General features: G+C 61.0%; 102 protein-coding genes, 2 rRNA genes and 1 other RNA gene (2 of these 105 cut by a window edge). 67 read left to right on the top strand and 38 right to left on the bottom strand.

Annotation, left to right across the window (positions count from 1 at the left end; all coding sequences use genetic code 11):
- Together ABWV89_RS05970 and rrf are read left to right on the top strand one after the other, a co-directional pair.
- Nucleotides 1-2,872 (top strand): 23S ribosomal RNA (locus ABWV89_RS05970); it begins 4 nt to the left of the window's first position.
- Nucleotides 2,873-3,019: 147 nt separating this feature from the next.
- Nucleotides 3,020-3,132: ribosomal RNA gene (gene rrf, locus ABWV89_RS05975) — 5S ribosomal RNA — on the top strand.
- A gap of 90 nt (nucleotides 3,133-3,222) precedes the next feature.
- On the opposite strand, the gene ABWV89_RS05980 is transcribed toward rrf, so the two are convergent.
- From ABWV89_RS05980 to ABWV89_RS05990, 3 genes are all read right to left on the bottom strand, one after another.
- On the bottom strand, nucleotides 3,223-4,167 hold the full coding sequence (locus ABWV89_RS05980) for an MBL fold metallo-hydrolase (protein WP_353395234.1): 945 nt from the start codon (nucleotides 4,165-4,167) through the stop codon (nucleotides 3,223-3,225).
- Nucleotides 4,168-4,169: 2 nt separating this feature from the next.
- A complete protein-coding gene (locus ABWV89_RS05985; protein ID WP_353395235.1) occupies nucleotides 4,170-5,861 on the bottom strand; it encodes an AMP-binding protein in 1,692 nt (563 codons plus the stop codon).
- A 96-nt stretch (nucleotides 5,862-5,957) separates the two neighbouring features.
- Nucleotides 5,958-6,704, bottom strand: a complete 747-nt coding sequence (locus tag ABWV89_RS05990; RefSeq protein WP_353395236.1) for an FFLEELY motif protein — start codon at nucleotides 6,702-6,704, stop codon at nucleotides 5,958-5,960.
- A gap of 86 nt (nucleotides 6,705-6,790) precedes the next feature.
- Here ABWV89_RS05990 and ABWV89_RS05995 point away from each other — a divergent pair, with 86 nt between their 5' ends.
- Complete coding sequence (locus ABWV89_RS05995) at nucleotides 6,791-7,756, top strand: esterase/lipase family protein (protein ID WP_353395237.1); 966 nt, start codon at nucleotides 6,791-6,793, stop codon at nucleotides 7,754-7,756.
- A 30-nt stretch (nucleotides 7,757-7,786) separates the two neighbouring features.
- Here ABWV89_RS05995 and hppD read toward each other — a convergent pair whose 3' ends face one another.
- On the bottom strand, nucleotides 7,787-8,911 hold the full coding sequence (hppD, locus tag ABWV89_RS06000; RefSeq protein ID WP_353395238.1) for a 4-hydroxyphenylpyruvate dioxygenase: 1,125 nt from the start codon (nucleotides 8,909-8,911) through the stop codon (nucleotides 7,787-7,789).
- Nucleotides 8,912-9,019: 108 nt separating this feature from the next.
- Between hppD and ABWV89_RS06005 the strand changes: the two genes are divergently transcribed.
- The 9 genes from ABWV89_RS06005 (at nucleotide 9,020) to ABWV89_RS06045 (ending at nucleotide 18,977) form a co-directional block, all read left to right on the top strand.
- Nucleotides 9,020-9,499 (top strand): Lrp/AsnC family transcriptional regulator, encoded by a 480-nt coding sequence (locus tag ABWV89_RS06005; RefSeq protein ID WP_353395239.1) that lies wholly within the window; start codon nucleotides 9,020-9,022, stop codon nucleotides 9,497-9,499.
- 200 nt (nucleotides 9,500-9,699) lie between these two features.
- Complete coding sequence (locus ABWV89_RS06010) at nucleotides 9,700-10,377, top strand: GNAT family N-acetyltransferase (RefSeq protein WP_353395240.1); 678 nt, start codon at nucleotides 9,700-9,702, stop codon at nucleotides 10,375-10,377.
- Nucleotides 10,378-10,464: 87 nt separating this feature from the next.
- Nucleotides 10,465-11,334, top strand: a complete 870-nt coding sequence (locus ABWV89_RS06015) for a CorC family transporter (RefSeq protein WP_353395241.1) — start codon at nucleotides 10,465-10,467, stop codon at nucleotides 11,332-11,334.
- A 25-nt stretch (nucleotides 11,335-11,359) separates the two neighbouring features.
- Entirely contained in the window at nucleotides 11,360-13,201 is a 1,842-nt protein-coding gene (lnt, locus tag ABWV89_RS06020; RefSeq protein ID WP_353395242.1) for an apolipoprotein N-acyltransferase, read from the top strand.
- 93 nt (nucleotides 13,202-13,294) lie between these two features.
- Nucleotides 13,295-14,209: a glycine--tRNA ligase subunit alpha gene (gene glyQ / locus ABWV89_RS06025; protein ID WP_353395243.1), complete on the top strand. Its 915-nt coding sequence runs from the start codon at nucleotides 13,295-13,297 to the stop codon at nucleotides 14,207-14,209.
- 24 nt (nucleotides 14,210-14,233) lie between these two features.
- Nucleotides 14,234-16,375 (top strand): glycine--tRNA ligase subunit beta, encoded by a 2,142-nt coding sequence (gene glyS, locus ABWV89_RS06030; RefSeq protein WP_353395244.1) that lies wholly within the window; start codon nucleotides 14,234-14,236, stop codon nucleotides 16,373-16,375.
- Between the two features lie 85 nt (nucleotides 16,376-16,460).
- Nucleotides 16,461-17,087, top strand: a complete 627-nt coding sequence (gmhB, locus tag ABWV89_RS06035) for a D-glycero-beta-D-manno-heptose 1,7-bisphosphate 7-phosphatase (protein WP_353395246.1) — start codon at nucleotides 16,461-16,463, stop codon at nucleotides 17,085-17,087.
- Between the two features lie 48 nt (nucleotides 17,088-17,135).
- The gene (locus tag ABWV89_RS06040; RefSeq protein WP_353395248.1) at nucleotides 17,136-17,870 is read left to right on the top strand and encodes a lysophospholipid acyltransferase family protein; all 735 of its coding nucleotides are present in this window, start codon (nucleotides 17,136-17,138) and stop codon (nucleotides 17,868-17,870) included.
- Between the two features lie 204 nt (nucleotides 17,871-18,074).
- On the top strand, nucleotides 18,075-18,977 hold the full coding sequence (locus ABWV89_RS06045; protein ID WP_353395249.1) for a M48 family metallopeptidase: 903 nt from the start codon (nucleotides 18,075-18,077) through the stop codon (nucleotides 18,975-18,977).
- A gap of 21 nt (nucleotides 18,978-18,998) precedes the next feature.
- Here the strand turns inward: ABWV89_RS06045 and ABWV89_RS06050 are convergent, their stop codons facing one another.
- The gene (locus ABWV89_RS06050; RefSeq protein WP_353395251.1) at nucleotides 18,999-20,072 is read right to left on the bottom strand and encodes an MBL fold metallo-hydrolase; all 1,074 of its coding nucleotides are present in this window, start codon (nucleotides 20,070-20,072) and stop codon (nucleotides 18,999-19,001) included.
- Nucleotides 20,073-20,200: 128 nt separating this feature from the next.
- Between ABWV89_RS06050 and ABWV89_RS06055 the strand changes: the two genes are divergently transcribed.
- Nucleotides 20,201-20,614: a MerR family transcriptional regulator gene (locus ABWV89_RS06055; RefSeq protein WP_353395252.1), complete on the top strand. Its 414-nt coding sequence runs from the start codon at nucleotides 20,201-20,203 to the stop codon at nucleotides 20,612-20,614.
- Nucleotides 20,615-20,632: 18 nt separating this feature from the next.
- Here ABWV89_RS06055 and ABWV89_RS06060 read toward each other — a convergent pair whose 3' ends face one another.
- Complete coding sequence (locus tag ABWV89_RS06060) at nucleotides 20,633-21,244, bottom strand: IMPACT family protein (RefSeq protein WP_353395253.1); 612 nt, start codon at nucleotides 21,242-21,244, stop codon at nucleotides 20,633-20,635.
- Nucleotides 21,245-21,407: 163 nt separating this feature from the next.
- Here ABWV89_RS06060 and ABWV89_RS06065 point away from each other — a divergent pair, with 163 nt between their 5' ends.
- The 10 genes from ABWV89_RS06065 to ABWV89_RS06110 all read left to right on the top strand — a co-directional run bounded on the left by ABWV89_RS06065 (nucleotide 21,408) and on the right by ABWV89_RS06110 (nucleotide 33,340).
- Nucleotides 21,408-21,863, top strand: coding sequence for a PaaI family thioesterase (locus ABWV89_RS06065; protein ID WP_502903156.1), 456 nt, complete (start codon nucleotides 21,408-21,410; stop codon nucleotides 21,861-21,863).
- A 56-nt stretch (nucleotides 21,864-21,919) separates the two neighbouring features.
- Nucleotides 21,920-23,101 carry an isovaleryl-CoA dehydrogenase gene (locus ABWV89_RS06070; protein ID WP_353395255.1) on the top strand — a complete coding sequence of 394 codons (1,182 nt, stop codon included), beginning with the start codon at nucleotides 21,920-21,922 and terminating at the stop codon, nucleotides 23,099-23,101.
- Between the two features lie 108 nt (nucleotides 23,102-23,209).
- A complete protein-coding gene (gene can, locus ABWV89_RS06075) occupies nucleotides 23,210-23,869 on the top strand; it encodes a carbonate dehydratase (RefSeq protein WP_353395257.1) in 660 nt (219 codons plus the stop codon).
- A gap of 17 nt (nucleotides 23,870-23,886) precedes the next feature.
- Entirely contained in the window at nucleotides 23,887-25,722 is a 1,836-nt protein-coding gene (gene aceK, locus ABWV89_RS06080; protein ID WP_353395258.1) for a bifunctional isocitrate dehydrogenase kinase/phosphatase, read from the top strand.
- A gap of 51 nt (nucleotides 25,723-25,773) precedes the next feature.
- Complete coding sequence (locus tag ABWV89_RS06085) at nucleotides 25,774-26,967, top strand: acetyl-CoA C-acyltransferase (protein WP_353395260.1); 1,194 nt, start codon at nucleotides 25,774-25,776, stop codon at nucleotides 26,965-26,967.
- A gap of 54 nt (nucleotides 26,968-27,021) precedes the next feature.
- The gene (locus ABWV89_RS06090) at nucleotides 27,022-27,690 is read left to right on the top strand and encodes an SDR family oxidoreductase (protein WP_353395261.1); all 669 of its coding nucleotides are present in this window, start codon (nucleotides 27,022-27,024) and stop codon (nucleotides 27,688-27,690) included.
- A 75-nt stretch (nucleotides 27,691-27,765) separates the two neighbouring features.
- Entirely contained in the window at nucleotides 27,766-28,896 is a 1,131-nt protein-coding gene (locus tag ABWV89_RS06095) for an acyl-CoA dehydrogenase family protein (RefSeq protein WP_353395263.1), read from the top strand.
- 42 nt (nucleotides 28,897-28,938) lie between these two features.
- Entirely contained in the window at nucleotides 28,939-30,330 is a 1,392-nt protein-coding gene (trkA, locus tag ABWV89_RS06100; RefSeq protein WP_353395265.1) for a Trk system potassium transporter TrkA, read from the top strand.
- Between the two features lie 23 nt (nucleotides 30,331-30,353).
- A complete protein-coding gene (locus ABWV89_RS06105) occupies nucleotides 30,354-31,844 on the top strand; it encodes a TrkH family potassium uptake protein (protein WP_353395267.1) in 1,491 nt (496 codons plus the stop codon).
- Between the two features lie 35 nt (nucleotides 31,845-31,879).
- Nucleotides 31,880-33,340 (top strand): TrkH family potassium uptake protein, encoded by a 1,461-nt coding sequence (locus ABWV89_RS06110; protein WP_502903157.1) that lies wholly within the window; start codon nucleotides 31,880-31,882, stop codon nucleotides 33,338-33,340.
- 777 nt (nucleotides 33,341-34,117) lie between these two features.
- Here ABWV89_RS06110 and ABWV89_RS06115 read toward each other — a convergent pair.
- Nucleotides 34,118-34,837: a glutathione binding-like protein gene (locus ABWV89_RS06115; RefSeq protein ID WP_353395270.1), complete on the bottom strand. Its 720-nt coding sequence runs from the start codon at nucleotides 34,835-34,837 to the stop codon at nucleotides 34,118-34,120.
- Nucleotides 34,838-35,075: 238 nt separating this feature from the next.
- On the opposite strand from ABWV89_RS06115, the gene ABWV89_RS06120 reads away from it, so the two are divergent.
- The 4 genes from ABWV89_RS06120 (at nucleotide 35,076) to ABWV89_RS06135 (ending at nucleotide 36,983) form a co-directional block, all read left to right on the top strand.
- Nucleotides 35,076-35,516: a rhodanese-like domain-containing protein gene (locus tag ABWV89_RS06120; RefSeq protein ID WP_353395273.1), complete on the top strand. Its 441-nt coding sequence runs from the start codon at nucleotides 35,076-35,078 to the stop codon at nucleotides 35,514-35,516.
- On the top strand, nucleotides 35,513-35,947 hold the full coding sequence (locus tag ABWV89_RS06125; RefSeq protein ID WP_353395275.1) for a YchJ family protein: 435 nt from the start codon (nucleotides 35,513-35,515) through the stop codon (nucleotides 35,945-35,947). The genes ABWV89_RS06120 and ABWV89_RS06125 overlap by 4 nt, the downstream gene beginning before the upstream one ends.
- A 127-nt stretch (nucleotides 35,948-36,074) precedes the next feature.
- Nucleotides 36,075-36,731: an HAD family hydrolase gene (locus ABWV89_RS06130; protein ID WP_353395277.1), complete on the top strand. Its 657-nt coding sequence runs from the start codon at nucleotides 36,075-36,077 to the stop codon at nucleotides 36,729-36,731.
- Between the two features lie 9 nt (nucleotides 36,732-36,740).
- A complete protein-coding gene (locus ABWV89_RS06135; protein ID WP_353395279.1) occupies nucleotides 36,741-36,983 on the top strand; it encodes a glutaredoxin domain-containing protein in 243 nt (80 codons plus the stop codon).
- 23 nt (nucleotides 36,984-37,006) lie between these two features.
- Here ABWV89_RS06135 and ABWV89_RS06140 read toward each other — a convergent pair whose 3' ends face one another.
- Entirely contained in the window at nucleotides 37,007-38,035 is a 1,029-nt protein-coding gene (locus ABWV89_RS06140; RefSeq protein WP_353395281.1) for an AraC family transcriptional regulator, read from the bottom strand.
- Nucleotides 38,036-38,214: 179 nt separating this feature from the next.
- On the opposite strand from ABWV89_RS06140, the gene ABWV89_RS06145 reads away from it, so the two are divergent.
- The 10 genes from ABWV89_RS06145 to ABWV89_RS06190 all read left to right on the top strand — a co-directional run bounded on the left by ABWV89_RS06145 (nucleotide 38,215) and on the right by ABWV89_RS06190 (nucleotide 47,765).
- A complete protein-coding gene (locus ABWV89_RS06145) occupies nucleotides 38,215-39,822 on the top strand; it encodes a carboxyl transferase domain-containing protein (RefSeq protein ID WP_353395283.1) in 1,608 nt (535 codons plus the stop codon).
- A gap of 139 nt (nucleotides 39,823-39,961) precedes the next feature.
- Nucleotides 39,962-40,480 carry a DinB family protein gene (locus ABWV89_RS06150; protein ID WP_353395285.1) on the top strand — a complete coding sequence of 173 codons (519 nt, stop codon included), beginning with the start codon at nucleotides 39,962-39,964 and terminating at the stop codon, nucleotides 40,478-40,480.
- On the top strand, nucleotides 40,477-41,262 hold the full coding sequence (locus tag ABWV89_RS06155) for an enoyl-CoA hydratase/isomerase family protein (RefSeq protein ID WP_353395287.1): 786 nt from the start codon (nucleotides 40,477-40,479) through the stop codon (nucleotides 41,260-41,262). Before ABWV89_RS06150 ends, ABWV89_RS06155 begins: the two co-directional genes overlap by 4 nt.
- A gap of 45 nt (nucleotides 41,263-41,307) precedes the next feature.
- Nucleotides 41,308-42,078 (top strand): DUF4126 domain-containing protein, encoded by a 771-nt coding sequence (locus tag ABWV89_RS06160; protein WP_502903158.1) that lies wholly within the window; start codon nucleotides 41,308-41,310, stop codon nucleotides 42,076-42,078.
- Nucleotides 42,078-44,288 carry an ATP-binding protein gene (locus tag ABWV89_RS06165; protein ID WP_353395289.1) on the top strand — a complete coding sequence of 737 codons (2,211 nt, stop codon included), beginning with the start codon at nucleotides 42,078-42,080 and terminating at the stop codon, nucleotides 44,286-44,288. Before ABWV89_RS06160 ends, ABWV89_RS06165 begins: the two co-directional genes overlap by 1 nt.
- Before the next feature lie 36 nt (nucleotides 44,289-44,324).
- Nucleotides 44,325-45,248, top strand: a complete 924-nt coding sequence (locus tag ABWV89_RS06170; RefSeq protein WP_353395291.1) for a 2-hydroxyacid dehydrogenase — start codon at nucleotides 44,325-44,327, stop codon at nucleotides 45,246-45,248.
- A gap of 24 nt (nucleotides 45,249-45,272) precedes the next feature.
- Nucleotides 45,273-46,184, top strand: a complete 912-nt coding sequence (locus ABWV89_RS06175; protein ID WP_353395293.1) for a hydroxymethylglutaryl-CoA lyase — start codon at nucleotides 45,273-45,275, stop codon at nucleotides 46,182-46,184.
- Nucleotides 46,185-46,252: 68 nt separating this feature from the next.
- Complete coding sequence (locus ABWV89_RS06180; RefSeq protein WP_353396048.1) at nucleotides 46,253-46,786, top strand: YbaK/EbsC family protein; 534 nt, start codon at nucleotides 46,253-46,255, stop codon at nucleotides 46,784-46,786.
- 59 nt (nucleotides 46,787-46,845) lie between these two features.
- Nucleotides 46,846-47,016, top strand: coding sequence for a DUF1289 domain-containing protein (locus ABWV89_RS06185; protein WP_353395295.1), 171 nt, complete (start codon nucleotides 46,846-46,848; stop codon nucleotides 47,014-47,016).
- 32 nt (nucleotides 47,017-47,048) lie between these two features.
- On the top strand, nucleotides 47,049-47,765 hold the full coding sequence (locus ABWV89_RS06190; RefSeq protein ID WP_353395297.1) for a 2-hydroxychromene-2-carboxylate isomerase: 717 nt from the start codon (nucleotides 47,049-47,051) through the stop codon (nucleotides 47,763-47,765).
- 97 nt (nucleotides 47,766-47,862) lie between these two features.
- On the opposite strand, the gene ABWV89_RS06195 is transcribed toward ABWV89_RS06190, so the two are convergent.
- Both ABWV89_RS06195 and ABWV89_RS06200 read right to left on the bottom strand, forming a co-directional pair.
- On the bottom strand, nucleotides 47,863-49,158 hold the full coding sequence (locus tag ABWV89_RS06195) for a glycerophosphodiester phosphodiesterase family protein (RefSeq protein WP_353395299.1): 1,296 nt from the start codon (nucleotides 49,156-49,158) through the stop codon (nucleotides 47,863-47,865).
- A 384-nt stretch (nucleotides 49,159-49,542) separates the two neighbouring features.
- Nucleotides 49,543-49,869 (bottom strand): hypothetical protein, encoded by a 327-nt coding sequence (locus ABWV89_RS06200; RefSeq protein WP_353395301.1) that lies wholly within the window; start codon nucleotides 49,867-49,869, stop codon nucleotides 49,543-49,545.
- Nucleotides 49,870-49,977: 108 nt separating this feature from the next.
- Here ABWV89_RS06200 and ABWV89_RS06205 point away from each other — a divergent pair, with 108 nt between their 5' ends.
- Nucleotides 49,978-51,057, top strand: coding sequence for a calcium:cation antiporter (locus ABWV89_RS06205; RefSeq protein WP_353395302.1), 1,080 nt, complete (start codon nucleotides 49,978-49,980; stop codon nucleotides 51,055-51,057).
- Nucleotides 51,058-51,069: 12 nt separating this feature from the next.
- On the opposite strand, the gene ABWV89_RS06210 is transcribed toward ABWV89_RS06205, so the two are convergent.
- From ABWV89_RS06210 to ABWV89_RS06295, 18 genes are all read right to left on the bottom strand, one after another.
- Nucleotides 51,070-52,362 (bottom strand): RNA polymerase sigma factor, encoded by a 1,293-nt coding sequence (locus ABWV89_RS06210; protein ID WP_353395304.1) that lies wholly within the window; start codon nucleotides 52,360-52,362, stop codon nucleotides 51,070-51,072.
- 11 nt (nucleotides 52,363-52,373) lie between these two features.
- Complete coding sequence (locus tag ABWV89_RS06215) at nucleotides 52,374-52,784, bottom strand: VOC family protein (RefSeq protein ID WP_353395306.1); 411 nt, start codon at nucleotides 52,782-52,784, stop codon at nucleotides 52,374-52,376.
- Between the two features lie 48 nt (nucleotides 52,785-52,832).
- Entirely contained in the window at nucleotides 52,833-53,147 is a 315-nt protein-coding gene (locus ABWV89_RS06220) for a hypothetical protein (RefSeq protein ID WP_353395307.1), read from the bottom strand.
- 55 nt (nucleotides 53,148-53,202) lie between these two features.
- Entirely contained in the window at nucleotides 53,203-53,640 is a 438-nt protein-coding gene (locus ABWV89_RS06225) for a VOC family protein (RefSeq protein WP_353395308.1), read from the bottom strand.
- 145 nt (nucleotides 53,641-53,785) lie between these two features.
- A complete protein-coding gene (locus tag ABWV89_RS06230; protein ID WP_353395309.1) occupies nucleotides 53,786-54,142 on the bottom strand; it encodes a YciI family protein in 357 nt (118 codons plus the stop codon).
- A gap of 143 nt (nucleotides 54,143-54,285) precedes the next feature.
- Nucleotides 54,286-54,660, bottom strand: a complete 375-nt coding sequence (locus tag ABWV89_RS06235; protein ID WP_353395310.1) for a hypothetical protein — start codon at nucleotides 54,658-54,660, stop codon at nucleotides 54,286-54,288.
- Between the two features lie 287 nt (nucleotides 54,661-54,947).
- The gene (locus tag ABWV89_RS06240; protein WP_353395311.1) at nucleotides 54,948-55,712 is read right to left on the bottom strand and encodes an enoyl-CoA hydratase; all 765 of its coding nucleotides are present in this window, start codon (nucleotides 55,710-55,712) and stop codon (nucleotides 54,948-54,950) included.
- A gap of 107 nt (nucleotides 55,713-55,819) precedes the next feature.
- Nucleotides 55,820-56,647, bottom strand: a complete 828-nt coding sequence (locus ABWV89_RS06245) for an acyl-CoA thioesterase (RefSeq protein WP_353395313.1) — start codon at nucleotides 56,645-56,647, stop codon at nucleotides 55,820-55,822.
- Between the two features lie 207 nt (nucleotides 56,648-56,854).
- On the bottom strand, nucleotides 56,855-58,063 hold the full coding sequence (locus tag ABWV89_RS06250; protein WP_353395314.1) for an acetyl-CoA C-acyltransferase: 1,209 nt from the start codon (nucleotides 58,061-58,063) through the stop codon (nucleotides 56,855-56,857).
- Nucleotides 58,064-58,072: 9 nt separating this feature from the next.
- Nucleotides 58,073-60,487 (bottom strand): 3-hydroxyacyl-CoA dehydrogenase/enoyl-CoA hydratase family protein, encoded by a 2,415-nt coding sequence (locus tag ABWV89_RS06255; protein ID WP_353395315.1) that lies wholly within the window; start codon nucleotides 60,485-60,487, stop codon nucleotides 58,073-58,075.
- 67 nt (nucleotides 60,488-60,554) lie between these two features.
- Nucleotides 60,555-61,004 carry a DUF2147 domain-containing protein gene (locus tag ABWV89_RS06260; protein WP_353395316.1) on the bottom strand — a complete coding sequence of 150 codons (450 nt, stop codon included), beginning with the start codon at nucleotides 61,002-61,004 and terminating at the stop codon, nucleotides 60,555-60,557.
- A 69-nt stretch (nucleotides 61,005-61,073) separates the two neighbouring features.
- Nucleotides 61,074-62,870, bottom strand: a complete 1,797-nt coding sequence (locus tag ABWV89_RS06265) for an acyl-CoA dehydrogenase C-terminal domain-containing protein (protein ID WP_353395317.1) — start codon at nucleotides 62,868-62,870, stop codon at nucleotides 61,074-61,076.
- Nucleotides 62,871-62,921: 51 nt separating this feature from the next.
- Nucleotides 62,922-63,620 (bottom strand): TetR/AcrR family transcriptional regulator, encoded by a 699-nt coding sequence (locus ABWV89_RS06270; protein ID WP_353395318.1) that lies wholly within the window; start codon nucleotides 63,618-63,620, stop codon nucleotides 62,922-62,924.
- Between the two features lie 151 nt (nucleotides 63,621-63,771).
- Nucleotides 63,772-64,452: a nucleoid occlusion factor SlmA gene (gene slmA, locus ABWV89_RS06275; protein ID WP_353395319.1), complete on the bottom strand. Its 681-nt coding sequence runs from the start codon at nucleotides 64,450-64,452 to the stop codon at nucleotides 63,772-63,774.
- A 93-nt stretch (nucleotides 64,453-64,545) separates the two neighbouring features.
- Nucleotides 64,546-66,048: a sensor histidine kinase gene (locus tag ABWV89_RS06280; RefSeq protein ID WP_502903160.1), complete on the bottom strand. Its 1,503-nt coding sequence runs from the start codon at nucleotides 66,046-66,048 to the stop codon at nucleotides 64,546-64,548.
- Nucleotides 66,032-66,724, bottom strand: coding sequence for a response regulator (locus ABWV89_RS06285; protein WP_353396050.1), 693 nt, complete (start codon nucleotides 66,722-66,724; stop codon nucleotides 66,032-66,034). Before ABWV89_RS06285 ends, ABWV89_RS06280 begins: the two co-directional genes overlap by 17 nt.
- A gap of 115 nt (nucleotides 66,725-66,839) precedes the next feature.
- Nucleotides 66,840-67,751 (bottom strand): acetylglutamate kinase, encoded by a 912-nt coding sequence (argB, locus tag ABWV89_RS06290; RefSeq protein WP_353395321.1) that lies wholly within the window; start codon nucleotides 67,749-67,751, stop codon nucleotides 66,840-66,842.
- A 106-nt stretch (nucleotides 67,752-67,857) separates the two neighbouring features.
- Nucleotides 67,858-69,858 carry an SDR family oxidoreductase gene (locus ABWV89_RS06295; protein ID WP_353395322.1) on the bottom strand — a complete coding sequence of 667 codons (2,001 nt, stop codon included), beginning with the start codon at nucleotides 69,856-69,858 and terminating at the stop codon, nucleotides 67,858-67,860.
- A gap of 273 nt (nucleotides 69,859-70,131) precedes the next feature.
- Between ABWV89_RS06295 and ABWV89_RS06300 the strand changes: the two genes are divergently transcribed.
- The 9 genes from ABWV89_RS06300 (at nucleotide 70,132) to htpX (ending at nucleotide 78,830) form a co-directional block, all read left to right on the top strand.
- On the top strand, nucleotides 70,132-70,692 hold the full coding sequence (locus ABWV89_RS06300; RefSeq protein ID WP_353395323.1) for a phasin family protein: 561 nt from the start codon (nucleotides 70,132-70,134) through the stop codon (nucleotides 70,690-70,692).
- 134 nt (nucleotides 70,693-70,826) lie between these two features.
- The gene (locus ABWV89_RS06305; protein WP_353395324.1) at nucleotides 70,827-72,041 is read left to right on the top strand and encodes a patatin-like phospholipase family protein; all 1,215 of its coding nucleotides are present in this window, start codon (nucleotides 70,827-70,829) and stop codon (nucleotides 72,039-72,041) included.
- Between the two features lie 3 nt (nucleotides 72,042-72,044).
- Entirely contained in the window at nucleotides 72,045-72,704 is a 660-nt protein-coding gene (locus tag ABWV89_RS06310) for a TetR/AcrR family transcriptional regulator (protein ID WP_353395325.1), read from the top strand.
- A 65-nt stretch (nucleotides 72,705-72,769) separates the two neighbouring features.
- Nucleotides 72,770-73,540 carry a tetratricopeptide repeat protein gene (locus ABWV89_RS06315; RefSeq protein WP_353395326.1) on the top strand — a complete coding sequence of 257 codons (771 nt, stop codon included), beginning with the start codon at nucleotides 72,770-72,772 and terminating at the stop codon, nucleotides 73,538-73,540.
- 33 nt (nucleotides 73,541-73,573) lie between these two features.
- Nucleotides 73,574-74,509 carry a LysR substrate-binding domain-containing protein gene (locus tag ABWV89_RS06320; RefSeq protein WP_353395327.1) on the top strand — a complete coding sequence of 312 codons (936 nt, stop codon included), beginning with the start codon at nucleotides 73,574-73,576 and terminating at the stop codon, nucleotides 74,507-74,509.
- 38 nt (nucleotides 74,510-74,547) lie between these two features.
- Nucleotides 74,548-75,591 (top strand): dihydroorotase, encoded by a 1,044-nt coding sequence (pyrC, locus tag ABWV89_RS06325; protein WP_353395328.1) that lies wholly within the window; start codon nucleotides 74,548-74,550, stop codon nucleotides 75,589-75,591.
- Nucleotides 75,592-75,597: 6 nt separating this feature from the next.
- Nucleotides 75,598-76,410 (top strand): DUF3025 domain-containing protein, encoded by an 813-nt coding sequence (locus tag ABWV89_RS06330; RefSeq protein ID WP_353395329.1) that lies wholly within the window; start codon nucleotides 75,598-75,600, stop codon nucleotides 76,408-76,410.
- Between the two features lie 38 nt (nucleotides 76,411-76,448).
- Nucleotides 76,449-77,843 (top strand): glutamine synthetase family protein, encoded by a 1,395-nt coding sequence (locus tag ABWV89_RS06335; RefSeq protein ID WP_353395330.1) that lies wholly within the window; start codon nucleotides 76,449-76,451, stop codon nucleotides 77,841-77,843.
- A 120-nt stretch (nucleotides 77,844-77,963) separates the two neighbouring features.
- The gene (gene htpX, locus ABWV89_RS06340; RefSeq protein ID WP_353395331.1) at nucleotides 77,964-78,830 is read left to right on the top strand and encodes a protease HtpX; all 867 of its coding nucleotides are present in this window, start codon (nucleotides 77,964-77,966) and stop codon (nucleotides 78,828-78,830) included.
- A gap of 128 nt (nucleotides 78,831-78,958) precedes the next feature.
- On the opposite strand, the gene ABWV89_RS06345 is transcribed toward htpX, so the two are convergent.
- Both ABWV89_RS06345 and ABWV89_RS06350 read right to left on the bottom strand, forming a co-directional pair.
- A complete protein-coding gene (locus ABWV89_RS06345; protein ID WP_353395332.1) occupies nucleotides 78,959-79,666 on the bottom strand; it encodes a glycine zipper 2TM domain-containing protein in 708 nt (235 codons plus the stop codon).
- Between the two features lie 130 nt (nucleotides 79,667-79,796).
- A complete protein-coding gene (locus tag ABWV89_RS06350; protein ID WP_353395333.1) occupies nucleotides 79,797-81,632 on the bottom strand; it encodes an NAD(P)/FAD-dependent oxidoreductase in 1,836 nt (611 codons plus the stop codon).
- A 182-nt stretch (nucleotides 81,633-81,814) separates the two neighbouring features.
- Between ABWV89_RS06350 and ABWV89_RS06355 the strand changes: the two genes are divergently transcribed.
- Together ABWV89_RS06355 and rnpB are read left to right on the top strand one after the other, a co-directional pair.
- Complete coding sequence (locus ABWV89_RS06355) at nucleotides 81,815-83,215, top strand: MATE family efflux transporter (protein WP_353395334.1); 1,401 nt, start codon at nucleotides 81,815-81,817, stop codon at nucleotides 83,213-83,215.
- 31 nt (nucleotides 83,216-83,246) lie between these two features.
- Nucleotides 83,247-83,596: RNase P RNA component class A (gene rnpB, locus ABWV89_RS06360), an RNA gene on the top strand.
- A 342-nt stretch (nucleotides 83,597-83,938) separates the two neighbouring features.
- Here the strand turns inward: rnpB and ABWV89_RS06365 are convergent.
- From ABWV89_RS06365 to ABWV89_RS06400, 8 genes are all read right to left on the bottom strand, one after another.
- Nucleotides 83,939-84,745 carry a metallophosphoesterase family protein gene (locus ABWV89_RS06365; protein WP_353395335.1) on the bottom strand — a complete coding sequence of 269 codons (807 nt, stop codon included), beginning with the start codon at nucleotides 84,743-84,745 and terminating at the stop codon, nucleotides 83,939-83,941.
- A complete protein-coding gene (locus ABWV89_RS06370; protein ID WP_353395336.1) occupies nucleotides 84,745-86,466 on the bottom strand; it encodes an MBL fold metallo-hydrolase in 1,722 nt (573 codons plus the stop codon). The genes ABWV89_RS06365 and ABWV89_RS06370 overlap by 1 nt, the downstream gene beginning before the upstream one ends.
- 94 nt (nucleotides 86,467-86,560) lie before the next feature.
- A complete protein-coding gene (locus tag ABWV89_RS06375; RefSeq protein ID WP_353395337.1) occupies nucleotides 86,561-87,298 on the bottom strand; it encodes an aspartate/glutamate racemase family protein in 738 nt (245 codons plus the stop codon).
- A 15-nt stretch (nucleotides 87,299-87,313) separates the two neighbouring features.
- The gene (locus ABWV89_RS06380; RefSeq protein WP_353395338.1) at nucleotides 87,314-88,042 is read right to left on the bottom strand and encodes a GntR family transcriptional regulator; all 729 of its coding nucleotides are present in this window, start codon (nucleotides 88,040-88,042) and stop codon (nucleotides 87,314-87,316) included.
- Nucleotides 88,042-88,923: an ABC transporter permease gene (locus tag ABWV89_RS06385; RefSeq protein WP_353395340.1), complete on the bottom strand. Its 882-nt coding sequence runs from the start codon at nucleotides 88,921-88,923 to the stop codon at nucleotides 88,042-88,044. Before ABWV89_RS06385 ends, ABWV89_RS06380 begins: the two co-directional genes overlap by 1 nt.
- 142 nt (nucleotides 88,924-89,065) lie before the next feature.
- Nucleotides 89,066-89,971 carry an ABC transporter permease gene (locus ABWV89_RS06390; protein ID WP_353395341.1) on the bottom strand — a complete coding sequence of 302 codons (906 nt, stop codon included), beginning with the start codon at nucleotides 89,969-89,971 and terminating at the stop codon, nucleotides 89,066-89,068.
- A gap of 333 nt (nucleotides 89,972-90,304) precedes the next feature.
- Nucleotides 90,305-91,576: an ABC transporter substrate-binding protein gene (locus tag ABWV89_RS06395; protein WP_353395342.1), complete on the bottom strand. Its 1,272-nt coding sequence runs from the start codon at nucleotides 91,574-91,576 to the stop codon at nucleotides 90,305-90,307.
- Nucleotides 91,577-91,704: 128 nt separating this feature from the next.
- Nucleotides 91,705-92,706, bottom strand: coding sequence for an ABC transporter ATP-binding protein (locus ABWV89_RS06400; protein WP_353395343.1), 1,002 nt, complete (start codon nucleotides 92,704-92,706; stop codon nucleotides 91,705-91,707).
- A 197-nt stretch (nucleotides 92,707-92,903) separates the two neighbouring features.
- On the opposite strand from ABWV89_RS06400, the gene dapF reads away from it, so the two are divergent.
- The 18 genes from dapF to ftsW form a co-directional block, all read left to right on the top strand.
- Nucleotides 92,904-93,779 (top strand): diaminopimelate epimerase, encoded by an 876-nt coding sequence (dapF, locus tag ABWV89_RS06405; RefSeq protein WP_353395345.1) that lies wholly within the window; start codon nucleotides 92,904-92,906, stop codon nucleotides 93,777-93,779.
- Nucleotides 93,780-93,856: 77 nt separating this feature from the next.
- A complete protein-coding gene (locus ABWV89_RS06410) occupies nucleotides 93,857-94,567 on the top strand; it encodes a DUF484 family protein (protein ID WP_353395347.1) in 711 nt (236 codons plus the stop codon).
- A gap of 31 nt (nucleotides 94,568-94,598) precedes the next feature.
- Entirely contained in the window at nucleotides 94,599-95,621 is a 1,023-nt protein-coding gene (locus ABWV89_RS06415) for a tyrosine recombinase XerC (RefSeq protein ID WP_353395349.1), read from the top strand.
- 60 nt (nucleotides 95,622-95,681) lie between these two features.
- Nucleotides 95,682-96,119, top strand: a complete 438-nt coding sequence (locus ABWV89_RS06420) for a DsrE family protein (RefSeq protein WP_353395351.1) — start codon at nucleotides 95,682-95,684, stop codon at nucleotides 96,117-96,119.
- A gap of 90 nt (nucleotides 96,120-96,209) precedes the next feature.
- Nucleotides 96,210-97,283: a CobW family GTP-binding protein gene (locus ABWV89_RS06425; RefSeq protein WP_353395353.1), complete on the top strand. Its 1,074-nt coding sequence runs from the start codon at nucleotides 96,210-96,212 to the stop codon at nucleotides 97,281-97,283.
- 351 nt (nucleotides 97,284-97,634) lie between these two features.
- Nucleotides 97,635-98,774 carry an RNA polymerase-binding protein DksA gene (gene dksA, locus ABWV89_RS06430; protein ID WP_502903162.1) on the top strand — a complete coding sequence of 380 codons (1,140 nt, stop codon included), beginning with the start codon at nucleotides 97,635-97,637 and terminating at the stop codon, nucleotides 98,772-98,774.
- An 83-nt stretch (nucleotides 98,775-98,857) separates the two neighbouring features.
- A complete protein-coding gene (locus ABWV89_RS06435) occupies nucleotides 98,858-100,801 on the top strand; it encodes an STAS domain-containing protein (RefSeq protein ID WP_353395355.1) in 1,944 nt (647 codons plus the stop codon).
- 70 nt (nucleotides 100,802-100,871) lie between these two features.
- Nucleotides 100,872-101,417, top strand: a complete 546-nt coding sequence (hslV, locus tag ABWV89_RS06440) for an ATP-dependent protease subunit HslV (protein WP_353395357.1) — start codon at nucleotides 100,872-100,874, stop codon at nucleotides 101,415-101,417.
- A gap of 64 nt (nucleotides 101,418-101,481) precedes the next feature.
- Nucleotides 101,482-102,813: an ATP-dependent protease ATPase subunit HslU gene (gene hslU / locus ABWV89_RS06445; RefSeq protein WP_353395358.1), complete on the top strand. Its 1,332-nt coding sequence runs from the start codon at nucleotides 101,482-101,484 to the stop codon at nucleotides 102,811-102,813.
- Between the two features lie 372 nt (nucleotides 102,814-103,185).
- Entirely contained in the window at nucleotides 103,186-103,611 is a 426-nt protein-coding gene (gene mraZ, locus ABWV89_RS06450; RefSeq protein ID WP_353395360.1) for a division/cell wall cluster transcriptional repressor MraZ, read from the top strand.
- 9 nt (nucleotides 103,612-103,620) lie between these two features.
- Entirely contained in the window at nucleotides 103,621-104,544 is a 924-nt protein-coding gene (rsmH, locus tag ABWV89_RS06455) for a 16S rRNA (cytosine(1402)-N(4))-methyltransferase RsmH (RefSeq protein ID WP_353395362.1), read from the top strand.
- Entirely contained in the window at nucleotides 104,544-104,846 is a 303-nt protein-coding gene (gene ftsL, locus ABWV89_RS06460; protein WP_353395364.1) for a cell division protein FtsL, read from the top strand. The genes rsmH and ftsL overlap by 1 nt, the downstream gene beginning before the upstream one ends.
- Nucleotides 104,843-106,627, top strand: a complete 1,785-nt coding sequence (locus ABWV89_RS06465; RefSeq protein ID WP_353395365.1) for a peptidoglycan D,D-transpeptidase FtsI family protein — start codon at nucleotides 104,843-104,845, stop codon at nucleotides 106,625-106,627. The genes ftsL and ABWV89_RS06465 overlap by 4 nt, the downstream gene beginning before the upstream one ends.
- A complete protein-coding gene (locus tag ABWV89_RS06470; protein ID WP_353395367.1) occupies nucleotides 106,627-108,177 on the top strand; it encodes a UDP-N-acetylmuramoyl-L-alanyl-D-glutamate--2,6-diaminopimelate ligase in 1,551 nt (516 codons plus the stop codon). Before ABWV89_RS06465 ends, ABWV89_RS06470 begins: the two co-directional genes overlap by 1 nt.
- Entirely contained in the window at nucleotides 108,174-109,592 is a 1,419-nt protein-coding gene (locus ABWV89_RS06475) for a UDP-N-acetylmuramoyl-tripeptide--D-alanyl-D-alanine ligase (protein WP_353395369.1), read from the top strand. Before ABWV89_RS06470 ends, ABWV89_RS06475 begins: the two co-directional genes overlap by 4 nt.
- Nucleotides 109,582-110,760 (top strand): phospho-N-acetylmuramoyl-pentapeptide-transferase, encoded by a 1,179-nt coding sequence (gene mraY, locus ABWV89_RS06480; protein ID WP_353395371.1) that lies wholly within the window; start codon nucleotides 109,582-109,584, stop codon nucleotides 110,758-110,760. The genes ABWV89_RS06475 and mraY overlap by 11 nt, the downstream gene beginning before the upstream one ends.
- Complete coding sequence (gene murD, locus ABWV89_RS06485) at nucleotides 110,757-112,604, top strand: UDP-N-acetylmuramoyl-L-alanine--D-glutamate ligase (protein WP_353395373.1); 1,848 nt, start codon at nucleotides 110,757-110,759, stop codon at nucleotides 112,602-112,604. Before mraY ends, murD begins: the two co-directional genes overlap by 4 nt.
- Nucleotides 112,601-113,681, top strand: the 5' portion of a protein-coding gene (gene ftsW, locus ABWV89_RS06490; RefSeq protein ID WP_353395375.1) for a putative lipid II flippase FtsW. Its footprint extends 200 nt past the window's final position; only the first 1,081 of its 1,281 coding nucleotides appear in the window; the start codon lies at nucleotides 112,601-112,603; the stop codon falls past the right edge of the window. Before murD ends, ftsW begins: the two co-directional genes overlap by 4 nt.

Below are 113,681 nucleotides of genomic sequence, written 5' to 3' on the forward strand. Positions count from 1 at the left end.
AAGTGAATAAGAGCATGTGGTGGATGCCTTGGCGATGATAGGCGACGAAGGACGTGATAGCCTGCGATAAGCTTCGGGGAGCTGGCAAATAAGCTTTGATCCGGAGATTTCCGAATGGGGAAACCCACCTAGTAATAGGTATCTTTATCTGAATACATAGGATATTGAGGCGAACCGAGCGAACTGAAACATCTAAGTAGCTCGAGGAAAAGACATCAACCGAGATTCCGAAAGTAGTGGCGAGCGAAATCGGAAAAGCCTGTTAGTGATAGCACGATTCTTAACGAAACAGTCTGGAAAGGCTGGCCATAGTGGGTGATAGCCCCGTACGTGAAAAGATTCGTGTGGTACTAGGCTAACGACAAGTAGGGCGGGACACGTGAAATCCTGTCTGAATATGGGGGGACCATCCTCCAAGGCTAAATACTCATCATCGACCGATAGTGAACCAGTACCGTGAGGGAAAGGCGAAAAGAACCCCGGGAGGGGAGTGAAATAGATCCTGAAACCGCATGCTTACAAAAAGTCGGAGCCCGCAAGGGTGACGGCGTACCTTTTGTATAATGGGTCAGCGACTTACATTCAGTGGCAAGCTTAACCGAGTAGGGAAGGCGTAGGGAAACCGAGTCCGAATAGGGCGTTCAGTCGCTGGGTGTAGACCCGAAACCAAGTGATCTATCCATGGCCAGGATGAAGGTGCTGTAACAGGTACTGGAGGTCCGAACCGACTAATGTTGCAAAATTAGCGGATGAGCTGTGGATAGGGGTGAAAGGCTAAACAAACTTGGAAATAGCTGGTTCTCTCCGAAAACTATTTAGGTAGTGCCTCAAGTATTACCGTCGGGGGTAGAGCACTGTTTTGGCTAGGGGGTCATGGCGACTTACCAAACCAAGGCAAACTCCGAATACCGATGAGTACAGCTTGGGAGACAGAGCACCGGGTGCTAACGTCCGGACTCAAGAGGGAAACAACCCAGACCGCCAGCTAAGGTCCCTAAAATTGGCTAAGTGGGAAACGAAGTGGGAAGGCTAAAACAGTCAGGATGTTGGCTTAGAAGCAGCCATCATTTAAAGAAAGCGTAATAGCTCACTGATCGAGTCGTCCTGCGCGGAAGATGTAACGGGGCTAAGCCAGTTACCGAAGCTGCGGATTCACAGTTTACTGTGAGTGGTAGGAGAGCGTTCTGTAAGCCTGTGAAGGTGGCTTGTAAAGGCTGCTGGAGGTATCAGAAGTGCGAATGCTGACATGAGTAGCGTTAAAGCGGGTGAAAAGCCCGCTCGCCGTAAGCGCAAGGTTTCCTACGCAACGTTCATCGGCGTAGGGTGAGTCGGCCCCTAAGGTGAGGCAGAAATGCGTAGCTGATGGGAAACAGGTCAATATTCCTGTACCGATTACAAGTGCGATGTGGGGACGGATCTTAATAGGTTATCCGGCGGTTGGAAGTGCCGGTTTAGACAGATGTAGGCGATACGTAGGCAAATCCGCGTGTCATATACCGAGGCTGTCGATCGAGTGAGCTTGCTCGCGAAGTAACTGAACGGGGTCCCAGGAAAAGCCACTAAGCTTCAGCTTGTAATTGACCGTACCGCAAACCGACACTGGTGCGCGAGATGAGTATTCTAAGGCGCTTGAGAGAACTCTGGAGAAGGAACTCGGCAAATTGACACCGTAACTTCGGAAGAAGGTGTGCCCTAGTAATGTGTAGAGAACATCGAAGCATGAATGGGTTGCAAAAAATAGGTGGCTGCGACTGTTTATTAAAAACACAGCACTCTGCAAACACGAAAGTGGACGTATAGGGTGTGACGCCTGCCCGGTGCTGGAAGATTAATTGATGGGGTGCAAGCTCTTGATCGAAGTCCCAGTAAACGGCGGCCGTAACTATAACGGTCCTAAGGTAGCGAAATTCCTTGTCGGGTAAGTTCCGACCTGCACGAATGGCGTAACGATGGCCACACTGTCTCCTCCAGAGACTCAGCGAAGTTGAAATGTTTGTGATGATGCAATCTCCCCGCGGAAAGACGGAAAGACCCCATGAACCTTTACTGTAGCTTTGTATTGGACTTTGAACAGGTTTGTGTAGGATAGGTGGGAGGCTTTGAAACCGGAACGCTAGTTTCGGTGGAGCCAATCTTGAAATACCACCCTGATTTGTTTGAGGTTCTAACCTAGGCCCGTTATCCGGGTCGGGAACAGTGCATGGTAGGCAGTTTGACTGGGGCGGTCTCCTCCCAAAGCGTAACGGAGGAGTTCGAAGGTACGCTAGGCACGGTCGGACATCGTGCTAATAGTGCAATGGCATAAGCGTGCTTAACTGCGAGACTGACAAGTCGAGCAGGTGCGAAAGCAGGACATAGTGATCCGGTGGTTCTGTATGGAAGGGCCATCGCTCAACGGATAAAAGGTACTCTGGGGATAACAGGCTGATACCGCCCAAGAGTTCATATCGACGGCGGTGTTTGGCACCTCGATGTCGGCTCATCTCATCCTGGGGCTGTAGCCGGTCCCAAGGGTATGGCTGTTCGCCATTTAAAGAGGTACGTGAGCTGGGTTTAAAACGTCGTGAGACAGTTTGGTCCCTATCTTCCGTGGGCGCTGCAGATTTGAGGAAGCCTGCTCCTAGTACGAGAGGACCGGAGTGGACACACCTCTGGTGTACCGGTTGTCACGCCAGTGGCATTGCCGGGTAGCTAAGTGTGGAAGAGATAACCGCTGAAAGCATCTAAGCGGGAAACTCGTTTCAAGATTAGATCTGCCGGGGCCTTGAGCCCCCTAAAGAGTCGTTCAAGACCAGGACGTTGATAGGCTGGGTGTGGAAGCGTAGCAATGCGTTAAGCTAACCAGTACTAATTGCTCGTGCGGCTTGACCCTATAACTTTGACGGAACGTCAAAGCATTCAAATGTCAGTGGATCTATCCACTGCGTATGCCAGCGTTGGCAGCAATCAAAATACGCTGATTCATCAGACTCTATGAATTCGTCTGACCAGGCAAAGCCTCGTCAGACAACCCGTTATGCCTGACGACCATAGCAAGGTGGAACCACTCCTTCCCATCCCGAACAGGACAGTGAAACGCCTTTGCGCCGATGATAGTGCGGATTCCCGTGTGAAAGTAGGGCATCGTCAGGCTCTTACACCTCAAAACCCCCATGCACTTCTCGTGTGTGGGGGTTTTGTTTTTGGCGGAGTCGCTCAGCAGTTCATGGCAAGTGAGGCTGCTCAGCCTCGATTGAGCACCTGTTCACCTGCAATTTCGATAGCGCCTGCCGACTGAAGCTCATCCAGTAGTAGTGCGAACCAATTCGCTCTGTCTTTGGCCGAGCCTGTTGGCATCAGGTACTTGCTGAAGTACGGTGTTGCCATGGCCCACGAGTACATGGAGTCCCGGTGAATGGCTTGCCACTCGAGAAGTTTGAACTTGATGAGAACCTTGGCTGCATACCGTTGGTGCTTCTCGGGCTGTGAGCAAAAGGAGTCGAGACGGCGCCTTGCATGGGCAAGTGCTCTCTGAACGTCCTGGAAGACGGCACCATGGCCAGGAATCACTTGCTGAGGTTTCAGACGTTCAATCAGATCCAAGGTGGCCGCAACCTCGTCAAACGCGTCGATGCCTTCAATTTCCGGAAAGACGACGCCAAATCCGTTTTCCCAAAGCGCATCGGCCGATATCAGAATCCGGTCTATCGGCTCAAACAGGATGACCGAATGGGGGTCGTGGCCAGCAGCTGCATGTATCTCCCAAGCTCGGGGCCCCAACTGGATGGTGTCACCGGGCACCAGAAGTCGTTCAAAGCGGAATGGTGCACACGACTGCCCGGTGACCTCGTAGCTCAGACGCTCTGTGTCCCATTCGGCGACCGCTTCCGCTTCGCCAGGGGGAATCGCCGTCACTAAGTGAGGGAAGGCGGCTTGCAGCGCTGCATTGCCACCGCAGTGATCACTGTGCAGGTGGGTATTGAGCAGGAGCGTCAGATCTTCCCCTGCATGGAGACCTTGCCGTACGAGAGCGAGCGTCTGCGGCGCGTGCGTCACGTAGCCGGAGTCGACCAGAGCAGCACCAGCCTCTTCGAACGCAGGGAAGAAGATACTGTTGGCGGAAAGCCAGCCACGTTCAAGGACCAGAAGTCCAGCTCGCCTGAACGAAGCGGACCGAGCACTTACCAAACTCAACTCCGGAGAGCACGGCGCAAGATCTTGCCTACGTTGGTCTTCGGCAGGTCATCCCGAAATTCAATGTACTTCGGTCGCTTGTAGCCGGTGAGGTTGTCGTGACAGAAGCGAGCCACGGCATCTTCCTTCAGCGTGGGGTCACTGCGTACCACAAATACCTTGATCGCTTCGCCTTGCTTGTCATCTTCCACGCCGATGGCAGCGCACTCCAGCACGCCAGGGCAGGTCGAAATGACGTTCTCCAGCTCGGCTGGAAAGACATTGAAGCCTGAGACCAGGATCATGTCCTTCTTGCGGTCGACAATGCGTGTGAATCCGCGCTCATTCATTACCCCGATGTCTCCGGTACGCAAAAAACCGTCAGCGGTGAAGCACTTCTCGGTCTCCTCCGGCTTGTTGTAGTAGCCTCGCATCACATTGGGACCCTTGATGCAGATTTCACCGTTCTCACCCAGGGGAACATCATTTCCATCGTCGTCCTTGATGGCGATATCGACGCTTGGCAAAGGCAGACCAATCGTCCCGCTGAACTCTTTGCTGGTCACAGGGTTGTTGGTGCCGATGGCACAGGTCTCGCTCATCCCCCACCCTTCAACCATGTTGGTCCGGGTCACCTTTTGCCATTGCAGAGCCGTACCTTCAGATGCGGCCATGCCGCCTGCCTGGGCATACTTGAGTTGGCTGAAGTCCAGTCGACGGAAGTCCGGGTTTTGCAGCAAGGCGTTGAACAATGTATTCACACCGGGCAGCAGATGGAATGGCCGGGCCGCAAGGGCGGCGACAAAAGCCTTGATATCCCGTGGGTTGGGGATCAAGGTCATGTAGGCGCCCCAGCGCAGGTTGAGCAAACTGAGTGTCAACGCGAAGATGTGATACAGCGGCAGCGCCGCGATGTTGTTGGTCTGTTCGGTGCGATCGACATCGCTCAGGGCAGGGCTGAACCAAGCTTCGGCTTGAAGCATGGCCGCCACAATGTTGCGGTGAGTGAGGACAGCCCCTTTGGACAGGCCCGTGGTGCCACCCGTGTATTGAAGGAACGCGATGTCCTCACCCGTGGGTGCGGCTCTCCTGAACACTTGGCTGGATCCCTGGCTCAATGCCTTGCGGAAGCTGACGATGGTGCGCTGGCCGACACCGCCTGTGAGTGGTAGCTTGTAAGGAGGGACCATGCGTGCCAGATGGCGCACAGCAAAGGTGATCCACTTGCCGTACCAGCCGCCCAGCAAGTCACCCATGCTGGCCACCACAACTTGCCGAATTTGGGTGTGATCGATGACCTCTTCCAGGGTGACGCAGAAATTCTCAAGAATGATGATGGCTTCTGCGCCGGAGTCCTTGAGCTGATGCTCAAGCTCCCGTGCCGTGTAAAGCGGATTCACGTTCACGGCCGTGTAGCCGGCGCGAAGCACAGCAGCCATCGCCACCATGAACTGCGGAATGTTGGGCAGCATGATGGCAACCCGGGCGCCGGCCGGGAGACCCTGAGACTGAAGCCAGGCACCCAGGTCAGTGCTGTACTCATCCAGCTGCCGGTAGCTCATTTTGCGATTCATGCAAACAGTGACCGTTCGCTCGGCGTTATCCCGGAAGGACTGATCAAACAGGTCAACCACCGACCGGTATGCGTCAGGATCGATCTCGTGGGGTACTTTCTCTGGGTAGCTGGAAAGCCAAGGACGTTGGGTCATGGATGCAATTCAATGGTGAAAGTGATTCCAAAGCGCATTCTGGAGCGAATCAGGACGGGCTCATACCGGGCCTGCCCCTAGTTCCTGTCGCCATGGCTACACCCCTGACCGGTCGTCGTTGAAACGGCATTCTGCCTCCAGGCGTGCCGTGACATCGTCCATGGGGGCGTGAAACAAGGCTTCCAGCCAGTCGCGTTCTCGCTGCTCAATGGCATCGAGCAGGGTTTGAGGGCTGCGCATACCCGAGAATGCGTCGAAGCCCGCCTCAAGAAAACGCTGGAGCTCGGATAGGCCAGCTGCTTTGGCAGGCCCTCTCATCAACCGGAGCGCCATGCGAAGGCTGCGCCTGCGGGTCAAGCGGTCCAACTCCTGACCCATGTGTATCACCACGGACAACTGTCGGGCCCGGGATTGCGCCTCACCAACCTGGCGCCATGCATGAACGTAGGCACGGACGAGCTCGCCATCCGAGAGAGTCCCGGTCTGAGGCGGAAGTTGCCTGGCCATGGCGTGGTCGAGCCGTTCCGTCAAACCATGGGTTGTCGCCAGATCCACCGCCAGATCGCCGACCTCGGGCGGGAAAAGGCGCTCGATGGCGCCCGCGATCCTGGCGAACTGTTCGTCTCTGCCGCTGAAGTCCCCCTCTCCATAGAGTTCATCGAGAAAGAAGCGGGTGGCTGCAGCATAAGCCGGGTGCGCGAGGAAGTCCGAATATGTCCCCCGGAACCTGGCCGCTTGCAGTGACTTGATGAAATGCACGTCGCCAGCACCTTGTCGCAAGCAGCTGACTGCTGCCAACTCGTCTCGAATGCGGCCGGCGGTGCTTTTCTCTTGACGCGACATGGCTCCAGTCTAGAGCGTGGTGACACGTTCGGTTGGGCAGTTGCCCCTAAGAGCGACGCGGGCTTTGTGTCATATTCAGCACTGACATGACGAAGCCGAACGCTACCCTTTCGCCACGACGCCATGCCCATGGACATTCGCGCCTGGCACGCATGCAACAAGCCATCGTTGTCGCCATCTTGCTGGCGGGGCTTGCCTGGGCGGGCTGGTGGCTCGACGCCGGTGGGCTTTGGTGGATGGGCGGATGGGTGTTGATCATCGCTGGATACGGGACTGTTTTGGGCCTGGAATGGTGGATTGTTGCGGTGGTCCACAAGGACGACCCCGCACCGAAGCCAAGCATCTCAGAGTCTTTGCGCGCCTGGTGGCAGGAGTTCCATGTCGCGCCTCGAGTCTTCATGTTTCGGCAGCCGTTCATGTGGCGCAGCTACCCTGATACGACCGCCAGGGAAAAGCTCCCTGGTGCCCCCGTTGTTTTTGTTCACGGCTTTGTTTGCAACCGTGGGTTCTGGCTGCCGTGGATGAAGCGTCTGTGCCGGCGTGGCGTTCCCTACACGTCCGTGAATCTGGAGCCAGTGTTCGGCAATATCGATGACTATGTCGTCTTGATTGAAGAGGCGGTGCAGCGGGCCGAGGTCCAGGGAACCAGGCCGCCGATGCTGGTGTGTCACAGCATGGGCGGCCTGGCTGTGCGCGCCTGGCTGGCGTCAAGTCCAGACAACATGAGCCGGGCCAGCCGGATCGTCACCATTGGAACCCCGCATCGCGGAACCTGGCTAGGGCAATGGAGTATCTCGCCCAACGGCCAGCAAATGCGGGAAGGCAGCGAATGGCAACGTCAGCTGAGTCAGCGCGAGCGCGAGCAGCGGGGAGCGCAACCATACGCATACTTCACTTGCTGGTATGCCAATACGGACAACATCGTCTTCCCCGCATCCACGGGCTCGCTGCCAGGAGCGGACAACCGCCTGCTCAGAGGATACGCACACGTTGGCATGTGCTTCGAGCCGGTCGTCATCGAGGAAACACTGGCCATGAGAGAGGCCGCCTGAGGCTGGCCCCTCCCATGTGGGAAGCCTCACTTACTTGAGTACACCCCGGCGAACCTGATCCAGCTCCATGGTCTCGAACAAGGCCTTGAAATTGCCCTCCCCAAAACCATCGTTGCCCTTGCGCTGGATGAACTCGAAAAAGATGGGGCCCAACTGGTTTTCGCTGAAGATCTGCAGCAGCAACTCACCGGGCTTGCCGTCCACCAGGATGTTGCGGGTCTTGAGCGCATCCAGATCTTCTCCGTGCTGGGGAATGCGCTTGGGAAGCAGCTCGTAGTAAGTGTCGCTGGTGTCCAGCAGCTTGACACCATTGAGCTGCAACGCGTCCACGGTGTCATACAGGTTGGTCGAGCCCAAGGCAATGTGCTGGATACCTTCGCCGTGATAGCGGTCGAGGTATTCCTGAATCTGACCGGCCTTGTCGTTGCCTTCCTCGTTGATGGGGATGCGGATCTTGCCACAGGGGCTGGTCATCGCCTTGCTCTTGATGCCCGTCTGTTGCCCTTCCAGGTCAAAGTACCGGATCTCGCGGAAGTTGAAGATGCGCTCGTAGAAATCTGCCCACTCCGCCATGCGCCCGCGATGCACGTTGTGGGTGAGGTGGTCGATATAGGTCATGCCATGGCCGACGGGGTTGAGCTCGGCGCCGGGCAGTGGTTCGAAATCCACGTCGTAAAAGCCGATGTTGCCGATATCGCCCGGTTGAGCGCCGTTCTTGCCGCGCCAGCGGTCGATGAAGTAGATGATGGAGTCGCCAATACCCTTGATGGCGGGGATGTTGAGCTCTCCGGGGGCTGCGGTATTGGCATACCCCCAGGCGCCGAGTGACACGGCCCGTTCGTAGGCGGCCTTGGCATCCTGAACCCTGAAAGCGATGGCACAAACGCTGGGGCCGTGCTGGCGGGCAAACCGCTGGGCAAAGCTGTCGGGCTCGGCATTGATGATGAAGTTGATTTCCCCCTGCCGGTACAAGGTCACGTCTTTGTGGCGGTGGCGGGCAACAGGGACGAAGCCCATGCGTTCAAACAAGGCGCCCATGGCCTGTGGGTCGGGCGCTGCGTATTCGATGAATTCGAAACCGTCTGTGCCCATGGGGTTGTCCCAGGAGTCTGTTGCGCTGGGCGCATCTTTCGCAATGGGGTCGCGTGCGTTCATGGCCGTCTCCAAAGAGGCTGGAAAAGCTTCAATGTAGCGGTGATCCGGTGCAGTTTTTCTGCATATTGATGCTTGAAATCTTGATTAAATGCAATAAAAATGCGTGAAATGAACGATCAAGCACTTGATAGCCTCGACAAGTCCATTCTGCGCATGTTGCAGGTTGATGGGCGGGTGACTTATGAGCAGGTCGCCGAATCGGTGGGGCTGTCGCCCAGCGCCGTGCTGCGCAGGGTCAAGCGGCTCGAGCAGTCGGGCGTGATTGACCGCTACGTGGCCTTGTTGCGGCCAGAGGCTTTGGGACTTGGGCTGACCGCTTATGTGAACGTTCGGCTGGAAAAGCACGCCCAATCGGCCAAGCGAACCCCGATGGACCTGTTCAGGGCGAGCGTTGAAACATGGCCAGAGGTGGTCGATTGTGTGGCACTGACGGGCGACATGGACTTCCTGCTCCGGCTGGTGGTGGCGGACATGCCAGCCTATTCACGCTTCATGATGGATACCTTGCTCAAGCACCCAAGTGTTGAAGACTGCAAGACCAGCTTTGTGATGGACACCATCAAATCCACCACAGCCTTACCTTTGTAATGCTTTTGCATTCGGCAAATCCGCCACATTCCGCGTCGTGAATGCGAAATATGACGGCTTTTTCCCTGATTCAGGACGGCCGGTACTTGTCGATACTAGGGGAAACCCCTATCTTCAGGTGCATGTTGGATCCCAAGCAATGGTTCAGATCGTTGGTAGAAGGTGTAGCAAAGCACAAAGCTCCGCTGCAGCCTGACGCCATGGCCGCCGAGGAGCGTGTGCTCAAGGGCGGTGTCAAGGACGCCGGTGAGCGCCCTCGCACGGCTGTGCCGATTCGGTCCATGGGGCCGAACCACCTGGCCCGCATCGAGGCCCATTTGCTGGCGTTGTCTGAGCGGGACCGTTATCTCCGTTTTGGCTATGCTGCCAACGATGACCACATTCGCCGCTATGTTCACGGTCTGAACTTTGACCGGGACGAGCTCTTCGGCGTCTTCAATCGCAGGCTCGAGCTGGTGGCCATGGCGCACCTGGCCTATTCCATTGACCCCAAGACGCCCAATTGCGCCGAGTTTGGTGTGTCCGTGGCCAAGACTGCAAGGGGCAAGGGGTTCGGCCACCTGCTGTTCGAGCGTGCAGTGATGCATGCACGCAATGAGGGCGTGTCGATGCTGTTCATCCATGCGTTGTCCGAAAACACGGCCATGCTGCGCATCGCACGCGGGGCAGGTGCGCTGGTGGAGCGCGACGGCGCCGAGAGCGAAGCTCATTTACGTCTGCCGCCGGCCGACTTTGATTCCAGGGTGACTGAACTGATGCGTGAGCAGTGGGCGCGCACTGACTATCACCTCAAGGTTCAGGTGCGTCAGTTCAAGAAAGTGCTGCGGCGGCTGCAGGACATGCGTCGCAAACCCAAGGCTGAGAAAGAAAGCGCCTGAGCGGTGCGGCGCCCGTGAGGGCCGTTTTGCACTGTGCCCGATGCATCGGGTATGCTGTGCTCCTGTTGCAACCATTCCTTTAGCCCAGTGGCCGATTCCCCTGCGAGTCCGTCGCCGCAGCGCAGTCTGCGGCAAGAGGACAAACGTGGTTTCCTGCAGCGCCTGGCAGAGTTTCTGCACCCAGGCCCGGATTCCAAAGACGAACTGATCGAAACCCTCGCGGAAGCCGAGGACAACGACGTCATCAACGCCGAGTCCCGAGTGATGCTCGAGGGCGTCATACGCATCGCCGAAATGAGTGCGGGTGATGTCATGGTCGCAGCACCTCGGATGGATGTGCTCGACATTGATGCACCCTACGACGAGTTGCTGCACTTGGTGATCGATACCGCGCACTCGCGCTTTCCTGTATTTGAAGGCGAACGGGAAAACATCATCGGCATTTTGCTGGCCAAAGATCTCCTGAAGCTTCAGCGGGCGCCGGAACTGAACATACGAGCCTTGTTGCGGCCGGCCACGTTCGTACCCGAAAGCAAGGGTCTGAACGATCTGCTCCGCGAGTTTCGCGGCAACCGAAACCACCTGGCGATTGTCATCGACGAGTTTGGCAAGGTGGCGGGCCTGATCACGATCGAGGATGTGCTCGAGGAAATCGTCGGGGAGATTGAAGACGAATTCGACGTCGCAGAAGATGAAGGTGACATCTTTGCGCTGGCTGACCGCACCTGGCGGGTCAGCGGAGATACGCCGATCGAGCGCATCAATGAATCGTTCGGGCTGCAATTGCCCGAGGAAGACTTCGAAACCATCGGCGGCCTGGTGGCGCACAACATGGGCCATGTGCCCAAGCGCGGCGAGGAATATCAGATGGAAGATTTGCGTCTTGTGGTGCTTCACACCAAAGGGGGGGCCGTGAAGTGGTTCAAGGTGATGCAGTCGCCAGAGGACGTCGACTGATCGAGGCGCAAGCCATCCCTCACCCATGCGCAGCCTGTTCGGAAACCTGCACTCCCCCTCCAGCTTTTCGCCACTGAGCGGGCAGGCGCCGGGGCGCGAGGCGCGAGGCAGCGCCGTGGCATGGACTCTGGTGTGCGTGATCGCAGGCTTGCTCCAGGCAGCGTCCCTGGCATGGCCTCTGACGGTTTGGGCTCCGCCTGGCCTGAGCGCCGGTGAACCCAGCGGTTGGTTGCAAATCGGGTCACTTGCCCTGTTGGTGTGGTCTCTTAGGCATGTGCACCGGGTTGGTCAGGGTGTCTGGCGAGCCTGGGTTTTTGCAACGGCCTGGCTGGTTGGAAGCTTCTGGTGGCTGTTCATTTCAATGAACACTTATGGTGGTCTTGCGCCTTGGTTGGCGGCGCTGGCGGTGCTGGCGCTGGCCGGATTCCTGGCGCTTTATTACGCGGCGGCGGTGGCAATGCTTTGCTCGTGGGCGCCGCGTCGCCGGGTTTTGCAAGCCGCGTTGTTCAGTGCGCTGTGGACGGCGGCAGAGCTTGCCCGAGGGCAGTGGTTGACCGGGTTCCCCTGGGGGGCTTCAGGTTACGCTCACGTTGAAACCCTGTCGGGCTACGCTCCGTGGATCGGCGTCTATGGCATGGGCGCTGTGGCCGCGGTCCTGGCCTATGCTCTGGCCGTGTTGGTCCCGGGTGGCTGGTCGGCTTTCTGGGCCAGGATGATGCCGGTGCGCAACCGGGCGATGGGGCAGCCGCAGGCAGCAGCTACGCCTCCAACCGCAATGGGCTTGCTGGTTTCCGTCTCGGGAGGCCTTGCTCTGGCAGGCTTGGTGGCTGGAATCGTGTTTTCCGCAACGGTGGGTGCGGCTGGACGTAGCCAGACAGAGGCTTCGGGTACTTTGACTGTTCGACTGCTCCAGGGAAACATCCCCCAGGACGAGAAATTTGTGCAGGGAAAAGGTGTGGCCAAGGCGCTGGATCTCTACCGGCGCTGGGTGATGGAGGCGGCAGCACAGGCTGACGGGCCAGATCTGGTGGTCGCGCCAGAGACATCCATTCCGCTTCTACCGCAGCAACTCAATCGGGCGTACTGGAAGCCCTTCCTGGTGGCCGTGGCCGGCGCCGGGGAGTCGTTTGCCGTGCTGCAGGGCCTGCCGATGGCTGAAGGTGAGCGCTACATGAACGCTGCCATGGGATTGTCTGCGTCGAGTGCGCAACAAATCCTCGTTCCGCTGGAGCGGGCCGATACAGGCGCGGCGCTGGAGGCTGTTTTCAATAGCCGAGATCTTGGAATCTACCGGTACACCAAGCACCACCTGGTACCGTTTGGAGAATTCATTCCGCCCTTGTTTCGCTGGTTCACCGACATGATGAACATCCCTCTGGGTGACTTTGCCCGGGGCGAAGTGGTGCAGCCTCGGCTCCTGGTCAAAGGGGAGCGCCTGGCTCCGAACATCTGCTACGAGGATCTGTTTGGCGAGCAGCTGGCTGCTTCGTTTGAATCGCAAGATGACGCGCCGACCATGATGGTCAACCTGAGCAATATCGCCTGGTTTGGCGACTCAGTCGCTATCGATCAGCATTTGCTTATCTCGCGCCTGCGGGCGATGGAGCTGGGCCGGCCCATGATCAGGGCGACCAACACAGGCGCCACTGCTGTGATCGACCATACTGGCGCTGTGACCCATCGGCTGGCCAGGCTGCAGGAGGCTCAGCTCGATGCGAAGGTCTCTGGTCGTGTCGGCATGACGCCTTATGCGAGCTGGTCTTCGCGCTTCGGGTTGCTTCCGGTCTGGGCTGCTTGCGCCTCTGTGGTGGGCCTTTGTTTGGTCCTCAGAAAGCTCCCGCGCCGCCGCCAGCGCCGCGCCTCGTAAAATCGAGTATTCCGCCTGCCGAGAAGCGCCTGAGATAAGGCGCGGGCAGGCCGTCATCACGACCCGTGGTGGCGAGACCCACAATCGAACGCTATGTTGACTTTCCAGCAAATCATTCTGAAGCTGCAAGCCTACTGGGATGCCCAGGGCTGTGCGCTCCTGCAGCCTTATGACATGGAGGTGGGTGCCGGCACCAGCCACACCGCCACCTTCCTGCGCGCCATAGGCCCCGAGCCCTGGAAGGCTGCCTATGTCCAACCCAGCCGCCGCCCCAAGGATGGCCGCTATGGCGAGAACCCCAACCGCGGCCAGCACTACTACCAATATCAGGTCGTGCTCAAGCCTGCACCGTCGAACATCCTGGATCTGTATCTGGGGTCGCTGGAGGCCCTGGGCTTCGATCTGAAGAAGAACGACATCCGCTTCGTCGAAGACGACTGGGAAAACCCGACGCTTGGGGCCTGGGGCCTGGGCTGGGAAGTCTGGCTCAATGGCATGGAGGTCACGCAGTTCACCTACTTCCAGCAGGTGGGCGGCATCGACTGCAAACCGATCACTGGTGAGATCACTTATGGTCTGGAGCGGCTGGCCATGTACCTGCAGGGCGTGGACAACATGTTTGACCTGGTGTGGACCGAAGGCGTGAGCTACGGTGACGTGTTCCATCAGAACGAGGTGGAGCAATCAGCCTACAACTTCGAGCACAGCGATGTGGACTTCCTGTTCACTGCCTTCTCGGCGCACGAAAAGCAGGCACAACTCCTGATGAAGGAGCAACTGGCGCTGCCGGCGTATGAGCAGGTGCTCAAGGCCGCTCACACCTTCAACCTGCTGGATGCGCGCGGTGCGATCTCCGTGACAGAGCGTGCCGCTTACATCGGCCGGATTCGCAATCTGGCCCGCAGTGTGGCGCAGAGTTATTACGACAGCCGCGAGCGGCTGGGCTTCCCGATGGCTCCCCGGGAATGGGTGGCACAGATCGAGCCCAAGGAAAAGAAAGTCGCCTGACGCCAGCCGCGAAAAGAACGCACCATGACCACACAGAATCTCATTGTTGAATTGTTTGTCGAGGAGCTGCCGCCCAAGGCGCTCAAGCGACTGGACGAGGCGTTCGCCTCAGTGCTTTTTGAGCAGCTCAAGACCATGGGTCTGACCAGCGACGACTCGGCGCTGACTTCTTACGCTACTCCGCGCCGTCTGGCGGCTCACGTTTCCCATGTCTGGCTCAAGGCCGATGATCAGACAGTACAGCAGAAGCTGATGCCTGTCTCCGTAGGCCTGGACGCGCAAGGGCAGCCGTCTCCCGCTCTGCTCAAGAAGCTGGGGGCGATGGGTGTCGACACGAGTGACGTGCCAGCCTTGCTGGCCAGTCTCAAGCGCGAGGGCGAAGGCAAGAAGGAGTCCTTGTTCCTGGATACGGTGGTCAACGGTGCCACGCTTGATACGGGACTGCAGAAGGCGCTGGATGAGGCCATTGCCAAGCTGCCCATTCCAAAAGTGATGAGCTATCAGCTGGAGACCGATTGCGAGCTGCCAGGCTGGAGTTCGGTGCACTTTGTTCGCCCCGCCCACAGCTTGCTGGCCTTGCACGGCAGTACCGTGGTGCCGGTGCGGGCGCTGGGCCTGCGCGCAGGCAATACAACGCAAGGACATCGTTTTGAAGCGGCCAAGTCGCCTGTTGTGATCTCAGACGCCGACAGCTATGCGGACACCATGCTGGTGGACGGAGCAGTGGTGGCCGGTTTTTCCGATCGTCGCTTGTCCATTGCACAGCAGCTGGCTCATGCGGCAGAGAAGCTGGGCGATGGTTACCAGGTGTTGATGGACGAGGATTTGCTTGACGAGGTGACCGGATTGGTTGAGCGCCCGAACGTGCTGACGTGCTCGTTCGAGGAAGCCTTCCTGCAAGTGCCGCAGGAGTGTCTGATCCTCACCATGAAGGCCAACCAGAAGTACTTCCCGCTGCTGGACGCTGCAGGCAAGCTGACGAATCGCTTTCTGGTGGTGAGCAATATCTCACCAGAGGATGCCGGTGCCGTGATTGGTGGCAATGAGCGCGTAGTGCGCCCACGCCTTGCCGATGCCAAATTCTTCTTTGATCAGGACCGCAAGCGCAGTCTGGCTTCACGCGTGGAAGGGCTGGACAAGGTCGTGTATCACAACAAGCTGGGCACCCAGGGTGAGCGTGTGCAGCGCGTGCGTGCCATCGCCAGGGCCATTGGTCAGCAACTGGGAGGGGATGCCCTGGCAGCGAGCGCCGACAAGGCGGCAGAGCTGGCCAAGACCGATTTGCTCACCGACATGGTGGGTGAGTTCCCTGAGCTGCAGGGCATCATGGGTGCGTACTATGCACGCCACGACGGCTTGTCCGACGACATTGCCTTTGCCATTGAAGACCACTACAAACCACGCTTCGCTGGCGACGAATTGCCTCGCTCCCTCACCGGCGTGAGCGTTGCACTGGCGGACAAGCTCGAAACCCTGGTGGGCATGTTCGGCATCGGCAACCTGCCGACGGGCGACAAGGATCCGTTTGCGTTGCGCCGCCATGTACTCGGCGTGCTGCGTATGCTGATCGACAAGGACCTGCCACTGGATTTGCCTTCAGTGCTGGACCAGGCCATGGGAACGTATGGCAGTGGTGTCTTGACCCATGACTCGGCCAAGGACGATTTGCTGACATTTGCCTACGATCGCCTGACCGGCATGCTGCGCGAGCAAGGCTACAACGCCCAGGAAGTGGATGCGGTAGTGGCATTGCGGCCCATGTGGGGTGAGATCGCCAGGCGGCTGGCAGCGGTGCGTGCTTTTGCAGCCTTGCCAGAGGCGGATGCGCTGGCGGCGGCCAATAAGCGGATTGGCAATATCCTCAAGAAATCGGGCGAGGACGTCTCACCCTCGGTCAACGAGTCTTTGCTGGTTGAAGATGCTGAAAAGGCTTTGTTTGCTGCCGTGCAGAGCACCACGCCGAAGGCCGATGAACAGTTTGAGGCGGGCGACTACACGGCGTCATTGCAGACCCTGGCCGCATTGCGTGCGCCAGTGGACGCGTTCTTTGACGGTGTAATGGTCAATGCAGACGACGCGGCACTCAAGGCCAACCGCCTGGGCCTGCTGGCCATGCTGCATGGCGCCATGAACCGTGTGGCGGATCTCTCCCGCCTTGCTGCATGACAGCCAACCCAGGCGCGATTGCTCTGCAGGTTGAAACCCTGCCTGGGGGTGATCCTGCTCGGCGATCCCTTAGCTGGAGAAATGCATGAAACTGCTGATTCTCGATCGAGACGGAACGCTCAACCGCAGTCGTGATGACTATGTGGCGTCACCAGATGAGTGGGAGCCGATACCAGGGGCGCTGGAAGCCGTGGCCAAGCTCAACCATGGTGGCTGGCGCGTGGTGCTGGCCACCAATCAGTCGGGTATAGGGCGTGGCCTGTTCGAGATGACGGCGCTCAACGAGATTCACGCCAAGATGCACAGAGCGCTGGCAGCCGTCGGTGGCAGGGTAGAAGCCATCTTTCTTTGTCCACATGCTCCGGAGGACGGCTGCGCATGTCGCAAGCCAAACACCGGGCTGTTTGACCAGATCGGCCGGCGCTTCGGTTTGAATATGGCGGATGTCCCGGCAGCGGGTAATGCTCTGCGACACGTGCAGGCTGCCACAGCTGCTGGTTGCCCGGCCCATTTGCTGCTGACGGGGCAGTCAGAGCATTTGCGCGATCGCCTCGGCGCTGGCTCGCGCAATGAGCTGATGGCCCTGGTGCCCGACTTGCCGGATGGCGTTCAGGTGCATCAGGACTTGTCTGCCTTTGCCGACTGGCTGCTGGCGCAGGATCTGCCGGATGCCGCACGCCACGCGGCCGCTTCGACTCCTGCTGGCGCTTGATGCGCCAGCTTCCCTACTTGTATTTGTACTTGCTCCGGATATCCTGAAATGAATGCCATTCGCTCGCTGGTCCACATCCTGGTCATGGCCGTTACCGTCGTGCCCTGGGCGTTTGGCGTATTGCTCGCAGCACCGTTGATGGGGCGTGACGTAGCCTACAAGGTTGCGGCCAACTGGCTGGCCGTTGCCGTCCGTTCAGGCGAGTGGATTCTGGGCATCCAGAACCGGGTGAGTGGGATGGAGAACCTGCCGAAAGGGGCAACGGATGGTGTGATCCTGCTGGTCAAACACCAGTCCACATGGGAAACACTGCTGATGCCTGTCATCATGCCGCACCCATTGGCCTACGTGTTCAAGAAAGAGCTCCTGCAGATTCCGTTCTTTGGCTGGGCCATGGGGCGCCTTGACATGATTCACATCGACCGAAGCAAGCGGACACAAGCCTTTGGAAAAGTGGTGACACAAGGCAAGGCACTGCTTGACAAAGGGACGTGGGTCATCATGTTTCCTGAAGGCACGCGCGTTGACCGCGGCACAAAGGGGGTGTACAAGACCGGAGGTACACGCTTGGCAGTGGAAACGGGCGTTCCTGTCGTGCCGGTGGCTGTCACGTCCGCCAAATGCTGGCCGCGAAAGGCACTGATCAAACGGCCGGGCGTGGTGGATATCTCGATTGGAGCTCCCATCGCCAGCACGGGGCGAACGGCTGACGACCTGATGGTTGAAGTTGAAGCCTGGATCGAGGCAGAGATGCGCAGGCTGGACCCCGACGCGTACCAATGACCACGGACCACCGAGCGGAAGCGAAGCCGGTTGGCAGGCGGAAGGTCAGCCGCTATTCTTGACTCCGTTTACCTGCCCGGATGACGGGTACAGGAAGCTATTGGGAGCAGCGCCTCGCGTTTCTGTTTCTTTCTCTCTCGCTGTTCTTTTCTTCCTTTTCTTTCTTTCCCTCTCTTTTCTCGCTTTCTTCAACCTTTGCTTTCCATGCTGGCTCCTGTTCAGTTGATGCTTGACCTGTTTGATCCGGTGGCGGAGGCGCCTGTTCGCGTCAAACCACCCGCCAAACCCAAGCAGGTGACAGGTGACATCCCAATTGCGCCTTTGTCGCAAGTGCTGGAGCCGTTTGCCTGGCATCACCCCCGGACCAACCGAATTGCCTTGCTCGCCGGTTGCGAAGTGGGCTACGAGTTCAAGCGCGCCAAACGCAAGACCATCGGACTGGTGGTGGGCTCGGATGGCCTGAGTGTTCGCGCGCCGAAGTGGACGCCAGTGAGGGAGGTGGAGGCTTTTCTGGACGAGAAGGCCGCCTGGGTGGTGCTCAAGCTGACCGAGGCGCGCGAGCGTGCCTCACAAATGGAGCAACGCCGCATTGTCTGGGCTGACGGGTGCGTATTTGATTTTCTGGGCAAGCCGGTTCAGCTCCGACTGGACCCAGGTCTGGTGAAGGCCCGCGCTGGTGGACAACTCTTGGCGCCTGATGACGCGGGCGACAATGTCTCGGTGCTCTGGCTCGGCCTGGCGCACACGGCCTCTCAGGATCAGGTGCGCGACGCTGCGCAGGCCTGGCTCATGCGGCAGGCGATGAGTATCTTCCAGGAAAGGGTCGCGCACTTCGAGCCATTGCTGGGCGTTCAGCACAGTCGGCTGAAACTGTCTTCTGCGTCAACTCGCTGGGGAACCGCCAGTGCGGACGGAACGATTCGGCTCAACTGGCGCCTGGTGCACCTGTCCATGGACATGATCGATTACGTGGTGGTGCACGAGCTCAGCCACTTGCGACACATGGATCACAGCCCTCAGTTCTGGAGCGTGGTCGCCAGTGTGATGCCCGATCATCAGCAGCGACGCATGGCCTTGCGTGCGCGAGCGCTCGCCGGAGATGCCTGAGTCCAGGGCTCGCTTTGGGCTTCAGGCCACCGCGCTGAAACGGTAGACGCCGTCTTCTCCTTGAACCCGATCCACCAGACCGCTGTACCAGAGGCGGTGCAGGTGGGCCAGGGATTCGCCCATGGCGAAGGTGGTCTGGTGCAGGTCCAGATCCCGCTTGAAAAGGATGTCCAGGGCGTCCGCCGCATGGTGTGGGCTGTGCCGGCAAGCCTCCGTGAGCTCATCCAGGCGCTCCTGATGGTGGTCGTTCAGCTGTTGCAGGCGCTCGTGCAGACCCTTGAATGGCTTGCCGTGCGAAGGCAGGACTAGCGTGTCTTCAGGGAGTGCCTCGTAGCGTTTCAATGAGCTGAGAAACAGGCTGAGCGGGTCGCTCAAAGGCTCCATGTGGAACACGCTGACATTGGTGGAAATGCGGGGCAGGACCATGTCGCCACTGATCAGCACTCCTGTCGCTGGACAGTACAAGGCCATGTGTTCGGGGGCGTGGCCGTAGCCGGCAATACAGGTCCACTCGTTTTGGCCCAACTGGAGCGTCATGCCGTCGAGCAGGCGGACATAGGTGTCTGGAACCGAGGGCACCATGGCAGGGTAGTAGCTCTTGCGGTTGCGCACCTGGGCCTGAGCCTGGTCGTCGGTGAGACCGTGGGTGGCAAAGAACCGTGCTGCCGGCTCGCCACCGAAACCCAGCGTGCTCTGGCTGTTGATGCGGGCCAGGTTGTAGTCGGTGGCGCTGATGTACAGGGGGGCGCTCCAGTGGTCACACAGCCATTGGCACAGGCCGATGTGGTCCGGGTGCATGTGGGTGACCAGCACGCGCAGTACTGGCAGGCCATCCAGCGCACTGGCGAAAACGTTCTTCCAGCGTTCCCGGGTGTCGTCGTTGCTGATGCCGCAATCCACAATGGTCCAACCTTGTCGCCCTTCGACTTCGTCCCGTACCAGCCAGAGGTTGATGTGATTGAGTTCGAACGGCAGACCCATTCGCAACCAGCGTATGCCGGGCGCGACGTCGATGGCGCAGCCAGGACCGGGAAGTTGGTCGCCCAGCGGGTAGTGCAGGCGGGCTTCGAGCTCGTCGCGGGTGGGTGGTGTCATGGCCGTTCGATTCCGTTAAGATGCGCTAGGCGTGACGTTGACGTAAACGTCAATATCGACTTCGGCCCATTCTAGGGGCGCGCTTTCTGATCGACCTGTCCACCAGTGGACAATCCCCGACACCACGCATGGCAGCTTCCACTTCTTCGTCCACAACCTACAGCATTGGCGATCTTGCCCGAGAGTTCGATCTGACCACTCGTGCCATTCGCTTTTATGAGGACATGGGTCTGCTCGAGCCCAGGCGGGAAGGGCCAGGCGGTCGTAACCGTGTCTACAGTTCCCGGGACCGTACGCGGCTGAAGCTGACCCTGCGTGCCAAGCGCCTCGGCCTCTCGCTGTCGGAGGCCAAGGACATCATTGACATGTATGACAGCCCACGCGACACGGGGCCGCAGCTGAAGAAGTTCCTGACGGTGCTGGCCGAGCACAAGCGCCAGCTTGAGGAGCAACTGGCAGACCTGGAGGCCAACCTGGCCGAGGTGCGGGACCACGAAAAGGAGGCCAGGGCACTGCTGGCCAAGCTGGACAAGAAGGCCTGAGCGTTCTCCTGCGGCGAGTCAGTTGAACCCGGACGCTTCTTCCGCTCTTGTCCATTGAGCCGCCCCCTGCGATGCATCGTCGATGCGTTGCCGGAGTGTTTGGGCATGGTCAACTGGCACGACCAAGGTGACGTGCACATCGCTCTGGTGGGCGACATCGAGCAATTGCGCGTCGTGAGCTTCGAGTTCGCGTCTTACCCAGCCCTCCAGCGTATAAGGGATGCGGCAGGACAAAGTTTGCATGGCAACGATCGGGACCTTCTCGGCGGTCAGGAGTGCCTGTGCGATGGCGTCGGTGTATGCGCGGACAAGTCCGCCAGCGCCTAGCTGAACACCACCAAAGTAGCGCACCACCGTGGCAAGAACACCCTCCAGCGATTGGTGACGCAGCACCTCCAGCATGGGGCGCCCGGCGGTGCCACTGGGCTCGCCATCGTCGTTGGCGGCCGAATGCCCACCCGCCATCAAGGCCCAGCACACGTGGTTGGCACCTGGGTGTTCTGCGCGCAGCTGAGCGACCCTGGCCACTGCCGTCGCGCGATCGCTGACGGGTTCGACGCGACCGAGAAAACGGCTCTTCTTGATGACGAGTTCGCTTTGGACCGGCTGGGCAATGGAGGATGTGCTCATGGGGTGGTAAGCATAGTGCCTGAAGCGTGAAGCACCGGTGTTCGACTTCTCATTAGGGAATCCCCCGGGCTTGAAAGCGCGGGGCAGACTGGTTCATAATTGACGTTTACGTAAACGTAAATCAATTGCCGTTTCGACTTTCCACATCACATCAACTGCTTCTATGCCCTCCCACTTGACTGACGCCACTTCTGATGGGGCGCTGCGTGCCCGCGTGCAGGAAAGCCTGGACCGGCAGGGCATGATGCGGCAACTGGGCGTGCGCCTGATTGCCGTTGGCAAAGGTGAAGTGAGTCTGGGGTTGCCCCACTCGGACAAGGTGACCCAGCAGCAAGGCGGGTTTCATGGTGGCGCGATGGGGGCGCTGGCCGACATTGCGGGAGGCTACGCTGCACTGACCGTGGCACCCGAAGGCATGGAAGTCACGACGGTGGAGTACAAGATCAACTTTTTGGCTGCCCACGCTGATGGCGAACTGGAGGCTGTGGGCAAGGTGCTTCGGGCCGGGCGCCGGATCATCGTGACGCAGGCCGAGGTGGTGCATGTAGCGCCTGACGGCCAACGCAGCCCCTGTGCGGTGATGCAACAGACCGTCGTGCCAGTGCCCAAGACATACTGACAGAACACCTTTCCGCACCATGTGGCGGAGTCCATGACAGAACAAGGAGCCAATCCATGACCGAATTGCCAGGCCTGAACTTCCAGTTGGGCGAAGACATCGACGCGCTGCGCGACGCGGTGCGCGACTTTGCACAGGCCGAGATCGCGCCGCGTGCGGCCGAGATCGACCATGACGACCAGTTCCCCATGGACTTGTGGGAGAAGATGGGGGCATTGGGTGTGCTGGGTATCACCGTGCCAGAAGCCCATGGCGGCGCTGACATGGGTTACCTGGCCCATATGGTGGCGATGGAAGAAATCAGTCGGGCGAGTGCCTCGGTTGGCTTGTCCTACGGGGCCCACAGCAACCTGTGCGTGAATCAGATCAACCGAAACGGTTCTGAAGCTCAAAAGGCCAAATACCTGCCCAAACTCATCAGCGGCGAGCATGTGGGCGCGCTGGCCATGAGCGAACCCAACGCTGGCTCGGACGTGATCAGCATGAAGCTCAAGGCCGAGGATAAAGGCGGCTACTACCTGCTCAATGGCAGCAAGTTCTGGATCACGAACGGCCCGGACGCCGACACCCTGGTGGTGTACGCCAAGACCGAACCCGAGCTGGGTGCCCGTGGCGTGACAGCCTTCCTGATTGAAAAGGGCATGAAGGGCTTTTCCGTTGCGCAGAAGCTGGACAAGCTGGGCATGCGCGGCAGCCACACCGGTGAGCTGGTTTTCGAGAACGTGGAAGTACCGGCCGAAAACATCCTGGGCGGCCTGAACATGGGGGCCAAAGTGCTGATGAGCGGCCTGGACTATGAGCGCGCCGTGCTGGCCGCCGGCCCGATCGGCATCATGCAGTCGGTGATGGACAACGTGGTGCCCTACATCCATGACCGCAAGCAGTTTGGCCAGAGCATTGGCGAGTTCCAGCTGATCCAGGGCAAAGTGGCTGACATGTACACGGTTCTGCAGGCAGGGCGTTCGTTCTGCTACACGATTGGCAAAAACCTGGACATGCTAGGCACAGATCATGTTCGCCAGGTGCGCAAGGATTGCGCCTCGGTGATTCTGTGGTGTGCAGAGAAAGCCACCTGGATGGCGGGCGAGGGCGTCCAGATCTTTGGTGGCAACGGCTATATCAACGAATACCCGCTGGGCCGCCTGTGGCGGGACGCCAAGTTGTACGAGATTGGCGCGGGCACCAGTGAAATTCGGCGCATGCTGATTGGCCGCGAGCTGTTTGCAGAGACCTGCTGACCTGTGGATCGTGTGACCTGGTGCGTGTCAACAGCGCAGGTTTGCCGTTGCCGGGTATATCTCCGGTCCGTCAGCCTGCCAGCGGCTTGGCACAGGTAACATTCGGGCATGACCAATTCATCTCTCAAACACCTCATCGACGCCAACAAACGCTGGGCCGCGAAAATGGAGCTGGAGCGCCCAGGCTTCTTTGCCGGCCTGGCCCAGCAGCAGTCGCCCAAGTACCTGTGGATCGGCTGCTCGGACAGCCGTGTGCCGGCCAACCAGATCACGGATCTCGAGCCAGGCGAGGTTTTTGTCCATCGCAACGTGGCCAACGTCGTGGTGCATTCCGACCTGAATGCGCTGTCGGTGATCCAGTTCGCGGTAGACCACCTGAAGGTGGAGCACATTCTGGTCGTGGGCCACTATGGTTGCGGTGGTGTGCTGGCGACATTGCGCGGCACCCGGGTGGGACTGGCGGACAACTGGCTGCGTCATGTCCACGACGTCAAGATGCGCCATCGCCGACGCCTGGATCATCTGCCCGTGGCGGCCCAGGAGGATGTGCTGTGCGAGATGAATGTGATTGAGCAGGTGGGCAATGTTGCGCTGACCAACACCGTGCAGGATGCATGGCGCCGGGGGCAAAAGCTCACGGTGCATGGCTGGTGCTACGGCCTCAAGGACGGCCTGGTCAAAGACATGGGTGTGAGCATGAGCCGGCCGGAGGAAGTGATGGAGCAGTTCCGCAATGCTCTCAAGCGCTATCCGCGCGATGTCGTTTGAAGCGAGGAGACCCGACCATGTTCCCCCAGAAACTGGACTCCGCTATCGCCTTCGACATCGCCAAGGCGATGATGGATGGCTTCAACCGCCACTACCGGCTGTTCCGCACCGAATCTCAGCGGGCCAAGCATCGGTTTGAAACCCGCGACTGGGCGGGGCAGCAGCGCGCACAACGCGAGCGTATCGAGTTCTATGACCTGCGCGTCAAGGAATGCACCAAGCGCCTGCTCAAGGAGTTCAAGGCCGACGAGCAGCCGATTGAGGTGTGGAACCAGGTCAAGCTGCTGTACATCGGTTTGCTGGTGAACCACCATCAGCCAGAATTGGCCGAGACCTTCTTCAACTCGGTCTCCACCAAGATTCTGCAGCGCGCCTACTTCCTCAACGACTTCATCTTTGTGCGCCCCGCGGTGTCGACGGAGTACATCGAGGACGACGCGCCCGGCGCGCAACCGACGTACCGCTGCTACTACCCGACCGACGAGACCATGGCGGAAGAGGTGCTGCGTCTCATTCAGGACTTCGATCTGCGGGTGCCGTTCGAAAACCTGGGGCGCGACGCAAGCTATGTGCTCGAAGCCATGAAGGACAACTTCGACAACAGCCGCTTGCGGGCCAACTTCCAGATCCAGGTGCTCTCCAGTCTGTTCTTCCGGAACAAGGGCGCGTACATCGTCGGCAAGATCATCAACGGTTTCCAGGAAGTGCCGTTTGCTCTGCCGATTCTCTTCAACGGCGAAGGCATGCTGGTCGTCGACGCTGCACTGTTTGGCGAAGACGACCTGCTGATGCTGTTCTCGTTTGCGCGGGCCTACTTCATGGTGGACATGGAGATCCCGAGTGCCTACGTGCAGTTCCTGCGCAGCCTGATGCCGCGCAAGCCGCGCGCCGAGTTCTACAACGCGCTGGGTCTGGCCAAGCAGGGCAAGACGCTTTTTTACCGCGACTTTCTGGCGCACATGCGCCATTCCACGGACAAGTTCCGCATTGCCCCTGGCATCAAGGGCATGGTCATGCTGGTGTTTGACTTGCCCAGCTTCCCGTTCGTGTTCAAGGTCATCAAGGACTACTACCCACCGCAAAAAGACACGACGCGCGAACAGATCCGCGACAAGTACCTGCTGGTGAAGCAGCACGATCGTGTGGGACGCATGGCCGATACGTTGGAGTTCTCCGTGGTGGGGGCGCCGCTCAAGCGGTTCACGCAAGAGCTGATTGACGAGATCCAGAAATTCGCGCCAAGCCAGATCCAGATCACCGATATTGACGGTGACGGCGAGCCCGAGGTGTTGCTCAAGCATGTGTACATCGAGCGGCGCATGATTCCGCTCAACATTTACCTCCAGGAGGCGTTTGACACCTTGCAGAGCTCGGGGTCGTCGGACAAAGCGCTCAAGCGAGCCACGAATCAGCTGGAGCATGCAGTGGTGGAGTACGGCAACGCCCTCAAGGACCTGGTGGCGGCCAACATCTTTCCAGGCGACATGTTGTGGAAGAACTTTGGCATCACCCGGCACGGCAAGGTGGTGTTCTACGACTACGACGAGATCGAGTACATCACCGATTGCAACTTCCGTCGCGTGCCTCCACCGCGAAACGAAGAAGACGAGATGTCGGGCGAGATCTGGTATTCGGTCGGACCACATGACGTGTTTCCCGAAACCTTTGGGCCTTTCCTGCTGGGCAACCCCAAGGTGCGCAAGGTGTTCATGGAACATCACGCGGACCTGCTGGACATCGACTTCTGGCAAGCACACAAAGAACGCATCGCGTTGGGCCATGTGCACGACGTGTTCCCTTACGAGCAGGAGCGGCGCTTTCACGTCCACGCAGGTGAAAACCTGATGGACTGAGGCCGAAGGCCGTCCTGCGCTCTTTCATACCACCACCCAAGGAGATCTTTCATGAGCACCCCCCAGGACCCCATCGTCATCGTTGGCGCTGCGCGCACACCCATGGGCGCCTTCAATGGCGACTTCTCTGCGCTGGCTGCACACGACCTTGGGGGCGCGGCCATTGCGGCCGCGGTGGAACGTGCAGGCGTTGCGCCGGCGGATGTGGAAGAGGTGCTGTTCGGCAACTGTCTGATGGCAGGGCAAGGTCAGGCGCCAGCGCGTCAGGCGGCGCTCAAGGGTGGCTTGCCGCTGTCTGCAGGTGCGGTGACCATGTCCAAGATGTGTGGGTCGGGCATGAAGGCCACCATGCTGGCGCACGACATGCTGTTGGCTGGTAGCGCAGAAGTGATGGTGGCAGGGGGCATGGAGAGCATGACCAATGCCCCTTACCTCATGCTCAAAGGTCGCAATGGCTACCGCATGGGACACGACCGCATCTTTGATCACATGATGCTCGACGGCCTGGAAGATGCCTACGAGCCGGGCCGGTCGATGGGCACTTTTGGCGAAGACTGTGCGGCCAAGTACCAGTTCACGCGTGAGCAGCAGGACGCGTTCGCCATCGCATCGGTGAACCGCGCCAAGGCGGCGAGCGAGAACGGCAGCTTCTCTGCTGAAATTACCCCCGTCACGGTCAAGGAGCGCAAAGGTGATCGTGTGGTGTCGGTTGACGAAGGACCGGGCAAGATCAATGTCGAGAAGATCCCGACGTTGCGTACCGCTTTCAAGAAGGACGGGGGCACCATCACCGCGGCCTCCAGTTCTTCCATCAACGATGGTGCTGCCGCGCTGGTACTGATGCGCGAGTCGACTGCCAAAGCCAAAGGGTGCCAGCCTCTGGCCCGCATCGTGGGGCACAGCACCCATGCGCAAGAGCCGAACTGGTTCACCACCGCGCCAGTGTTCGCCACCGAGAAGCTGCTGAAGAAGACCGGCTGGTCGGTCGCTGATGTGGACCTGTGGGAGGTGAATGAGGCCTTTGCAGTGGTGCCCATGGCGCTCATGGCCGACCTGAAGGTCGACCACGACAAGCTCAACGTCAACGGCGGCGCCTGTGCCTTGGGCCACCCCATCGGGGCGTCGGGCGCACGCATCCTGGTGACGCTGCTCTATGCACTGAAGGCGCGTGGCGGAAAGAAGGGCGTGGCAACCCTGTGCATCGGTGGCGGTGAAGCCACGGCGATGGCGGTTGAGTTGATCTGACTCGCCATCCAGCACACCCCACCTATCGAACTACCTTCGGATATAGGCGGTCAGATGAGTCATGTGTTGATCATTGGTGCATCTCGTGGCATTGGCCTGGAACTGGTGCGCCAATATCTGGACGCAGGCGATAGCGTCATCGCTACCGCCCGCCAAGATGACGATCTCGCACGCCTGGCAGAAATGGGCGCCAAGGTGTTGAAGGTTGACGTGGCCAGTCCGGCGAGCATCAGCGGGCTGAGCTGGCACCTGGACGGCGAATCCCTTGATGTGGCGCTGTATGTGGCTGGCGCACTGGTGGGCGACCCGGCGACCATCCCGCCGACCCGGGATGCGTTTGATCGTGTCATGCACACCAATGTGATGGGTCTGATGCAAGCGATTCCGCAGGTGATGCCCATGGTGGAAGAGGCCGGAGGCGTGTTTGGCGCCTTCTCCAGCAGCATGAGCCAGATCGGGAATGTGCCGGGCAGCGATGGCTGGTTGTACCGGGTAAGCAAGGCGGCAGTGAACATGGCTGTGGCCAGCGCGCGGTTTGACTACCCCAAGGCTTGCATGGTGGCGCTGGACCCAGGCTGGGTTCGCACGGACATGGGCGGAGAAGGTGCGTCGCTGTCTGTCGAGGAGAGCGTAAGCGGTTTGCGCAAGACGATTGCGGGACTGACGCTGCAAGACAGTGGCGGCCTCTTCCATCACGACGGGCAAGCCGCCAGCACCTGGTAGTCGGCCAATCGACAGTGGCCAAACGACGAATCAATCAACGAATCACTGAACAGATACCGGAGACAAGGGACAGCCATGCTGCTCAATGAAGATCAAAAAATGGTTCGCGATGCGGTGCGCGCGTTCGCACAAGAGCAACTCTGGCCCAAGGCAGCCGAATGGGACAAGCACCACACTTTTCCCAAGGACGTGCACAAAGGCCTGGCCGAGTTGGGTGCCTATGGCATTTGCGTGCCGGAAGCACTGGGCGGTGCGGGGCTGGACTACGTGACGCTGGCAGTGGTGCTGGAGGAAATCGCGGCAGGTGACGGTGGCACGAGCACTGTCATCTCTGTGACCAACTGCCCGGTCAACGCCATTCTCATGCGTTACGGCAGCTCGGAGCAGCAGGAGGAATGGCTGCGTCCGTTGGCGCAAGGCAAGCTGCTGGGTGCTTTCTGCCTGACCGAGCCGCATGTCGGGTCTGACGCTTCCGCGCTTCGCACCACCGCTGTGCTCGACGGCGGTGAATACGTCATCAACGGGACCAAGCAGTTCATCACCAGTGGGCAAAACGGCGACGTGGCCATTGTGATTGCCGTGACAGACAAGGCCGCAGGCAAGCGCGGTATGAGTGCGTTTCTGGTGCCCACCGAGAACACTGGCTATGTCGTCGACCGTCTGGAAGACAAGCTGGGCCAACATTCCAGCGATACGGCGCAAATCCGGTTCGACAACTGTCGCATTCCGGCACGCTTTCGCATCGGTGAGGAAGGCGAGGGCTACAAGATCGCACTTTCCGCACTGGAAGGCGGGCGCATTGGCATTGCGGCGCAGAGTGTCGGCATGGCGCGCAGCGCCTACGAATGCGCCTTGCAATACGCCAAGGAGCGGGAGAGCTTTGGGCAGCCCATCTTCCAGCATCAGGCGGTGGGCTTCCGTCTGGCGGAAATGGCCACACAAATCGAGGTGGCCAGAGCCATGGTGCACCATGCGGCGGCTTTGCGAGACGCTGGCGAGCCTTGCCTGAAAGAGGCGGCCATGGCCAAGCTGTTTGCCAGCGAGATGGCAGAAAAAGTGTGCAGTGACGCCATTCAGGTACATGGCGGCTACGGCTATGTCAGCGATTTTCCTGTGGAACGCATCTATCGGGATGTACGGGTGTGCCAGATCTATGAAGGTACGTCTGATGTGCAGAAAATACTGATTCAGCGCGCTATCGCCTGAAGTCTGCCCGCAGGTCTCTGGTCAGGCGTATGATTTCGCCCCATGAAGATCATCATTCTGGGTGCGGGCCGAGTCGGCGAGAGCGTGGCGGAGAGCCTGGTATCCGAACAAAACGACATCACGGTCATTGACCAGGATCCTCACCGGCTTCGGCAGCTGGAAGAACGACTCGATCTTCGAGGTGTGGTGGGCAACGGAATTCAGCCGTCAGTGCTGCGCGAGGCAGGAGCACGCGATGCTGACATGATGATTGCCTGTGCTGCCTCTGATGAGTCCAACCTGGTGGTGTGCAAGATCGCGCACGATGTGTTCAACGTCCCCACCACGGTGGCACGCCTGCGTTCGCCGGAATTCAATGAAGGCGACGAGCTGCTGGGCAAATCCGGTTTTGCTGTCGACAACGTGATCTGTCCGGAAGAGTCGGTCACCAAGTACATCCGGCAGCTCATCAGCTTCCCGGAGGCGCTGCAGGTGGTGGAGTTTTCGCAGCAGCGCGCGTGCCTGATTGTGGTGCGCGCCTCGGCAGGTGGTGCTGTGGTGGGTCACACCATTGGTGAGCTCAAGGACCGCTTTCCTCACGCTGAGATGCGGGTGGTGGCGCTCTACCGGCTGGATACCGAAATGGAAGCCAAGCCGAATACCCGCATTCTGCCGGGCGACGAGATTTTTGTGCTCGCTGATGTGCGCAAGATCCGCGCCGTGCTCAGTGCCATCCATAACGTGGACAAGCCGGTTCAGCGCGTGATGATCGCAGGCGGCGGCAAGGTGGGTTTGCGCCTGGCACGCAGCCTGGTGGGGCAATGTGAAGTCAAGATCATCGAACAGGACCGCGAGCGTTGCGAATATCTGGCCAGCCAGTTGCCGTCGAGCATGCTGATCCTGCATGGTGATGGTGCCGACGAAGACCTGCTGCTGGAAGAGAACGTGGGCGAGATGGACATGTTCCTGTCCCTCACCAGCGATGACGAAGACAACATCATGTCAGCCATGCTGGCCAAGCGAATGGGTGCCAACCGCGTGATGGCGCTGATCAACCGCCGTGCCTACGCGGACATGATGCAGGGAAGCACGATCGATATCGCCATCTCGCCTTCGCAAACCGTCATTGGCGAATTGCTGGCACACCTGCGGCGCGGCGATGTGGCAGCCGTGCACAGTTTGCGTCACGGCGCGGCCGAGGCACTGGAAGGCATTGCTCGTGGGGATGTGAAAACGTCGAAGCTGGTCGGGCGCCGGGTTGAGGAAATCGACTTGCCGCCGGGCGCGCGAATTGGCGCCATCGTGCGAGGGAAAGACAAGGCCTCAGAGGTGTTGATGCCCCATCACGATACCCTGATCGAAACGGACGATCACATCATCATCTTCATCCCGAACAAGCGTCATGTGAAAGAAGTTGAGAAACTGTTCACGGTGAGCGCAACCTTCTTCGGTTGATTCTGGCCTGGCCCAGGACGCGCATGTCCAGCTCCCATTTGACTCCGGTGCGGCGCGTGATGCCGTTGCTGGGGGCCATTGTGATGGTGTTTGCGTTGACCATGGCTGTTCCGATGGGGGTTTCGCTGTTCATTCACGACGGCGCCGAGCGAGCCTTTCCACTGGCAATGGTGGTCACGTTTCTTGCGGGGGTCGCGTTTCGGTTTGGCCTGGGTCGGAGGTACTTCAAGATAGAGCTCCACAATCGGGACGGCATTTTGCTCGTGGGGCTGGCCTGGACCCTCTTGCCGGTCTTCGCCACGATTCCGTTGCTGGTCTATTTTCGGCAGCAGGGCATGCCACTGACCTTCACTCAGGCTTATTTTGAGGCGGTGTCCGGGTTGACGACGACGGGGGCGACGGTGCTGACCGGCCTGGATGCCCTGCCAGGGTCGATCAACCTGTGGCGATGCATGCTCCAGTGGCTGGGCGGTATGGGCATTCTGGTGTTGGCGGTCGCTATCTTGCCCATGCTCGGTGCTGGCAGCAGCCTGATCTTTCGCGCCGAGGCCACCGGCCCCATGAAGGACAACAAGCTCACACCGCGTATCACCGAGACGGCCAAGGGGCTGTGGTCGGTCTACGCGGGCCTGTCGATGGCATGCGCGCTGGCTTACTGGTGGGGCGGGATGACGCCACTGGACGCCGTGATTCACATGTTTGCGACCCTGAGCCTGGGTGGCCTGTCGTCGCACGACGCGAGCTTCGCCTATTTCAATTCGGCGACACTGGAATGGATCGCCATCGTCTTCATGTCCTTGGCCAGTTGTAATTTTGCGCTGTACTTTGTGGCGTTCTCAAAGCGTCAGCCGATGCGCGTCTGGCAGGATGCAGAATGGCGCGCCACCATCGGGCTTCTCATCGCGAGCAGTGTGGCCGTGGCTGCATTGCTGCTGGCCAAGGGGACCATGCATGACCCTTGGGAGACATTGCGGGTCTCGCTGTTCAATGTGATCTCCATAGCATCGACCACAGGTTTTTCCTCGGTGGACTACACCTTGTGGCCGGTGTTTGCTCCCATCTTCATGATCATGCTCTCTGGCGTGGCCACCAGCGCAGGTTCGACCGGGGCGGGCATCAAGATGGCCCGGATGGTGATCCTGTTCAAGCAGGCCCGGCGCGAGATGAAACGCCTGGTCCACCCGCGGGCTGTGATCCCTGTGACATTGGGCGGACACCTTGTGGAGGGCTCCACTATCTCGTCGGTGCTGGGATTCATGCTGATCTATGGTGGCACCATCACATCACTGACAATGGTGCTGCTGCTCACAGACATGGAGTTCGATACGGCGTTCAGTGCCGTGGTAGCCTGTGTGAACAACATGGGACCGGGCCTGAACGAAGTCGGACCTGCCGGCAATTACGCAGGCCTCAGCGCTTTTCAGTCCTGGGTGTGTTGCGTGGCCATGCTGCTGGGTCGTCTGGAAATGATCTCCTTCCTCGTCCTGTTTACCCCGGGGTTCTGGCGAAAGTAGTCACCCCATAGAAAATCAAGAACGGAGCGACGGTTTTGTATACCTGGATGCCGGTGTTCAACGTGTTTGCACGCGTGTTGTTCGCCTTCTCTTTGGTGTTTTTGGTGCCGCTGGGCTGGGCCTGGAGCGAAGACCACGAGCGCTATCGCTATGTCTGGGAAGGCGCAGGCGCACTGACGGCCATCACCGGATGGGTCTTGTGGCTGATTTCGCGCAAACACACGCGGGAGCTGCAGGCCAAGGACGGTTTCTTGCTGGTGAATCTGGTCTGGCTGATCCTGCCAGCCTTTGCTGCCATTCCGCTGATGTTCACCGTGCCTGACATCACCTGGACGAGGGCCTACTTTGAGGCCATGAGCGCACTCACGGCAACTGGCGCCACAGCGCTCAGCGGACTCGACCACTTGCCCGTTTCGGTGAATGTGTGGCGCTGCTTTTTGCAGCTGGTCGGTGGCCTGGGCATCATGCTGCTGGTGGTGGCGGTTCTGCCCATGCTGGGCCTGGGAGGGTACCAGCTGTACAAGGCCGAGACCCCCGGCCCCATGAAGGATGCCAAGTTCACTCCGCGCATTTCCGAGACCGCGCGTGGTCTGTGGGGTGTCTACTTCGGCTTCTCTGCGGCTTGCCTGCTGGCGTACCGGTGGGCAGGCATGAGTTGGGCGGATGCGTTCATGCACATGTGTACCACCATGGGTCTGGGAGGCTTTTCTTCGCATGACGCGAGCATCGGTCATTTTGATTCGGCGGCTGTGGAGATCGTGGCATCGGTCTTCATGGCACTGGCCGGCATCAACTTTCTGCGCTATTTCATCGTGATTCGTAGCCGCTCGTTGATGCCGCTCGTGCGCGACAGGGAGATCTTCACCTATGTGCTCGTGCTGGTGGCGTCGATTGGGCTGGTCACCATCTTGCTGATCGGTCACGATGTGTACGAGCACCCGCTGGATGCATTGCGATCGAGCACCTTTCATGTGCTCTCACTGGCCACCACCACCGGTTACGCCTCGACGGACTATGCTCTCTGGCCCGTCTTTGCACCGGTGTTGCTGATGTTCCTGGGCTGCTTTGTCTCTTGCGCCGGTTCAACGGGCGGCGGCATCAAGATGGTTCGCATGGTCTTGCTGGTCAAGCAGGCCCGGCGTGAGCTGGTGCGAATCATCCATCCTCGAGTGGTCAACCCGGTGACCCTGGGGGGGCAAACACTGCCTGTGTCCGTGCTCACGGCCACTTTCGGGTTCATGCTGATCTATGGTGCCGTGACCATGTTTCTGACCATGGTGATGATGCTGACAGGAATGGACATCGTGACTGCGTTTTCTTCCGTGGTCGCCACTGTGAACAACATCGGCCCTGGCCTGGGGGCGGTGGGCCCGGCCAGCAATTACGGCGTGCTCAGCGAATTCCAGATTGCCGTGCTGTCGCTGGCCATGCTGCTGGGGCGGCTGGAATTGCTCTCTGTCCTCGTTCTCTTCACCGGGGCCTTTTGGCGGAAGTAAGGACGCCCCCTGCGGCGCTTTGCGCCGTCCCCCACTGAGGGACGTTGCGCACGGGCCGGGGAACCCGGACCCGTCGCAACCTGGGATATGCTGCGCCCCTCACTTGAGGGGCTTTTTGCTTTTGGGAGTTGGTATTGGCATTTCAGCCAGTAGTTACCATTCATCACTTCCGAGCGTCTCTTCTTTCATCTCTCCTTTTCTCCCCCCCCCTATCCCCCCCGCCCCTTTCCACCCCCGCCGGGGCGGAAAGGGGAGCCTTTAAACATTCGGCTTCTGCGAGTTGGACGGGTGGCTACTGGCGGGAGGTTGCCAGTGCTCCTGGCTCACCACGGTTTCTCCATCGCTGTCGTAGAGACTTCGCCTGCTCATGGTTCGCTCAAGGCCGCCTGCCAACTTTGCCGCTGCGCGGCTCGTTGGCACGCTGCTGGCGAGACAAGTAACTTCCAGCAGATTTGTGACGCGCGAAGTCAGCGCCTAACTGACAAGCCGCAAAGCGGCAAAGTCAGATGGGCGCCGTGGGCGTGAAGACGAAAGCCGAGGCCCCTACGACAGCTTCAGCGAAATGCATGTACCCCAAACCACGGTGGCGACGCATCGAGCCGTAGAAGCGCAGCCAGAAACCAGAAGCCAAATGAGAGCTCCCCCTTTCCGCCCGGCGGGGTGGAAAGGGGGCTGGGGGGATAGGGGGGAGAACAAGGAAGATCGAAGGAAAGAACGCTTCAAGCGAACAAGCGAACAAGCGAGTTGGCCCCAGCTTGAGAAGGCAAAGAAGAAGCATCACTTCGGCACAGAAGGAATCATCAACCCCCTCTCCACCGCCGGCCGCGCCTCAAACGCCTTCACCACCCTCGCCAGATGAGGAAAGTCCTCAAACCCCACCAGCGCACCAGCGTCATAAAACCCCACCAGATTACGCACCCAAGGCCAGATGGCGATGTCGGCGATGGTGTAGTCCTGCCCCATGATCCAGGGGCGGTTGTCTTTGGCCATCTGGCCTTCGAGTACGCCCAGCAAGCGACGAGACTCTGCCGCGTAGCGGTCACGCGGGCGTTTGTCTTCGTATTCCTTCCCTGCGAACTTGTGGAAGAAACCCAGCTGGCCAAACATGGGCCCCACGCCGCCCATCTGGAACATCAGCCATTGCAATGTTTCGTACCGCCTGGCACCGTCTTTGGCCAGCAGCATGCCGGTCTTGTCCGCCAGATAGATCAGGATGGCGCCGGACTCGAACAGCGTCATCGGCTGGCCGTCCGGGCCGTGGGGGTCAAGAATTGCCGGGATCTTGTTGTTCGGGTTGAGTGAGAGAAACGCCGGAGAGTTCTGATCGCTGGTACCAAACGATACCAGGTGAGGCTCATAGGGCAGTCCCGTCTCTTCCAGCATGATCGACGCCTTGACCCCGTTGGGGGTGTTCAGGGAGTAGAGCTGGAGTCGGTCCGGGTGGCGCGCAGGCCATTTGCTCGTGATATTGAAGCGAGAAAGATCTGATTCAGCCATGGGAGTCACCTCCTGTGTGTGAAGCCTGTGTTGTACCCCTTACGGGTTCGTGTTTAGGACGTGTTTAGGACGTTAGCACTGAGGGAAAGTACGCACGATTTGCTGGGTCAAGGGTATGGCTCCTGTAAGCATGGTAGGTCTACTATTGGGGTTCGGCCACTTCCAGTGGAGGCTGGCCGCTTGCGGGCCAAGCACATGCGCCAGGCTGGACGAAAAAAGAGACGTAGAGGAGCAGAACATGCCAATCACCAAAGGCTTCAAAGCACTGGTGGATGAAGCCAATGCGCAGGTCACCACCTACACCGTGGGGCAAGTACGTTCTCGCTTGCATGCCGACCCCAAGTTGCAATTGGTGGATATCCGTGACATTCGCGAACTGGAAAGAGAGGGAACCGTTCCTGGGTCCCTGTTCGCGCCACGCGGCATGCTTGAGTTCTGGTTTGACCCAGAGTCCCCGTACTACAAGCCTGCCTTCGGCGATGAAGGCAAGGAGTATGTGCTCTACTGCGGAGCCGGCTGGCGCAGTGCCTTGGCCGCCAAGACGCTGCAAGACATGGGTATGACCAATGTTGCCCACATGGACGGCGGCTTTGGTGCCTGGTCCAAGGCGGGCGCACCGACAGAGACTTTGCAGTCTCACCGGGCCCGCAGCTCACAACGCCGCCCTCTGGCGGCATGAGCGTCGCCAGCGAAGCGTGCCCCTGCGGGAGAACGGCAGGGCGCAGTGACCGTGCGCTTGCACTGGCAGATTGCTGCGGCAGGTACCACCGGGGTGATGTCCCTGCGCCCGATGCCGAGTCGCTCATGCGCTCGCGCTACAGCGCCTATGTGTTGGGCTTGAATGATTACCTGATGCAAACTTGGCATCCGGACACACGCCCTGAATCCGTCGACGCCGACCCTAACGTGCATTGGCTGGGGCTGAGCGTGAAGCACCATGGCATGACGGGGGAGCACACGGCGGACGTGCGATTTGTGGCGCGTTACAAAACCACGGGGGAAGGCGGCGGCAAGGCACAACGCATGGAAGAACTCAGCCGCTTCGTGCGTGAGGTGGACGAAGGCGGCGTCGAGCGCTGGCTCTATGTTGACGGCGACGTCACTGACTGAGGGCGCCGCTTGGCCTTCGCCTCGGCAGGCGAGCGGGCCTCGTGTCTTGGGCTAGACTGAGCACCTCCAGTCAGTCAACAAGTCAGTCACAAGAACCATCCCGGCGGGTCAGGGCCTGAATTTATCCATGAAATTTGAAGCGGTGCTGTTCGATTGCGACGGCGTTCTGGTGGACAGCGAACCCATCACCAACGGCGTGTTGTGTCAGATGCTCAACGAAGCGGGGTGGGCCTTGAGCCAGGCCGACTGCGAGCGCATCTTCATCGGCAAAGCGGTGCGCGACGAGCGCGCGCGCATCGAGGCCGAAACGGGCACACCGCTGACCGACGAGTGGATGACAGCGTTTTACGCGCGGCGCGACCAGCGGCTGCGAGCCGAACTCAAAGCCATGGACGGGGCACTGGAGGCCGTGAGAGCTGCGCATCGCCACACGAGCGGTCGCATCGCTTGTGCATCAGGCGCCGACAAGGCCAAAGTCATCATGCAGATCGAGATGGCGGGTATGTCACCATATTTTGGCGAGGGCATTTTCAGCGGTCATGACCTGCCACGTTCCAAGCCCGCTCCCGACGTGTACCTGGCTGCGGCTTCGCACCTGAACGTAGCACCCGCGAACTGTCTGGTGATTGAAGACACGGCCACTGGCGTGCGTGCCGGGTTGGAGGCCGGTGCCACGGTGTGGGGCTACTGCCCGGCCGGTCATGGGCGGGCATTCGAGGGGCTGCCTGTGGCGCGGATTTTTCACCACATGGACGAGCTCAGCCAGGCCATGGCAACACGCTAAACTGCCGCCATGAACCTGAAAATCGTTGTCTATTCCAAGTCCGCCTGCCCGCAGTGCGATTCAGCCAAGATGCTGCTCAAGTCGAGATCGCTCGACTTTGAAGAAGTCAGGATTGACGACGAAGAAGAGCGCCTGGCCTTCTATGCCAAATGCGGTCCGTCGGTTCGGCAGATGCCACAGATCTTCATCAACGATCAGCGCGTGGGTGGCCTGACGGGCCTGCAGGCAGCGCTGACGCAGATCGGGAAGTAAGGCCAGCGCTCAGTGGCGGGGGTTCACCCGCGCCACTCCCCCGGCGTCTTCCCGGTCCACGCCTTGAACGCTCGGGAGAAGCTCTTCTCGTTCTGAAAGCCCACGGCCTGGGCAACTTGTTTGATCGGGCGTTGCGTGCGTTGCAGCAGTTCCATGGCGCGCTGACGCCGCACTTCGTCTTTCAGCCCTTGCAGGCTGGCGCCTTCATCCTTGAGCTGCCGGTGCAGCGTGCGCACCGAGATGCCCAGCAGGGTAGCGGTGTCGTCTGCGTTGTGCGTGAGTGCCGGCCGGTCGCGCAGCGCTGATCGCACCCGTTGCACCAGCAGGCGGTCACGGCGGTAGAGGTGAACGGTCAATGGCAGGGCGCGTTGCAACATGTGCCGCATGGCGGCTTCGTCCCGGCGCAGGGGCAGGGCCAGATAGGCGGCGTCGAAACTCACGGCACTGTGCGCGGCGTCAAACTGTGTGGGTCCGTCAAATAGCACGCTGTAGGCATCCGCATGCGATGGTGGTGAGAACGCCATCTGTGCGCCCCTCAACGGAATGCGGGAATCGACATACCAGCAGGACAAACCCAGCACGTTGCGCAGCAACGAGACGTGGCAGAACTCGCGCAACTGGCCGCCAGTTCCGGGTGGCCGATGCTCCACCAACTCGATCGTGGCGAGCTCACCGCGGGTGTGCAGGAAGAGGGTGACGCCGCGGGCGAGCAAGGCGTGGTGGCGGCACCAGCGCTGAATGGCCAGCCCCAGCGTTGGCGATGAAAGCGATGCACGGGCGAGCATGCCGTAGCTGCCCCAGGGCAATGGACGTTCAAACCAACCCAAGGCTTCGTCGTCCAGCTCACGCATGGCAGCGTCAGACAAGGCTTCCATCTGATGCGCCGTCATCCGTGCGTTGGCATCGGCGGCGTTCAACCCGTTCAGAGTGAGGCCGGCAGCGGCCAGAGCATGGACGGGGTCCATCTGGCGGGACTGATAAGCCAGGACGATGGCACGCGCAAAGCCCATGGGGGTGGCACGAATCGGTGATGAACTGGAGGGCGATGGCATGAAGTGCTGCAGTGAAGGCGAGGGGTTTCAGTCTCTTCGTTCAAACCGGTCATTCTGATCTTCAATGGCACGATTTGCAACCAAAGTGACCTGCTGCGTACCTCGTAAAACGTTATGCTGGTGGACGAATTCCATCCGCAGTCCGCTCAAAGCGGGCGACAGACACGCAGGCAAAGCCCATGACAACGCTGGAGACACACCTCAACCCACGATCGGCCGAATTCAAGGCCAATGCCGACGCCATGAAAGCGGTGGTGGAGGATTTGAGGGCCCAAGTGGCTCAGGCCAGCCAGGGTGGCGGCGAAGCTGCACGCCAAAAGCATTTGGCCAGGGGCAAGCTGCTGCCGCGCGACCGGGTGCAGATGCTGCTCGACCCTGGTACGCCGTTCTTGGAGTTCTCGCCACTGGCCGCGTACGGCATGTACGACGGAGCAGCACCTTGCGCGGGGGTGATCGCCGGCGTGGGCCGTGTGAGTGGTGTGGACTGCGTGATCGTCTGCAACGACGCCACGGTCAAGGGCGGTACCTACTACCCCATGACGGTGAAGAAGCATTTGCGGGCGCAAGAGATTGCGCAGCAAAACCGCATGCCCTGCATCTACCTGGTGGACTCAGGTGGCGCCAACCTGCCCAATCAAGACGAAGTGTTCCCGGACCGCGACCATTTTGGCCGCATCTTCTTCAACCAGGCCAACATGAGCGCGCAAGGCATCGCACAGATTGCGGTGGTGATGGGGTCCTGCACCGCGGGTGGCGCGTACGTGCCCGCCATGAGCGATGAAACCATCATCGTGAAAAACCAGGGCACGATTTATCTGGGCGGCCCGCCGCTGGTGAAGGCCGCCACCGGTGAAGTGGTGAGCGCAGAAGACCTTGGCGGTGGAGATGTGCACACGCGCTTGTCTGGCGTGGCCGACCACCTGGCCGAGAACGACCTGCATGCCATCTCGCTGGCCCGGCAGGCGGTGAAGAACCTCAATGCCCGCAAAGCACCACCCATCGCGCTGCACGAGCCGGTCCCACCCAAATTCGCCGCCGAAGAGTTGTATGGCGTGATCCCCACCGACACGCGCAAACCTTTTGACGTGCGCGAGATCATTGCGCGCATTGTGGATGGCAGCGAGTTCGACGAATTCAAGGCGCGCTTTGGCACCACCTTGGTCTGCGGTTTTGCGCGTATCGAAGGCATGCCGGTGGGCATCATTGCCAACAACGGCATTCTGTTTTCCGAGTCGGCCCTGAAGGGCGCTCACTTCATCGAGCTGTGCTGCCAACGAAAGACGCCCTTGGTGTTTTTGCAGAACATCACAGGTTTCATGGTGGGCCGCAAATACGAGAACGAGGGCATAGCGCGCAATGGCGCCAAGATGGTGACGGCGGTGGCCACGGCGCAAGTGCCCAAATTCACCGTGATCATTGGCGGCAGCTTTGGCGCGGGCAACTACGGCATGTGCGGCCGTGCCTATTCGCCTCGATTCCTGTGGATGTGGCCGAATGCCCGCATTTCGGTCATGGGCGGCGAACAAGCAGCGAGCGTGCTTGCCACGGTCAAACGCGACGGCATTGAGGCCAAAGGCGGCAGCTGGAGCGCGGACGAAGAGGCCGCCTTCAAAGCGCCGATCAAGGAGCAGTATGAAGTGCAGGGCCACCCCTATTACGCATCGGCGCGTTTGTGGGACGATGGTGTCATCGACCCGGCCGATACCCGGCGCGTTCTGGCGCTGGGCCTGTCGGCCGCGTTGAATGCGCCGATTCCGGAAACGAAGTTCGGCATCTTCCGTATGTAGGGAACGTCCCAACCCCGAGACGCTTCGCCTCTTCCCTTTGAAGGGAGCGCAAGTGGGCAGACCGGCAAAGCCGGCTCTGCGTCTGCCTCGGTTGGGATGCCTGCCCACATATTTGAATAGAACTGAGATTTTTATAGCGATGAACCCTAACGCTCACTTTCTTCACCTGGCTGGATACAACGTCTGGGCGACGCGTCGCCTGATCGATGCGGTGGATGCCTTGAGCGACGAAGACTACCGCCGTGATGTGGGGCTGTTCTTCAAGAGCATTCATGGCACGCTGAACCACTTGCTGGTCGGCGAGCACTTCATCTGGTATCCGCGGTTTGCGAAAGGTGCTTCACCCAAGATGCCGCTGGATGCCGAGGTGGAGCCGCATCGCGACCGCCTGGGGCAGGCGCTCAAAGGTGGCGCGGCCAACTGGCAGGCACTGATCGAATCATGGGCGCCGGAAAAATTCGATGGCGATCTGAGCTATACCACCATGAGAGGGCAGGCGGTGAGCCTGCCCTTCGCGGTCACGCTGGCTCATGTGTTCAACCATGGCACCCACCACCGCGGTCAGATCACTGCTGCGTTGACGGCGATGGGGCAGCCCGCACCGGAGCTGGATCTGGTCTATTACCTGCAGCAAGTGCAAAGCGAGGGCACGGCATGAACGAGAACCTTCGCCTCGACGTGACAGGTGGTGTGGCCCGCGTGACGCTCACGCGCTCGCAGGTGCGCAATGCATTCAACGACGCGCTGATTGGCGAGCTGGATGACGCCTTTACTTCGCTCGGCGGAAGGGATGACGTGCGCGCTGTGGTGCTGGCCGCAGAAGGGCCTGCATTCTGTGCCGGCGCTGATCTGAACTGGATGCGCGCCATGGCCGACTATTCCCGCGAAGAAAACCTGGCCGATGCCGGACGCCTGGCCAGCATGCTGCGCGCCATCTACGAATGCCCGAAACCGACCATTGCCCGCGTGCAAGGTGATGTGTATGCGGGCGGCATGGGCCTGGTGGCGGCGTGTGACATGGCGGCGGGTGTGAACACTGCGCATTTTTGCCTGAGCGAGGTGAAGCTGGGCCTGATTCCCGCCACCATCAGCCCGTATGTGATTCGCGCCATGGGCGCGCGCGCGGCGCACCGCTACTTTCTCACGGCGGAGCGTTTCGATGCCGCCGAGGCCCATCGGGTGGGCTTGCTGCATGCATTGGCGTCCGACGAGGCCGCACTGGATGCGCAAGTCCAGTCATGGACCGATGCCTTGTGCAGCGCCAGCCCGAACGCGGTGGCCGCTTGCAAACGCCTGGTGCAGGATGTGGCACACCGGGAACTTGAAGCAGATTTGATTGCCCAAACCGTGGAGGGCATCGCCGATATTCGCGCCAGCGACGACGGTAAAGAAGGCGTGCAGAGCTTTCTGCAGAAGCGCAAACCGAGCTGGCTGACTTGAGCGAGAAGCATGGGGCCTGATGCCTGAGCGCAAGGAGGACACCGCATGACAACGAACAACACAAACGGTATCGAAACTGCCCCAGGCGTCTGGGAGCAGGTGGGGCAGTGGTGGTCGAGTGTCGGCGGCGACGCTGCCACGGAAGGTGCGGCCCAAGTGGGCGCCACCCTGGGCGACGCCGCTTCCACCGCCATGAACCACATGGACATGCCCAGCTTGCTCGCTCTGGCGGCCGCGCTGGGCTGGGCAAGTGGCTTCCGGCTCTACGCGGTGGTGTTCATTGTGGGCGCTTGCGGTGCGCTGGACTGGATCGCTTTGCCGTCTGGCCTGCACATGTTGGAGCACCCAGCGGTGCTGCTGGTCAGCGGCGCCTTGTTGTTTGTGGAGTTTTTTGCCGACAAAATCCCGGGCCTGGACTCCGTCTGGGATGCCATCAACAGCTTTGTTCGCGTGCCCGCCGGCGCGGCGCTGGCGGCCGCCGTGCTGGGCGCCGACAGCACCACCATGGCCCTGGTGGGCGCATTGATGGGCGGCACGCTGGCCGCCAGTAGCCAGGCCGCCAAAACCACCACCCGGGCAGCCATCAATACCTCCCCAGAACCGTTCTCTAACGTGGGCATGAGCTTTGTGGAAGACGTGTCGGTTGTGGGGGCCGTGTGGCTGGCCACCAACCACCCCATGCTGTTCGGCGTGGTCCTGCTGTTTGTTCTGGTCGTGATGTGGGTCGTGACCTGGATGCTGTTCCGTTTCTTGCGAGGCGCTTTGCGCCGCATTCGCCAATGGCTCAACCCAGAGCCCGAGCCTGAAAGACTGTGATGTTCAAGAAAATCCTGATTGCCAATCGTGGTGAGATTGCCTGCCGCGTGGCTGCGACGGCGCGCCGTCTTGGCGTGCGCACCGTGGCGGTGTATTCCGATGCCGACGCGCAAGCCAAGCATGTGGCCGCCTGCGACGAAGCGGTTCACATTGGTGGCAGTGCCCCCAAGGACAGCTACTTGCAGTGGCAACGGGTGATTGACGCGGCCAAGGCCACCGGCGCGGAGGCCATCCACCCTGGTTATGGCTTTCTGAGCGAAAACGAAGCGTTCGCCGATGCCTGCAAGGGTGCGGGCCTGGTTTTCATCGGCCCGTCGGCAGACAGTATCCGGGCCATGGGGCTCAAGGCCGAATCCAAACGCCTGATGGAATCCGCCGGTGTGCCACTGGTGCCTGGCTACCACGGTGAAGACCAGGACCCTGCCTTGTTGCAACGCGAGGCCGACCGCATTGGCTATCCAGCGCTGATCAAGGCCAGTGCTGGTGGTGGCGGCAAAGGCATGCGCGTGGTCGAGCGCAGTGAGGATTTTGCGGCGGCGTTGGCGTCGTGCCAGCGAGAGGCGCGCAACAGCTTCGGCAGCGATGCCGTGCTGATCGAGAAGTACGTTCAACGGCCGCGACACATCGAGATCCAGGTGTTTGGTGACAGCCATGGCAACGTGATTCATTTGTTCGAACGCGATTGCTCGGTGCAGCGTCGCCACCAGAAGGTGCTGGAAGAGGCACCCGCCCCAGGCATGACACCAGAGCTGCGCGCCGAAATGGGCGCGGCGGCGGTGGCGGCAGCCAAGGCTGTGAACTACGTGGGCGCCGGTACGGTGGAATTCATCGTCGAGCAGGTGGGCGGGTATGGTTTGGGCGTGATGCCGGGAGCCGACGCCGGGCCGCCCCAAGTCGGCTCAGCCCCCTCGGGGGGCAGCGACCCAGCGCAGCGGCGGAGCGTGGGGGCACAGGGAGCCGACGCCGGGCCGCCCCAAGTCGGCGCAGCCCCCTCGGGGGGCAGCGACCCAGCGCAGCGGCGGAGCGTGGGGGCCAGATTCTTTTTTATGGAGATGAATGCCCGATTGCAGGTTGAGCATCCAGTGACGGAGGCTGTGACGGGGCTCGATCTGGTCGAGTGGCAACTCCGTGTGGCGGGTGGCGAGTCACTTCCTCTTCTCCAGGAGGAAGTCACACTCACAGGCCACGCCATCGAAGCGCGAATCTGCGCCGAAACACCAGACAAGCAGTTCCTACCGGCCACAGGTGAACTTCAGGTGTACCGGTCGCCCATCCACTCTGCATTTGAGCGGGGTGTGGTGCGCGTGGACAGCGGCGTGCGAGAGGGCGATGCCATCAGCCCGTTCTACGACTCCATGATCGCCAAACTCATCGTCCACGGCAACACGCGTGAGGAAGCCTTGGCGCGCCTGGACGCTGCGCTGACCGAGACCCACATCGTGGGCGTGTCCACCAACGTGCAGTTTCTGCGCAGGGTGGTGCACAGTGCCGCGTTCGCACAGGCGGAACTCGATACCGCGTTGATCCAGCGCGAGGCATCGGCTTTGTTCCACCACGATCCGGTGGGCGAATCGTTCACGGTGGCCGCGGCCGTGGCGCAGACCCTGATTCAGGAGTCGGCTGCCACGGCGTCCGACCCGTTCTCCCGTCGCGACGGCTGGCGGATGTTCGGCCAGGCAGAGCGTCGCTTCGATTTCAGTTATCACGGCAGCCCGTTGACGGCGAGCTTGGTGTATCTGCATGGCGGTGGCGTGCAGCTCAAGGTGGGTTCGCACGATGAAGTGTTGAGCTACCACTTGCTGCCTTCGGAGAGCGGGATCCGGTTTGATTTGCAATACGCTGGCCGTCGGCAGACGGTGCACACCTGGCAGCGTGGCGAGACGGTCCACGTCTTCTGCGGGCTGGGTGCCTCGGTCATCGACGAGCTCGATGTGCTGGCCCATGCGGGTGAGCGCGGCAGCGAAGGTGGGCGTCTCTCTGCGCCCATGCCGGGCAAGGTGTTGTCGTTCGCGGTCAAGGCGGGTGATGCTGTCAAAGCCGGTCAGGTGCTGGCCGTGATGGAGGCCATGAAGATGGAGCACACCATTGCCGCTCCCACCGATGGGGTGGTCACTGAGCTGTTGTTTTCGCCGGGCGATCAGGTGGGCGAGGGTGACGACTTGCTGCGTCTGGAAACGGTGGCCAGCGAGGCGGCTGCGCAACCCGTGTGACTGCGCGGTCTTTGCCCCGCCGCTACATTGCCTGACATGCATATCACCATTTGTTTTCCGGGCCCCAAGCCACTGGGCTGGCTCGCGGGCTTTCAGGCGGCGCTGCCTAATGTCGAGTTCTCCATCTGGTCCCAGGGCGAAACGCCGATGGCCGACTACGCGGTCGTCTGGTCGCCACCGCAAGCCTTGATCGACGAGCAAGTGCAACTCAAGGCCTTGTTCAATATCGGCGCCGGCGTGGACGGCATTCTCAAGCTGTCGCTGCCGCCGGACTTGAAGGTCGTGCGGCTCGACGATGCCGGCATGTCGGTGCAAATGGCCGAGTTTGTGTGCCATGCCGTTATTCGGCATTTTCGCGAATTCGATCAGGTGGAGGCGGCCATGCAGCGCGGCGAATGGGCGTTTCGCAAGCCCTTGCTGCGCCGCGACTTCCCGGTGGGGGTAATGGGGCTGGGTGTGCTCGGCACCCGCGTGGCCAAAGCTTTGCAGTCGTTCGAATTTCCTGTGCTCGGCTGGAGCCGCAGCGCCAAGACCATTGACGGTGTGCATTGCCACCATGGCGATGAAGGCTTCAAGGATTTTCTGGCCGGCACGCGTGTGCTGGTGAACCTCTTGCCGTTGACGGCGGAGACCGAGAACATTCTCAACCGCGAAACCCTGGCGCAATTGATGCCTGGCGGCTACGTGATCAACGTGGCGCGGGGCGCGCATCTGGTGGACGAGGACTTGCTGGCGTTGCTGGACAGCGGCCATCTGGCGGGTGCGGCGCTCGACGTGTTCCGGGAAGAACCTTTGCCAAAAGAGCACGCATTCTGGGCCCACCCCAAACTGCAATTGACGCCTCACACCTCTGCCCGGACCTTGCGGGACGAAACCATTGAACAGATCGCCAGCAAGATCCGGGCGCTGGAAAGCGGACAAGCCATCGCGGGCGTGGTGGATGCAACCCGAGGCTATTGAGTACACACCCTGGCAGAGAAACCCATGAACCAGCTACCCACGAAAGTTCGCATCATTGATGTCGGTCCACGGGACGGTTTGCAGAATGAAAAGCAGCCGGTGCCAGCGGCCATCAAGATCGAACTGGTGCATCGCCTGCAGGCCGCCGGCTTGAAAGAGATTGAAGTCACCAGCTATGTCAGCCCCAAGTGGGTGCCGCAAATGGCCGATAACCACGAGGTCATGGCCGGCATCACCCGTTTGCCCGGTGTGCGCTATTCGGTGTTGACGCCCAACATGAAGGGCTTCGAGGGAGCGGTATCGGATAAGCCTGACGAGATCGTGGTGTTCGGTGCAGCCAGCGAGGCCTTCAGCCAGAAGAACATCAATTGTTCGATCGCTGAAAGCATCGAGCGCTTTGCGCCGGTGGTGGCCGCGGCCAAAGCCGCTGGCATCGCCGTGCGCGGGGCCATGAGCTGCACGGTGGGCTGCCCATACGAAGGTGATGTGCCCGCGGAACGCGTCGGGTATCTGGCCGGCCTGATGAAGGGCATAGGCGTGGAGCGGGTGGACGTGGCCGACACCATTGGCGTGGGCACGCCGCGCAAGGTGCAGGCAGCGTTTGAGGCCGCCTTGGCGCACTACAGTATTGATGAGGTGGCCGGCCATTTCCATGACACCTACGGACAGGCTTTGTCCAACACCCTTGCCGCGTTGGAGCTGGGGGTCTGGAACTACCAGTCCTCCGTCTCCGGCCTGGGAGGCTGCCCCTACGCCAAGGGTGCGACCGGCAACGTGGCCACCGAAGATCTGGTTTACCTGCTGCACGGCATGGGCATCGACACCGGCATCGATCTCGGTGCCCTGGTGGATGCAGGTGTCTTCATCAGTGAACAGCTCGGCCGCGGTACGCCATCTCGTGTGGCGCGCGCGCTTCTGGCAAAACGCGATAGTTGAACTTCCTGCCCATGTCATCACAAACAACTTCTGACATTTCTTCGCATCCGTCGGCCACGCCCGCCGACATGACTCATCTCACGCCTTCCATGCAGCGCGTGGTCGACACGCTGGCGGCCAAAGGTCACCCTCACAGGCCTGTCATGTTGTCCGATGCCGCGCGCACGGCTCAGCAGGCGGCGGATGCACTGGGCGTGGCCCTGGGTCAGATCGCCAAGAGCATCCTCTTTCGTCGCAAGAATCATCCCAGCGGCGTGGATGCAGCGGTGCTGGTGGTGACTTCGGGTGATTTGCGGGTGGACGAGAAGAAAGTGCAGGCGCTGGTCTGCGCGGATGGCGGCAAGCTGGGCCGTGCCAATGCCGAGTTCGTCAAGGAGATGACCGGCTTCTCCATCGGCGGGGTTTCACCCGTGGCGCATGCAAGCCCTCCGGTTACCCTGATCGATCGGGAGCTGTTGCGTTTCGAGGAAGTGTGGGCCGCGGCAGGGCATCCCCATGGCGTGTTTCGCCTTTCGCCACAGGAGCTGGTGGAGCTGACGGGTGCGCCGGTGGCCGATGTGACAGTGACTGCCGACAATGCGCCGGAAGAAGGTGACCAATGACGGTAGGAGACCAAGACTCTACAAGGCCTGTGCCCTCGCCATGCATTTCCGTGTGTGTGATGGATGCTTCAAGCGGTTTGTGCAAGGGCTGCTGGCGCTCCATTGAAGAAATCGCTGCCTGGTCAGGTATCAGCGATGCGGAGAAGCTTCAGGTCTGGGGGAACATCAAATCGCGTATCCGGCACGCAGGCGCTGCACCATTGCCAGCGACGCCTGCCGATTCTGATTAGGCGACCTGCGCACACCATTGAAGGAGACAAGCATGGACGAATCACAGAAGGCAACCGAGTCAACGCAAGGCGATGTCCGGCAGATCACGTTTTACTACGACGTACTCTCGCCCTACGCCTACCTGGCATTTCACCAGTTGCCCCAATCCTTGCAGGGCGTGAGTTATCAGGTGGACTACAAGCCGGCGCTTCTGGGCGTTTTGCTTCGTGCCAAGAACATGCTTGGCCCGGCGGAAGTCGAGTACAAGCGCGACTGGGTCTATCGCCACTGTCTCTGGCTGGCATCGCAGCAAGGCCTGGAGATGGCCATGCCGGAAAAGCACCCTTTCAACCCCATGCCGCTGATGCGCCTGGCGCTTGCTTGCGCGCATCCGGATGCGCCGGCCGTCTCCAGCCGCCATGTCACGGGGCGATTGCTCGATCACGTCTGGTGCGGTGGGGCCGCTGTGGATGATGCAGACCGAATGGCCAGCCTGACGGCAGAGATGCAGTCGCACATGGCAGAGCGCAAGCTGCCCTGGCTGGCGCCCGACAGCGATGCGGTCAAGCAGCAGCTGCGGACCAACACGGAAGCCGCAGTGGCTGAAGGCGTGTTTGGCGTTCCGACTCTGCAGGTGGATGGGCGAAACTTCTGGGGGCTGGATGCCCTGCCAATGCTGCGCGCCTATCTGGATGGCGACAGCTGGTTCGCCTCGGGGGTGTGGGAAGCGGCTCCGGCGGTGCCCTCCGGGCTGCCCCCCAGAACCTGAATGGACGGCAGGGAGGTCAGACGAAATCGTCTGACTGCCCTACCTGGGCCGTGACCTTCATATTGGCAAACACCGGCCCGAAACTCTCCCACTGCGATCAACGCAGGTTGGCGCAGTTGGCATAGAAGGTGGTGGTCGCCGGCCAGTCGGAAAACACACCCAGCACACCCACATCCTTGGCGAGTACATCCAGTACGCGGAACTGATCGCCTTCACGGCCGATGGCGCTGTCAAACGTCTGGTAGTACCAGCCATTGTTGCCGTCCGCCAGAATGCCTGAGCGCTCCAGTGTCCAGGTGATGATGTCCAGGCCGGCGGAGCGGGCTTGCTGCGCATAGGGCGAGGGCACCAGCTGACCATTGCCGTCGGCTGCAATCAGGGCCCACAGCGGAGGCGCCACAATGTTGATGCCATCAGCCTTGTACTCGGCCAGCTCTGCGGCACCGGGCAGGTCGGCAGGGGTTTCGGCATCGTCAAGGTAGACCGCCTGACGCCCGAATGCCGGCGCATGGTTCAACCAGTACAGCACATCATCTTTGTTGAAAGACTGGGCAAACACGCGGCGGGCAGGTACCCCGGCAGACTTGTACTCGTCGATCATCTTCTGCGCATAGGCCTGCTGGGTGAAGCCTTCGAACGGCATGTCGACTGACGGGCTCTTGAGCTCAGGCGTCATCTTGACGCCCAGCTTCTTGAACAGGGCAATGCTCTCGGCGTGGGTCATCAAGGTGCCACTGGTGGGGCCGCTGTAGATGTCGGTACGCCAGTTGGCTGTGCCGGCAACGTAATCCTCGACAGTTTGCGCAGCAGGGTTGAATGCATCCATCTTGCCGCGCAGGCTCTTGAATTCGGCCAGGGTGATATCGCTGGTGCGGCATTCGGCGCTGGCTGGCTGTGTGACCTTGCCGTCGGTGTCGAGCACCGCAGGCGTGAAGGCCTTGGTGCACTTGGCGGCCAGCGGGGTCAGCAAGATGTTGGTGGTGGTGTGCAGGTCGTTCTGAGCGTGACGGCAGACGAGTGCCTTGTCCTTGGTGAACGTGACATCACATTCCACAATGCCCGCACCCATGCGGGCCGCCGCCGTGTACGACTCCATTGTGTGCTCTGGAAACTGCATGGGGGCGCCGCGGTGACCGATGGAGAAGTCACGCGAGGTGAACGCCGGCCGTTTCGTGCACTGCTGCATCTGCTTCTTCAGAGCGCTTTCTTCCATGTCGTTCGCCAGAAAAAACGGGCGTGCGCCAACCTGGATGCTGCGTGGCCGCTCGGAGAACCAGTCCTTGAACTTGCCACCATGATGTCCATGGTCAGGCGCAGCCATTGAGGCACTGGTGTGGGCAAATGTGCCAAAAGCGATAAGCAGGGCAGCACCCAAATGGATTCGAGAGAGCATGGACAGCATTCCTTGTCTGTGTCGAGTTGAAAAGTGGCGCGTCGAGGCAGGAGGGGGAGCTGCCTCGACACGGTTTCAAACCGCATCACTGGCCTGACGTCTGACAGCCAGCGCTGATCCACTCCGGCAGCTGCCACGCTGTAATCGGTCCTGTTGCCTTGTCCCTGTTGTGAAGGCCGTCGGTTTCGTTGCGTGGTGCTCGCTCGATCAGGCGCTGGCGGTGGCTTCCTGGCTATTGCCTGCGCCGGTCAAGGCCGCGATGCAAGGTGCATGCTACGGGCGCTGTGTGGCAGTACTGTGACGCAAGCATGGCCTTTAAATGACGACATGCACTACACGCCTTCCCTGCCCATTCACTCACCCATGGACCAGCCAAGGCTGCAGCTATCGATTGACGAAAGTGCTCTTGTCCGTGTCAAGCACAAATACCTGACCGAACGCACCAATGGAGACAGTCTTGCCATTGACGGTGGTGTATGAGCCCAGGCCAAGCGGGTGGTAGTCAGAGACGAATGCCGTGAGAGCGCCCAGGCCCAGCAGGCCGGAGAGCGGGCTGCGCTCACCAATGGCTTGCCTGATGGCCTGGCGGTGCTGGTCCGGATCCGGGTTGGTGGCCCATGCGGCACCAAGTGTCAGAGCCAGTAGCAGCAGAATCGCCCACCTGGCTCGTCCTTGCTGTGCGGTTGTTGGTCGACGCGTGGCGGTGTTCATGCTGGAGGAGCAATCATGCATTTGCGGGATTGGATGAGACAGCATCAGTATAGGTTGCGGATAACCATGCGAATTTTGCGTGTTTGATTTCGATCCTAGTATGGTTCCATGCCCTTCAAGATTAGCCCATATCACATCCTGCCCTGGCTTTGCGCTGCTGTGCTGGCGGCTGGCTTGATGCTGCCCATGAGCGGTGTGTTGCTGGGTGTCAGTCTGGTGGCGCTCATTGCTGCAGTTGGCGTGGGTGTTCATCATGCGGAGGTGATCGCTCACAGGGTGGGGGAACCCTACGGCACCTTGGTGTTGGCATTGTCGGTAACCATCATTGAGGCGGCGCTGATCATTTCGATGATGATTGTTGGCGGGGAGAAAAGCGCCAGTGTGGCCAGAGACGCCATCTACGGTGCGGTGATGGTCATTGTCACGGGGGTGGTCGGCTTGTGCCTGCTGGTAGGGGGTTGGCACCATCGTGAGCAAACGTTTCGGCTCGAAGGGACCAATGCCGGCATGGCGGCTCTTGCGGTGATGGCTGGCCTGGTGCTCGTCATGCCGTCGTTGACGATCAGCGCGCCAGGCGCGCGTTACTCTGGTTCCCAATTGGCGTTTGTCGCGTTGGGATCGCTCGCACTCTGGCTCGCCTTCATCTTCTTCCAGACGGTTCGCCACAGAGAGTTCTTTCTACCGGAAGAAGGGGCCGGTGACCAAGCTCATGCCGAAGGCGAATCGCCGACCACGCGGAGTGCCTTGGTCAGCTTCGGCTTGCTGGTGGTCGCTCTGGTATCCGTCGTGGGACTCGCCAAGCTGATGTCTCCATCGCTGGAAGCACTGGTCTCGAACTGGGCTTTGCCGCAGACAGTGGTCGGTGTCGTGATCGCTGTGATTGTGCTGCTGCCGGAGTCCTATGCCGCAGTGCGTGCGGCCAGAGCCAATCGGTTGCAGACCAGCATGAACCTGGCGATCGGCTCCGCGCTTGCCTGCATTGGACTGACGGTTCCAGTGGTGGTGGTCGCCGCACTGTGGCTGGACCTTCCCCTGAATCTCGGACTTGCTTCCAAGGACATCGGCATGCTGACACTGACCTTCGTGATGAGTGCCTTCACACTTGGAGCAGGACGAACCAACTTCATGCAAGGCGCTGTTCACGTTGTGATGTTCGCTGCCTTCCTGTTCCTGACACTGGAGCCGTGAAGCCTGTCCGCCTCAATCGTTCCTGGATCGATTTCGATGGGCGCGTTCGAGCATCATCCGCTGCTCCTGCTGATTCTGTGTCAATGAAGCAGCCCTCTCGTATGCGTCGGCTGCGGCAATGTGCCTGGACATTTGCTCCAGCAGGTCGCCATGGACTGCAGGCAGCCACGGGTAGTGTTGCAATTGATGCTGGTCAAGCAAAGCCTCTACGATTGGCAATGCCGCTTCTGGTCCATCTGCCTTTCCCACGGCGACCGCCCGGTTGAGCTCCACCACGGGTGACGGCATGCATTGCGCCAGTTCACCATAGAGGGTGGCGATGCGTTGCCAGTCCGTCTCGCTGGCCGATGGCGCCCTCGCGTGACATGCTGCAATGGCTGCCTGCAGCTGATAGCCACCGGCCGTTCTCTTGCTCACTGCTTGGGCCCTCTTCAGCGCTGACAGCCCTGACTCGATCAGCAAAGGGTCCCACTGCGAGCGATCCTGGTCCATCAGCAAGACGGGTTGACCCTTCTCGTCATGTCGTGCGGCCAGCCGAGAGGCCTGAATCTCCAGCAGCGACTGCAAGCCCAGCACTTCCGGCTCTTTGGGGGCCAGGTGCGTGAGCATGCGGGCCAGGCGCATCGCTTCATCGCACAAAGCTGGGCGCATCCAGTCGCCGCCGTCGGTGGCTGTGTAGCCTTCGTTGAAAATCAGGTAGATCACTTCCATGACAGATGCCAGCCGATTGGCCCGGTCTGCTTCGCCAGGCACTTCAAACGGCACGGACGCTTCACTCAGTGTGCGTTTGGCGCGAACGATTCGCTGTGCAATGGTGCTTTCCTTGCTGAGAAATGCACGAGCGATTTCCTGGGTGCTGAGCCCACCAAGCAGCCGCAGCGTGAGTGCCACACGGGAGGCGGGAGGAAGCAAGGGGTGGCAGGCAATGAAGATCAACCGAAGGAGGTCGTCATTGATTTCGGCATGCAGCCTGGCATCGTCCAGTGAGTCGGTGAAATCTGGTACGAGGTGCGCGCCAGCAGCCTCCAGGTCCGCAGCCATTGATTCATGATGCCGCTGCATCATCTGCAAATGCCGCAGGTGATCGATGGCCCGGTTGATCGCTGTGGTCATCAGCCATGCACCCGGTCGGTCCGGAAAACCGTCTTGTGGCCATTTCTCCAGCGCCGTCATCAGTACCTCCTGCGCGATCTCCTCAGCCACCGCCAGGTCCCGGACGCGCCGGGTGACTGCAGCGATGATGCTGGCTGACTCCATGCGCCAGATGGCGGTCACCTGTTGCGTGAAGCTGTCTGGCTTGGTCATATCGCGTGGCGTCACATCTGTGCCGGCGCTGCGGACTCGTCCATCCAGAAAACCTCCCACTGGTGACCGTCCAGGTCGGTGAAGCCATGCTGGTACATGAAGCCGTGGTCTTTGGGCTCGATCGGCGTATCTGCCCCCGCAGCCACGGCCTTGTTCACCACCTCGTTGACGGCCTCGCGTGAATCGACAGCCAGGGCGAGCAGCACCTCGGTCTGTTCGTGCGCGTTGCAAACGGGCTTGCGGGTAAAGCCCTGGAAGAAGGACTCGACGAGCAGCATGGCGCCAAAGCCGTTGCCGAGAACGAGGCAAGCGCCCTGGTCGTTGGTGAACCGCGGGTCGAACTCGAGTCCGATGGCTTCAAAGAAAGCGCGAGACCTGCCCATGTCACGAATGGGCAGGTTGACATAGATCTGTTTGAACATTTTCTGGATTCCTTCTGGGTTGGGGGTTGAGGGCTGGGTGCGGAGGTGTCAATGCAGGGTGACTTTGCTGGGTTCGAACGGATGGCGCACGTGGCGAATGTCGACGACAGTGGCGGCATCGGACGAGCCGGTGACCACGAATCCATGGCTCCACGCGGTGGCTTCTTCGCTGGAACGTACCTCAATCAGTACGCACAATGCGATGGTCTCTGGCCCGGCGGGCCAGCAGTCAAGAGCGTTGCCGTGCACCGGGTCAGAGCCTGGCAACTCGGTGCTGGCCAACAGCACACCGGCCTGTGCCATGCACTCGAGCTGGTTGCCCAGCACGGTGCTGTCTGGCTCGCCTGTTTTGACGATCAGCATGAAGCGCATGTGCTGCCCTGTTCTGCCTGGCTCCAGGGATCAGGAAGAGGTGCGCCTACCCGGCGGGGCAGTCCTGGCCGCCCGAAGGCTGGAGAATGCTGTTTCGGTTGCCTTCCGTGTCGACAAAGGCCACATAGGTGCCCACGCCGGGGATGTCCATTGGCTCACCCAGCACCTCACCACCGGCGCTCTTGATGCGCGCCATGGCGGCGGTGATGTCCTCGACGCCCATCACCACAGACGGGTGCTGCATGGGCCAGTCCGGCTTGAAGGGAAACAGACCGCCATTGATGACACCCGGGACAGCGCCAGGCCCGGCGGGCGGTGGCGCTTCTGCTGTGGCGGTTGTGACCAGCAAGTAGTGGCCCATTTCTTCGCCCAGCATCTGGGTTTGCCACCCCATGGCTTCGGCATAGAACCGTGCTGCACGTGCAGCGTCCTTGTAGGGCATTTCAAAGTGCATCACCGGGCACATCGGGATGGTTTGACTCATGACTGGACTCCTCGGGTCTGAATGGTTCGATTCGCAAGGGCAGGGTGCGCGTTGGCTGGCCCTTGCATGACCTGACGACGATCGCCTCCTGCGAGATTCGACATGCGAGACGCCAAAACGCTTCTACCGATCCCGGGGAGTACCCTCAGTCGGGTCTTGATCCTTCAAAGCACGGCGCCAGAGCCCGCAATTCCACCGTAGCCCACTGCGCCGCGGGACAGCGCCTGGCGATCTTCAGCGCCTCATCTCGCTCGACGTTCTGCAGCAGAAAGAAGCCCCCCACCATTTCCTTGGCTTCGGCAAAAGGGCCGTCGACGATACCGCTGGGGCTGATGCGTGTGGCTTCAGCCGTGCCGGCCAGTGATTCGACCGCTTTGAGCTTGCCTTGTGCCGCCAGCTCTTCTCCGAACGCCTGCATGCGGGCGTACAGTTCGCGCCCCTCGGACTCGGAGCGCTCTTCGCGCTGTCCGACAGGCTCGTGGATGAGGAGCATGTACGACATGATGGGCTCTTTCTGGCGTTGAGGAATCGGTGGTCGGACCGATGTTACGCCATTGACCAACGTGCCGGTACTGCGGCGGGCTGCGGCTGAAGTGACTTTCTGCCCTCAGGGCAGAACGGTGGCCCCGAAAGGACCCATGCTGCTCAATCGGTCGCGAAGGCGCTCGGCGTTGTCCCTGCAGTCGAGCGACGCTCAAATGCGCGGGGGGCCTCAGTGCCTTTCAGGCCATCCTGGCTGAGATCGCCGTCTGACTCCGACTGGCGGAGCATGCCATGCGCCAGAAATGGCCCAAGCAAGGGAAACGACCAGACAACCAGCAGTTGTCGGCGCTTTTGTCCGGAATCGTATATGTCGCTTCTGATCACACAGGCCGAGACATAGATCGAGTAGGCCAGTGCGACGCCAAGCAGAATCCACCAGTAAATGGACATGATTTCCTCCCCTCTTTCGATACCGCCAATGCCAATTTTTCTGTTGGGGTATGCCCTCATGATGCTTGGCTCGGTGGAGGGGGTCAAGCCTTTGCCTCATTCCTGTGCACAGAGGGGAGACGAAATCGTGCCAACTGTTGGCTGAAGGCGTCAAGCGCACACCAAATGTGCAAATAAGGCGCTGATACTGAATGTTCGGCAAGTTTGTCAACAGAACGCGCCTGGGTTCAGTCACATCCGTGCCGGTGAGAGAAGAGGGTCGTGCAGTTTCCTGCTCTTCCGTTCGGTGGTGCGGGCAAAAGAAAAAGGGCTCTCAGGAGCCCTTCTTGTCGTCGCGGTCGTGTGGCGTGGTTCGTGCCGAAGCGCGCCTTTGCTTACAGCTTGGAAAAGTCAGGTGCACGGCGCTCCATGAACGCGGTAAATGCTTCACGTGCGGCTGGCTCACCCAGCATGCGCCCGAAGCTCGCGCCTTCCTCCTGCATGACTTTGAGCACTCGCTCCTGTTGGGCACCTTTCATGAGTCGCTTGGTTTCGACCAAAGACGACAATGGTTTGGTGGCCAGCTTCCTGGCAACCGACTGCGCATAGTTGTTGGCTTCGGTCGGTGGCAGCACGCGATTGACCAAGCCAACCTCGAGAGCGGCCTCGGCCATGAAAGGCTCACCCAGCATCAGTGCTTCCGCCGCGCGGTGGTAGCCGAACATCTGGGGGACCAGCAGGCTGGATGCCGCCTCGGGGCAAAGGCCCAGGTTGGCAAACGGCATGGAGAAGGCTGCATTGTCGCCAGCGTAGACCAGATCGCAATGGAACAGCATGGTGGTACCGATGCCGACGGCCGGGCCGCACACCGATGCCAGCACCGGTTTGCTGAAAGTGGCCATGCGGCGCAGGAACTGAAAAACCGGTGACTCACCGTCAGAGGGAGGACGGTTGAGAAAGTCGCTGATGTCATTGCCGGCACTGAAGATGGTCTCGTGCCCCTGAAACACCACGCAGCGGGTGCCGCTGTCTTCTTCTGCCGTCTTCAGCGCATCCGCCAGCGCGGCGTACATGGCCACGGTGATGGAGTTCTTCTTGTCGAGGCGGTTGAAGGTCAGGGTGGTGATGCCGTTCTCGGCATGTACAAGAATGTCGCTCATGGTGAATTCCGGTTCGTTCGGTGGTGAGGGGTTGTCTCGTCGTTGTTGTGTTGTCGTACTGATGTGGGCAGTGTCGGAAGGGGTGCGATGGCCATACCGATCTGCTGCTATTCCTTGTAGTACACGATCTGGTGCGTGGTGACGAGCAGGTGTCCGCTCTGGCTCCAGATTTGCCCGGTCTGGTCAAAGAAACCATTGCGGAAGGTGTGTGCCTTGGCCTGGCCCAGCAACCATTGTGTGCCGACTTCGGCCATCTGCTCGGAGCCAGCGTGAAAATAGGTCGTGATGGACACCGTGCCCGCCGGCACACGCGTGGCACGCCTGCGCCAGATGCGGGGAAAGAACAAATCGCTGATGGCTGCCATGCTGACGAAGTCCAGCGTGCGGGCAGGGCGGTCGCGCATCCACATCAGTGAATAGCTGGATTCTCCGTCACTGCCGTCCCAGGCCGTCGGCAAAGTCCCGCTGACGGGCTTGATCTCGTAGTTGTTGACCCAGGCCACAGGCGGCGTGTAAGGCGGCACCACGATGGTGTCTGGCGCCGGTGCACGGGGCATGGGTTCGTCGTCCGTGCTCCACGTTTCGCGGCGGGCAGCTGTGACCACCGATGCCGTGGTCAAGGGACCATCGGAACCTTCCTGGTGGATTTCAACATTCCAGTGCTGCGTAGATCGGTTGGTGCGAACCGGCACAGCACGCACTTCGAACGGCCCCTCGGCAATGGCCGCTGCGAAATTCACCGTGAGCGCGATGGGTTCGCCCAGCAGCTTGGGGTGTTGCAGCACGCCATTGAGGGCGGCAGCAGCCGTGATACCGCCGAACGGCCCCACCATGTTCTGCCACTCCGCCTGGGCATGACCGGCAAACCGGTCATCACCGGCAGGCGTGAGATGCACGCCGCGGTCAATGGCGTGAGAAAGCTGTGAATCACTCATGCGCATCAGTGTGCAGGAGACACCCTTCAAGACCAGTCAAATGTGCGACGCGGGAGAAAATTCCCATGCTCTTCCGGAGAGCCAAACCAAGGTGGCAAGCCAGACCCGCCCACACGAGGGCACCGCGGATCGGGCTCCGCCCGTCCGCCAGTGCCGCCCCCCCTGAAAGAGGGGGGTGACGCGAAGCGGCGCGGGGGGCGCGCGTCTTCAGACGCGCTCGAAGATACCTGCTGCGCCCTGGCCCATGCCCACGCACATGGTCACCATGCCGTACTTGAGCTTGTTGCGCTGCAAGGCATGCACGACGGTGGCCGAGCGGATGGCACCTGTGGCCCCCAACGGGTGGCCCAGCGCGATCGCACCGCCCATGGGGTTGACCTTGGCCGGGTCCAGACCGAGTGTGTTCATCACGGCCAGGGATTGGGCTGCGAATGCTTCGTTCAGCTCGATCCAGTCCATGTCGTCCTGCTTCAAGCCAGCGTTCTTCAGCGCGGCTGGAATGGCTTCAACCGGGCCAATGCCCATGATGTGCGGCGGCACACCTTTGCTGGCGTAAGAAACAAAGCGGGCCAGCGGTGTCAGGCCGAAGCGCTTGACCGCAGCTTCACTGGCCAGGATCAGCGCGCCAGCGCCATCGCTGGTTTGCGAGCTGTTGCCTGCTGTGACCGAGCCGCGTGCGGCGAACACGGTGCGCAGCTTGGCCAGACCTTCCACCGTGGTGTCGGGGCGAGCACCTTCGTCGAGCGAAATGATCCGGCTGCTGGTGCTGACCTCAGCACTCTCTAGGTTCACCTGGCGGTCGGTGACTTCCACCGGGGTGATCTCATTTGCAAACTCACCCTTTTCCATGGCTGCGATGGCGCGCTGGTGCGATTGCAGTGCAAACGCGTCCTGTGCTTCGCGGCTGACCTTCCACTGCTGCGCCACCTTCTCGGCCGTCAGGCCCATGCCGTAGGCAATGCCGTAGTCGTCGACGTTGTCGGTGTTGGCAAAGATGGTCGGTGACAAACTGGGGCTGTTGCCCATCATGGGCACCATGCTCATGCTCTCGGTGCCGGCGGCGATCATCACGTCAGCCTCGCCCACGCGGATGCGGTCGGCAGCCATTTGCACGGCAGACAGGCCGGATGCGCAGAAGCGGTTGACGGTGATGCCACCGACCGACTTGGGCAGGCCAGCGAGCACCGCGCCGATGCGGGCCACATTCAGGCCCTGCTGCGCTTCAGGGATGGCGCAGCCGCAAATCACGTCTTCGACCGCTTGCGGGTCGAGGCCGGGCACCTGGGCCATGGCGGCCTTGAGCACATGGGCGAGCATGTCGTCCGGGCGGGTGTTGCGGAAGGCACCGCGATGCGATTTGCCGATCGGGGTACGGGTGGCCGCGACGATGTAGGCGTCTTGAATCTGTTTGCTCATGGTGTGTCCTCAGTTGCGCAGCGGTTTGCCGGTGTTGAGCATGCCCAGGATGCGCTCCTGCGTTTTGGGGTGGGTGATCAGCGAGCAGAATGCCTGGCGCTCCAGCGTCATCAGGTATTCCTCGGTGACCAGGGTGCCGGGGTACACGTCGCCGCCGGTGACCACGTTGGCGATCAGGCTGGCAATGTGGAAGTCGTGCTGGCTGGCAAAGCCGCCGTCGCGGAGGTTGACCAACTGCCCCATGATGGTGGCCTTGCCGTCGCGGCCGGCCACCGGGATCATGCGTTTGTGTGGCGCGCGATAGCCGGCGTCGAACATGGCCTTGGCTTCGGTCATGGCCACATGCAGCAGTTCGTCCTTGTGCGGCACGATGGTGTCCGAATGCAGGATGAAACCGAGCTTGCGCGATTCCAGTGCGCTGGTCCCCACCTTGGCCATGGCGGCTGCGGTGAAGCCTTCAGTGAGGAAGGGCAACATATCCTTGCCGGTGGAGTCTTCTGCGTTCTCCGCTGCGCGACGGGCAATGTAGGTCAGGCCACCCGCACCGGGGATCAGGCCCACACCCACTTCCACCAGGCCCACATAGCTTTCCATGTGGACCACGCGTTTGGCGCTGTAAGCGGCCAGTTCGCAGCCGCCGCCGAGTGCCAGGCCGCGCACGGCGGAGACCACCGGTACGCTGGCGTAGCGCAGGCGCAGCATCATGTGCTGCATGAAGCCTTCGGCGTCTTCGATGGCGGCCACGCCCACCGCCATGAAGGCGGGCAGCATGGCTTGCAGGTCGGCACCGGCAGAGAAGGGATCGTCGCCCGACCAGATCACCAGGCCTTTGTACTCCTGCTCGGCCAGCTCAATGGCCGCGATCATGCCTTCGCACACCTCGGGGCTGATGGCATGCATCTTGGTCTTGATGCTGGCGATCAGCACTTCGCCGTCCAGCGTCCAGGTGCGCAGGTTCTTGTCTTCGGCGATGGTGGTGCCAGCGGTTTCGAAGCGCGGGCCGCCTTCGCCCAGCAGCAACTCGGGGAAGAGCTGACGCTCGTACACCGGGAGCTTGCGGCGGGCTTCGAACTGGCCCGTGCTGGGGTTGAACGAACCCTGCTCGGTGTGCACGCCTCCCGCATCCGCCACCGGCCCCTTGAACACCCACTCCGGCAGCGGTGCTTTCGACAGCGCTTTGCCCGCGTCGATGTCTTCCTGAATCATCTTCGCCACATCCAGCCAGCCGGCTTCCTGCCAGAGTTCGAAGGGGCCTTGCTTCATGCCAAAGCCCCAGCGCATGGCCTGGTCCACGTCGCGTGCGGTCTCGGCAATGGTGGCCAGGTGCACGGCCGCGTAGTGGAAGCTGTTGCGCAAGATCGCCCACAGGAACTGGCCTTGCGGGCCTTCGCTGTTGCGAAGCAGCTTCAGGCGCTCGGCTGCCGGGCGCTTGAGCATGCGGCCATACACCTCGTCGCCCTTGCTGCCACGGCTGCCGCCTTCCTGCGGGATGTAGCTCTTGGACGCCAGGTCGAAGCGGTGAATGTCGCGCCCCACCTTCTTGAAGAAGCCGGCTTTGGTTTTCTGACCCAGGTTGCCCATCTCGATGAGCGTCTTGAGCACTTCCGGTGTCGAGAAGTTGCCGTAAAACGGATCGGTCTCGTCGCTGAGGTTGTCCTGCAAGGTCTTGATGACGTGTGCCATTGTGTCCAGGCCCACCACATCGGAGGTGCGGAAGGTACCGCTGGAGGCGCGGCCCAGGCGCTTGCCCGTCAGGTCATCGACCACATCGAAGGTCAGGCCGAACTTCTCGACTTCCTTCATGGTGGTCAGCAAGCCGGCAATGCCCAGTCGGTTGGCAACGAAGTTTGGCGTGTCCTTGGCGCGAACCACGCCTTTGCCCACGCCAGTGGTGACAAAGCTCTCCAACTGGTCCAGGATGGCCGGGTCGGTCGTTGGCGTCGGGATCAGCTCCACCAGCGGCATGTAGCGCGGCGGGTTGAAAAAGTGAATGCCGCAGAAACGTGGCTTGAGCGAATCCGGCAGTGGCTTGGACAGTGCCGTGATCGACAGGCCGGAGGTGTTGGTGGCGAGGATGGCGTGATCGGCAATGTACGGGGCAATCTTGCTGTAAAGATCGTGCTTCCAGTCCATGCGCTCGGCGATGGCCTCGATGATGAGGTCGCAATCGCGCAACTGCTCCAGGTGCTCTTCGTAGTTGGCCTGGCCGATCAGGGATGCATCGCTGGCCACACCGAGCGGTGATGGCTTGAGCTTCTTGAGGCTGTCAACGGCGCGTGTGACGATGCCGTTCTTGGGCCCCTCTTTGGCGGGGAGGTCGAACAGCACCACAGGCACCTTGACGTTGACCAGGTGCGCAGCGATTTGCGCACCCATCACGCCAGCGCCCAGGACGGCGACTTTCTTGACTTGGAATCGTTTCATGAATGGTTTTCCTTAACGCATTGCGGTGTGTGCAATGCCTGAGGGGTATTTGAGGAGGTGCCGGGCGTCATTCGACGCGGATCCACTCCTGTGTTCGATAGAAGGGGCCGAGATAGCCACGCATTTGCAATTTCTTGCCGCCGTCAATCGGGCGGATGCGTGCGCGATAGACCTTGCCGTTTTTCGGGTCGAGCACATCGCCACCTTCCCAGGTGGGCTCGCTGTCGCCATTCTTCTTGAGGTTGCGAAGAATGGTCAGTCCCACCACGGGTTTGTCCTTGCGCTCGTCTGTGCATTCAATGCACTTCGGATCGGCAACCTCCGGGTCGATCAGCTTCTCGATCCGCCCCGTGACCACACCATCCTTTTCTTCAATGCGCACCAGCGACTTGGCCTTGCCCGTGTCGTCGTCGATCGTCTTCCACAAACCGGTGGGGCTCATCTGGGCCCAGGCGGCGGGGGTGATCAATGCCGCGGCGGTGATCAGGGGCAGTGCTTTGATGGCCAAAGTGCGCATGGTGGTCTCCTTGAAGTTTTTTCGTGGTGTTGTCTCAGGGGGCGTGCCAGACAGACAGGGCGGCTGGCCTCAGGCCAGAGCAGCGTCCGTGTCCATCAGCACCTTGCTGCCGGCGCGGGCCGTGCGCATCAGCGTGGCGGTTTCCGGGAACAGCTTGGCGAAGTAGAAGCGTGCGGTCTGCAGCTTGGCCGTGTAGAACGGGTCGGTGCTGCCAGCTTCAATCTGCTGCAGCGAGACCTGTGCCATGCGGGCAAAGAAGTAGCCAAACACCAGATGGCCGACGACGCGGAGGTAGTCCACCGCAGCGGCGCCCACTTCGTCTGCGTTTTGCAAACCTTTGAAGCCGATTTCCATGGTGAACTTGGTGACCTGGTCTCCCATCACCGCCAGCGGGTTGATGAACTCGGCCATCTTCTCGTTGACGCCTTCTTCCTGCACCAGCTGTGCCACCAGCTTGCCGAACTTCTTGAGCGTGGCGCCGTTGTTGCCCAGCACCTTGCGACCCAGCAAGTCGAGTGACTGCACGGTGTTCGTGCCTTCGTAGATCATGTTGATGCGGGCATCGCGCACGTGTTGCTCCATGCCCCATTCCTTGATGTAGCCGTGGCCACCAAAGACCTGCTGGCACATCACGGTGGCTTCGAAACCGTTGTCGGTCAGGAAGGCCTTGACGATAGGGGTCAGCAGGGCAACCAGCTCGCCGCATTCCTTGCGAACTTTGTCGTCGGGGTGGTGCAGTTCCTTGTCGAGCAGCAGCGTGCAGAAAATGGCCATGGCGCGGCCACCTTCGGCATAGGCCTTGGCCGTCATCAGCATCTTGCGCACGTCGGGATGCACGATGATGGGGTCGGCTTCTTTCTCGGGGGCCTTTTTGCCAGTCAGGCTGCGCATCTGGATGCGGTCCTTGGCGTAGGCCAGGGCGTTCTGGTACGCCACTTCGGTCAGGCCGAGCGACTGGTTGCCCACGCCCAGGCGCGCGGCGTTCATCATCACGAACATGGCGGCCAGGCCTTTGTTGGGCTCGCCCACCATGGTGCCGACGGCGTCTTCGAGGATCATCTGGGCGGTGGCGTTGCCGTGGATGCCCATCTTGTGCTCCAGACCGCCGCAGTGGATGCCATTGCGCTCGCCGATGCTTCCGTCGGCATTGACCTTGAACTTGGGCACGATGAACAGGCTGATGCCTTTGCTGCCCTTGGGCGCGTCAGGCAGGCGGGCCAGCACCAGGTGAACGATGTTTTCGGTGAAGTCGTGTTCGCCGGCAGAAATGAAGATCTTCTGGCCGGTGATCTTGTAGGTGCCGTCTGCCTGTGGCTCGGCCTTGGTGCGCAGCATGCCGAGGTCGGTGCCGCAGTGCGGCTCGGTCAGGCACATGGTGCCGGTCCACTCGCCGCTGGTCAGCTTGGACAGGTACAGGCTCTTTTGCTCGTCGGTGCCGTGGGCGTGCAAGCATTCGTAGGCGCCGTGCGACAGGCCGGGGTACATGGTCCAGGCCTGGTTGGCGGAGTTCAGCATTTCATAGAAGCACTGGTTCACCACAAACGGCAGGCCCTGACCTTCGTAGGCGGGGTCACATGCCAATGCCGCCCAGCCACCTTCGATGTACTGCGCATAGGCTTCCTTGAAGCCTTTGGGCGTGGTGACCTCATGGGTGTCTTTGTTCAGTGTGCAGCCCTCTTCGTCGCCTGAAATATTGAGCGGGAAGATGACCTCTGACGCGAACTTGCCGCCTTCCTCCAGCACTGCGCTGATGGTCTCGGCATCAATCTCTGCATGGGGCGGCAGCGCCTTGAGTTCCTCTTCGGCCTTGAACACTTCGTTGAGCAGAAACTGCATGTCGCGCAGTGGCGGGGTGTAAGTGGGCATATTGACTCCTGTGGGCTTTCGATAAGGTTGAATGTGAAAAGGACTTGCGTTTCAGGTTTTGTTTTTGCGCTTGGCCTTGACGCCATTGGTGGCGGGTTCGGCGTCAGGCAAGGCGTAGCGGCCGATGATGCTTTCGAATGCCCTGACGGCGCGTTCCAGAGAGCCTGGTTCGCGCAGGAAGCGGGCTTCGTAGTGCAGGGCGAGAATCAGGGCATGGACTTCAAAAGCCATCTGATGGGCATCGGTTTCTGCTTTGAGGTGACCTTCGGTCTTGCCCTGTTCGATGGCGCGACGCATGGCGGCCAGCCAGGTACTGACCGAGCTGGCCAGCGCATCGCGCACAGGGCCCGGCCGGTCGTCAAACTCGACAGCACCACCGATGTAAATGCAACCAGAGTCGATTTCAGCCGAGGTGCGCTTCATCCAGTTGTCAAACATGGCGCGCAAGCGGGGCAGTCCGCGCGGTGCCGCCATGGCCGGATAGAACACTTCGTCTTCAAACCGGGTGTGGTACTCGCGCACCACGGAAATCTGCAGCTCCTCGCGTGAGCCGAAGTGGGCGAACACACCAGACTTGCTCATCTGCATGACTTCGGCCAGTGCGCCGATGGACAGGCCTTCCAGGCCAATCTGCGTGGCCAGGCCGAGCGCGGCGTCCACAATGGCCGCCTTGGTTTGCTGGCCTTTTTGCAGTGTTTTGCCGCTGGCGCGGGAAGCGCGGGGCTTTCGGGTTGACGTGGCGAGGCTCATGGGCGAGGCTATGCATCTGGTTCCGGGAAAAAGAAAACCGTCCGTTTAAAACGAACGGTCGTGCTATTTTTACCCAAAAACAGATTTCGTGCGCAAGTCCCTCGGGAAAACGCGGAGATTTTTTCCTAGAGTGGCGACTCTAGGGCCTGGCTCAGAGGTGACCGGCGGGCAGCAGCACGTTGAGGCTGTGCTCGAGGTTCTCGTTGGGAAGGCGCTTGAACCCACTGCGGGCAAAACGCTGGAGGCGGCCCACGCAGAAGGCAGTGATGACCGAGGCGTCGGCCTGTGCATCCACCGTGGGCGTGGTGGCGCCGGCGAGCACAGAGACCTCACGCAGTTGCTGGCGCAGACTGGATTCGATCTTGTCGAAGAACAGATTCATGCGTTGTTGAAGCCGCTCGTTCTCGAAGACCAGCGCATCACCCACCATGACCCTGGCCATCCCAGGGTTTTTTTCGCCGAACTGCAACAGTACCGTCACCAGTCGGCGAGCTCGAAGCACGGGATCGGCCTCGCGTTCTTCGAGTTGCCCGATGAGCCCCAGGACGGACTGCTCAATGAAATCGATCAGCCCTTCAAACATCTGGGCCTTGCTGGCGAAATGCCGGTACAGCGCAGCTTCACTCACTTCGAGACGGGCTGCCAGCGCAGCAGTGGTGACGCGCTCGCTTCCAGGTTGTTCGAGCATGGTGGCCAGGGCCTGAAGGATCTGCACCCTGCGTTCGCCCGGCTTGGGGCGCTTGCGCGTGGGGGCCCCGGCGCCACCGCCACTCTTGGCGGCTGTGCCGTCGGATATGCCTGCTGGTAGGTTCTCGGGTGCGCTGTCGTTCATCTGCCGTCGATCCATGGGGCAGTCCCCAGGGAAGTTGGGAAAACTGCCGGCCCATCAAAGTTTTCAATCATTCTCGCACAGAGGCACACCCTGTTACAGGTGTGTCGCATCGGGTGACGGTGAGTCGGGGCCTCCGTCGCCTGAGAACAGGTGGCTTGTCAACGGAAAAACGACACGAACACGCAATCCACGCCCATTGCTACCCTGGCCAAGATCAAGCTGAGTGTGGTGGGCGCGAGCAATCTCGCTGGCAATGGCCAGCCCTAGCCCGTTGCCTTCGGTTGTGCTGCCGGGAAGGCGGTAAAAACGTTCGATGACGCGGGCGTGTTCGCTCCGTGGGATGCCGGGCCCGTCGTCTTCAACCTCCACCCATCCCGAACCCGTGAGCTCGCCGGCCCCGCAGCGCAACGTGACCCGACCATCCCTGGGGGTGTATTTGATCGCGTTGTCCAGAAGGTTGATCAACAACTCGCGCAGCAGCCAGGTGTGGCCGGGCACCTGGACTGCCGAGGCTTCCAGGCCCAGGTCAATTTGCTTGGCGGACGCCGTGTCGAGAAACATGGACAGGACGTTTTCGCATACGTCCTTGAGGTCCACCATGTCCATGGGTTGTGAATGGGTGTTGATTGCGTCTGCGCGAGACAGTGCCAGCAACTGGCTCGCCAGCTGGGAGGTACGCCGGCTGGCATCCCGCAGCCGCCTGACCTGTTCGACCTTGATGGGCACCGGCTCATCGTCTGCCAGGCGGCGGGCAGACTGGGCCCAGGCTTCTACCTGTGCCTGGAGGGCAGCCAGGGGCGTGCGTAACTGGTGCGCCGCATCGGCAATGAAACGCCGCTGCCCTTCCGACTGGGCATTGACCATGGCAAAGAGGCGGTTGAGCGATTCGACCAACGGCTGCACTTCGTCAGGCACTCCGTCGACCCGGATTGGACTGAGATCGCGAGGTGACCGGCGTTCGACCGCACGCCTGAGTTGGGTCAACGGACGCAAGGCACGGGATACAGCCCAAGTCATGGCCAAACCGCCCACGATCATCAGCACCAGATTGGGCAGCAACACGCGCTCGGCCACGGTGGCCAGCCAGCGCTGGCGGGCATCCGAGCCATCTGCAAGCATGACAATGATGGGTCCGGCAGCGCTGCGCGAGCGCTGGGCAATCACTCGATACGTGGTGCCATCTTCGACCACGCTCAGAAACTCGGCATCGCCGGTGGCGGGGACCACATCAGGCAGCCAGTCCTGGCCCGACAAAAGTCGGCCATGTTCATCAAAGATGCCATAGGCAGCATAGCCTTGCCGCGCCTTGAGAAACTCTTCCACCGGCGGAGCCAGAAGCAAAGCGATGCCCGGCGGTTCTACGCCGCTGGTCGCACCGCTGCGGGCCTGGGCGACCACCACGGAATCGGCCAGCAGGGGGACGAGCTGTTGCAGCTGTTTGTCTTGCTGGAGGGCCGCTGTGCCGGCATTCTGGTAGTGGAAATACACACTGACCAGACCCACCAGACTCAATGGCAGCAGCAGCATGACCAGCAGGCGCCTTTGCAGGCCCCAGATCATGCCGGCGGTGCTGCGCTGGTCAGTTGCCGTTGTCATGCCTCTCGGCCGTGGCCAGCTCCAGGCGATATCCAAACCCGCGAATCGAGCGAAGGGCGATGCCTGCTGGCTCCAGTTTGCCTCGCAGACGAGAGACGTATACCTCGATGGCGTTGGGCGTGATTTCCTTGTCCCAGCCGGTCAAGGCCAGGAGGAGCTTGTCTTTGGCGGCGGGCTTGGGTGCTTGCAACAGCAGATACTCCAGTACCGTCCATTCCCTGGGGCCGAGTTCCAGGAGCTGGTCGCCAAGCATGACGCGGCGATGTGCGGTGTCCATCTCCAGCGACCCGAAGCTCAGCACGGCAGATGTGGCCGCTTGTGAACGGCGCAAGAGCGCCCGCAGTCGGGCCAGCAGCTCGGGTAGCTCATAAGGCTTGAGCATGTAGTCGTCAGCGCCGAGGTCCAGGCCTTGTACCCGGTCTCGCAGTGCATCGCGGGCGGTCAGTATGAGCACCGGCATGCTCAGGCCCTTGGCGCGCAGACGTCGCGTCAGCTCCAGCCCGTCAATGCCTGGAAGCCCGATGTCCACGATGGCCAGGTCAAATGTCTCCTGGACCAGCGCTTCTTCGGCGCGCTCTGCGCTGCCGACCCAGTCCACGGTGTAGCCTGCGTCCGTCAGGCCCAGTTTCATGCCACTGGCGACCATGACGTCGTCTTCAACCAGCAAAAGGCGCATATCGTTCTTGGTGTCGTGAAATGCAAATGGCAGAACCTGCAGGTGGGCATGGACTGCCGCCATGGCGGCTCGCGTCACCTTTTGGGCGTTGCGAGCCAGGTTTCGGTGATTCGGTTCAGTGAGACCGGATCATGGTGCCGAAGGGCTGATCTCCCAGCACTTCAAGCAGCAAGGCGTGAGGCACGCGGCCGTCAATGATGTGAACGGCGTTGACACCGCTCTTGGCGGCATCCAGTGCACCGGCAATCTTGGGAATCATGCCGCCGCTGATGGTGCCGTCTTCGCACAGTTCGTCGATGCGGCGTGGTGTGAGTTGCGTCAGCAGCTTGCCTTCCTTGTCCAGCACACCCGGAATGTTGGTGAGCATCAGCAGCTTTTCCGCCTGCAACACGGTGGCCAGCTTGGCTGCCACCACGTCGGCATTGATGTTGTAGCTCTCGTTGCTTTCACCGAAGCCGATCGGGCTGACCACCGGAATGAACTGGTCGTCCTGCAAGGCCTTCACGGCGCTGGGGTCGATGCTGAGGATGCTGCCGACCTGACCAACGTCATGCTGCAGATTCGGGTCTTTCTGATCGGCCATGCGCAGCTTCTCGGCGCGGATCATGGCGCCGTCTCGGCCGGTCAGGCCCACGGCTTTACCGCCCGCCTGGTTGATCAGGCCCACGATGTCCTGCTGCACTTCGCCGGCCAGCACCCACTCCACCACTTCCATGGTTTCGGCGTCGGTCACACGCATGCCCTGGATGAATTCGCCCTTTTTGCCAAGGCGCTTGAGCAGGGTTTCGATCTGCGGGCCACCGCCGTGCACCACCACCGGGTTGATGCCCACCAGCTTGAGCAAGACCACGTCCTCGGCGAAGTCCTGCTGCAAAGCCGGGTCGGTCATGGCGTTGCCGCCGTATTTGATGACCATGGTCCTGCCGTGGAACTTGCGGATGTACGGCAAGGCCTGGGCCAGAATCTCGGCCTTTTCCCGCGGCTGGATGTGCGAGAGGTCGACTGGGGTGTGGTTGAGGGTGCTCATTCGGATACCAGATCGTTCGGAAGGGCAAAAACCTGATTGTAGAACTGCGGACGAAAAGGGTGGGGGTCCTGGGAGCTGCGTCCCCCACCCGCCTTGCCTGGAGCAACTAGAAATGGATGCCCCTCATCATCTGCTGCAGGGCCTCCGCTTCCGGCGAGAGCCGCGCGCGTCCGCCGCCGCTACCCTTGGCAGCGTCGGAGTCCGGGAACATGCGAAAGCTCGTGTTCATGATGATCTGGGCGATCCGTGGCACGAAGGCGTGCAGCGCCTGTCCGGTGACGCCCAGTCGGGTGGCAATGCGGACGGGTTTGAAAATGCAGGCCTGCGCCACCAGGTCAGCGGCCTCATCGGGACTGAGGGTGGGCACGTTGTTGTAGATCTTGGTGGGCGCGATCATGGGCGTGCGCACCAGCGGCATGTTGATGGTGGTGAAGGTCAGACCCTGGTCGGCAAATTCACTCGAAGCGCAGCGGGTCCAGGCGTCCAGTGCAGCTTTGCTGGCCACATAGGCCGAGAAGCGGGGCGCATTGGTGAGCACGCCAATCGAACTGATGTTGACCACATGGCCCTTGCGCTTGGCCACCATGCCGGGCATCAGGCCCATGGTCACCCGCAGGCTGCCAAAGTAATTGAGCTGCATGGTGCGCTCGAAATCGTGGAAGCGGTCATAGCTGCTCTCGATGGCGCGCCGGATGGACCGGCCGGCGTTGTTGATGAGGAAGTCCACACCACCATGCTTTTCCTCCAGCAGGGCAACAAAGCGGTCGCAGTCTGCCATGTCGGCCAGGTCGGCGACATAGGCCACGAAGGAATGCCCCTTGGCTTTGGCCTCGGCGCAGGCTTCGTCCAGCTTGGCCTGGTCCCGGCCGCAGATGATGGTGGTGGCGCCAGCTTCGGAAAATTTGTGCGCAGCGGCCAGCCCGATGCCGGAGCTGCCACCGGTGATCAGGACCACTTTGCCTTCAACGGTGCCGCGCAGGCTGCGGTCGATGTGCAGGTCTGGGTCGAGGTGGCGCTCCCAGTAATCCCACAGGCGCCAGGCATAGTCTTTCAGGTTGGGGCATTCGATGCCGCTGCCTTTCAGGGCCGCCAGCGTCTCACGGCAGTCGAAACGGGTGGGGTAGTTGACGAAAGTGAGCATGTCCTCTGGCAAGCCCAGATCTTGCATCACCGCGTGATAGACACGGCGCACCGGGGCCAGTGCCATCAGGCCCTTTTTGACGCTGCGCGGAATGAAGCCCATCAGCGCTGCGTTGACGAACAGGTTCATCTTTGGCGCATGGGCGGCCTTGCTGAGAATGTCGAGCACATCGCCGACGCGGTAGCCGACCGGATCCACGAGGTGGAAGCAGGCGCCGCTCTTTCGCTTGTGGTGGCTGATGTGGTCGAGCGCATTGACCACGAAATCGACGGGCACGATGTTGATGCGACCGCCTTCGAGTCCGACACTGGGCATCCAGGGTGGCAGGATCTGGCGCAGGCGCTGGATCAGCTTGAAGAAGTAGTAGATGCCATCAATCTTGTCCATCTCCCCTGTCTGACTGTCGCCGACAACGATGGCCGGCCTGTAGACCGACCAGGGCACTTTGCACTCTTCACGGACAACTTTCTCACTGTCGTGTTTGGTGCTGAAGTAGGGGTGATCGAGGTTTTCAGCTTCGCTGAACATGTCTTCGCGGAATACGCCCTCGTACAGGCCGGCAGATGCGATGGATGACACGTGGTGGAAGTGACCGGACCCAATGGCTTTGGCCAGCTCGACTGTGTGGCGTGTGCCGTCGATGTTCACCGCCACCTGGCTCTCTTCGTCGGCGTCCAGGTCGTAAACAGCAGCGAGATGGTAGAAGTGGTCAATGCCGGCGGCTTTGAGGCTCTTGATGTCTGTGGCGTCGAGGCCCAGCTTTTTCTGCGTGAGGTCGCCATGCACCGGGATGGCCCTTGTGCTTGCCGCGGACCCCTTGAGACCCCAATAGTCGTGCAAGGCCTTGACCTTGTGCTCGCTCTCGGCGCGAATCAGGAAGTAGACGACGGCGCCGCGGCGCTCCAGCAGCTTTTTGACCAGGCGCTTGCCGATGAAACCGGTCGCGCCGGTGACGAAATAATGCATGTGGGTCCCTCTCGTGTTGGTGTGGTGGCCTGTTGCAGTGCCATCGACGTCAGCTCCATTCGCCATTGTTGACGATGATGGCCGCATTCAGATGCGCAGAAACCCCGAATGCGGCCACCTTGCCCCATGGCCAGTCCCATGGATCTGCATTTAGTCAGCTGCCTCTACACATCGCATGGACCAGCCCCTAGAGTGATTGTGTTACCTCTTGTCTTGCGTGCCCTGCACGCAACTGCACACGGGGGAGGTGGTTCAATCAAACTCGGAGTGATCATGGTAAAGAAAGTCCAGAAAAAATCATCCTCGTCCAAGAAGTCTGCATCGAACGGACCGCTTTCCAGCGCCGTGCGTGACTCCGCCCAGCAGATCTGGCTGGCTGGACTGGGCGCCTTCTCAAAGGCCCAGGAAGAGGGCGGAAAAGTGTTTGAAACACTGGTCAAGGAAGGCGTGACGCTGCAGCGCAAGACCCAGGCTGTGGCAGAAGACCGGATCAATGAAGCGTCGACCCGTGTCTCCAGTATGGCCAACGATATTTCTTCCAAGGCACAAGGTCAGTGGGACAAGCTGGAGACCATTTTTGAAGAGCGTGTGGCCAAGGCGCTGGGCAAGCTGGGTGTGCCGTCGGCTCGTGACATCGATGAGCTGATGGACCGCGTTGAAGCTTTGACAGCGCAGGTGACGTCATTGGGCGGCGTGCCGGTGACTCCCAAGAAGGCGCCAGCGCGCAAGGCGGCGGGCAAGAAGGCACCTGCGCGCAAGCGAGCTGCCAGCCCATCGGCCACTGCGAAGAAAACCTCTTCGCGCAAGACCCCAGCGCGCAAGCGGAGCAGCTGATGATGGGTGGCGGCGGCATTGACCGTCCTCATGGGTAACCAGAAGGAGAAGGGGCCAAGAGGTCCCTTTTTTGTGTCAGACGCGATTGCTGCGATGCAGCAACATGATTGCGTCCTAGCCTCTACACTGTTTCTATGAGCATCAATTCTGCAGGCGAGCGGAGTCACGCGTCCCCGCGCATTGCACTGGCACTGGCGGGGGGAGGCCCCTTGGGTGCCATCTACGAAATCGGAGCCTTGTGCGCCCTCGACGATTGTCTTGATGGCATTGACTTCAATGCCTGCGATCACTATGTTGGCGTCTCAGCCGGAGGGTTCATCGTGGCAGGGCTTGCCAACGGGCAAACCCCGCACGAATTGTGTGTCTCCTTTATCGATGACGAGTCATCGGCCGAGCGATTCGATCCGGCCTGGCTGATGAAGCCGGCGTGGGCCGAGCTGCTGTCGCGGGCGCAACGCCTTCCAGGCCTGCTGGGCAGCGCCTTGTGGGCATGGGGCGTTGGTGGCAAGCCTTTGAGTCAGGCGTTCGAGCGCATGGGCGCGTTGCTGCCCACGGGCGTGCTGGACAACAGCGATATCCACACGCAGATCGAGCGCTTGTTCAGCATGCCAGGACGGACCAATGATTTCCGAAAGCTCCGCGCCAGGCTGACACTGGTCGCCACAGAGCTGGACACTGGCGAGGCCACCCCGTTCGGACGCCCGGGGCTTGACCATGTGCCCATCTCCAAGGCCATACAGGCCAGCGCGGCACTGCCGGGACTGTTTCCTCCTGTGGAAGTGGGAGGCAAACACTATGTCGATGGCGCCCTGAAGAAGACAATGCACGCGACGGTGGCGCTGGAAGACGGGGTTGATCTTCTGGTTTGCTTGAACCCGCTGGTACCCTTTCATGCGGACCCGAAGGTCCAGCATGATCAGCGCATTCCTTCATTGATTGAAGGTGGATTCCCGGCCGTGATGAGCCAGACGTTCCGCTCCATGATCCACTCGCGCCTGGAGTTGGGCTTCAAGCACTACGAGAGAGCCTACCCCGACACCGATATCGTCCTGGTGGAACCAGACCAGCGGGACGCGGAGCTCTTTTTTGCCAATACGTTCAGCTATCGCCAGCGCCGCGAAATGGCCGAGCATGCTTATCAGCAAACACGCCGCTGGTTGCTGGCCAACCGGCAAGCCTTGATGGGCAAGCTCGAGCGTCATGGGGTGACACTCAACATTCGCGCTGCGCAAGACCCAGATGCCCGGCTGCTGGGCTCGGGTAGTCGACACTCTGAAGTGGCACGTCGCCTGGACCGAACGCTCGATGATCTTGAGCGGCACATGCATGCTATGGGTGGGGGACATTGAGTCATGGCCAAAAAAGCCCCGCGCCGCACCGCTGAGCGTATCCTGGAGACAAGCCTGGAGCTGTTCAATCGCTTCGGCGAGCCGAACGTTTCCACCACGCTCATCTCGTCGGAAATGAGCATCAGTCCGGGGAATCTCTACTACCACTACCCGGCCAAGGACGAGTTGATCAATGCGCTGTTCAACCGCTACCAGCATGACATGGAAGAGCTGCTGGGCGCGGCAGAGGGAGTGCGAAACGTCGAGGATGCTTGGTTCTTCCTGCACTCGCAGTTCGAGATCATCTGGGCGTACCGGTTTCTCTATCGCGATCTCAACGACCTGCTCTCCCGCAATCGCTTGCTGGAGACCCGGCTGCAGGAGGTACTCAAACACAAGGTCAATGCCTTTCGTGCCATGCTGGATGCTATGCGTCTGGCCGGTGCAGTCGACATGGATAGCCGTGAAATGACGCCGCTGGCCAACAACATGGTGGTGGTGCTGACTTACTGGTTGAGCTACGAGTATGTGCGCGATCCCCGGCACGCGCTGGAAGACGAGAACGCGGAGCGATCTCTGCTGCGGGGTGCTGGTCAGGTTTTGGGTCTGCTGTCTCCCTATATGGAGCCGGCACAGAGAACGCACCTGATGGAACTGACGGGGGCTTACCAGGTGCCTGACTGAAATTGTTGGAAGATTCGTTCAGCAGTGCGGGGAGGATGAACGACGCAAGTACAGGAGACAACCGCATGGAACACTGGACAGAGAGCAAATGTCGGTCGCCCGAGGTGTATACCGCTGGCCGGGTTCGCGCGCAGTGGCAGCGCCTGCACAGCGGGGACCTGGAGCCGCTACCGAGCCATGAGGCTTTACTCGATGGCTGGGTCAGCTACCACAACGGCGATTTCGAGGCGGCAGCTCGCAAAGGGCTCTCCCTCGGGCTCAAGGGCATGACCCTGGCCAATCAGGCCTCTTGTATTTACGCGACCTATGTCGAGCCTTCAGAGAAGCGCCGGCTGGACATGCTCATCGAGGTCGCCGAGCGAGCGCTGCTGCAGCAGCGCGACGAACCTGGCAACCCCAACGCCTGGTATTGGCATGCGTACGCTCTGGGGCGATTCAGCCAGGGGGTGAGCGTGGCCAAAGGGCTGGCTCAGGGTCTGGGCGAGCGCATTGTCCGGTCCCTGCGCGAGACGATTCGTTTGTCACCCAGGCACCCCAATGCGCACCTGGCGCTTGCCCGGTTTCATGCCGAAGTGATCGACAAGGTGGGCAGTCTGGTGGGGGGCATGACCTATGGAGCCAACCAGGTCGAGGGCATGGCCTTGTACCGCAAGGCGCTGGATCTCTGTCCGTCGCTGATCACCTTGCATGAGTGTGCGGCAGGGTGGCTCATGGTCGAAGGCGAGAATGGCCTGACCCAGGCAGAGAGCTTGCGCCAGCGGGCGGAGTCGTACGAACCGGCGGATGCCATGGAGGCTTTGTACGTGGAATCGATCCGGGCAGATCTGGCGGGCTGAGCAACCTCCTCGGGCCGGCGCATAATCCATGCCATGGAGACCAAGTGGCTTGAGGATTTTGTGAGTCTGGCTGAAACACGCAGTTTCAGCCGCTCGGCGCAATTGCGGCATGTAACCCAGCCAGCGTTCTCGCGCCGTATCCAGTCCCTGGAAGCCTGGGCGGGTACCGACCTGGTCGACCGGACCTCTTACCCTACGCGTCTGACGGCGGCTGGTCAGGTTCTGTACGAGCAGTCACTGGAGCTGCTGCGGAGCCTGCAAACCACGCGCTCCATGGTGCGGGCCTACCGAACCACAGGGCAGGACACGATCGAGTTTGCAGTGCCGCATACGTTGGCCTTCACATTCTTTCCGGGGTGGTTGTCCGGGTTGCGCGGCCACATCACGCCAATCAAAAGCAAGCTGATGGCGTCCAATGTGCACGATGCGGTACTGCGCATGGTGGAGAGCAGTTGTGACGTGCTCATTTCATACCATCTGGCCAATCAGCCCATTCCGCTGGACACCACGCACTATGAGATGCTGCAACTGGGCAACGAGGTGCTTTCACCCTATGTGCGCCCCAACGCGCAGGGGGCGCCAAAGCACGCTCTGCCGGGGACGGCGGCAAGCCCTTTGCCCTATCTGGCCTATTCCGATGTGGCCTACATGGGGCGGGCCGTGGAGCAAATGCTCAAGCAGGGGCGTGAGCCTGTGTTTCTGAACCGCATCTATGAAACCGACATGGCTGAGAGTCTCAAGGCGATGGCCCTGGAAGGCCATGGCGTCGCGTTTCTTCCCGAAAGCGCCGTGCGCAACGAGGTGCGCACCGGGCGGCTGGTGCGCGCTGGCGAAGGGTACGAAATTGTTCTGGACATTCGCATCTACCGGGAGCGCAAGAGCCCCCGAAAGCCCAAACCGGCACTGGAGGTGTTCTGGAATGAGTTGCGAGCCCATCAGGAAGCGCTGAACGAACAGCCGCCTGCCTGATCTGAGCCAGGAGCGCCGGCATTTGAGACAATGCTGTCATGAACGCATCTGTCGACACCCTGACCATTACCCGCCCGGACGACTGGCACCTGCACGTCCGTGACGGCAACGCCCTTCATACGGTGGTGCCGCACACAGCTGCCCAATTTGGGCGGGCCATCATCATGCCCAACCTCAAGCCGCCGGTGACGACGGCTGAGCAGGCGTTGGCCTACAAGCAGCGTATCCTGGCCGCTGTGCCGGCCGGCCTGGCTTTTGAGCCACTGATGACGCTCTATCTCACAGACAACCTGCCACCCGAAGAGATCCGGCGCGCCAAGGACGCCGGCGTGGTCGCCTGCAAGCTCTATCCGGCCGGCGCCACCACCAACAGCGATGCCGGAGTGACCGACATCCGCAAGACATACGCCACCCTGGAAGCCATGGAGAAGGCGGGTTTGTTGCTGCTGGTGCACGGCGAGGTGACCTCGCCCGAGATAGACCTGTTTGACCGGGAAGCGATCTTCATCGAGCAGCAACTGGCCCCTCTGCGCAAGGACTTCCCGGGCCTGAAGATTGTGATGGAGCACATCACGACGCGCGACGCGGCCCAGTATGTGGCCGAAGCAGACGCCAACCTGGGTGCCACCATCACGGCCCATCACTTGCTGTTCAACCGCAATGCCATCTTCACGGGCGGCATTCGGCCCCACTACTACTGCCTGCCTGTGCTCAAGCGTGAGGTGCACCGCCAGGCGCTGGTGGCTGCCGCCACGAGCGGCAATGCCAAGTTTTTTCTGGGCACGGACAGCGCGCCCCATCCGGCGCATCTCAAGGAGCATGCCACAGGTTGCGCCGGTTGCTACACCGCCCATGCGGCCATCGAGATGTATGCCGAAGTCTTTGATGCTGCCGGCGTCCTCGACAGGCTTGAAGGATTTGCCAGTTTCCATGGTCCGGATTTCTATGGGCTTGCGCGCAACCAGGGCACCATCACGTTGCGCCGCGAGGCCTGGACGCCAGATGCCGAGTTCGCGTTTGGGGAAGCTCAGCTCAAACCGCTTCGCTCTGGCGAGTCCCTGCCCTGGCGCATGGAGAGCTGATCACGCATGCAGGGAGGCGGGGAAGCCAAGACTGACGTTGATGGGTGGGGCGTTGGCAACTGGCAGTCACCCTGGTTCGATGATGTCCGCACAGACGGCAAAGCCGTGGCAGAAGCCTGCCATGCGGGCAGGCTTCTGCCCGAAGCGCTGTCCATGCATGTGGCCCAGGCTTACCCTGCCTGGACCGGCCCGAGCTTTGTGCCCCAGACAGCACTTCCCGAGGGACAGGCTTATGAGAGTTTCATCTTCCAAACCCGGCAGGTACCGACCCGGGAAGGCTTGCATGATTTTTTCAATGCCTTGATCTGGATGCGGTTTCCGGGTACCAAGTTGTGTCTTAACCGCTTGCAGGCGGCGCAAATTCAGGCGGATGGCGTGCAGTCAAGGCGTGGCCCCGTCAGGGATGCCATCACTGTTTTTGACGAGAACGCGGCATTGCTGCAAGCGCCGGATACCCTCTGGGAGGCTTTGCTGGCCCGCGACTGGGTCAAGGCGTTTGTCGAGCTTCGGCCGTTGTGGGCGCAGGCGCGCATCGTGTTGTTCGGTCATGCCTTGCTGGAGAAGCTGGTGGAGCCGTACAAGTCCATCACGGCGCATGTGTTTCGACAGAAAGTGCCACTTTCGCTGGGGTCGGACCTGAGCGCCTGGGACGCATGGCTGGCCGGGTCGCTGGATGCCTCCGTTCTGGCAGCAAAGCCGTTTACGCCTTTGCCGGTCATGGGTCTGCCGGGCTGGTGCGAAGAAAACGAAGACGCTGCATACTACGCCGATCGTTCGGTGTTTCGTCCGCCCAGACCTGCGGTGCAAGCTGGCCGCTGACGTCCACCCTTTCATTTCTTGCTCGGGCCTAACCTGTCATGTCCTTGCTCTCCGCTGTCTCTCCTTCGTGGGGCCATCTCAATCTTCGCGACTCTGCAGAAGACCGTGAGGCCTTGGCCAAGCATTTTGACGAGTCGCGCATTCGCGAGGTGGAATGCCTGTTTGCCGATATCACGGGCTACCCCAGAGGTAAGCTGCAGTCGGCACGCCATTTTGCGCAGGGCATGGAAATGCGCATCGCACAGGCCATCCCCATGCAGTCGGTCACGGGCGAATACTCTCATGACCCGGTGTTTCCGGAGTCCGACCCGGACATTCGCCTGGTGCCTGACATGAGCACGCTGCGGCCTTCTCCCTGGGCCAGCGTGCCACGCTACCTCGCCATTCACGACGGCGTCGAGCTCACGGGCGGGTACTGCGATTTCGTTCCGCGATCCGTGCTCAGACACGTGCTGGAGCAGTACGCTGCGCTGGGGCTCAAACCCGTGGTGGCGCCCGAAATCGAGTTCTACGTGGTGCAGGCCAGCAACGATCCTGCGCATGGTCTGCTGCCACCGGTGGGTCGTGGGCTTCGCCCAGAGGTAGGACACTCGGCCTTCAGCCTGAACCAGATCAATGAGCTGGCGCCTTTTTGGGACGAGTTTGGTGCCGCACTCGACACACTGGGTATCCAGCGGGACACCTGGGTGCACGAGGTCGGTCAGGGTCAGTTTGAGATCAATCTGATGCACGGCGACCCCCTGCAGATGGCCGATCATGCCTTCCTGTTCAAGGTGGCGGCCAAGGAGCTGGCATTGCGACATGGCCTCAACGCCGTCTTCATGGCCAAGCCGCTGGCCAACGACGCTGGCAGCTCCATGCACCTGCACCAGAGCGTGGTAGATAAGCAGGGGAACAACATTTTCTCCCAGGCCGATGGGTCACCCAGTGAAGCGTTCTACCATTTCATCGGTGGCTTGCAGACCTATACGCCTGACCTGATGCTGGTGTATGCACCGACGGTCAACTCCTATCGGCGCTATGTGGCGGGTAGCCAGGCGCCGATCAATCTCGACTGGGGCCATGAAAACCGGACATCGAGCCTGCGCGTGCCCGACAGTTCTCCTGCCGCGCGCCGCGTGGAGAACCGGCTGGCCGGGGCCGATGCGAACCCCTACCTGGCCATGGCCGCATCCCTGGCCGCGGGGCTGGCCGGCATGCGGGAGAAAATCCGGCCGCGTGCGCCAGAGAACGATGACAGCTACGTGCAGCCGCGGGAATTGCCCAGAACTTTGGCCATCGCCATGGATCTGATGGGCAGCAGTTCGCATGTGCGCCGCCTGCTGGGCGACCGCTTTGTGCACGCCTTCCTCTGCGTCAAGCAAATGGAGCATGAGCATTTCATGCGCGAGGTGACCACCTGGGAGCGGCGCTATCTGCTCCCGCAGGTGTGACAGCCACTGCTGTGCAGGCGTCGGGCAGATTGCCCTGGCTTGAAACCCGGACGTTCAGACCCCAATATGATGGGGTCTGACCTTTTCTTTCTCGGTCTTCTTTCGGATTCTGGAGTTCCCATGAAACGCATCTTGCTGTTTGTGCTGACCAATTTCGCGGTGATGGCGGTGTTGCTGATCACCACCCGATTGCTTGGCGTGGACCGCTACCTGACGGCGAACGGACTGAACATGCCCGCGCTGGCCGTGTTCTCGCTGGTGATTGGTTTTGGCGGCGCCATCATTTCGCTCCTGATGAGCAAGACCATGGCCAAGATGAGTACCGGCGCCAAGGTCATCAACCAGCCGAGCACGGCGGATGAGGCCTGGATTGTCCAGACCGTGCAGCGTTTTGCCGAGAAGGCCGGTATCGGTATGCCTGAGGTGGCGATCTACAACGGGGCGCCCAATGCGTTTGCGACTGGCGCCTTCAAGAACTCGGCACTGGTGGCGGTATCCACCGGCCTGCTGCAAAGCATGACCCGCGATGAAGTGGAGGCTGTCATTGGCCACGAGGTAGCACACGTGGCCAACGGTGACATGGTGACCATGACGCTGATTCAGGGCGTGATGAACACCTTCGTTGTTTTTCTCAGTCGCGTGATCGGCTACGCGGTCGACGCTTTCCTCAGCCGTGGCGGGGAGCGCCGCGGGCCTGGTATCGGCTACATGCTCACGACCATTGTGCTGGACGTGGTGCTGGGTTTTCTGGCCGCCATCATCGTGGCCTGGTTCAGTCGTCAGCGCGAGTTCCGCGCCGATGCCGGCTCGGCGCAACTGATGGGTAACCGCCAGCCCATGATCAATGCACTGGCCCGCCTAGGCGGCTTACAAGCAGGGGAGCTGCCGAAGAATATGCAGGCCATGGGCATTGCCGGCAGCTTGGGCAAACTGTTTTCCACACACCCTCCGATGGAAGAGCGGATTGCTGCCTTGCAGAATCTGTGATGGCGTAGGCTTCGCGTGGCGGTAGACACATCGCCCACGCGGCAAAGAGAAAAGGGCGCTCTCTGGAGCGCCCTTTTGCTTGGTTGGCCGATAGGATCCAGCCCAGCCGCCGTTTCAAATGTCAGCTATCAGTACTGATAGCGGCTCTCATGGCGGTCATGGCGGTCATGGCGGTCATGGCGGTCATGGCGATGATGGCGATGATGGCGGTGGTGCCGCTCATCACGGTCAGGCGTGTTGTCCATCAGGATCTCGGCATTGATGTAGGTGATGCCGGCAGGTCGCGGGGGCGGCGCATATTGCACAGCAGGTTGCACAGCCACAGGGGCAGGTACCTGGTAGCTGGAGACAGGCGTCACATCCACGTACACGTAACGGCCAGGCTCTTCCTGGGTCTGCATCGTGTAGGTGCGACCGGCGTACCGGTAGGTCACGTCGTAGCCCACCACCTGATTCTGATAGCTGGTTTGCGTGCTGCAGTTGCGCACCGTCTCATAGCGATCGGGGCCACGGCCTTCAATGTGGTTGCCCACGATGGCGCCACCGACCAGACCGATCAGCGTGGCAGCGGCGCGACCGTTGCCGTCGCCAATGGCATTGCCCATGGCACCGCCCGCAATACCACCCATGATGGCGCCTGCTCCGGATGTCTGGCCACGCACTCGCACCGTCTGGTCTTGGCAGACCTGCTGTGGCACGGCCACTTGCTGAACGATGGGGGTGCTGCTGACGACACGGGCGCGCTCTTGCTGTGCCTGTGCCAGGCCAGCGCTGGCCAGCCCGATCAGACCGATGGCAACGGGGGCGAGAACAGGTTTTTGAAGCAAGCTTTTCATGGATGACTCCAAGAGGTTGTTGGAGACTCCAGTGTCAGAGCCTTGTGTCAACCGCGCTTTGGGCGCATGTAAAGCTGGCGACCCAGTTGTAACAACTGGTTTACAGGCGGTGCGGGCGAAACAACGCGTTTCAGCTCTGGGTGGCCATGGCCTGCCGGGCCACGGCCTCAGCCACCTTGATGCCGTCCACGCCCGCCGAGAGGATGCCGCCCGCGTAGCCTGCGCCTTCGCCGGCTGGGTATAGGCCGGCGGTGTTCAGGCTTTGCAGGTCTGCACCACGTGTGATGCGCAGCGGGGCTGAGGTGCGGGTCTCCACGCCGGTGAGCAAGGCATCGGGCATGTCATAGCCGCGAATCTTGCGGCCAAACAAGGGCAGGGCCTCGCGCATGGCTTCAATGGCGTAGGCCGGTAGGGCCGGGGCCAGGTCGCCGAGGTGGATGCCGGGCTTGTAAGAGGGTCGAACCTCGCCCAGCTTCTCAGATGGCTGGCCTTTGAGGAAGTCACCCACGGTCTGCGCGGGCGCCTCATAGCTGGAGCCGCCCAGCACATAGGCGCGGGATTCGAGCTGACGCTGCAACACAATGCCCGCCAGCGGATGTACCTTGCCTTGCGCCTTCCAGTCCTGTGCTTCAGCGGCATAACGCGCGCCATCGGCTTCGCCGAATGCCTGCTGCCACAGGGGGGTGTCCGCAGGGAAGTCGGTGGGGAAGTCTGCAGTGTCTATACCGACCACCATGCCGGCATTGGCATTGCGCTCGGCACGCGAGTACTGGCTCATGCCATTGGTGACCACGCGTCCTGGTTCGGACGTGGCGGCCACCACGGTGCCACCAGGGCACATGCAAAAGCTGTAGACCGCACGGCCGTTCTTGGCGTGGTGGACCAGCTTGTAGTCGGCTGCACCGAGCAGGGGATGCCCTGCGTGCTTGCCCCAGCGGGCTTTGTCGATGACGCCTTGTGGGTGTTCGATGCGAAACCCGACGGAAAACGGTTTGGCGTCCAGGTGCACACCAGCGTCGTGCAGGTGGGCAAAGGTGTCGCGCGAGCTGTGACCGAGTGCCAGCACCACCTGGTTCACGGGCATTTCGATGTGCTCGTCGGTGTCCAGTCGGTGGACCCTCAGGTGGGTGATGGCCTGGGCGTGTTCCTGGTCGGCGGCCGGGCCCATGACCAGACCTTCCACTTGGTGTTCGAAGCGGATCTCTCCGCCCAAGTCGATGATCTTTTCCCGCATGGCTTCCACGACCTTGACCAACTTGAAGGTGCCAATGTGGGGATGGGCGACATACAGGATTTCCGGCGGCGCGCCAGCATCCACAAACTCGGCCATGACTTTGCGGCCGAGAAACCTCGGGTCTTTGATCTGGCTGTAGAGCTTGCCGTCCGAAAACAGGCCCGCGCCGCCTTCGCCGTATTGCACGTTGCTCTGCGGGTTCAGGTTTTTCTTGCGCCACAGGCCCCAGGTGTCTTTGGTGCGCTGTCGCACGGGCTTGCCGCGCTCCAGCACGATGGGTTTGAAGCCCATCTGCGCCAGGGTCAGCGCGGCAAACAGGCCGCAAGGGCCCAGGCCCACCACCACGGGGCGCTGGCTTTCATGAGCAGGCCATCCGGCAGGCGCCTGCGCGGGGGCGACCCACGCCATGTCGGGCGTGGACTGGATGTGCGGGTTCTTCTCGTGCTCAGCCAGCAGCCTGGGTTCCAGCGCAGGGTCCGTGAGGGTGGTGTCGACGATGTACACCGCCAGCAGGTCGGCTTTGCGGGCATCAAAGCTGCGCTTGAAAACGTCAAGCGTCTGGATAGCGTTGGCGTCCACACCCAGCGCCTGGGCTGCCAGACGGCGCAGAGCGGCTTCCGGGTGCGGTGGCGGCAGGCGGTCGTCGTCGGTTTCGGCTGGCGCGTCGGCGGCGCGACGGTGCTCGAAAGGCACCTCGGTGAGCGGGAGTTTGAGTTCAGAGAGTCGGATCATGGCGTCGGGCTTGTGTTGATCAAGCAGCGAAGGCCATATTGTCGCTCGACACGACGCCTGGTGATCGAATTTGTACACAGATCGGCGATGATTGCTCGTTTCCTGCTCGATGGTATGACCGCCGTCAGGGTCTGTCGCCACGGTTCAAGACGGGACGCATCAGCAGGTATCCAATAGAGTCCATGACTTCTCCCGATCGCGTCGCCGCCGGCACCACACCTGCCTCACCTATGCCCAGCAAGCCACCATCGCTGTGGCGTGTGTATGTGATGTTTCTGGTGCCGATGATTCTGTCGAACATCCTGCAAGGTTTGTCGGGCACGCTCAATGGCATTTTCATCGGGCAGATGCTGGGCACGCACGCTCTGGCGTCGGTGGCCGGCATGTTCCCGATCGTGTTTTTCTTTGTGTCGCTGGTGATCGGTCTGGGCGCGGGTGCGTCCGTGCTCATCGGGCAAGCCTGGGGCGCACAAGAGCCGGGCAAGGTGAGGGCGATCACCGGTACGGCATTGAGCCTGGGCGCCATCATCGGTGGCCTGGCGGCCGTGCTGGGGGTGATTTTTGCGCGGCCGGCCATGGAGGCATTGGGCACGCCGCCCGATGTGCTGGAGGGAGCGCTGTCTTATGCGCGGCTGATGATGCTGACCATGCCCGTGCTGCTGGTTTTCATTTTGTTCACCCAGCTGCTGCGCGGCGTGAGCGACACCATTTCGCCCTTGCTGGCGCTTCTGGTGTCCACGGGGGTAGGACTGGTGCTGACGCCAGCCCTGATTCAGGGCTGGTTGGGCTTGCCCAAGCTGGGCATTCTCAGTGCTGCCGTGGCGACCTTCGTGGCCATGGTGTCTGCCTTGGTGTTTCTGGCCATCCGCCTGCGGCGCATGGGCCATGTGATGGCGCCCAATCGCAAATTCTTCGCCGCCTTCCGGCCCAACCGCGACATCCTGGGCAGGGTGCTGAAGATCGGCTTGCCCACGGGTGTGCAGATGGTGGTGATCTCCTTGTCGGAGCTGCTGATCCTGAATCTGGTCAACAGGCATGGTTCGGACGCCACCGCCGCCTATGGGGCGGTGACGCAAGTGGTGAACTACATCCAGTTCCCGGCGCTTTCGATTGCCATCACGGCTTCCATCCTGGCGTCGCAGGCGATCGGTGCCGGCGCCTCGGAGCGGCTTGGCCGCATTCTCAAGACCGGTCTGTGGCTCAACCTGATGATCACCGGTGGCCTGATCGTGCTGGGCTATGCGCTTTCCCGTCTGTTCCTCGGCTTGTTCCTGACGCAGGGCGAAGTGCTGGAAACGGCGCAGCACCTGTTGCACATCATGTTGTGGAGCTTGCTGGTGTTCGGTTTTCAGGGCGTCTTTGGCGGCGTCATGCGCGCCAGCGGTGAAGTCATCATCCCCATGCTCATCACCATCTTCTGTATTGCGGTGGTGCAAATGGGCACGGCCTATTGGCTGGATGCCAAGCTGGGGCTCGAAGGTATCTGGATGGCGATTCCTGTGGCCTACGTATGCATGCTGCTCATGCAAGGCGGGTTCTATCAGGGCGTTTGGCGCCACCGTGAGATCCGGCGCCTGGTCTGAGTCCTTGCCGGCAGGCCCTACAATTGGAGGTGAAGCCTGCTGGACCGTCGCTGGTGCAATCGCCGAAAGGCGGCACTGGAGGAACGTCCGGACTGCACAGGGCAGCGTAGGAGGTAACACCTCTCCACCGACCGACCCGCAAGGGTTCTAAGGTGAGGATCAGAGCAACAGAGACGAGCCGATTCAGTTCGGGTGAAACGGGCAATCTCTACGCGCAGCAATACCAAATAGGCCAGCGTTGACGTGGCTCCGCGGAGCTGGCGGGTAGGTAGCACCGAGCCGGGTGGGCGACCCCCGGCCCAGAGGAATGGCGGTCACGCGCAATGCCTTCGCAAGAGGGTGTTGCGTGCACAGAATCCGGCGTACAGGCAGGCTTCAATTTAATTCAGAGAGCACCGTGGCGGAAGCGCCCGGTGCTTTTTCTATGGGCCCCCACGCTAGTAATGTTGGCCCCCACGCTCCGCCGCTGCGCGGGTCGCTGCCCCCCGAGGGGGCGCGTTTCACCTTGGGACGGCCCAGCGGTGAAACTGTTGGCCCCCACGCTCCGCCGCTGCGCATGCGTCCGCGCCTTGCAGGCCGCGCCACGGCCAGAGGCCATGGCTCTTCGGTCTGTCCAAGCCTGCGCAGGCAGGCTTTGAGCCGCAGACCTCAGCCCCCCGAGGGGGCGCGTTTCACCTTGGGACGGCCCGGCGGTGGAACTTCTTTCGGTCGGCGAGGTGATGTTTATCGGGGCATGAAACCTGTGCGCAGGGCGTGGGCCCAGTCCGCTCTGCCGTTGCGTTCGGCCAGGATCGCCATGGCTTCATGGTCGTAGGGCACGGCGAGCAACTCGGCTTGCCAATGCCCTGTTGCAGCCTGGCTGGCAATGGCGTAACGGGCGTCCGGGCTGCCGTTCTCCACGCGGTGATAACGCGAGAGCGGCATGGGCGCATCGTCGTCATAGGCCGGAAGGCCGACGCTGCCCGGGTTCAGCAGGCGCAAGGATTCGCTCACATCCCAAGTTCGGGGCACATGGGTGTGGCCGCAGGCGAGGAGCTGAATGTCGCTGGAGACATGTTGCCCCAGGCGGGAGGTTAATTCGTCCGGTGTGGCCTGCCGCACGACTTCACCCTCGGCGGTTTCCATCAGGTATTCCAAATCGCTGCGTGGGCTGCCATGGCAAATGGCGACGTCGCTGGGCAGCTTGGGCATGCGCCCACCCTGTCGCCAAAGAAATTCGGTGGGCTTGCCCGGCAGGCTGTCCAGCCATCGGCGGCTGGATTCGCTTAATGCGTCCGCTGTGAACCGGTCTGTCTCGCCCTGGCGTTCGCGGGCGAGCGTCAAGGTCTGGCGCTCGTGATTGCCAGCCAGATGGATCCAGTCGGTTCGCTGCATGAGGAACTGCGCCGTCTCTTCGGGCTGCAGTGGGCCGCTGACGATGTCACCGAGGTTGATGATCAGGTCGGCACCGCCCCGGCGCTTCAGATCATCCAGGACGGCCTGCAAGGCCAGCAGGTTGCCATGGATGTCGGAGACGAACGCGATGCGCATCAGGCGTTGAAGCCACCCATGCTCTGGATGTGCTCGACATGGGCCAGCATTGACCGCTTGGCCACGGGCCAGAGCCGATCGGGCACATCGTCGTAGGCGATCTTCACCCAATCGTCCATGCTGCCGTCGGGGATGGCTTGCATGGCTTTTGCGACCTTGGCCTCGCGCTTCAGGCGGTGGGCTTTGAGGTGTGCAATGGCCGCGTGGGCGCCGCCGTCCGGCTGCCCGTACGGGTTCTCATTGCCAAGCCGAATGTCGCCCAGCACATGGCCATGCGCTGGGAGAATGAAATCGATCTGGTATTGGGCACACAGCTGCGTCAACCGGTCGAGCGAATCGAGGTAGTCGCCCATGTTGCCGTCGGGCGGGTCGATGACGGTGGTGCTGCCGTTGAGCACGTGGTCGCCCGAGAACAGCAGCCCGTCTTCTTCCAGGACGAGGCACACATGGTTGGCCGCATGGCCTGGCGTGTGGACCGATTGCAGTGTGTGAACCACTTCGCCTTGCGCGGATGTGCCTTGCAGCACCAGACGCTCGCCGTCTTCGATGGTGCGATCCGGTGTGAACTCGCTGGCGGCGCGCGCCGTGGGGGCGCTGGGCAGCCCGAGAATGGGCGGCCGTGGCTTGCCCGCTGATTCGCACAGGGCAGCGAGGGTGGGCGCGCCGGGAAAGTGGTCGGGGTGCGAATGGGTGCAGACGATGTTGCGGATGTCGCCGCCGGCCGCGCGCCAGATGCGGTCGATGTGCTCGGGCTCGTCCGGCCCTGGGTCGATCACGATGTGGCCGGTGGCTGGGTCGCCCACGATGTAGGTGTTGGTGCCAGGGCCGGTCATCACGCCGGGGTTTCCTGCGGTGAGGCGCTGCACGTTGCGCGTGAGGCGCACGGGTTCCTGGTGCTGCCAATCGAGCGCATGGTCCATCTGGCCATCGGGGCAGACCAGGGCCAGCTCACCAAAGGGCGGCTCGTCTTCCATGTATCGCACTTCCTTGCCCGCCAACGTTCCGGCACGCGGGCAGCTCGTCCAAAGAGGCGATTCGTCCTGGGCACAGGCGTCGAGCACGGCCTGCACGCTGTTGAAGGGCGTCAGCCGCTCTAGCGTGCGGATGGTGGGGAAGATCATGAAGAACTGGCGTGCCTTGTGCCGCTCCAGCGCATCACACGGCCGCACCCAGACCGGTTCAAACTGCTCGGATTCGTCCGCCACCGGTACTTGCCCGTCAGGCATGGGGGCGACGAGAAACGGCACATCGAAGCGTTTGGGCAGATCACGGTCGGTGACCCAATGGGCCAGGACAAACACTCGCTCGGTGTCCAGCGTCCAGCCCTGCGCTTCGCATTGGGGGAACAGGGGCTTTTTGCGGTCGAGCGCGTCGACCTCAGCATGTCTCACTGCACTGCCGTTTTTGTGGCGAGCCAGCAAAACGCCCAGTTCCTCAAAGCTCTCCCGAATGGCGGCAATGGCCTGTGTCAGGTGGAGATCGCTCTGTCCGGGACGGCGCTTGGCCATGGCGTGGACCTGGTGGTCGGCGCTATCGATGCCGCCACCGGGGAACACATACGCACCGGGTGCAAAGCTCGCCGTCGCTGAGCGGCGCGTCATCAGCACCTCGATGCCAGGTTTGTCCGGGTCTGTGCTGTCGCGCAGCAGCAGGACGGTGGCGGCAGGGCGGGGAGCAACCGCGTGGCGCGGTGCGTGGAGGCGTTGGGAGTGTCGAACCATGCCGACCATTGTGCGGCAGAGTCGATGTCCGTGCATCAAGGGTTGACGCTCAGACGACAGGCAGCGCAATCCGCGCTCGGGCTTTGTGGACGCTTCAGTGCCGGTTCATGTGGGGCGGCAGCGAGGTCCACTCGGCATCGAAGCCATTGCTCGGTCTGACGGGAGGCGGGAGCTCTTCATCGATGGTCCGCTGAACCGAGGCCAGCACACTGTCGAGCACGGGGACCGGCACGCTGTCTTGTACCAGCGGCACCATGCCCACGAGGCCGGCACCGCCGAGGATGATGGCGTCGACGGGGCCGCTCGACACCGCCTGTTGGCACGCTCGCCCCAGCTCGCGCTGCGCCATTGATGGGTCCGCCGCCAGCTCTGCTCCTGTGGGCGCTACCGTGACGATGCTTGTCAAATGCTCGCCCATACCCAGGTTTTGCGCCAGCCGTCTGAGCATGGGGGCCCAGCGTTCACCGCCGGTGACGATGGCAAAACGGCCCAGCGCTGCCGCACTCAGAAAGCTGGCTTCCGCCAGCCCCGATACCGGCACGGCAGAAGACTCACGCAGCGCGAAGAGGCCTGGGTCGCCAAAGCAGCCAATCAGCACCGCATCCGGCGGCGTTTGTGCGAATGGCGGTTCGGCCAGGGCGCCCGCCCAGGTGTCCAGCGCAGCATGGGCGGCGACCGCGTAGCTGGCCTCGTTGGCGATGTAGCGTGCGCCGAACGCGGCGGTGGCCACCGTCACATGGGCGCGTTCACCTGCCAGGGCCTGAGCATGGGCCCGCATGCGCTCGCTGACCGAGCTTGTGGTGTTGGGGTTGATGATGAGCAACTGCTTCATGGTGGCCAGGCAAGCTCAGGCTTCTGTCAGTGCGCGGGTCCAGTCGTCCGGCGATTCTTCATCAGAACAGGAATCGTCTTTGCTCAGGGTGGCTTCCAGTGCAATGAGGTGTCTCGTCATGAGCTTCCCCGCTTCCTTGCCGTCACCCAGGCGAATGGCGGCCAGCAAGGCGCGGTGTTCGTCGCAACCACAGGCGCTCTCGCCCTGGCTCTCGCTGGAGGGCTTCGGCCCGTAAGCCATGAGGACGAGCGAGGTGCGAAAGACCAGCTTTCGCAACATGCGCCCCAGCGTCTCCTGGCCGGCCGATTCTGCAATCAGCAAATGGAATTCGCCTGACAGACGAATGGCTCGCTTGAAGTCACCGGCGGCACGGGCGGACTCTTCCATCTGGATGCAGCGTGAGAGTGACTGAACCGCGGATCGAGGGGCATTGGCCACGAAGCGTTCCACCAGGGTGGGCTCGATCAAGCGCCGTGCCTCAAAGACTTCCTCGGCCTCCCGGCGCGTGGGTTTCGCGATGGTGGCGCCACGGTTGGGGATGAGCGTGACCACCTGCTCGTTGGCCAACCGCACCAGCACTGGCCGGATGCGGGTACGGGAGACGCCAAAGGCTTCAGCCAGCCGGTCTTCCACCAGCTTGGTGCCCGGCACGAGGCGGTGATCCAGAATCGCCGTGATGAGCTCCTGGTAGATGTGCTCATCTGTGAAGCTGGCGGCGCTTTTGACGCGTGAGGATGCTGGCATCAGGCACCTCCTCGTCTTCTGGAGCGGCGTGCGAGGCCGCTGGCAAGTCCCACCGCCAGCACCATCACCAGCAATGACACGACCGTGGTGATGGTAGCCAGTGCGTAGATGGCTGGCGTGGTCACCGTGGTGGTGAGGCCTTGCAACTCCAGCGGCAACGTATTGACGTCACCGATGGCTTGAGAGGTGCGGGCAATTTCGTCCCAGCTGAGCGTGAAGCCAAACATGCCGACACCCACCACGGAAGGCGCGATCAATGGCATGACCACATGCCGGAACGTCTGCCAGTGCGTAGCACCCAGATCGCGAGCCGCTTCTTCGTAGGCTGGGTTGAAACGGTTGAACACCGCGAACATGATGAGCAGCCCGAAGGGCAGCGTCCAGGTCAGGTGTGCGCCCAGTGCCGATGTGAACAGGCCCAATGCCGTGGTGTATTCGGCCAGTGCGTTTTCTGCACCCACCCATTCCAGCACCGTCTTGAACACGCCATCGAGCAGACGGAACTGCAAACCAATGCCGAGCGAGACGATGATGGACGGCATGATCAGGCTTGCCACCGTCACGTAGAAGAGCGTGTTGCCGCCCCGCAAACGTTTGCGAAACGCCAGGCCCGCCAGCACGGAGAGCGCAATGGTCAGCACCATCACGGCGCCGCCGAGCTTGAGTGAGCGCACAAAGGCCGAGCCAATGTCCACTGTGCCCAACCCTTCGGCCAACTGCTCGTACCAGTGAACGGACCAGCCGCGCAGCGGAAAGGTCAGGCCGCCCTCCGGCCCCTGGAACGACAGCACAAAAATCACCGACATCGGCCCGTACAGAAAGAGCACGAACGAGGTGAAGACGGCAGCGAGTGGCCAGAATCCTTTTGGACGAACTTGCATCAGAGAAGCTTCCAGCTGGCTGTGCTATTCGAGTGGCGCAACGTAACCTCCAGACTCCCGCGGAACCGGCTTTGCCGGGCCGCAGGGTGCGCCTCCTTGAGGGGGGATGCGGGCGCGCGAAGTGAGCAAGTGACGGGGGTGGTCATAGTTCTTTTCGGATGTCGACCATGCGGGTCAGGGCCCAGATGATCATCAGCACCACGGCCAGCAAAATCACCGCGTTCGCCGCCGCCAGTGGAAACTGCAAGTAGGACGTCTGCACCTGGATGATCTTGCCCACCGATGCGATCTGCTGGCCGCCCATGACGCCGATGGTCACGAAGTCGCCCATGACAATGGTGATGACGAAGATGGAACCGATGATGATGCCGGTCTTGGACAAGGGGATCACCACGTTCCACAAGCTTTGCCAGGCGCTGGCGCCTGCGTCGCTGGCCGCTTCGAGCAAGCTGCGGTCGATGCGCATCATGCTGTTGAAGATGGGCACGATCATGAACATGGTGTAGAGGTGCACGAAGGCGAGCACCACTGAAAAATCAGAAAACAGAAGCCACTCAATGGGCGTATCGACGATGCCGATGCTCATCAAGGTCTGGTTGACCAGGCCGTTGCGACCCAGCAAGGGCACCCACGAAATCATGCGGATGACATTGGACGTCCAGAAAGGCACCGTGCACAGCACGAACAAGGCGGTCTGCATGGTGGCCGATTGCACATGAAACGCCAAAAAGTAGGCGACCGCGAAGCCCAGCACCAGGGTAATGAACCAGACAATCAGGCAAAACTTGAGCGTGGACAGATAGGTCGAGAGCGTGACGCACAGATCACCGTTGTCGGTCAGAGAGCCGCAACCCTGAAAAATGTCAGCGTAGTTGGCCCAGGTGAACGCCGGAAGAATCTCGTACTCGTTGTACTCCCAGAAACTCACCATCACCACCAAAGCCAGCGGAATCAGGAAGAACAGCAAAAACACTGCCGAGAACGGCAGCGCCTGCCACCAGGCAGCAATGCCCTTGGCGGGTTGGCGGGTGGCAGAAGAAGCGCTCATGGACAGCGTTTGAGTGTTAACAGTCGATCTCAACGGCGAATCGAATGGGCGACGGCGTAGCCACGTCGTCCCGCCCAAAGCCGCCTCAAGTGAGGCGGCGTGGACAAGCCGAGGGTGCGGCGGATCCGGGTCCCCCGGTCCGCCACGCACCGCCCCCTTGAGGGGGGCGGGCAAAGCCCGGCGGGGGTGCGTTCCTTCATCATTTGCATGGAGCAACGAAGTCAGGGTTGGCCTTCCAGCGCCGAGCCGAGGGTGCGGCGGATCCGGGTCCCCCGGTCCGCCACGCACCGCCCCCTTGAGGGGGACGGGCGAAGCCCGGCGGGGGTGGGTCTATCAAGCCGCGACGAACTCGTTCCACTTGCGCACCATGTACGCGTTCTCATCCATCACCGCGTTCCAGCAAGCGATTCCGCCCATGCGCTGCTCGTAGCTGCCGCCGTCGCGCACGGATCCCTTCTTGGCCAGCACGTCGCCATTGGGGCTCTTGATGTCTTGCTCGGCCGGCTTGCCTTCCATCCAGTAGGCCCACTCGTACGGCTCCATCTTGGCCTTGGCGGTGTCGAGCACGGCGCTGTAGTAGCCCTGGCGGTTCAGATAGGCGCCTGCCCAGCCGTCGAGGAACCAGTCGATGAACTCATACGCGCCGTCGAGCTTGCGGCCCGACAACGTGGCAGGCACGCCGAAGCCAGCAGCCCAGGCGCGATAGCCTTCTTTCAGCGGCTGGAACACGCAGTCGATGCCCTTGGTGCGCACGGCGGTCACGGCCGGGCTCCACATGGACTGAATCACCACTTCGCCCGATGCCATCAGGTTGACGGACTCGTTGAAGTCCTTCCACAGCGCGCGGAACTGGCCGGCCTTCTTGGCTTCGATCAAGGTCTTGATGGTCAGGTCGATTTCGGCCTTGGTCATGTTGCCCTTGTCGGCGTATTTATGAATGCCCATGGCTTCCACCACCATGGCCGCGTCCATGATGCCGATCGACGGAATGTTCAGAATCGCAGCCTTGCCTTTGAACTCGGGGTTCAGGAGTTCTGCCCATGAGCTGATGGGCCGCTTGATCAAATCCGGGCGAATGCCCAGCGTGTCGGCGTTGTAGACCGTCGGAATGAGCGTCATGTACTCGGTTGGTGCGGCCGAGAATGCCTTGCTCTTCTCGCTTTCGAGGTTCATCACCTTCTTGGGTGCGGTGCCTTGATCTCCCACCATCTTGCCGCCGACTTCACCCTTGGTGAACAGCGTGGTGATCTTGTCCGAATTCTTGATGCGTTTGGTGTCAATGCCCTTGAGGTTGCCGGTCGGTACGATCTTCTTGAGCGAGAAATACTCGGTATCGATCAGGTCGAAGCTGTTCGGGGCGGTGACGGCGCGCTTGGTGACTTCGTCGGTGGTCACGGCAACGTATTTGATCTCAATGCCGGTGTCCGCCATGAATTTCTCGGCAATGGCCTTGTCCTGGTTCACCGCGGTGCCCAGGTAGCGCAGCACAATTTTCTCTTGGGCATGAATGGCAGGCGCCAGGCCAGTGGCCAGTATGCCGGCAGTGCCTTGAAGCAGGGTGCGGCGCTGAAGGCCTGGGCGTGGGTCGCGTTTCTGATCAGTCATGGTCATCACTCCGTGAAAACTGAGGTGGAAGAAAAGTGGAAAAAGTGAACAGGAGAAGAAGGACGAGGGAAAGGGAAAGCGGAAAGCCGGCTTCGCGTGGTCCAGGGAAGAGGCGGCGAGTCAGACAATCACAAGCCATGGGCCATCGCTGGCGTCCAGCCCAGGCTCACGTGCTCCCCCAGGGCAACGGGCGCCTCGGCCCATTGGGCTTCGGGCACCATGACGGATACCTCTTGATCGCCCATCTCGTCCTGCGCCCGAAGACCGACCAGCACATAGATGCCCTGATACTCGATATCCGTGACGCGTGCCGGCAGACCATCGGAAGTGCCTCCCGGTGACATGCGCATGTGGTCATTTCGGACGGCGAACTTCTGACCATTGGTGTGCACGACGTTGTGGCCGCCCATGAAGCGGGCGACAAACTCGCTCGCTGGACGGTTGTAGACCTCGTGCGGGGTGCCGGCCTGTTCTATGCGCCCCTGGTTCATGACAACCATCAGGTCGGCCAGTGCCATGGCTTCCTCCTGCGAATGGGTCACATGAATGAACGTCAGGCCCAGCTCCTTTTGCCAGGCGCGCAGTTCGGCTCTCATCTGGATTCGCAGGAACGGGTCCAGTGCTGACAGTGGCTCGTCCAGCAACAGAACCCGGGGCTGGGTGATGAGGGCGCGAGCCAGCGCCACTCGTTGCTGCTGTCCCCCTGACAGTTCGCCAGGTTTGCGGTGGGCAAGATGTCCCATCGCGACCCGTTCGAGCAAGTCCTTGGCCTTGTGATGTCGCTCGGTTTTTGACGCACCTTTCATCTTCAGGCTGAAGGCCACGTTGTCCAGTGCGCTCAAATGAGGAAACAGGGCGAAGCTCTGAAACATCATGGCTGTGCCGCGCTCAGCAGCAGGTAGCCAGGTGATGTTGCGGTGGTCGAGCAGTACATCCCCGCTGGTAGCGAATTCGTGCCCTGCCACCATACGCAGCGTGGTGCTCTTGCCGCAACCCGAGGGACCGAGCAGGCAGCAATAGCTCCCTGGTTCTATGCGCAGACTGATCTGGTCGACGGCCGGCTCCCCGTCGTCATAGCGCTTGGTCAGGGAGACAAGTTCAACCGCTGAAGATGCCTTGTTTGCATTCATGCGCTGGGGCGAACGCATAAGCCGTGCCAGCCTGAAATGGCTGATGTGAGCCCGTGTTGAGAGGGAATTGTGTACAAAACAGCACTGGTTTTGTGCGCAATCAAGGGGGTCTTGTGGCTTGAGCTCCTCGATCCGGTGCGAATGCACCGTCAGGCGGCGCAAGTCAGTCCATGTCCGCAAAGCGGGATAATGCAGGGATGCGACTGAGATTTACCAAGATGCAAGGCGCTGGCAACGATTTTGTGGTCCTCGACGAGACCCAGGGCCTGCTGCATCTGACCGAAGCCCAATACCGGTTCCTGGCAGACCGGCGCTTTGGCGTGGGCGCCGACCAGATACTGTCGGTGCGACCGGCTCCATCAACCCAAGTCGATTTCGAGTATGTGATCCACAACGCGGATGGTGGCGAGGTCGAGCACTGCGGCAATGGCGCGCGCTGCTTCGTGCGCTACGTTCAGGAAAAGGGCCTGAGCGCGCGCAACCCGGTCAAGGTCAAGGTCCAGCGCGGCGAGCTGAGCCTGCACATGAACAACGACGGCCGTGTGACTGTCGACATGGGGCCGCCCCAGTTCGAGCTGTCACAGGTGCCTTTCGACAGCACCGGCCTGACGGCCGAGCCCATGGGCGAATTTGAACAATGGTTGCTGCCACTGCCGGGTGATGAGACAGCTCGTGTGGCAGTGGTGTCCATGGGCAACCCCCATGCCGTCAGTCTCGTGCAGGATGTCGACACGGCACCTGTGCTGCAGTGGGGTCCGGCCATCGAGCGCCATCCGGCTTTTCCTGCTCGCGTCAATGCGGGCTTCATGCAAGTGCTCGATCGCGGGGAAGTCAGGCTCAGGGTGTACGAACGCGGCTCGGGTGAGACGCTGGCATGCGGCACGGGCGCTTGCGCTGCAGTGGTGGCAGGCATTCGTCTGGGATTGCTCGATGAGCGGGTGAACGTGCATACCCGCGGTGGCGTACTTACGATAGAGTGGCAGCAATCGCCGAATTGGGATCGGCCCGTGATGATGACGGGCCCGGCTGTCACGGTGTTCGAAGGCGAGATTGATCTGCCAGACCTGGCGTGACAGAAGTACAAAGGCTGCAAAGGATCCGGCCCATTCCCACAACGACGACGATCTGACGAACGACGGAACACAAGCACATGACTCAAGCAGGACTCTCACCGATCACAGAAGACGATATCGCCAACTATCTGGTCAATACGCCCGACTTCTTTGAGCGGCATGCTGCCACGCTGGCTGCCATCCAGCTCACCAGTCCCCATGGCAACCGCGCGGTCAGCCTGCTGGAGCGCCAGGCTGAACTCCTGAGGGAGAAGATTCGTGGCCTGGAGTTGCGTTCGGCCGAGATGATCCGTCATGGTCAGGAGAACACCGCCATTGCCTCCCGCCTGCAGACCTGGACCAAGGCCTTGTTGCTGACAAGGGACGCCGCCGATCTGCCAGCCGAGATCGCGCACCAGCTCACCGAGCTGTTTCAGGTGCCTCAGGTGGCGATCCGCCTCTGGCAAGTGGCTGACGAACATGCAGGCGCTCCATTTGCCCAGGATGTCAGCGAAGACGTGCAGGCATTTGCCGGCTCTCTGGCGCAGCCTTACTGCGGAAGCAACCCCGGTCTCGAGGCTGCCAACTGGTTGGTCAGCCCGGATACCGCCGCCTCTCTCGCGCTCATTCCCCTTCGACTCGAGCAAGGGGAAGGAGGCGATGGAACGACGTTCGGCCTTCTTGTGCTGGCCTCCGACGACGAGAACCGCTTTGTGGCGGACATGGGCACCGAGTTTCTGGAGCGCATTGGCGTTTTTGCCAGTGCAGCACTGACCCGGCTGCTTCCAGCAGTGGCGGCGCAGGATTGAGGCCTGTCAATCGCGCCATGGCAGGTCTCACATGAGTGCCGGACCTGCCCAGCCTCTCTCCGAGTTGAGTGATGCTGAGCTTGTCGATGCCTACCTTCAGCATGTGACAGTTGAAAAGCGGCTGGCCGACCGGACCTGCCAACTCTACGCGGACGCGCTGTCCGTATTGCTGACCAAGGTCCGGGAGGCCGAGGTCGATATGCGTGCGCTGAGCAGTCACCACATACGAAGGTGGGTCGCGGCGCTTCACTCTGGCGGCCGCAGCCCCAGAACCATCGCGCTCACTCTTTCGAGCTGGCGTGGCTTCTTCACCTGGCTGGGGCGGCAGAGCCTGATTTCGCACAACCCCGTTCAGGACGTGCGAGCCCCCAAATCCGGCAAGCCATTGCCCAAAGCACTGGGGGTGGACGAATCGGTGCAACTGGCCAGCTTCCGCGACACCCCGGGCGACCCGGCGCTGGATGCACGAGACCATTGCATCGTGGAGCTGTTGTATGGGTGCGGGCTACGCATTGGCGAACTGGTAGCGCTCGATGTTCAGGCCGGGCCAACCGCGAGCGGCTGGATTGACCTGGACGAAGGCGTGGCCCATGTGACAGGCAAGGGGAACAAGCGTCGGGCAGTGCCTGTGGGCACCGCTGCATTGGATGCGCTCAGGGAGTGGCTGGGTGTGCGCGCCGGACTCAAAACCCTGGATACGGCTTTATTTGTCGGTGTGCGTGGCAAACGCCTGTCGCCTCAGTACATACGGACCCGGCTGAAGCAGCGATCTGTGCAGGCGGGGCTGGTGACACCGGTTCACCCTCACATGCTGAGGCACTCCTATGCCAGTCATGTGCTGCAGTCCAGTGGTGATCTGCGCGCCGTGCAGGAACTGCTCGGGCATGCCAGCATCAGCACGACCCAGGTGTACACGCGGCTCGACTTCCAACACCTGGCCAAGGTGTACGACGCGGCACACCCGCGGGCCCAGGCTCGGGGCGGAGGGTCACCGGAAGCCATGGACGCCCCGGCAAGGGAAGAAAAGGATGGCAAATTCTCCGGGAATCGGTAGGATGCTGCTTGCCGATATTAATCGCCATATCTTTAATAACTGATATTTGGAGACGACATCATGAAGCGTGTGACGAACTTCCTCAAACTGGTGGCTGCAGGCTTGGTCTTGGCATCCTCCTCCATGGCGCAGGCGGCAGACGGAGCCGTCAAGGCGGTCTATCACTTTGCAGACGGAGTGGCTCAGGCGTCGCAGGGTCTGCGCAACATCAACAATCACCTCAACGCGGACCCGACGGTGAAAATTGTCGTGGTCGCTCACGGCAAGGGGATCGACTTCTTGCTCGAAGGCGCGAAAACGCCGGAAGGCAGTCCATTCTCTGGCAGTATTGGCGACCTGGCCGCTCGAGGGGTTGAGTTCCGCGTCTGCAACAACACACTGGTGGCCAGGAAAATTGACCCCGCCAGAGTGGCGCTCGAGGCAAAGGTTGTACCCTCGGGTGTGGCCGAAGTGGCCAACCTCCAGGCCAAAGAAGGCTTCGCCTACGTGCGTCCCTGACCCGGCCTGAGGCCAGCCAGCGCCGGATGGCCGCAAGGCTTCCGGCGCTTTGTTTTTGATGAATCGTTTTCTTACTGTTTCCGAATCACCATGTCCATGATCCCCGCCACCATCCTCACCGGCTTTCTCGGCTCAGGCAAGACCACCTTGCTCAAACGTGTCCTGACGGAGGCCCATGGGCGAAAGATTGCAGTGGTCGAGAACGAGTTTGGCGAAGAGAACATCGACAACGACATCCTCGTTGAGGACACCGAGGAAAACATCATCCAGATGAGCAACGGGTGCATCTGCTGCACCATTCGCGATGACCTTCGTGCCACCCTTGCCGATCTGGCCACACGGCGACGCAAGGGCGAGATCGACTTTGAGCGCGTGGTCATCGAAACCACCGGGCTGGCCGACCCGGGGCCTGTTGCCCAGACATTCTTCATGGATGACGAGGTCGCCGAGCAATACCTGCTTGATTCCATCATCACCCTCGTGGATGCGAAGCACGCCGCGCAGCAGCTCAATGACCGGCAGGAGGCACGCCGTCAGGTGGGTTTTGCCGACCAGATCTTCATCAGCAAGGCCGACCTCGTCTCGGCTGAGGACCTCGAAGCGCTGGAGCACCGTCTCAAACACATGAACCCACGCACCAAGATGCGTGCAGCGCATTTTGGCGACGTCAAGCTCGACGAAGTGTTCGATCTGCGAGGCTTCAATCTGAACACCAAGCTGGATATCGACCCGGACTTCCTCAAGGCCGACGATGATCATGATCACCACCATGACCATGACCATGATCACGAGCACGGTGAGCATTGCAGCCATCCCTCGCATGACCATGACCATGGACACGGGCATCACCACCACCATGATGACGACGTCAAGAGTTTTGTGTACCGGGCGACACGGCCGTTTGACCCGGCCAAGCTGGAGGAGTTTCTGGGGGCGGTGGTACAGGTCTATGGCCCCCGCATGCTGCGTTACAAGGGCGTCCTCGATCTCAAGGGCACCGACCGCAAGGTGATTTTCCAGGGAGTGCACCAGCTGATGGGCAGCGACCTCGGGCCAGAATGGGGAGCAGATGAGACCAGGGAAAGCCGCATGGTTTTCATCGGCATCGACCTGCCCAAAGACATCCTGGTCCAAGGCCTGGATCAGGCTCTTTTGCCCGAGTGAACATTTGAGGCACTTTTCGAATCTCAGTCACGAATTTGGTGGTGCTCAAGCGACATTGCAGGGCTAGAATGTGCGTTTTGTGGCCAATCCTCCACAAAAAACGGGCACTGCGGAGTCAATGAAAGCTGCCAAACCGGCTGACATCGCTAAAATCGCGGCCCAAGTTCTTGGGGTGAGCGCTAAAGCGTTAACCCTAATCCGCCCAGCGATGGGCCAGGCCATAAAGCGGGTATAACCACATGAGCGTCAGACCGACTGACGACAGGGCTCAGGCAGGCAAGATTCCTTGCCCGCAAGAGCGTACCAATCCGCGATATCGAGCCCATTTCAGGATCTGAGAGGAGACCCGCAGTGAAAGCCCCCGCTCGTAAGACAAGCAAGTCCAGCAAGCCTGCTGAAAAGGCCAAATCGGGGCGCGCGTCATCCTCTACCACCCAGACGAAGGCCAAAGCAAGTGCTGCGGCCAAGAAGGCGCCGGCCAAAAAGGTGGTAACGGCCACCAAGAAGGCTGCACCTGCCAAGAAAGCACCAGTGAAGAAGGCGGCACCGGCAAAGAAAGCCGCGCCAGCCAAGAAGGCTGCGCCTGCGGCGAAGAAGGCAGCCGCGGCCAAGAAAGCGCCTGCTGCCAAGAAGGCGGCACCAGCGAAGAAGGCTGCGCCAGCCAAGAAAACGCCGGTGGCCAAGAAGGTCGCGGCTCCCAAGGCTGCGCCGGCAAAGAAATCTGTGTCCAAGCCCGCTGCCAAGGTCGCGCCCAAGGCCGACAAAACACCCGGAAAAGCGGCGGTGAAAGCCCAGCCTCAGGCTGGACGTACCACTGCCGATACACAAGCTGCCGCCAAGAAGACCAAGGTGCCAGCAAACGCAAAATCTGTCACGCCTACTCCCAAACCTCTGGGTAAACGAGCCGCAAAACGGGTCATGATGGAGCAAATGATGCAGCCGGAAGTGGTGCCTTCACATGCTCCCGATGCGCCCAAGGTCACGTTTTCCCATACACCTGAACGATTGATGACTCCTCCCCTGCCTACCGCTGTGAAGAAAGACCCCAAACGGGCCAACAACTGGAAGTCTGTTCCTGTCGAAGAGTTGACTGACCAGGACATTCAGGCCATGCCTGACAGCGAGTACATGAATGATGTTCAGCTCGCTTTCTTCCGTCGCAAACTGCAGATGCTCAAGGCGGACATGCTGGCCAATGCTGGCGAAACCACCGAACACCTGCGCGAGGACACCGTTGTCGTCCCCGATCCTGCCGATCGCGCAACGATTGAAGAGGAGCACGCCCTGGAGTTGCGTACACGCGACCGTGAGCGCAAGCTGCTCAAGAAAATTGAACAAGCCATTGCGCGCATTGATGCGGGCGACTATGGTTATTGCGACGAGACGGGCGAGCCCATTGGTGTTGGCCGACTCATGGCTCGCCCCACTGCAAGTCTGTCTCTTGAGGCCCAGCAGCGTCGCGAGCTCAAGCAGAAGATGTTTGGCGACTGATCGATTGCCCGCAGCCGGTCACCCGCTGGCTCATCCTCATTCACAGCTTTCAACCCATCTCACTTAACGGTCCAGCGCAACGCATGTCCAACGACGACTCGAACGGCGGCTTCCTCTCGAAGGTGGTGAAGTTCGTCCGTCATCCGACGACGAGCTGGGCCGAGCTGGACACTCGCTCTTCCGACCGGGAGAGCGAGTACAGCAAAGCTGCGCTCAAGGAAATGGTCGAGCGCAAGCGCCGAAACGATTTCGTGCGCAAACGCGAGTTCGACATGCTGCGCAAGATCCGTGCGCGTGAGGGCAAGCCGGGCGAAGGCCCGGGAGTGCGGCCATCGTTCTTCCAGAGCAGTCTGCCGTCCAAACCGGACGACCGGGCCATGACCCTGAAGAAGATCGACGAGATCGAAGCCCAGATGTCGATGCAGTGGTGGAAGACCAAAGGGCCAGACAACCTCAGCACCGGCGGTGGCGGTGGCGCCACCACTCAGGCCAGTGTTGAAGGCGCCGAGGCCAGGGCTGACGCACCTTCCGAGAACCGCCGCCAGGCCCAGTACAAGGAGACTGAAGGGTCGCCACTGTCCATGGGCCCGCACTCCGGCAACGGGGACGTCAATGGTGGCATCGTTCCCGGGCCCCAGGATGCGCCGACCCAACCCATGTCTGTCTCTGGCAACATGGCGACCACGCTTCCTCCCGGTGAAGTGCCTGATACGCCTTCCGGCCCGCCGCCTGGCGCCAAGGTGCCCACCCTGGGCGACGACGATCTGGCAGACCTCGACGCCCAAGTGCCACAGGCTGCACCTGTTGCCGGTGACGAAGTGTCGATCCAGCGGCGCAAGACTGGCCTCATGCAAGCGCGCAAGGCCCAGGACGCGATGACGTCAACCGACGGGGACTTCTCTGCGTCCCATTTCTTTGCGCTGGACACGCAGGAAATTGCGCAAGACCCGGAAGTGGAAGAAGCCTCCATCCGGTTTGCCAACGGCGATGATCAGGGTGCCGAAGAAGGGCTGCTCGAAGCGCTGGGTGAAAACGGAAGTTGCTCGGACAATGTCGATGACTGGCTGGCGCTGTTTGACTTGTACCGGGCAACCGGGCAACTGGCGCCGTTTGAAAGCCAGGCAGTCGACTTCGTCAATCGCTTTGGCCGGTCTGCGCCGCAATGGTTTGACATGCAGGAACTGGTCTCGGTGTTGTCCGGCAAGGAAACCAAACCCGAGCCCAGTACGCATCGTGCCGCATGGGTGAGCGAGGAATATCTGGACGCCCACGCAGTTGGCACATTGCAGAATGTGCTCGCCAGGGTGGCGCAGCCATGGGTGATCGACTGGTCGCCCATTCAGTCCATTGATCAGAAAGCTGCGCGGGCACTTCTGGGTCTGCTCACGCTCTGGGCTGACCAGGACCTTGAGATGCGCATGCTGGGCGCTCCCAGCCTGGCGGAGCTGCTCAAGGAGTTGACGCCTTCGGGGCGCCGCGACGTCGAGCAACTCTGGTGGGAGCTGCGTCTGGCCACCCTGAGGCTGCTCAACCGGGCTGACGAGTTTGAGCTGGCAGCGCTGGATTTCTGCGTTACCTACGAAGTGTCGCCTCCCGCCTGGGAGAGCCCGGTGTGCAATTGCAAGGCAGTCGCCGAAGACGGCTCTGAAGAAGTCAGCTCCGTGCTGGGCAACCCGGTGCGTGAAGACGTTGTATCGGAGTTCCATGGCGACTCGGTGATGGACTCCCAGGCACCTGGCGTCGACCATCTGGGCATGGTGGACATGTCTGGTGAGATCCGGGGCGATCCGCAGCAGCTGCTGGACGAGCTGGATCAGAAGCTCGAAGGTGCGGATGTGTTCATCATCTCCTGCCGAAACCTGATTCGTGTCGACTTCTCGGCCGCAGGCACCTTGCTCAACTGGGTATCGGCGCACCAGGGTGAAGGCCGCATGGTGCAGTTTGTTGACGTCCACCGGTTGATTTCCGCCTTTTTCAATGTCATCGGCATCACCGAGTACGCTCGCGTGGTGGTCCGCAACGACTGATCAGCGGGTCATTGCCGCTTTCTTGCCTGCCGGGTATTGAAACCGGGGCATCCGCCCCAAGCTGTGGCCGATGGATTCATATCACGGCACAACCATCGTCTGCGTCCGGCGCCAGACTCCCGAAGGCATCCAGGTCGCCATTGGCGGAGACGGTCAGGTGACTCTGGGAAATATCGTTGTCAAGGGGACAGCGCGCAAAGTGCGCAAGCTCTATCACGACAAAGTGCTGGCAGGGTTCGCCGGAGCGACTGCTGACGCCTTTACGCTGTTCGAGCGATTTGAAGCGAAGCTGGAGAAGCACCAGGGCCAGTTGGCACGTGCAGCCATTGAGCTGACCCGCGACTGGCGTACCGATCGGGTGCTGCGCAGGCTTGAGGCCATGCTGGCGGTGGCCGACCACACGGCTTCGCTGATCATCACAGGCAATGGCGATGTGCTGGAGCCGGAGCATGGCATCGTGGCCATTGGTTCAGGTGGGGCCTACGCACAGTCTGCCGCCAAGGCGCTGATTGACCATACGGATCTCAGTGCCGAGCAGGTGGTGCGCGAGTCGCTCAAGATTGCAGGCGACCTCTGCATCTATACCAACCTCAATCACACAGTCGAAGTGCTGTGAGGCGCAGCCGCCTCCACCGCCAGCCTGACTGTCAGATCAAGATCACAGCTTTTCCTTCCCTCCTATGTCTTCCATGACCCCCCAGGAAATCGTGTCCGAACTGGACCGGTTCATCATCGGCCAGCAAGGCGCCAAGCGCGCGGTCGCCATCGCTTTGCGCAATCGCTGGCGTCGCCAGCATGTGGACGAGAAGCTCAGGGCCGAGATCACGCCCAAGAACATCCTCATGATTGGCCCTACTGGCGTGGGAAAGACCGAAATCGCCCGACGCTTGGCGCGCCTGGCCAATGCACCCTTCATCAAGGTTGAGGCCACGAAGTTCACCGAGGTAGGCTATGTGGGCAAGGACGTTGACAGCATCATCCGCGACCTGGTGGAAATGGCGGTCAAGCAGGAGCGGGAAGCCGACATGAAGCGCCAGCGCATGCGGGCCGAGGAAGCGGCGGAAGAACGGGTCCTGGATGCGCTGTTGCCGCCGCCGCGTTCAGCAGGGCTGGAGCCGACATCAGCGCAGGACAGCGCGGCACGCCAGAGCTTTCGCAAGAAACTGCGGGAAGGGCAGCTCGACGACAAGGAAATCGAGATCGACGTGGCTGAAGCCAAGCCAGCGATGGAGATCATGGGGCCTGCCGGCATGGAAGAAATGGCGGAGCAGCTGCGTGGCATGTTCTCGCAGATGGGCCAGGAGCGCATGCACAAACGCAAGCTGAAGATTGCGGAGGCGATGAAGCTGCTGATCGATGAAGAAGCGGGCAAGCTGGTCAATGAAGAAGACGCCAAGACCCGGGCTTTGGTCAACACCGAGCAAAACGGCATTGTCTTCATCGACGAGATCGACAAGGTCGCCACGCGCAATGAGGGTGGAAGCTCGGCCGATGTGTCGCGTCAGGGCGTCCAGCGCGACCTGTTGCCGCTGGTCGAAGGCACGACGGTGTCGACCAAGTACGGCATGGTCAAGACGGACCATATTCTGTTCGTGGCCAGTGGTGCGTTTCACCTTTCCAAGCCCAGCGACCTCATTCCCGAGCTGCAGGGGCGTTTCCCCATCCGGGTCGAGCTGCAATCGCTGTCCGTCGACGATTTCGAGGCGATCCTGACGCAAACCCACGCTTCGCTGACCAAGCAATACCAGGCATTGCTCGCCACGGAGGAGGTCACGCTGGATTTCCGGCCTGAGGGCATCCGTCGTCTGGCGCAAATCGCCTGCGATGTGAATGAGCGCACAGAGAACATCGGGGCGCGACGGCTCTCGACCGTGATGGAGCACCTGCTCGATGACGTCAGTTTCGAGGCCACGCGGCACAGCGGCGAAACGGTGGTGATCGACGCCGCCTATGTCGACGAGCGCCTGAGTGAGCTCAGCCAGGACGAGGATCTGTCCCGCTACATCTTGTAAGCGCTGTTGCTGATCAAGGGCCAGGCCTGGTGGCCATGCCCTTCACCGATGCCGCGTTCTGGTGCTGCCAGGCGCGGCTTTTTCGTGCCTGTAACGCTGGCTCAGGCCCCGGGGACCTCGCGTGCACCTTGCCGTTGATCGGACGCCACTCGAAAAGTGAAGCGTTACCTGCTTGAAGCATCACATTCAAACCGCGTTGTAAGTGCTTGCTTTTTATGGGGTTTTTTCTCGCATTTTTTCGTGAAACCTGCTCTAAGTGGTTGATTTCATTACAAAAAAAAGTGCGCGCAGCCTTGCGCGCGCCCATAAACCTGCTACAGTGGAAAAAAGTGCAATTAAGTGGTGAAAAGTGTCTTCTAAGGCTTAATCAACGTGTTCCAGGGTGCTTCCTCTCTCAATCTCGATGCCAAGGGCCGGATGTCCGTGCCCACAAGGCATCGTGACGCCCTGACCGAAGCGGCCGGACAGCTCACCATTACCAAGCATCCACACGGTTGTCTCATGATTTTCCCTCGAAATGAGTGGGAAAAGTTCCGTGAGCGCATTGCGGCGCTGCCGATGCAGGCGCAGTGGTGGAAGCGCATCTTTCTGGGCAACGCCCAGGATGTCGAAATGGATGCCACGGGCCGTGTGTTGATCGCTCCTGAGCTGCGTGCTTCGGCTGGCATCACCAAGGAGGCGGTCCTGCTGGGCATGGGTGCTCACTTCGAACTGTGGGATGCCGAGGTGTACGCCGAGCAGGAAGCAGAAGCCATGAAGGGCGAGATGCCCGACGTGTTCAAGGATTTCTCCTTCTGAAGGCCGGTGGTGCAAGCAACATGGAATCACCAGACCGTCCTGCTCCAAGAAGCCGTGGACGCGCTGCAAGTCAAGCCGGATGGCGTCTATGTGGACGCTACGTTCGGCCGGGGTGGGCACTCGCGGGCCATCCTGGAGAAATTGTCTCCGGATGGTCGACTCATTGTTTTCGACAAGGACCCGCAGGCCATCGAGACAGCGCGGTCAATGGCCGAGACAGATCCCCGCTTGAGCCTTCGTCACGAGGGCTTTGCGCATTTGGGGGAGTTGCCGCCGGCCAGTCTGGATGGAATCTTGATGGATCTGGGTGTGAGCTCGCCGCAGCTCGACGACCCGAGCCGGGGCTTTTCCTTTCGCAAGGACGGGCCTCTGGATATGCGCATGGACACCACGCGAGGACAAAGCGTGGCGCAGTGGCTGGCGACAGTCGACATCCCAACTCTGTCGGAGGTGATACGTGAATTCGGCGAAGAACGGTTTGCTCAATCGGTTGCAAAGGCGATTGATCGTCGCCGACAGGAACGGGGCCCTATTGGAACCACCGCCGAGTTGGCCGAAGTCGTGGCTGGCGCGGTCAAAACCCGCGAGCCGGGCAAGGACCCTGCAACGCGCACATTTCAGGCTCTTCGGATTTTCATCAACGCCGAGCTTGAAGAGTTGCAACAAGCGCTAGAGGCCAGCCTGCATGTTTTGCGTCCAGGAGGTCGTTTGGTGGTGATCAGCTTCCATTCACTGGAAGATCGCATGGTCAAGCAGTTCATGGCCAGGCATTCGCGCGCCGTGGTGGACCGCCGGGTCGCCTTCGTGGAGCCAGAGCCGACCCGTCTGCGGGCCGTCAAGCGGGTCATGCCCTCCAAGGATGAGGTCGAGCAAAATCCGCGGGCACGCAGCGCCGTGATGCGCCATGCCGAGCGCTCGGAGGTGCCGGCCTGATGCGCACCAATCTGATCCTGTTGTTGCTGGTTCTGGGCAGTGCCTTCTACCTGGTGCACACCCAGTACGAGTCCCGCCGCCTTTACACCGCGGTGGACAAGGCCAGTGCAGCAGGGCGAAAGCTCGACGCCGAGCTCGCACAGCTGCAAGTGCAAAAGCGCGAGTTGTCCACGCCTGAGCGTGTGCAGCAGCTCGCGTCGAAGCGCCTGAAGATGCGTCCGGTCAATCCCGCGATCACCGAGTATGTGCAGGGGCAGCGCAGTGCTGGCGCCAGCGCAGTGGCCGAAGGAGGTGAGCAATGAGTGGCAAGCGGGCCAATGCTTCATCTCGCGGGGCAGCACGAGCATCCGGACGGCTGAGCATCAACTATGGCGCCAGTCCACTGCTGGCAAGCAAGACACCCGTCTGGCGGAGCAAGCTCATTGTGGCTGGCCTGGCGTTGGCTTTTGCCGGTCTGGCCGGACGTGCCGCTTACGTCCAGGTGTTTGGCAATGACTTCTTTCAGCGCCAGGGCGAGGTCCGCTACGCACGGACGCTGGAACTGCCGGCGCATCGTGGGCGCATTCTTGATCGCAACGGCCTTCTGATGGCGTCCAGTGTTGAAGCGCAGAGTATCTGGGCCATACCGGAAGACGTCGACAAGGCTGAACCCAAGCTCAAAGAGCTGGCCAAGCTTCTGGGTATTCAGTACTCGCGCCTGAAAAAGCGGCTGGCCGACGAAGACCGGACCTTTGTCTGGATCAAGCGCCAGGTGGATGCTCCTTTGGCCAAACAGATCGCCGAACTGGATATCAAGGGCATCTACCAGACGCGGGAGTACAAGCGCGAATACCCAGAAGGTGAGGCTGCGGCTCACGTCATTGGTTTCACCAATGTGGAGGACAAAGGCCAGGAAGGCATCGAGCTGACTTTCAACAGCAAGCTCGCGGGCAAGAATGGCTCACGTCGCGTGATCAAGGACCGCCTGGGGCGGGTGATTGAAGACTTGCGTGATGTCGTGCCACCCGTGGATGGCCCCGATATCCAGCTCTCCATCGATACGAAGATTCAGTACTTTGCCTATCAGAAGCTCAAGAGCGCCGTGCTTGCCCACCGCGCCAAAGCAGGCAGTGTTCTGGTGATCGATACCATCAGTGGCGAAGTGCTGGCCTTGGCCAACTACCCCAGCTACGACCCGAATCACCGTCAATCGCTGACGGGAAACCAGCTGCGCAATCGCGTCTTGACCGACAGTTTCGAGCCTGGTTCGACCATGAAGCCGTTCACCATTGCACTGGCTCTGGAGAGCGGCATGGTCAAGCCGTCCACGACAGTGTTCACGTCACCTGGCTGGATCAAGGTGGGTCGGAACGTGATTCGGGATGCACACCGCAACGATGCCTTGACGGTCGCGGAAGTCATCCAGAAGTCCAGCAACGTTGGTACCGTCAAACTGGCGATGCGCATGCCAGCCCGCGAAATGTGGGAAGTGTTCGCGCAGGTGGGTTTCGGGCAGAAGCCTCAAGTGCCGTTCCCGGGAGCAGTCAGCGGCCGCCTTCGCCCCTACAAGACCTGGAAGCCGATCGAGCAGGCGACGATGAGCTACGGCTACGGACTCTCGGTGTCTCTCTTTCAGCTCGCTCGGGCCTATACCGTCTTCGCGCGCGACGGCGAGATCATTCCGCTGACCATGGTCAAGCGTGACGAGCCTGCGCAAGGTGTTCGCGTCTTCAGTGAAGACACCGCGCGATCTGTCCGGCACATGCTCGAACTCGCCACCCGCAAAGGAGGCACCGCTCCCAAGGCTCAGACGATGGGCTACTCGGTCGGGGGCAAAACGGGGACGGCTCACAAGGTCGAGGGCAAGGGGTACGCCGCAAAGCGCTACCGCAGCTGGTTTGTTGGCCTGGCGCCGGTCGAAAATCCGCGCATTGTCGTGGCGGTCATGGTCGACGAGCCCCGAAATGGCGAGTACTACGGAGGACTGGTCGCAGCGCCCGTGTTCAGCGAGACAGTCCAGCAAACACTCCGCATTCTCGGCGTTCAGCCGGACATGAGCGTGACGCCGCAAATCGTGGCGGAAACCGTGGAGGAGTCGTTCTGATGATGCAGACGATGTCTTCCGCTCAGGCAGCTCAATGGCTCAAGGCACGCGTCAGCGGCGGGCTTCATTGCGACAGCCGCAAGATCGGCCCCGGCGACGGATTTGTTGCCTGGCCTGGCGCAGCGACTGATGGCAGGCGCTTCGTGGCCGACGCCATCGGCGCCGGTGCTGTCGGCGCGGTGGTTGAGCGGGCCGGGGTAGAGGGTTTTGCGCTTGATGCTCAGCCGGTCGTGGCGGTGGCCGGATTGAAAAGCCTGGCCGGTGAGCTGGCTGCCACTTATTACGACAGGCCGAGCCAGTCGTTGGATGTGCTGGCGGTGACCGGCACCAATGGCAAAACGTCAACGGCCTGGTGGCTGGCGCAGTTGCTCAATGCGCTGGGACGGCCCAGTGGACTCGTGGGCACCCTGGGTGTCGGTATGCCGGGTCGAGAGCGTGCAGCGGGGCAAGCGCTCGAGCTGGAGAAAACCGGTTTGACGACACCGGACCCGGTGTTGCTTCAGGCCCAGTTGCGACGCATGGTGGACGGCGGCGCTTCCGCATGCGTGCTCGAGGCGTCCTCCATCGGGCTGGAAGAAGGCCGTCTCAACGCTACCCGCATCGCAGTGGGCCTGCTGACCAATGTCAGCCAGGATCACCTGGACTACCACGGCGACATGGACGCCTACTGGCGTGCCAAGCAACGCCTGTTTGCGTGGGAAGGCATGGAGGCCGCTGTCATTAACGTTGACGATGCCCGCGGCGACTCGCTGGCCCGTCACCTGAGCGCCGAGGCCAGGCTGGATGTGTGGACCGTCACAGTGCAAGGCCGAGACGCGCGCATGTCAGCAGAGGGCATCGCGCACACCCCGACCGGGATGCGCTGGACGCTTGTCGAGCGCAATGCCGGACAAGAAGTCACCAACAAGGTGGACGTCAGCCTGCCTTTTGTCGGTGACTACAACATTCACAACCTGCTGTGTGTGGCCGCTGGTGCTCGTGCCCTGGGTATCGATTTCGAGCGGGTGGCTGATGCCCTGGAGGTGCTCACTGCCGTGCCAGGCCGCATGGAGCCGGTCGCGTCAGTCGACGGTGTGCCTCTCGTCCTGATTGACTATGCCCACACGCCAGATGCGCTGGAAAAGGCGCTGAGTGCACTGGTTCCGTTGGCGAAAGCGCGCGGAGGCCGGCTGGGCGTGGTGGCAGGTTGTGGCGGTGATCGTGACCGCAGCAAACGGCCCTTGATGGCAGCTGCTGCAGAGCGCCTTGCGCAGACCGTGATCCTCACCAGCGACAACCCTCGCAGTGAATCACCCGACGCCATTCTGGCTGAAATGGTGGCCGGCCTGCAGCAGCCTTCTGCCGCTGTCGTTGAAACAGACCGGGCGAAAGCCATTGCACTCGCCGTCCAGAATGCCGATCCGAAGGATATCGTTCTGATTGCTGGCAAGGGGCATGAGGATTACCAGGAGGTCGCAGGCGTCCGTATGCCTTTCTCTGACCAGGAGCAGGCGCGCAAGGCATTGAGTGCCCGCACGTCGGTGTCGGGCTCGCAGGAGGTGATTCAATGACTTCCTTGATGAAGCTCCTGCCTCGCCTGTCGAGTGCCCGCGTCGTCGGAGACCTTCCCGCCGAGGCGGTGCGCGTCCATACGGATTCACGAAGCGTCGCCAGTGGCGATGTGTTTGTAGCCCTCGTTGGCGAGCGGTTCGACGCTCACGCGTTTCTTTCCCAGGCCCGGGACGACGGCGCCGTGGCGGCGATCGCACAGCATGGTCTGGCTCAGGCTGGCCTTGTCGGGGTTGAGGTGCCGGACACGACAGCAGCTCTTGGCGAGCTCAGTCGCCTCTGGCGGGAGCAGTTCGATCTTCCGCTGGTCGCAGTCACGGGCAGCAACGGCAAGACCACGGTCACGCAAATGCTGGCCAGTGTCCTCGCGGAAGCAGTCAGCGACGACGCACTGGCGACGAAGGGCAACCTCAACAACCACATCGGTGTGCCCATGACGCTGCTTCGGCTGCGTGACAACCACCGTCTTGCGGTGGTCGAGCTTGGCATGAACCACCCGGGCGAGATCGCCTACCTGGCTTCGCTGGCCCAGCCGACGGTCGCCGTGGTGAACAATGCGCAGCGAGAACACCTGGAATTCATGGAAACAGTCGAGGCTGTGGCCAGGGAAAACGGCAGCGTGCTCTCGGCGTTGCCAGCGAGCGGGGTGGCGGTGTTTCCTTCAGATGACGCCTACACGCCAGTCTGGCGAGAGCTGGCCGGCAGTCGCCGGGTACTGACGTTCAGTGACTCGGACCCCAATGCCGATCTGCATGTCACGTCCGCCCAATGGCATGACGGAGCTTGGTCGGTCAAACTGGCAACACCAGATGGCGAGATGAGTACCCGGCTTCACATCGCGGGGCGACACAATGTGCGCAACGCCGCTGCTGTCGCCGCCTGTGCGCTGGCCGCCGGTGTCGGGCTGGAAGCCATCGCAAAAGGTCTGTCGGACTTCGAGCCTGTCAAAGGCCGCTCGCGTGCCATGCGCCTTGAGTTCGGCGGCCAGTCTGTCGACCTGGTCGACGACACCTACAACGCCAACCCGGATTCCATGTTGGCGGCCGTCCGTGTGCTCTCCGAGCTGCCTTCTCCTCGGGTGCTCGTTCTGGGGGATATGGGTGAGGTTGGTGATCAGGGCGCGGCCTTCCATGAAGAGGTGCTTGCTGCAGCCGCTGATCAGGGCATTGAGCACATTCTGTGTACGGGCGACACTTTTGGCGCCGTGCTCGGCAGTGCCAAGGCAGCCAACGTTTCACATTTCATGACTGTTGACGGACTGGCCGAGGCGCTTGTTCTCCAGTTGAAAGACGGCATGAACGTTCGCAGCATGCTGATCAAGGGTTCAAGATACATGCAGATGGATCGCGTGGTAGATGCCGTTGCCGGCCTGACCGCACTCCGGGCAGCAGGCAAGGAGGCTCAGCATGCTGCTTAGTCTCGCCCAGTGGTTGCAGGAACTCAGCCCCCAGTTCGGCTTCCTGCGAGTCTTTCAGTACCTCACGTTCCGTGCGGTGATGGCTGCCATGACGGCACTCATCGTCGGTCTGACGGCAGGACCCTTTGTGATTCGCCGGCTGGCGGCACTCAAGATCGGTCAGCCGATCCGCGAATACGCCATGCAATCCCACCTGAGCAAAGGCGGCACACCGACCATGGGCGGCGTACTGATCCTGTTTGCGATCGCGCTGTCCACGCTGATGTGGTTCGACCTGTCCAATCGCTTTGTGTGGATTGTTCTGATCGTCACGCTGGGCTTTGGCGCCATCGGCTGGGTGGACGACTGGCGCAAGGTGGTGCACAAGGATCCCGAAGGCATGCGCTCCCGGGAAAAGTACTTCTGGCAATCCGTGATTGGTCTGGTGGCTGCTTTCTATCTCGTGTTCAGCATCTCCGAGAGCAGCAACACCCGGGTGCTTCAGCTGTTCTACGAATGGGTGGCGTCGGGTTTCTCGGTCGACCTTCCACCACAGGCGGGCTTGATGGTTCCCTTCTTCAAGGAAATCAGCTATCCGCTGGGTGTGTTTGGGTTTGTGATCATGACCTACCTGGTCATTGTCGGCTCCAGCAATGCTGTGAACCTCACCGACGGGCTCGACGGTCTGGCCATCATGCCAGTCGTGATGGTGGGTTCTGCGCTGGGCATCTTTGCCTACGTCATGGGCAACGCAGTGTTTGCCAAATACCTGCTGCTCCCCTTCATTCCGGGAGCCGGTGAACTGCTCATCTTCTGCGCGGCCATGGCGGGGTCCGGGCTGGCCTTTTTGTGGTTCAACACCCATCCGGCCCAGGTCTTCATGGGTGATGTCGGCGCGCTGGCACTGGGTGGCGCGTTGGGCACCATTGCCGTCATTGTTCGACAGGAAGTGGTGCTGGCCATCATGGGCGGCATTTTTGTCGTCGAGGCTTTGTCGGTCATGGCTCAGGTGAGCTACTTCAAGTACACGCGCAAACGTTTCGGCCAGGGTCGCCGTCTGCTGGAAATGGCGCCGCTGCACCACCATTTCGAGAAAAAGGGCTGGAAGGAAACCCAAGTCGTGGTTCGATTCTGGATCATCACCATGTTGTTGTGCCTGGTGGGGCTGTCCACCTTGAAGCTGAGATGAGCGAAGTCGCAGGTCAGAACGTATTGGTCCTCGGTCTCGGCGTCTCGGGACTGGCGATGGCACGCTGGCTCACCCGCCAGGGCGCCTGCGTGACCGTGGCTGACACGCGTGAAGCGCCCCCACAGCTGCAGGCCCTGCAAAGTGACTGTCCGGGGGCGACATTTGTCTGCACGCCGTTCGATCGTGCCTTGATGGATCGTGCGGACTGGTCACTGGTGGCCAAGAGTCCTGGCCTGGCGCCTGACGTCTTGGCCGAGGTACTGGCGTGGGCCACCGAACCGGACATGCAGCTCGTCGGTGAGCTGGAACTGTTCGCCCGTGCGCTTCGCGACCTGGGTCAGCGACAAGAATGGCCTTATCACCCCAAAGTGCTGGCGATCACGGGCACGAATGGCAAGACCACAGTCACTTCGCTGGCCAGTCAGTTGCTGGACCGATGCGAATGGAGGGTGGCCACGGCTGGCAATATTGGCCCATCGATGCTGGATGTTCTGGCGGCGGCACTGGACCTGGAAGTGGTTCGCATGGCTGAGGACGAGGCCAGGGCGGCAGAAGAAGCTGCGCAGGCCGCAGCTGAAGCGGCTGCCGCAGCTGAGAGCGATGAGGTCGATGCCGAAACAGCTCCTGATCTGTTCGATACGTCAGAAGGCGAAAGCGCATCCGAGGAAGACGTGTCGGAGACCGATGCGGACACTGCCGATGGAGGAGAACAGGGCTCGGATGGCGCTGCGGACGAGAGCGCTGAAGAAGAGTCAGTTGCCTTGCTGGAGCCACCGGCCCCAGAGCCACCGGCTCCTCCTCACCTGCCACAGGTATGGGTGCTGGAGCTGTCGAGCTTTCAGCTCGATGGCCTCTCAGATGGAGCGTGGTCTGCTTTGCCGACGGCTGCTACGGTGCTCAACGTGACCGAAGATCACCTGGACTGGCACCCGTCCATGCCGGCCTATGTGCAAGCCAAGACCAACGTCTTTGGCGCAGATGCCTTGATGGTGCTCAATCGCGATGACAAGATGGTCATGGCCATGGAACCCGAGCTGGTGACAGTGAAGATCAGTGGCCGCAACCGACAAGTGCCCGCCCGTGAGTTTCAGACGTTCGGACAAGACACGCCTGAACGCCCGGGTGACTGGGGAATCGAGTCGCTCGGCGGGATGGACTGGCTGGTACGTGCGCTCGCGGTTGACGAAACGCGCAAGCGTGGGCGCCATGATGAGCCAGACGAAATCTACTACCAGCGCATGATGCCTGTCGATGCACTGCGCATCCAGGGGCGCCACAACGCCATGAACGCTCTGGCTGCCCTGGCGTTGGCGACTTCCACAGGCGCGCCGCTGGCGCCGATGCTGCATGGTTTGCGTGAATACCGTGGGGAGCCGCATCGAGTGGAGTCGGTCGGCTTGATCGATGGCGTCGAGTTCATTGACGACAGCAAGGGCACCAATGTGGGTGCCACGCTGGCCGCGGTCAAGGGCCTGGGCGTCAGCCGGCGGCTGGTGGTTCTTCTGGGTGGAGAAGGCAAGGGCCAGAATTTTGAGCCTCTGGCCGAGGCGCTGGCGACATGCTCGCGGGCCGTGATTCTCTATGGCCGTGATGGACAACGCATTGGAGAGCAAATCAAGACCGGTTTGGCCGAGCAGGCGCTGGACTTGCGTGAAGCAGCCAGCATGGAAGAGGCCGTCAACCTGGCAGCAGAACTGGCGCAAGCAGGCGACGCAGTGCTTCTGTCTCCAGCCTGTGCCAGCTTCGACATGTTTGACAACTATGTGCATCGCGCTGAGGCCTTCATCGATGCGGTCAAGAGCCTGGCTGCCGATCGCGGCGTGGTTCTGGAGGGCGGCGCATGAGTCTGAGCAATGCCGCTTCCAGCACCCTGGGGAAACTCAAGGGTTTGTTTGGCCGGTCAGACGCTGATGCTGCCAGCACTGCCGACTTGCCCGTGCGCTTGTCCAGCCGTTCCTACACCGGCGCGCCCAACACGGCCGTGCGAGAGCTGGGATTTGATCAGCCTTTGATGTGGGTGACGGTGGCCTTGCTGTGCTGGGGCCTTGTGATGGTGTACTCGGCCTCGATCGCATTGCCAGACAACCCACGGTTTGCCAACTACGCCCCCACGCATTTCGTGCTTCGCCATGGTGTGGCCATCACCGTGGGCATCGTGGCTTCCATGCTGGCCTTCCAGTTTCCCATGAGAACCTGGGAAACGCTCTCGCCTTGGCTGTTCGCTGGCGCTTTGGTCTTGCTGGTGCTCGTGCTTGTGCCTGTGATCGGCAAAGGAGTGAACGGTGCTCGCCGATGGTTCTCTCTGGGTGTCATGAACTTTCAGCCTTCCGAGCTTACCAAGCTGGCCGTGCTGTTGTACGCCGCCGGCTACATGGTTCGGAAGATGGAAGTGAAGGAGCGCTTCTTCCGCGCTGTCGCACCGGTGGCTGTCGCATTGGGTGTGGTGGGCTTGCTCTTGCTGGCTGAACCCGATTTCGGTGCGTTCATGGTGATTGCGGTGATCGCACTGGGCATTCTGTTCCTCGGTGGCGTCAACGTTCGCATGTTCATCCTGATCGGGACCGTGATGGTGGCAGCGCTGGCGACGATGGTGCTCACCAGCCCTTGGCGCCTGCAACGACTGATGGCCTTCACCGACCCCTGGAGCGAAGAGCATGCGCTGGGCAAGGGCTACCAGCTCTCACATTCCCTGATTGCTTTCGGCCGTGGTGAGATCTTTGGTGTCGGACTCGGCGGCAGCGTCGAGAAACTGCACTGGTTGCCAGAGGCCCACACCGACTTCCTGCTTGCCGTTGTGGGTGAGGAATTCGGCCTCATCGGAGTGTTGCTCGTCATCGGTCTTTTCCTGTGGCTGACTCGCCGGATCATGTACATCGGTCGGCAGGCCATTGCGCTCGATCAGGTTTTCTCGGGACTGGTGG

Origin of the sequence: Hydrogenophaga sp. 5NK40-0174 (assembly GCF_040372165.1) — a bacterium.
GTDB lineage: Bacteria > Pseudomonadota > Gammaproteobacteria > Burkholderiales > Burkholderiaceae_C > Hydrogenophaga.

Excerpts from the sequence above, each read along its gene's own strand:
- ABWV89_RS05985 (WP_353395235.1), bottom strand. The coding sequence starts at position 5,861 with ATGACCCAACGTCCTTGGCTTTCCAGCTACCCAGAGAAAGTACCCCAC.
- ABWV89_RS05990 (WP_353395236.1), bottom strand. The coding sequence starts at position 6,704 with ATGTCGCGTCAAGAGAAAAGCACCGCCGGCCGCATTCGAGACGAGTTG.
- ABWV89_RS05995 (WP_353395237.1), top strand. The coding sequence starts at position 6,791 with ATGACGAAGCCGAACGCTACCCTTTCGCCACGACGCCATGCCCATGGA.
- hppD (WP_353395238.1), bottom strand. The coding sequence starts at position 8,911 with ATGAACGCACGCGACCCCATTGCGAAAGATGCGCCCAGCGCAACAGAC.
- ABWV89_RS06005 (WP_353395239.1), top strand. The coding sequence starts at position 9,020 with ATGAACGATCAAGCACTTGATAGCCTCGACAAGTCCATTCTGCGCATG.
- ABWV89_RS06010 (WP_353395240.1), top strand. The coding sequence starts at position 9,700 with ATGGCCGCCGAGGAGCGTGTGCTCAAGGGCGGTGTCAAGGACGCCGGT.
- lnt (WP_353395242.1), top strand. The coding sequence starts at position 11,360 with ATGCGCAGCCTGTTCGGAAACCTGCACTCCCCCTCCAGCTTTTCGCCA.
- glyQ (WP_353395243.1), top strand. The coding sequence starts at position 13,295 with ATGTTGACTTTCCAGCAAATCATTCTGAAGCTGCAAGCCTACTGGGAT.
- glyS (WP_353395244.1), top strand. The coding sequence starts at position 14,234 with ATGACCACACAGAATCTCATTGTTGAATTGTTTGTCGAGGAGCTGCCG.
- gmhB (WP_353395246.1), top strand. The coding sequence starts at position 16,461 with ATGAAACTGCTGATTCTCGATCGAGACGGAACGCTCAACCGCAGTCGT.
- ABWV89_RS06040 (WP_353395248.1), top strand. The coding sequence starts at position 17,136 with ATGAATGCCATTCGCTCGCTGGTCCACATCCTGGTCATGGCCGTTACC.
- ABWV89_RS06045 (WP_353395249.1), top strand. The coding sequence starts at position 18,075 with ATGCTGGCTCCTGTTCAGTTGATGCTTGACCTGTTTGATCCGGTGGCG.
- ABWV89_RS06050 (WP_353395251.1), bottom strand. The coding sequence starts at position 20,072 with ATGACACCACCCACCCGCGACGAGCTCGAAGCCCGCCTGCACTACCCG.
- ABWV89_RS06055 (WP_353395252.1), top strand. The coding sequence starts at position 20,201 with ATGGCAGCTTCCACTTCTTCGTCCACAACCTACAGCATTGGCGATCTT.
- ABWV89_RS06060 (WP_353395253.1), bottom strand. The coding sequence starts at position 21,244 with ATGAGCACATCCTCCATTGCCCAGCCGGTCCAAAGCGAACTCGTCATC.
- ABWV89_RS06065 (WP_502903156.1), top strand. The coding sequence starts at position 21,408 with ATGCCCTCCCACTTGACTGACGCCACTTCTGATGGGGCGCTGCGTGCC.
- ABWV89_RS06070 (WP_353395255.1), top strand. The coding sequence starts at position 21,920 with ATGACCGAATTGCCAGGCCTGAACTTCCAGTTGGGCGAAGACATCGAC.
- can (WP_353395257.1), top strand. The coding sequence starts at position 23,210 with ATGACCAATTCATCTCTCAAACACCTCATCGACGCCAACAAACGCTGG.
- aceK (WP_353395258.1), top strand. The coding sequence starts at position 23,887 with ATGTTCCCCCAGAAACTGGACTCCGCTATCGCCTTCGACATCGCCAAG.
- ABWV89_RS06085 (WP_353395260.1), top strand. The coding sequence starts at position 25,774 with ATGAGCACCCCCCAGGACCCCATCGTCATCGTTGGCGCTGCGCGCACA.
- ABWV89_RS06090 (WP_353395261.1), top strand. The coding sequence starts at position 27,022 with ATGAGTCATGTGTTGATCATTGGTGCATCTCGTGGCATTGGCCTGGAA.
- ABWV89_RS06095 (WP_353395263.1), top strand. The coding sequence starts at position 27,766 with ATGCTGCTCAATGAAGATCAAAAAATGGTTCGCGATGCGGTGCGCGCG.
- trkA (WP_353395265.1), top strand. The coding sequence starts at position 28,939 with ATGAAGATCATCATTCTGGGTGCGGGCCGAGTCGGCGAGAGCGTGGCG.
- ABWV89_RS06105 (WP_353395267.1), top strand. The coding sequence starts at position 30,354 with ATGTCCAGCTCCCATTTGACTCCGGTGCGGCGCGTGATGCCGTTGCTG.
- ABWV89_RS06115 (WP_353395270.1), bottom strand. The coding sequence starts at position 34,837 with ATGGCTGAATCAGATCTTTCTCGCTTCAATATCACGAGCAAATGGCCT.
- ABWV89_RS06120 (WP_353395273.1), top strand. The coding sequence starts at position 35,076 with ATGCCAATCACCAAAGGCTTCAAAGCACTGGTGGATGAAGCCAATGCG.
- ABWV89_RS06125 (WP_353395275.1), top strand. The coding sequence starts at position 35,513 with ATGAGCGTCGCCAGCGAAGCGTGCCCCTGCGGGAGAACGGCAGGGCGC.
- ABWV89_RS06130 (WP_353395277.1), top strand. The coding sequence starts at position 36,075 with ATGAAATTTGAAGCGGTGCTGTTCGATTGCGACGGCGTTCTGGTGGAC.
- ABWV89_RS06135 (WP_353395279.1), top strand. The coding sequence starts at position 36,741 with ATGAACCTGAAAATCGTTGTCTATTCCAAGTCCGCCTGCCCGCAGTGC.
- ABWV89_RS06140 (WP_353395281.1), bottom strand. The coding sequence starts at position 38,035 with ATGCCATCGCCCTCCAGTTCATCACCGATTCGTGCCACCCCCATGGGC.
- ABWV89_RS06145 (WP_353395283.1), top strand. The coding sequence starts at position 38,215 with ATGACAACGCTGGAGACACACCTCAACCCACGATCGGCCGAATTCAAG.
- ABWV89_RS06150 (WP_353395285.1), top strand. The coding sequence starts at position 39,962 with ATGAACCCTAACGCTCACTTTCTTCACCTGGCTGGATACAACGTCTGG.
- ABWV89_RS06155 (WP_353395287.1), top strand. The coding sequence starts at position 40,477 with ATGAACGAGAACCTTCGCCTCGACGTGACAGGTGGTGTGGCCCGCGTG.
- ABWV89_RS06160 (WP_502903158.1), top strand. The coding sequence starts at position 41,308 with ATGACAACGAACAACACAAACGGTATCGAAACTGCCCCAGGCGTCTGG.
- ABWV89_RS06165 (WP_353395289.1), top strand. The coding sequence starts at position 42,078 with ATGTTCAAGAAAATCCTGATTGCCAATCGTGGTGAGATTGCCTGCCGC.
- ABWV89_RS06170 (WP_353395291.1), top strand. The coding sequence starts at position 44,325 with ATGCATATCACCATTTGTTTTCCGGGCCCCAAGCCACTGGGCTGGCTC.
- ABWV89_RS06175 (WP_353395293.1), top strand. The coding sequence starts at position 45,273 with ATGAACCAGCTACCCACGAAAGTTCGCATCATTGATGTCGGTCCACGG.
- ABWV89_RS06180 (WP_353396048.1), top strand. The coding sequence starts at position 46,253 with ATGACTCATCTCACGCCTTCCATGCAGCGCGTGGTCGACACGCTGGCG.
- ABWV89_RS06185 (WP_353395295.1), top strand. The coding sequence starts at position 46,846 with ATGGATGCTTCAAGCGGTTTGTGCAAGGGCTGCTGGCGCTCCATTGAA.
- ABWV89_RS06190 (WP_353395297.1), top strand. The coding sequence starts at position 47,049 with ATGGACGAATCACAGAAGGCAACCGAGTCAACGCAAGGCGATGTCCGG.
- ABWV89_RS06195 (WP_353395299.1), bottom strand. The coding sequence starts at position 49,158 with ATGCTCTCTCGAATCCATTTGGGTGCTGCCCTGCTTATCGCTTTTGGC.
- ABWV89_RS06200 (WP_353395301.1), bottom strand. The coding sequence starts at position 49,869 with ATGAACACCGCCACGCGTCGACCAACAACCGCACAGCAAGGACGAGCC.
- ABWV89_RS06205 (WP_353395302.1), top strand. The coding sequence starts at position 49,978 with ATGCCCTTCAAGATTAGCCCATATCACATCCTGCCCTGGCTTTGCGCT.
- ABWV89_RS06210 (WP_353395304.1), bottom strand. The coding sequence starts at position 52,362 with ATGACCAAGCCAGACAGCTTCACGCAACAGGTGACCGCCATCTGGCGC.
- ABWV89_RS06215 (WP_353395306.1), bottom strand. The coding sequence starts at position 52,784 with ATGTTCAAACAGATCTATGTCAACCTGCCCATTCGTGACATGGGCAGG.
- ABWV89_RS06220 (WP_353395307.1), bottom strand. The coding sequence starts at position 53,147 with ATGCTGATCGTCAAAACAGGCGAGCCAGACAGCACCGTGCTGGGCAAC.
- ABWV89_RS06225 (WP_353395308.1), bottom strand. The coding sequence starts at position 53,640 with ATGAGTCAAACCATCCCGATGTGCCCGGTGATGCACTTTGAAATGCCC.
- ABWV89_RS06230 (WP_353395309.1), bottom strand. The coding sequence starts at position 54,142 with ATGTCGTACATGCTCCTCATCCACGAGCCTGTCGGACAGCGCGAAGAG.
- ABWV89_RS06240 (WP_353395311.1), bottom strand. The coding sequence starts at position 55,712 with ATGAGCGACATTCTTGTACATGCCGAGAACGGCATCACCACCCTGACC.
- ABWV89_RS06245 (WP_353395313.1), bottom strand. The coding sequence starts at position 56,647 with ATGAGTGATTCACAGCTTTCTCACGCCATTGACCGCGGCGTGCATCTC.
- ABWV89_RS06250 (WP_353395314.1), bottom strand. The coding sequence starts at position 58,063 with ATGAGCAAACAGATTCAAGACGCCTACATCGTCGCGGCCACCCGTACC.
- ABWV89_RS06255 (WP_353395315.1), bottom strand. The coding sequence starts at position 60,487 with ATGAAACGATTCCAAGTCAAGAAAGTCGCCGTCCTGGGCGCTGGCGTG.
- ABWV89_RS06260 (WP_353395316.1), bottom strand. The coding sequence starts at position 61,004 with ATGCGCACTTTGGCCATCAAAGCACTGCCCCTGATCACCGCCGCGGCA.
- ABWV89_RS06265 (WP_353395317.1), bottom strand. The coding sequence starts at position 62,870 with ATGCCCACTTACACCCCGCCACTGCGCGACATGCAGTTTCTGCTCAAC.
- ABWV89_RS06270 (WP_353395318.1), bottom strand. The coding sequence starts at position 63,620 with ATGAGCCTCGCCACGTCAACCCGAAAGCCCCGCGCTTCCCGCGCCAGC.
- slmA (WP_353395319.1), bottom strand. The coding sequence starts at position 64,452 with ATGAACGACAGCGCACCCGAGAACCTACCAGCAGGCATATCCGACGGC.
- ABWV89_RS06280 (WP_502903160.1), bottom strand. The coding sequence starts at position 66,048 with ATGACAACGGCAACTGACCAGCGCAGCACCGCCGGCATGATCTGGGGC.
- ABWV89_RS06285 (WP_353396050.1), bottom strand. The coding sequence starts at position 66,724 with ATGCGCCTTTTGCTGGTTGAAGACGACGTCATGGTCGCCAGTGGCATG.
- argB (WP_353395321.1), bottom strand. The coding sequence starts at position 67,751 with ATGAGCACCCTCAACCACACCCCAGTCGACCTCTCGCACATCCAGCCG.
- ABWV89_RS06295 (WP_353395322.1), bottom strand. The coding sequence starts at position 69,858 with ATGCATTATTTCGTCACCGGCGCGACCGGTTTCATCGGCAAGCGCCTG.
- ABWV89_RS06300 (WP_353395323.1), top strand. The coding sequence starts at position 70,132 with ATGGTAAAGAAAGTCCAGAAAAAATCATCCTCGTCCAAGAAGTCTGCA.
- ABWV89_RS06305 (WP_353395324.1), top strand. The coding sequence starts at position 70,827 with ATGAGCATCAATTCTGCAGGCGAGCGGAGTCACGCGTCCCCGCGCATT.
- ABWV89_RS06310 (WP_353395325.1), top strand. The coding sequence starts at position 72,045 with ATGGCCAAAAAAGCCCCGCGCCGCACCGCTGAGCGTATCCTGGAGACA.
- ABWV89_RS06315 (WP_353395326.1), top strand. The coding sequence starts at position 72,770 with ATGGAACACTGGACAGAGAGCAAATGTCGGTCGCCCGAGGTGTATACC.
- ABWV89_RS06320 (WP_353395327.1), top strand. The coding sequence starts at position 73,574 with ATGGAGACCAAGTGGCTTGAGGATTTTGTGAGTCTGGCTGAAACACGC.
- pyrC (WP_353395328.1), top strand. The coding sequence starts at position 74,548 with ATGAACGCATCTGTCGACACCCTGACCATTACCCGCCCGGACGACTGG.
- ABWV89_RS06330 (WP_353395329.1), top strand. The coding sequence starts at position 75,598 with ATGCAGGGAGGCGGGGAAGCCAAGACTGACGTTGATGGGTGGGGCGTT.
- ABWV89_RS06335 (WP_353395330.1), top strand. The coding sequence starts at position 76,449 with ATGTCCTTGCTCTCCGCTGTCTCTCCTTCGTGGGGCCATCTCAATCTT.
- htpX (WP_353395331.1), top strand. The coding sequence starts at position 77,964 with ATGAAACGCATCTTGCTGTTTGTGCTGACCAATTTCGCGGTGATGGCG.
- ABWV89_RS06345 (WP_353395332.1), bottom strand. The coding sequence starts at position 79,666 with ATGAAAAGCTTGCTTCAAAAACCTGTTCTCGCCCCCGTTGCCATCGGT.
- ABWV89_RS06350 (WP_353395333.1), bottom strand. The coding sequence starts at position 81,632 with ATGATCCGACTCTCTGAACTCAAACTCCCGCTCACCGAGGTGCCTTTC.
- ABWV89_RS06355 (WP_353395334.1), top strand. The coding sequence starts at position 81,815 with ATGACTTCTCCCGATCGCGTCGCCGCCGGCACCACACCTGCCTCACCT.
- ABWV89_RS06365 (WP_353395335.1), bottom strand. The coding sequence starts at position 84,745 with ATGCGCATCGCGTTCGTCTCCGACATCCATGGCAACCTGCTGGCCTTG.
- ABWV89_RS06370 (WP_353395336.1), bottom strand. The coding sequence starts at position 86,466 with ATGGTTCGACACTCCCAACGCCTCCACGCACCGCGCCACGCGGTTGCT.
- ABWV89_RS06375 (WP_353395337.1), bottom strand. The coding sequence starts at position 87,298 with ATGAAGCAGTTGCTCATCATCAACCCCAACACCACAAGCTCGGTCAGC.
- ABWV89_RS06380 (WP_353395338.1), bottom strand. The coding sequence starts at position 88,042 with ATGCCAGCATCCTCACGCGTCAAAAGCGCCGCCAGCTTCACAGATGAG.
- ABWV89_RS06385 (WP_353395340.1), bottom strand. The coding sequence starts at position 88,923 with ATGCAAGTTCGTCCAAAAGGATTCTGGCCACTCGCTGCCGTCTTCACC.
- ABWV89_RS06390 (WP_353395341.1), bottom strand. The coding sequence starts at position 89,971 with ATGAGCGCTTCTTCTGCCACCCGCCAACCCGCCAAGGGCATTGCTGCC.
- ABWV89_RS06395 (WP_353395342.1), bottom strand. The coding sequence starts at position 91,576 with ATGACTGATCAGAAACGCGACCCACGCCCAGGCCTTCAGCGCCGCACC.
- ABWV89_RS06400 (WP_353395343.1), bottom strand. The coding sequence starts at position 92,706 with ATGAATGCAAACAAGGCATCTTCAGCGGTTGAACTTGTCTCCCTGACC.
- dapF (WP_353395345.1), top strand. The coding sequence starts at position 92,904 with ATGCGACTGAGATTTACCAAGATGCAAGGCGCTGGCAACGATTTTGTG.
- ABWV89_RS06410 (WP_353395347.1), top strand. The coding sequence starts at position 93,857 with ATGACTCAAGCAGGACTCTCACCGATCACAGAAGACGATATCGCCAAC.
- ABWV89_RS06415 (WP_353395349.1), top strand. The coding sequence starts at position 94,599 with ATGAGTGCCGGACCTGCCCAGCCTCTCTCCGAGTTGAGTGATGCTGAG.
- ABWV89_RS06420 (WP_353395351.1), top strand. The coding sequence starts at position 95,682 with ATGAAGCGTGTGACGAACTTCCTCAAACTGGTGGCTGCAGGCTTGGTC.
- ABWV89_RS06425 (WP_353395353.1), top strand. The coding sequence starts at position 96,210 with ATGTCCATGATCCCCGCCACCATCCTCACCGGCTTTCTCGGCTCAGGC.
- ABWV89_RS06435 (WP_353395355.1), top strand. The coding sequence starts at position 98,858 with ATGTCCAACGACGACTCGAACGGCGGCTTCCTCTCGAAGGTGGTGAAG.
- hslV (WP_353395357.1), top strand. The coding sequence starts at position 100,872 with ATGGATTCATATCACGGCACAACCATCGTCTGCGTCCGGCGCCAGACT.
- hslU (WP_353395358.1), top strand. The coding sequence starts at position 101,482 with ATGTCTTCCATGACCCCCCAGGAAATCGTGTCCGAACTGGACCGGTTC.
- ftsL (WP_353395364.1), top strand. The coding sequence starts at position 104,544 with ATGCGCACCAATCTGATCCTGTTGTTGCTGGTTCTGGGCAGTGCCTTC.
- ABWV89_RS06465 (WP_353395365.1), top strand. The coding sequence starts at position 104,843 with ATGAGTGGCAAGCGGGCCAATGCTTCATCTCGCGGGGCAGCACGAGCA.
- ABWV89_RS06470 (WP_353395367.1), top strand. The coding sequence starts at position 106,627 with ATGATGCAGACGATGTCTTCCGCTCAGGCAGCTCAATGGCTCAAGGCA.
- ABWV89_RS06475 (WP_353395369.1), top strand. The coding sequence starts at position 108,174 with ATGACTTCCTTGATGAAGCTCCTGCCTCGCCTGTCGAGTGCCCGCGTC.
- mraY (WP_353395371.1), top strand. The coding sequence starts at position 109,582 with ATGCTGCTTAGTCTCGCCCAGTGGTTGCAGGAACTCAGCCCCCAGTTC.
- murD (WP_353395373.1), top strand. The coding sequence starts at position 110,757 with ATGAGCGAAGTCGCAGGTCAGAACGTATTGGTCCTCGGTCTCGGCGTC.